Source organism: Xanthomonas sp. NCPPB 2250, assembly GCF_056725265.1.
Window position 1 is genome coordinate 5,079,452 of sequence record NZ_CM161520.1, and the last position, 115,343, is coordinate 5,194,794.

Below are 115,343 nucleotides of genomic sequence, written 5' to 3' on the forward strand. Positions count from 1 at the left end.
GGTAGCCGACATACGTGGCGCCCGACTTGATCGCGTTGGTCTGCGACAGGCCTGTGCCGCTAAAGCCGGCCGGCACGCCTGCGCATGCGTTGGCATGGCCACTGCCGCTATAGCCGACGCACGGGTCGATGAAGTTCGGCGCGTCGGCGGTCGGGCCCTGATAGATGTCGGTGATGGTCGGCGCACGGAACACCTGCGCCGCCGTGCCGCGCACCATCAAGTCGTGAATCGGCCGCCACTCAACCTGGAACGAAGCGCTGTTGTTGCCCGAACGCACACTGCTGTAGTCGGAGTAGCGGTCGCTCAGGGTCAGGTTGAGCGCGCCGATCGGCGAGGACTGCTCCAGCACCGGCATGAACAGCTGCGCGTAGGCCTCCTTGACGTTGAAGCTGCCGCTCAGCGGCGAGGAACAGGCTTCGGAAGAGACCGCGCAGGTGTTGTCGCTATTGATCAGCGCATTCGCCGACACCGTGGAGTTCAGGCTCTCCTTGCGGTACAGCGCGCCCACCGCCAGCTGCGCGGCACCGGCCGGCATCTCCCACAGGCTGCCGTTGGCGCTGGCTTCCCACTGCCGCATGATAGTGGTGGTCTCCAGGCGCGGGATCGATTCGTTGGTCTGCAACCATGCGACCGTGGCCGGGCTGCCCTGGTCCAGGATGTTGACCTGCCCACTGTTGATCGCGTTCTGCAGCGCGGCATAATCGACGTAACCGTGGCTCCAATTGCGCTGACGGTAGTGGCCATAGTTGAAGTTGGCATCCCACACCCAGCTGCTGTCGCCGATGCCGCCCTTCAGGCCGATCACGTCCTGATCGGTGGCCGTGTCGTAGAAGCCTTCGCGCTGGCCGAGCGAGGTGAAGCGCGTCTGATACTCGTAACCGTTGGGGCCGAACTCCACGCCGAACGGGTTGTACGGATTGTTGGCGGCGACGGTGATGCCGTCGTTCTGCGCGTCGAGCGGCAGCGGCGCGATCGCGAAGTTCGACATGGTGTGGTTGTGGTAGGCGTTGACGTACGCCTGCATCGAGTCGGTGATGTTGAAGCTGCCGAGCACGAAGCCACCGACACGCTGTTGCGGCGTCAGCAGCAGGTTCTGCGCCTCGTAGTTGTACGAATCGGCCGAGGAGCTGTAGCACTTGTAGCCGCCGTTGCCGTTGCCGGTCAGCGCGCCGTCGGGCTTGCAGCCGTTGGCCGCCAGGGTCGCCGCCGGCAGCTTGTAGTAACCGGTCGGGGTCCGTGCGGAACCGCCCTTGTAGACGCTGCCGCTGGACAGGTACATCGCGTACTTGGAGAACGCGCGGTTGGCGGTGGAGACGTCCTTCTGCTTGTTGTAGTCCAGGCCGACCACGACGTTGCCGCGGTCCCAGGTCTTGCCGAAGGTGAAGCTGCCGCCCTGGCGCGCGCCGTCGCCGCGGCTGGTCTGGCCGTAGTTGGCGGAGACTTCGCCGCCTTCGAAGTTCTTGCGCAGGATGAAGTTGACCACGCCGCCGATCGCGTCGGAGCCGTACATCGCCGAGGCGCCGACCTTCAGCACTTCGACGTGGTCGATCATGTTGGCCGGGATCGAGTTGACGTCGTTGTTCTGGATGCGGTGGCCGTCGATCAGGATCAGCGTGCGCTCGTCGCCGAGGCCGCGCAGCGAGATGGTCGAGGCGCCGTCGCCGCCGCCGTTGTTGACCTGCGGGTTGGTCGCGGCGCCGGCGATGCCGGGCAGCGCCTGCAGCAGGTCACCCAGGGTCTGCTTGCCGCTCTGCTGGATCTGCTGGCGATCGACCACGGCGACCGGGCTGGCGGTCTCCACATCCACGCGGCGCACCAGCGAACCGGTGACGGTGAGCTTGTCCAGGGTCACCGGCGCGTCGCCGGACGCGGACGCCGCCGGCGTGGCGCTCTGCGCATAGAGCGTGGCGGGAAGCGTCGCCATGGCCAGGCAAACGGCGTGAGCGAGTCTGTTCTTTGCTACGGACATCGGGAAGACCTCATGTGATGTGCGACAAGCGCCGGCTGCACGCAGGCGCGAACCGTCCCGGGCGCGGAAACGCGCGGCGGGTGAAATGGATGCCTCGGGCCAGCGGTCCATTACAGGACCGTCAGGCACTTGTTAGTTTTTTATAAGAAGGGTGTTGTTTCGGTGTGCCAACGTGCGCCAGCCCCTGACAAAAACACCGCTTCAAGCGCGGTACAGCGCACGCTGCGTTTTTGCCGTTCAACCAGCAGACGGGAACGGTTCAGACAACACGCAACACTCAGTCGACGCGGTAGTCCCAGCGTCGCAGGAACGGCTGCAGCAGCGGCAGCACCGGCGCGAAGGCGTCGCGGTAGGCGTGCCAGCGGTCCAGGGCATTGCGGTTGATGCCCTCCACCACCTGCGCGTAGCTGGGCGTGCTGATGAAGCCCTTGGCCCGTGCGTGGCGCTGGAAGTCCAGCAGCCGTTCCGGCTGCTCCAGCTGCAGGAACTGACCCAGGCGCGCCACCTGCACCTGCGGATCGGCCACCAGGTCCTCGTAGCGCAACTCCAGCGCGCGCGGCTGCAGCAAGGCGGCGTGGTAGAGCCAGAACTCCATCGCGTCGGCATAGCCGCGCGCCAGCCGCGGCAGGCTGGCACACAGCAGGGCGAAGGCCGGCGAGCGGAATGCCTGCATGTAGCAGCTCAGCAGTACGTCGCAGGGGTGGCGCAGCGCCAGGATCACCGGCGCCTCCGGGAACAGGCGCCGGATCAGCGGCAGGCGCAGCAGGTTCAGCGGGTTCTTGTCTACCAGGCGCTGGCCCGGCTGCAGCTGCACCACCCCGCGCACCGCCTGCCAGTACTCGGCGCGCAGCGCGTCACAGGCGGCATCGTCGAGCTCGCCCAGCCCATCCGGCCAGGCCACGCCGCGCGCGTCCAGGCGATCGGCCAGCCCCTGCAGGAACGGCCGCTCGTCCATCGCCACCAACTGCGGGTGGGCGTCGAGCATCTGTTCCAGCAAGGTGGTGCCCGAGCGCGGGAAACCGACCACGAAGATCGGCGAGTCGGCCATGGCCGGCGCCGTCACGGGCCGTGCCGCGGCATGGCGTGCCGGATCCCAGCGGGATTGCGCGACCGGCAATGGCGGTGCGTCCGCCGTTGCCAGCTCCGGCACCAGCGCGGCCAGGCCCTCGACCTGGCCGGCATGGCCCTGCGCGCAGGCCTGCAGCGCTTCGTCGTGAAGGCCGAGGCGGTCGCAGACGCGTGCCAGGGCGAAGAACAGGTTGCTCTGCTTGCGCCGGTCGACCGCACTGCCGTCGGCCAGCAGCCCGCGCAGCAGCACATGCGCCTGCTGCCAGTGGCCCTCGCGCATGGCCAGCACCGCCAGCGCATTGCTGGCGTCCTGGCGCACGTCCGGGTCGTCGATGCGTTCCGGCGGCGGCAGCTGCGCGGCAGCCTCGCGCGCCTGCGGCAGGCGGTTGGCGCGCTCGAGCACCAGCACCAGCCGCGACCAGGCACGCGCCGGTTGCGCCATCGGCCCCTCGGCGCAGGCGCGCAGCAGGTCGCAGGCGGTGTCGGTCTCGCCGCCCTGCGACAGCAGCCAGGCCAGTTCCACGGTGGTGTCCGGATCCAGCGGCGGCCACTGCCGCCAGTCGGCGATCAGCGCCTGCACGCGTTGGAAATCGCCGCATTCGTGGCAGGCCATCGCCGCGTGCACGCACAGCGGCGGCGCCTGCGGCGCCAGCGCGTGGGCATCGAGCAGGTGTTCGCGGGCCGCGGCGTAGTCGCCGACGTCCATCGCCAGCAGGCCCAGGTTGTGGTGCGGCAGCGGATCGTCCGGTGCCAGCGCGCGGGCGCGCAGATAGGCCTCGGCGGCCGGGCCGGGTTCGCCGGCTTCGCGCAGCGCGGTGCCCAGGTTGTTCCAGTGCGCCACCTCGTGCGGCTCGCGTTCGGCCAGCCTGCGGTACACCGCGGCGGCCGGCGCCGGCTGGCCCTGCATCTGCAGGCTCATCGCCAGCAGGCTGCTGGCCAGGACATCGTCGGGATGCTGCCGCAGGTAGGCGCGGGCGCCGCGTTCGAGGATCTGCGCCTGGCCGGCCTCCAGCGCCGCCAGCAGCTCCGGGAGCGGGGGGATCGCGGTGTCGTCCAGGGAGGTCATGCGCAGGCGGGTCGTGGGCGGTCCTCCACCTTAGCCGCCCGCCCGCGCCGTGCGCCACGCCGGCCGCGCCGACGGCTGCCACATACCCCATACATTGCCGTTACGAAGACGCGCGACCGCTCCTAGATCGGATCGTGGTAAGCGGTGAGGAAGGCGCGCAGCGAGGCCGGCTTGACCGGCTTGGTCAGCAGCCGGTAGCCGCGCTCGCGGGCCTGCAGCTTCAGTTCGTCGCGGCCGTCGGCGGTGAGCAGCGCGCCGGCCACCGGTCCGGGCATCGCCGCGCGCAGCGCATCCAGGGTCTCCAGGCCGTCGAGCCGGTCGTGCAGGTGGTAATCGACCAGCATCACGTGCGGCGCGCACGCGGCCTGCGCCAGCGCCTCGTCGACGGTGCTGGCGCAGATCACCTCCACCTGCCAGCGGCCGAGCAGCGCGCGCATGCCGTCGAGGATTTCCTGGTCGTTGTCCACGCACAGTACGCGCAGCCCGGCCAGCGAGTCGGCCGCGGCCGCTGCGCGTGGCGCGCGTTGCAGCGCCTGCGGCGGTGGCGCCGCCCGCGGCACGGTGATGGAGAACATGCTGCCGTGGCCGACGCGGCTGCGCGCATCCAGGTCGTGGCCGAGCAGGCGCGAGATGCGCTGGCAGATCGACAGGCCCAGGCCCAGCCCCTGCTCGCCCCAATCGAACGGCTGCTGGTAGCGCTGGAACTCGTCGAAGATCTGCTGCATGTGGTGCGGCGGGATGCCGGGGCCGGTGTCCCAGACCTGCAGTTCCAGCGCCGCGCCGCGGCGGCGCATGCCCAGCACGATGCGGCCCTGGCGGGTGTAGCGCAGCGCGTTGGCGAGGAAGTTCTGCAGCACCCGGCGCAGTAGCCGGCGATCGCTGCGCACCCACAGCGGCCGCGCGTATGCGTGCAGGCGCAGGCCGCGGCCGGCGGCGATCGGGCTGTACTGCGCGGCCAGTTCGCGCAGCAGCAGGCCGGCATCGACGTCCTCGATGGTCGGACGCAGCCCGCCGGCATCCAGCCGCGACACGTCGAGCAGGCCGTCGAGCAGTTCCTCGGCCGCGCGCAACGAGGCGTCCACGCGTTCGGCCAGATGCCGCTGCTCCTCGTTCTGGTGCGCATCGCGCAGGGCCGAGGCGAACAGGCGTGCGGCGTTGAGCGGCTGCAGCACGTCGTGGCTGATCGCGGCCAGGAAGCGGGTCTTGGATTGCTGCGCCAGTTCGGCCTCGCGCGAGCGGTCGGCCACGCGCTGCTCCAGTGTCTCGTTGGCCTCGAGCAGCGCCTGCTCGGCGCGCTTGTAGTCGGTGATGTCGTTGTAGCTGGTGACGTAGCCGCCGCCGGGCAGCGGCTGGCCGCGCATCTCGATCACCTTGCCGTCGCTGCGGGTGCGTTCAAACACGTGCGGGGTGCCGGCGCGCATGTGCGCGATGCGGCGGGCGATCTGGTCTTCCACCTGGCCGCCGCCGAGTTCGCCGCGCTCGGCGTTGTAGCGGATCAGGTCGGCGACCGGCCGGCCGACGTAGAGCATGCCGTCGGGATAGCCGAACATCTGCTGGTAGCGGCGGTTCCACGCGGTCAGGCGCATCGCCGGATCGACCACGCTGACCCCGGCGCTGATGTTCTCCAATGTGGTGGACAGGATCTCGCGGTTGAAGCGCAGTTCCTGCCCGGCCTCGTCGAGCACCGCCACCACCTCGCCCAGATCCATGCCCGAGCCGCGCAGCAGGCTGGTCAGCACCAGACGCGCGGAGGCCGCGCCGATCGAGGCGGCGAGCAGGCGTTCGGTGAACTGCACCCAGACGCGGTCGGCCACCGCCGTGGGCTGCGGCTCGCGGCCGAGCAGTTGCGCCTGTTCGGCGAAGGCGCGGCGGGCATGGCGCTCCCCGACCATGCGCTCGGCCAGCGCCTGCAGGTCGACCACGCGCACCTGCCCGAGCCAGTCGCCGGCCACCGCCGGGCGCTGCGAGTACGGCTCCAGGAACGGCGCCGCGCGCAGGCGCTCGTCCAGGCCCGGGCGCCAGCGTGCCGACACCAGCATCATCGTGCCGACGTTGACCAGCAGCGACCAGAACGTGCCGTGCGCCAGCGGATCCCAGCCGCTCATGCCGAACAGCTGCTGCGGGCGCAGCCAGGAAATGCCGAACGGCCCGTCCAGCAGCCACGCCGGCGCCAGCCAGCCGGCCTGGGTCAGCGCCGGCAGCAGCAGCGTGTAGATCCAGGTGGCGAAGCCCAGCACCATGCCGGTTTCCACGCCCTTGCGGCTGGCGCCGCGCCAGTACAGCCCGCCGATCACGCCCGGCGCGAACTGCGCCACCGCGGCGAAGGCCATCAGGCCGTAGGACGCCAGCGTCGTGTCGTTGCTGCTGCTGCGGTAGTAGCCGTAGGCGATCAGCGCCAGCAGTAGGATCGCCAGGCGGCGGATCCACAGCACCTTCGAGGCCACGTCGGCGCCGGCCGCCTGGTGCCCGCGGCGGCGCAGCAGCACCGGCATCACCAGGTCGTTGCTGATCATCGTCGCCAGCGCGATGCTGGAGACGATGACCATACCGGTGGCGGCGGAGAACCCACCCACGTAGGCGACCAGCGCCAGCGCGGTGCGGCTTTCGGCCAGCGGCAGCGCCAGCACGATGCTGTCGTCGGCCACGTCGCCGCCGCCGAACAGCGCGATGCCGGCGGCGGCGATCGGCACCACCATCGCCGAGATCAGCACCAGGTACAGACCGAACAGCCAGCGCGCCTTGCGGATGTCGCCGACGTCGCTGCACTCCACCACCGCCACGTGGAACTGCCGTGGCAGGCACACCAGCGCCAGGAAGCTGAGCAGGGTCTGCGAGATGAAGCCCACCGGCGGGGTGTTCTGGAACAGCGTGCGCGCCGACGCCATCACCTGGCCACCGTCGCGCACGGACAGCCACACGTAGGCGAACACGCCCACCGCCACCATCGCCAGCAGCTTCACCACCGACTCCAGCGCGATCGCCAGCATCATGCCGTGGTGGTGCTCGGTGGCATCGACCTGGCGGGTGCCGAACAGCGTGGCGAACAGCGCCATCCCCAAGGCCACGTACAACGCCGGATCGGCGTAGAACGGCGCACCGGCGCTGGACTGGCCGCTGAGCACCTGCAGGCTCATCGCCACCGCCTTGTACTGCAGCGCCAGGTACGGCACCACGCCGACCAGGGCGATCACCGCCACCAGCGCGGCCAGGCGCCGCGAGCGGCCGTAGCGCGAGGAGATGAAGTCGGCGATGGACACCGTGTTCTCGCTGCGCGCGATCAGCGCCAGGCGCTCGACGATGCGCCAGCCGAACAACAGCATCAGCAGCGGGCCCAGGTAGATCGGCAGGTAGCCGGCGCCGTTGCGCACCGCGCTGCCCACTGCGCCGTAAAACGTCCACGACGAGCAGTACACGGCCAGCGCCAGGCTGTAGACCGCTGGCCGCAGCCATGGCCGCTCCGGGTACAGCGGACGGCGATCGCCCCACCACGCCACCGCGAACAGCAGCGCCGCATAGCCGACCGACACCAGCAGCAGGATCCAACTGGAAACCAAAGGCGAGCCCCCACGACGATGCGTGCAGTCTAGAGGGTGCGATGCGTTTCGGCGTAGTCGGGAGTTCGGCTCGCTGCGTCTGGCCTGCGTTGCGCGTGCACCATGCCTGTTGCTCCGAGGCAGGTGCGGCGGCGGCTCCCATACACGTAACCGCGCTCACCTCGGCAGGCATGCCGCAGGCTTTGCTTCTGCTTCTGCTTCTGCTTCTGCTTCTGATTCTGCTTCTGCAGTGCTGTTGCTGTTGCTTTATCGGGCCCTCTCGGCGCGGGGGCCACGGCGGGGTGTGGGTAACCAGCCTTCGGCTGTGGTAAAGCGCTTCTTCTGGTTACTTTTCTTTGGCAGCAGCAAAAGCTTTCGCCTTGCGGCGAGTTACTTTTCTTTGCTCGCGCAAAGAAAAGTAACCAAAAGAAAGCGCGCCCTGCCTCGCGCCCTCCGCGCTGCGCGCTCCGGGTCCGCGTCCACCCCGGGGATCCGCGGAAGGGGCATCCTGCCCCTGCCGCGGACGGCGTACATCCATGTACGCCGCCCTTCGGGTGTTTCCCCGCGCTGGCCGCCGCTTCGGAAGGGAACCCGGTGAGGCAAAGGCAACAACCAAGGCAACGGCAACGGCAACGGCAACGGCAACGGCAGTAGCCATTATGGAGCTGCAAGCCCCGCGTAGGAGCGGCTTCAGCCGCGACGAACGAAGCCGCGGACGAACGAAGCCGCGATGGGCTCAAGACCCACAAGCGCTTCACGCCCTATCCTTCTCCAAGATGCCCTCCTCCCATGGCAACAACCGTCTCGCGCGCCAGCCTGCCGTGTCCAGCACGGGCAATATCCAACCTGCAGCCAACCACCGCAGCCCCACCGGCGCTCGGGCTAAGATGCGCGCGGTGACCACCTGCGCCTGCCCCCGCTGATGTCCGGCATCCCGGCCGCCGTGCCGACGCCCCCGCCGTCGCTGCAACAGCAGACGCAGCGCCTGCACGCGCAGATGCAACAGGCGCAGGCGCGGCAGGCACACGCCGAGGCGGAGGTGGAGCGGCATCTGCCGGCGGTGGAGCAGGCGGTGGCCGCGATCCGGCGCCGCTTCATCACGCACGCCCGCACCGCAGCGCGGGCCGCGGTGCGGCGCGAACGCCGCCGCGCCTGGGGGCCGGCGCTGCTGCTGCGGCCGCTGCTGCCGGACTGGCGCTGGCGCGCGGCATTGATCGGCATGCTGGTGCTGGTCCTGCCGTGGACCAGTGCGCACTGGCTGGGCGAGACGCGTGGCTTCCTGGACTGGTGGCGCCAGGTCGGCCTGCACGGCGATGGCGGTCTGCTGCTGCAAAGCCTGCTGCCCTCGCTGCTGGCGTACGGTCTGCTGGTCGTCGCCGGCGCACAGTTGCTGGCCTGGCACCACAGTCATGCCGAGCGGCGCGCGCTGCAGGCGTTCGCACGCATGCCGCTGGCGCTGGCGCAGGTGGCCGATGCTGGGTCGCGCGATGCGGGGACGACGTATCCGGTCACCCGCGCGCCATGGCCGCAGCGCGCCCTGCACGGCCGCTGGTCGATTCCCGCCACGCAGGGCGATCTGTCCGGTGCGCGGCTGCTGGCCTTGCACGACGGCAGCGAGGACCCGCGCCTGCAGGCGCTGATCGTGCTGCCCGATGCCAGCCATGCAGCGGCCCTGATCCTCCTCGACGCCGACCTGGCCACCAACGCTCCGCCGTCGCTGCAATCACTGGCGCTGGCACTGGCCGAAGACGCCGCCGTCGATGTCGCGCCGATCGCCGCGCTGCACGATCACGTGCAGGCTTGGGAAGCCGCGCGCGGCCAGCAACGCGCGCTGCAGCAGCGGCTGCAGAGCCTGGATGCGGTGCAGCGGCACTGGGCCGACATCGCCCTGCCCGACACCACGCTCGATCAGATCCTGAAACTGGTGGACCTGTTCGTGTCCGGGCGCCAGCCGGCGCCGAAAGGCATGCTCCTGCACGGGCCGCCGGGCACCGGCAAGACCCTGATCGCGCGCAAGCTGGCGCGCCACGCCGGCTGCCATTTCGAGGCGCTGGGCGTGGCCGACCTCAAGGCCGCGCACGTCGGCCATACCGGCCCGAAGGTGCAGGCGATCTGGCAGCGCTGCCGCGAGCACGCACCGGCGATCCTGTTCATCGACGAATGCGAAAGCGTGTTCGCGCGCCGCGGCGGCGCCGACAGCGACAGCTTCGGTGCGGAACTGGTGCAGACCTTTCTCGCCGAATGGGACGGCTTCCATGCCGCGCACGGCCAGGTACTGGTGATCGGCGCGACCAACCGCCCGGCGCTGCTGGACGACGCGATCCTGTCGCGCTTCACCGCCAGCATCGCCATCGGCCTGCCCGACGCCGCGGCGCGCGCCCGCATCCTCGGCGCCGAGCTGCGGCGTGCCGGTTTCGCCCTGGAGCCGGACACGCAGGTGATCGCCGACAGCAGCGGCCTCTCTGGCCGCGACCTGCACACGCTGGTTGCACGGGTCGCCGCCGAGTGCGTCGATGGCGCATTGGACAACGCCACTCTGCTGACGCAGCTGCGCGCGCTGCGCGGCAAAGGTTCCACCGCCGTCGCCACGCTCGGATGGGACGACATCGTGCTGCCGGCCGCCACGGTCGAGGAGTTCGTCGGCCTGGGCAAGGAACTGCGCAATGCCGAGACCCTGGCCACGCTCGGCGTGCCGGTGCCGCGCGGCATCCTGATGGTCGGCCCGCCGGGCACCGGCAAGACCCAGGTCGCGCGGATCCTTGCCAGTCAGTCCGGGCTGGCCTTCATCGCTCTGAGCAGCGCCGACCTCAAGGCCGGCTACCTCGGCCAGTCCGGCCAGCGCGTGCAGGCGGCGTTCGAGCGCGCGCGGGCGCAGGCGCCGTGCATCGTGTTCGTCGACGAACTGGACATCGTCGCGCCGGCGCGCGGCGCCGACGGCGACGACGCCTTCACCCGCGAGATCGTCGGCCAGTTGCTGCAGGAACTCGATGGCGTCGCCAGCCACGCCGGGCAGGTGTTCCTGCTGGCCGCCAGCAACCATGCCGCCGCGATCGACCCGGCGCTGCTGTCGCGGCTGGACCGGCAGATCGTCATCGCCCTGCCAGACCACGCGGCACGTATCGCCATCGTCGCCCGTCTGCTGCGCGGCAAGCCCCTGGATCTAGACGCAGACGCAGCGGCGGCCTGGATCGCCGATCGCAGCGAAGGCCACTCCGGTCGCGACCTGCAGAACTGGATCAGCCGCGCCATGCGCCGTGCCGTCCGCCGCGCCCTGCAGAACAGCGACGACGCCTCCGGCACGCGGCTGCAGTGGGACGACCTGGTAGAGACGGCAACCGCGACGATGTAAACACCTCGCGGGAAGATGCAAGCTCGGGGTGCGGAACCAGGAGTGCCGGCTGGCGTCCCTGTGGGAGGGGCTTCAGCCCCGACGCCAGGATCCACACAGAACCCCGTTGCCACGGCGAACATCTCAACAACCGCGCAAGACCCAGTACAGAAGCGCTGACGTCCACACAACGCCCACGCTGGCATCATGTGGGCAACCCCACGGGACCGCAGCACGTGACCCACGCCTCCTCATCCCCGCCGCCACCCACCGAAGCCATCGTCGTGATGGGCGTGTCCGGCAGCGGCAAGACCAGTGTCGCCCAGGCGCTGGCCGCGCATTACCGGTTGACCTTCCTGGACGCGGACGATTTCCACAGCGCCGCCGCCAGGGCGCAGATGGCGAACGGCATCCCGCTCAGCGACGCGCAGCGCGCGCCATGGGTCGCGGCCCTGGCGCAACGCCTGCGCGCGTCGGTCGATGCCGGGCAGAGCGTCGTGCTGGCCTTCTCCGGCCTGCGCAGGGCGCATCGGCAACAACTGCGCGAGACAGGCGTGCCGATGCGTTTCGTGTTCCTGCACGCGGCCGCGCATGTCATCGCCGAACGCCTGGCCGCGCGGCATGGTCACTTCATGCCACCGACGCTGCTGCAGAGCCAGCTCGACACGCTGGAACTGCCGCTGGACGAGGCAGACGTGATCTCGGTGGATGTGGACGCAGCGTTCGACCAGGTCGTGGCCGATGCCATCGCGCAGTTGGATGCCACCGTTACGATCGCCTAGGCTGCGTGCCGGTACCGTCTCAGCAGGATAGGCGGTGCCTGTCGCGGTGGTGCCGCAGCATCGGACGTACCAGACAACGCCACCACGCCATCAGGCGCCTCCACGACGATCCCGACACCGCAGCATCGGAACCGCGTGCACCGACCGCTTGCTGTTCAGCGATGCGGCGCATGCTCGGCATGCCGCACCGGCTCATGGCGATTGGTGAACAACGGCACCAGTTGCCACAGGGCAGAGAGACCGACCAGCGCATAGACCACACGCGACAGCGGTGCGTCCTGGCCGCCGAACAGCGCCGCGACCAGATCGAACTGGAACAGGCCGACCAACCCCCAGTTGAGTCCACCGACAATCAACAGGACCAGGCTGACGATGTTGAGCACTTTCATGGCGGCATCTCGACGTTGGGGAAGGTGCAGCCTGCGCTGCGCGGCATTCCCTTGATGCGAGTGCGATGTATGTGAGGCATGAACGCTGGCAATGCGTAGATCACGCTGTTGTCGCGCGGTCCGCTGCGCCATCGGCCACGTCTCTTCTTGGCTGACAAAGCGGCGGGTTCACGCATCTAGGTAGTGCTCTTGTTCTCCGCGGGAAAAGTCATGACCAAGGCGCAATCGCCTCCTCCTGACGAGACCTCGCGTCGGGACTGAAGTCCTCCCACACTGATCATGCTTGCTGCGCTCCGGAAGCCAAGCAGCGTGGCTGTGCGCCGTCGCTGCTGACGGGACCGGGTCGCCCAACAGCTGCCGCGTATTGAGGCAGTACAGAGGCGGATTTTTCTGTTCTCGTGAGCGTTGCCCTTAGCATCCTACGAACGCCAACGGATCCTACGTAGAAGCGGCTTCAGCCGCGACAAACGAAGAGGAGGTGCCTCAGAAACGCTCACATGTCCGAGCCGAAATCCCTGCTGGCACCGCTTCGCAATGCTTCTGGTTATGACGGCGGCAACGTACTGTTCTTCTTGCAGCACGTGAAGCGACGACGCGTACAAAGCACGCGCCTACCCGCGCCGCCTCACCCGCCCCTCCACGAAGCGCGACACGTTCGGCTCGTCGGGCACATGCCAACGCCATGGCGCGTCCATCGCCTTGCTGATGCCGATCCGCTTGGTGACGACCGGTGTGGTCGGCGGCGGCGTCCCGTCCTGGCCCAGCCACAGGCGCGACTGCCGTGAGGTCAGATCCAGCCCGTTGTCCGCGCCCGACACGCCCAGCGCCTTGGCCAGGCGACCCGGACCACGGGTGAGATCGCCTGCGCGCACCGTACCGCGTGCCAACTGCATCGCCTCGATCCCCGCCACCGGCGCCAAGGCGCGGATCAGCACGGCATGCCCGGGTGCACCACCACAGACCGCATTGAGCGCCCAATGCATGCCGTAGATGAAGTACACATACAAATGCCCGGGCGGACCGAACATCACCCGCGTACGCGGCGTCATGCCGCGGAACGAATGCGCCGCCGGATCCTCCGCGCCGCAGTAGGCCTCTACCTCGACGATGCGACCGCAACGACCATCGGCAGCGATAAGCAGCTTGTTCAACAGCTCCGGCGCCACCATGCGGGCATCGCGCGCGTAGAACGCACGCGGCAAGGGCTTGGCGGCAAGCAGATCCATCCGATCAGTCTAAGCCCTGCAGCGAGTTCGGATCGTGAGCCACCATAGGTGCATCCCCATCTCCACGGTCTCAATCGAATACGTCATCTCGCCAACCGCACCGCATGCTGCTCCTATTGGGAGGGACTTCAGTCCCGACACATGGCGTCTCCAGGACCAGGATCATTGTCCTGGCCCCCCCGATCGCGGCAGCGCATCGCGGTGAGCGGTGGTGGTCCTGTATCGAGGCATCAGCGCGGGTACAAAGCATATTCGTCGCTGTGACGGCGACCAGACCATGCCGCATCCGCATCCGCATCCGCATCCGCATCCGCATCAGGGTACAGGGCACATCACATGCCCTGCCCAGTTCTGCTCGAAGCAACGCCAAACGACGCCCGCCTCCCCAACCTGCCCACTCACTCCTGCGGAACGTTCAACTCCTTCAGCAGTTGCGGCGCCGGATACACCTTGGCCATCAACCAGCGCAGATAGCGCATGTCCACATGGATCGCACGCTTGTAGCGCGGGTCGTACCACCAGCTGGCGCTGACCGCCTCCCAGTTGCTGTCGAAGTTCAGCCCGATCAACTCGCCGCGTGCATTGAGCACCGGCGAGCCGGAGTTGCCGCCGGTGGTGTCCAGGTTGGTCAGGAAGTTCACCGGCTGCGTCTTCGACTGTGGATCGGTCGTGCTGCCGAAGTCGCCCTTGGCGATCGCCGCCAGCAGCGGCTTGGGCGCATCGAACGGCTCCTTGCCGGTGTTCTTCTCGACGATGCCGGCCACCGTGGTCAGCGGCGCGAAGCTGACCGCATCGCGCGGCGCCAGCGGCTCGACGCGGCCATAGCTGATCCGCAGCGTGCTGTTGGCGTCCGGATATACCGCACGACCCTGCTGCTTGCGCCAGGCGAACAGCGCACGCATGTAAGCCGGGCGCAGCCGCAACTGCTCGCCCTCGCGTGCCTTGCGTTCGTCGTCCAGCCGCAGCTGCGCCGGCACCAGCGTGGCGGCCAGCGTCAGCAACGGATCGGCCGCAGGCGCCTTGCCCTCGCGCGCGGCAGCGAAGCGCGACAGGCGCTCGGCCTCGATGCCCAGCGCGGTGCCGGCATACGCCTTGTCCAGCGCCGCTTGCAGTTGCGCCGGGGTCCGCCCGAACGCCGCATCGAACTCCGGCACCCGCTGCGCCTCCGGCAGTTGCTGGTAGCGGGTCAGCAGCGTCGTCAGCAGCGCCTTCTCCACGGCCGGCGAATAGCGACGCTGCACCTGCTTGAGCATGCCCTCGATCAGCGCCAGATCGCGCTGTTGATAGCCACTCTCGCGCCGATCGTCGGGCTTGCCCGCCTCCAGCCGCAGCCGCTCCAGGGTCAATGCCGAGCGCAGCGCCTGGGTCTGCGTGGCGATCAACCCCAGCAGCAGATCGCGCTCGCGCAGCGCCGACGCCTGGCCGAGCACCTTCTGCAGCGCGGCGATGTCGCGCGCGTCGCTGCCATGCGTAGCCGCGAGCATGCCGCGCTCGTCCTCCGCGCGGAGCCGTACCGCATCGCTGCGCTGCAGCCCTTCCAGTTCGCCAGCGGCGCGCTTGCGGTTGTTCTTCAGCGACTGCAATTGCGAGGCGTAGCGCGTGCGCGCCTCCGCGTCGGTCTTGCCTGCCGCCTCGATCACCCCAATCAACTGGTCCAGCACCGCCACCCGCTGCGGCAACGTCGCCTCAACCTGCTCGGCGAACTCAGCCGCCGTGCGATGCCGGTAGGTGATGCCCGGGTAGCCGGCCAGCATGGCGAAATCTCCGGCCTTCGGCCCATCGGTAGCGATCTGCAGATGCGCCGGCGGCTGGTAGGGCACATTGTCGGCGCTGTAGTCGGCGGGCTTGCCGTCCTTGCCCACGTAGGCACGCAACAAGGTGAAATCACCGCTGTGGCGCGGCCACATGAAGTTGTCGATCTCGTCGCCGTAGTTGCCGATCGCCCGCGGCGGCGCATACACCAGGCGCACGTCGCGCAGCTCCAGCTGGCGAATCCGGTAGAAATCGGTGCCGTAATACATGTTGGCGACACTGCAACGCACCCCAGCCTCGCGCTCGCAATCGGCGACGATGCGCTTGCTCGCCGCATCCACCGCATCGTAGTAGGCGCGCCCGGTCTTGCCCTTGGCCGACCCCAGCACCTGATCGGTGATCTTGTCGAAGCCCACCGTCACCAGCACCCGAAAATCCGGATTGGCCGCGCGCTCGTCGGCGCGATCCCGCGCAATGAACCCGTTCTCGATTAGGTTCTCCTTCGCCGAGGTGTTGTACTGGATCACGCCGTAGGCGACATGATGATTGGTCAACAACAACCCATCCCCGGACACGAACGCCCCGGTCCCGCCGCCGACCTTGACCACCGCGCTCAACGGCGGCTGCGTCACCTCGGCCAAGTTCTGCGGGTCGCCCTGGAATCCCGCATCGTGCAGCGGCTTGGCCAGCTCCGGCATCTGCGACGGCATCCACATGCCTTCGTCGGCATGGGCGGTTGCGGTAAGGGCGAGACTTAGTGTGAGCGATGCGGCGATGGAGTTGGGCAAGGGCATGCGGAGATCGAGTCGAAGAACGTAACCGCGACCTTAGCCGGCCCATGCGATCGCAGCAACCAAGACGCCGATCCACTCATCGATGGATGTAGTCTTGCTAACAAAAAAAAGTGAACCCAGAGTCAGATCACTTCGTACGGCCCAATGCACAGATGCCTATAACCGCCTGAAATCGATGTATTTATTGAATATTTTCAGCAAGTCCACGATGACGCCATGGCGCCAAAAAGCGACAAGGCCCGCATCGCGGCCGGCCTTGCGCGTTATGGCGCGGATTAATTTCCGCCCCTTGCTTCCATGCTCGCGATTAAGAGCCATCACTCGCTATGGCTTTCTCGACTGCTTCTCTCCAATCGGCCACTATTGCCTGGTCAGCCGGCATGCCATCTTGCAAGATCCTCATTTCTCCCAATAGCACGCCCAGTTCGGCTGGCTGACCAGTCCTTTCCCAATAAGCCTCAAGAAAGTTGAACATTGCTGCATACGCTTTCTTCTCGAACATGGGCACATCTCTGGCTTCTTCGGCGGCTGTGGACGCGGTTCTGGTCGAGACAGGCCTGTTTGCGAATTATGGGTTCCAGGTGTCTGGCTCACGCCTTAGTTGATGATCTCCCATTTCTCGCTGCAGCTAAACTTGCCACCCCAACGGGTTCAAACGACCACGGCGTTTCAAAGTCAGCCCCTACTTCTCCTTCCGCCAATTCACCGACCCACGGTTCTCCACCGTGCTCGATTCCACTTCGGCATCGAAGCCGCGGCCCAGCAGATATTTCAGCGTCAACACCGAACCACTGCCGATCAATGACACGCCGTAGCTAACGTAGAGTTTCGGCGAGAGGTATTTGCCGAAACCCACCACCGAGCCGCCGAGGGTGCGTGACTGGCTGACGCCGGCGTCGTCGAAGCCGAGCCTGGCGCCGAGTTGCGAGGCGAGCAGGCCGCTGCCGGCCGACAGGGCGCTGGCCGCGGCGGTGACCTGGTCGGCTTCGGCGCTGCTGGTGTTGCTGAGGCTGCGGCCCAGCACCAGGTAGGACATCGCCTCGGATTGCGACATCGACGGGTCGGACCACACGTCCGCATGCGGGGCGGTGGCGCGGCCGGTGACGTCGATGCCGGCGGTGACGTCGCCGACCTGGCGCTGCGCGCGGATGTTGATGCGCGGGTCGGAGACGATGTTGTTGCTCCAGGTGAGCTGGCCGCGGGTGATGGTCAGGTCCTGGCCGTACGCCTTGTACTTGCCGCTGACGTCCAGCCCGCCGGTGGCGGTGGTTTCGCGGCCCGGCCGCGAGCGCACCTGCATGGCGCCGGTCAGTGCGCCCTTGAGGCCGAAACCGGCCATCTTGACCTGGTCGCCCAGGGTCACGCGCAGGTCCATCTCCAGCGGCGAGGTCGGCGTGGCCTCGGGGTCGGCTGGGTCCAGCACCACCACGTCCTCGGACAGCGAGGTGCCGCGGTCCAGCCGCTCCAGGTCGATGTCGGCCGAGGGCACGGTGACCTGGCCGCTCAACATCATGGTCTTGTTGGCGATACCGAACTGCAGGTCGGGATTGGCCACCGCGCGCAGTTCGGCGGTGTTGGACACCAGCACGTTGGTGCCGCGGATGTTCAACTGCAGCGGCGTGCGGTCGCCGTACCAGGACAGGCCACCGTCGACGTTGAGCGTGCCTTCGCCGGACTTGACCGAGGCGACGATGCGCGCCGAGCCGTCCGGCTGCGCGTCGAAGCGGCCCTTGCCTTCGCTCAGGGTCAGGCCCAGCGCCGGCAGTTCGCCGGTGAAGTTGCTGAGCGTGGCGTCGCCGCCCATCGCCGGCTGCGAGCGGGTGCCGCGCAGGCTGACGTGCCCTTCGACCAGACCCTTGGGCCGGACCAGATCGGGCGAGAACAGCTCCAGCCAGTACAGCCGCGCCATGTTCATGTAGATCTCACCGGTCAGCGGCGCGTACGCGTCCCAACCGGTGTCGACGGTGGCGTCGACGAAGCCGTCGCCCTGGAAGCCGATGCCGAGCTTGGAATGGATGTGCTGGGCGCTGAAATCGGTGACGAAACTGAACTGGTCGTAGCGCAGCAGTTCGCCGCGCGCGTTGTCGCCCAGGCGCAGGCCGCCTTCGCGCGAGGCCAGGCGCAGCGAACCCTGCCAGGCGTTGCCGGCCGGCTTGAAGCTGCCGTCGATGGACAGGTCGCCGCGCAGGTACATCTTGCGGCCGTTGCTGGGCGGCAGCCACGGCTGCACCAGGGCCAGCGGCAGCGCATCGCCGCGCAGGGTCAAGCCCTGCTTCGGCCAATCGGCGGACACGCACAACGCACCGCCGCTGCCCGGGGCCAGGCAGCTCTCGGAGAGGCTGAAGGCGCTGCCGGCCACGCTGAAGTTGGCCGCCTGCCGCAGCTGCCACGGTTCGCCCTTGGCCGGGGCGATACGCAGCGTGTTCAAGGCGCCCTGCCAACGCGCGCCGTCGCGGCGCACCTGCCCGGCCAGGGCCAGCGCGCCCATGTCGTTCTCGGTCTTGGCGTCGAGTTGCAGGTTCTCGACCGCGCCGCGCGCATCCACGCTCAGCGTCTGCAGCAGCACGCCGGCATTGATCGCGCTGCCGCGCAGGGCGAGTTCGCCGCCGTTGCCGCGCCAGGGCAGGCGCCCGCGCAGGCTGAGGCTGTCGGCACTGTAGCTGTCCCACTTCAGGCCGCTGCCGGTGAGGTCGGCGGTGAGGTCGGGGGCGTCGCGGCGGCCCTTGACCTGCACGTTTCCGCGCAGGCTGCCGGCGCCGCCGGGCAGCAGGTCGGCCAGTTGCAGCGGCTGCAGTTGCGCGTCCACGTCGAGCTGGTCGCCGACCTTGCCCTGCGCCTGCAGGCGGCTGTCGCCCAGGCTCAGTTGCAGCTTGCCCTCGCCCTGGCTGCCCTGCAGGGCGAGCTTGGCGTTGGCGTCGAGCGGACGGCTGCGCAGGCGTCCGTTCAAGCGCGGGATGTCGAGCGTGGCCTGGTAGCCGGCGGCACTGCCGTCCGGCCGCGCCGGCAACTGCTTGCCCTGCGAGGCGAAGGTGCCGGACAGCTTGCCGTCCCAGCCTGGTGCGAAGTAGCCGGGGTCGAACCCGGCCAGCGTGCCTTGCACGTCCCAGTTCACCTCCGGCACCCAGGCCACGTTGCCGCCCAGGTCGAGCGTGCCGCTGGGCATGGTCGCGCGCACCTGCTTCAGCTGTGCCTGACGATCGTCGCCGCGCACGTCCAACTGCAACTTGGCGCTGTCCTTGCCGCGGGCGACGGTGGCTTCGCCGTAGGTGGCCCACTGTTTCATCGTGCCGGCCACGCCCAGGTTGGCCTCGACCAACTTGATCGGCACCGCCGGTGCGTCCGGTGTGGCCGGATCCGGCGCGCTGGCGAAGCTCATGCCGCTGGCGTTGACCGCAAAACGCAGCTGCGCGTTGTCCGGGTCGCGCAGATCGGCGGTGCCGCGCAGGCGCAGTTGCCCGTCGAACGCGCGCAGCTGCAGCGGCGCGACGGTGAGCACCTGGTTGTCCAGGCTCAGGTGCGAGGGATCGAGCACGAGCTTTTGCCCGTCGCGCGACAGCTCGCCCTGCAGATCGGCATTGCCGCCCTTGCCGTTCGCACGCAGATCGAAGGCCAGCGGCACGGATGCCGGCGCATCGTCGGCCGGCGGCACCAGCAGCGACGGATCCAGTGCCTTGCTGCTGGCGGCGAACTCCCACACCGGATCGGTGCGGCCGGTGAACACCAGGGTGGCGCGCAGCGGCGCCGGTGCGTTGCCGGCGATAGCCACTTCCATCTTGTCCAGATCGCCGCGCGCGACCAGGCCCAGGCGCGCCGGGGTGCGGCCGCGCGCGGCCGGCAGCACCGCGCTGGCGGTGAGGTCGGCCTTGTAGTCCTGGCCCGGCAGGTAATCGCCATTGACGCGGAAATCGCCGCGGTCGCTGGTCACCACCACCTGGGTGGCGTGGAACTCGCCGCTGGCCACTTCCACGCCGCCGCGCAGCGTGCGGATGTCGATCATCGGCTGCTGCGCCTGGGTGATGCGCAGGCCGTCGATGGCGATGCGGTCGGCCTGCAGCGCCAGCGGCACTTCGATCTGCGGCAGCGACTGCGGCCAGCGCGGCAGTTCGAACGGTTCGTCGCTCTTGGCCAGGTTGAGCGTGGCGTTGGTCAGTTCCAGCGCATCCAGTTGCAGCTTGCGCCCGAGCAGCGGGCGGATGTCCGGCTCCAGATAGGCGCGCTCGGCGGTGAAGTGGATCTCGTTGTAGCGGAAGTCCAGGTTGTGCAGGGTCAGCGGACCGGCCAGCGGCCCTTCGGCGCGTTCCCAGGTCAGGGTCGAACCGGCCGGCAACCGCGCCACCACCTGCGCCAGCAATACGTCGCGCCCGGCCACGGTCTGCAGCAGCCAGTACAGCGCGATCACCGCCAGCAGCACCAGGCCGGCCACGGTCAGCGCCGAGCCCCACCAGAAGCGCTTGCGCCGGTAGAAACGCGGTCGGCGCGGCGGCGGTGCGGCGGGCGACGTCGGCTCCAGCGGCGCGCTCACAGATTGGCTCCGATGTTGAGATAGAGCTGGAACTGCGAGTCGGGATCATTGAGGCCATGCGCAATGTCCACCCGCACCGGGCCGACCGGCGAACGCCAGCGCAGGCCGAAGCCGACGCCGGTGTGCCAATCCGGAGTGTCGTCGAAGGCGCTGCCGCTATCGACGAACACCGCGCCGCCCCATGGCCCGCCCTTGAAGTAGTGCTCGTATTCGGCGCTGCCGGTGAGGATGTGCTTGGCGCCGAGCGCGAAACGGTCCGGCCGCGGCGTGCGCGGGCCGACTTCGCGGAACGCATAGCCGCGGATGCTGTTGTCGCCGCCGGCGAAGAACCGCAGGCTCGGCGGCATCGCCACCAGCGCGTCGGTCCAGGTACTGCCGGCTTCGCCGCGCAGGATCAAGCGGTCGTTGTCGCCGATGCCGTGGAACCAGTTCACCCGCATGTGCGCCTGCACGAAGCTGGCGTCGGACCCCACACCCTCGGCGCCACCGCGCAGGCTGATGTTGCCGCTGAAGCCCTTGCGCGGGAACACCTTGTCGTCGACGCCGACGTAGTCGGCCTCGATCTGCGGATAGAACAGTGTCGAGGTCTGGTACAGCGCGCCGTCGAAGACCTCGTCGGTGGCGTAGCGCCACCGCTCGCGCAGCGCGTTGATCGAGGCGATGGCGGTCCAGTGCTCGTTGATCTGGCCGCTGCGGCTGCCGGTGAGCTTGACGTTGCGCAGGTCGATATAGTCGGTCTGCTCGTCGTAGACGCGCAGCGAGGTGGTGTACCAGCCGTCGAGCCAGCGGAACGCCGGGATCCGGTAGCTGGTGATGAAGCTCTTGCGCTTCTGCGCGTAGTCCAGCTGGGTGCTGAGCTTGTGCCCGCGCGCGTTGACGTAGCGGCGGTCCACGCCCAGGCGCACGCCGGCGCCGCTCTCGCTGCCGTAGCTGAGGCCGGCGGTGTAAATGCTGCGCTTGGCGCGGGTGAGGTTGACGTCCACCGGCACGTCGCCGTTGGCGTCGGCCTCTTCCGGCTTGGGCTGGATGTCGATCACGCTGAAGTAGTCGAGCTTGACCAGCGACTCGCGCAGGCGGTCGAGCTTGCCCTCGTGGTAGTAGCTGCCCTCCTTCCAGTACACCAGCGGATCGAACAGTTTCTGGTTGAAGTAGTCCTGGTGGAAGCGGATCGGGCCCATGTTGTAGCGACGGCCGCTGTCCCAGCTCAGGTCGATGTCGGCGGCGTGGTCGGCGCGGGTCACCTCGACCTTGCGCTGGGTGAAGTCGGCATCGAAGTAGCCGCGCTCGGCCAGCCGCCGGGTGATGGTGACCTTGCTGGTTTCGTAGACGCTGCTGACGAAGATGTCGCCCTTGCGCGGGCGGAAGTTCTTCAGGTCGTCGCCCAGGTAGCGGTCGTCCTCGGCCGGGCCGGTGATACCCACATGGAAATTGCGTACCCGGATCGGCTCGCCCTTGTCCACGTGCACCACCACGGTCAGCTTGTCGTCCTGGCGCGGCGCCTCGACGGTGATGGTGGGGGTGAAGTAGCCGAACGGCTCCAGCGCCTGCCGGGTCTGCCGTTCGGCCTGGCTCAGCAGGTACTCCAGGCGCGACTCGCCCTGGTCCTTGCCGATGGCGTCGTACAGCGACAGCGAGACCTGGATGTTCTCGATCATCGCCGCGTCGTCGTCCTTGTTCAGGCCCTGGATCTGCACCTTTTCGATGACGCCGCGGGCCTCGGCAAGGCCGGCCAGGGAGAGCAGGGACAGGAAGGTGGCGAGACGGGGGATGGGTCGCATGGGCGTCAGAATACCGGCACCCCATGTGAAGCTGTTAACTAGACGTTTGTTATGCGTGACCGGGATGTCGGGTGCGCGGCATTGTGGAGGGGCATTTCGTGCCTCCCGGGCTCACAGCATCGGAGCGTCTACGCCAGGAACCGCGCTGCGCCTGCGCCCTTGCCAAGCCGTGGCGACGGCGCCACGCTGGCGCCCCGACCCGCAGGAGCGCCGCATGTCCACCGTGATCGAGACCGCGCGCCTCGTACTGCGCCGACTGGAGCCCGCGCGCGACGCCGCGCCGATGCTGGCCCTGCTCAACGACCCCGGCTTCCTGGCGCACATCGGCGACCGCGGCGTGCGCGACGAAGCCCAGGCCAGCCGCTATCTCGCCGACGGCTCGGTGCGCAGCTACGCCGAGCACGGCTTCGGCCTGTATGCGGTGGAGCGCCGCGACGACGGCGCCTGGCTCGGCGTGGCGGGGCTGGTGCTGCGGCCGACCCTGCCCGCGCCCGATCTGGGCTATGCCCTGCTGCAACCTTATGCAGGCCAGGGCTACGCCAGCGAGGCGGCGCGCGCGGTGTTGGACTACGCGCGCAGCGTGCTGGCGCTGCCACGGGTCTACGCCATCGTGGCCCCGGGCAATGCACGCTCGCTGCGGCTGCTCGCCACACTGGGCTTTATCGCCCAGGGACGGGTACGCCTGAGTCCGGAGGCCGCCGAGGTCGAACTGTATCGTTGCGAGTTGGATGCGCCCGAGGAGCACGCCTGAGCATGGACACCCTGCACACACTGCGGCTGTTCTCCAACTACAGCCACTGGATGAACCAGCGGCTCTACGCCGCGGCTGCGACCCTGCCGGACGCCGCGATCACCGAGCCGCGTGGTGCCTTCTTCGGGTCGCTGCTGGGCACGCTCAACCATCTGGTGGTGGCCGACACGATCTGGCTGCAGCGCTTCGCCCAGCATCCGGCACGGCACCCGGCGCTGCAGGCCATCGCCGCCACGCCGGTCCCTACCGCCCTGGATACGCCGCAGGCCGACTGCCTGGCAGACCTGCGGACGCAACGCGAGGCCCTGGATGCGACGATCGCCGAGTGGATATCGCAGCTGCATGCCGACGACCTGGACGTGGCGCTGCGCTATCGCAACACCCGTGGCGAATCGCACGGCCGGCGCTTCGGCGACCTGCTGCTGCACTTCTTCAACCACCAGACCCACCATCGCGGCCAGGCCACCACCCTGCTCAGCCAGGCGGGTGCCGATGTCGGCGTGACTGACATGCTGGCGGTGATTCCGCAGGTGGAGGTGGGGTGATCTTGCGATCGCGGGGCGCTGCGCTTGGTGCGTGCCTTTGGGCGTTTAGGGCATCTCTGGTAACGCGCCTTTGCATCGGCCGCCTTTGCCGCGGCTTTTGTGGGTTCTGTCGTCGCGCTTGTAGGAGCGGCTTCAGCCGCGACAGACGAGCCAGGAAATGCGCGTCGCGGCTGAAGCCGCTCCTACAAGTGAGCGCTCTTTGGTTAACTAGAGGCTTCGTTTAGAAGCCCGTCCACGCAGCGTCACTCGTGCGCGAGCTGCGCCTGCAACTGCGCCACGATCTCGCGCAACTCCGCCACCTCGGCCTCCAGCGCCTGCACCCGGCCTTCCAACTCGTCTTGGCCCGAAGCAGTCGGCCGCGCCTTGAACGTAGCCGCCAGCGCCTCCGCATCCACCGGACCCGCGAGCAAGTGCATGTAACGATCCTCGCGCTGCCCGCTGGCGCGCGGTAACTGCACCGCCAACTGGCGCTGTGCCAGCCGTTCCAACTGATGACGGACGTCGTCCGCATCGGCAAAGCGCGCCATGCGCTCGGCGCGTGTCAGCAACTCATTGACCGTCTGCGGGCCACGCAACAGCAGCAGGCCGAGCAAGGCCACCTGTTGCTGGGTCAGATCCAACGCCGCGGCCAACCGATGCTCGTAGCGCTCGGCGCGCGAAGAGAACTGCTGCCGCACCAGGCCGCGCCCCTCCAGTTGCCGCAGCGCATGCTGCACATCCCCCGGACTCAGGGTCATCACCGGCTCGCGGGACGTCTTCTGATTGGCCGCCACCACCGTCGCATTGACCGTGAGCGGATACGCATCCGGCGTGGTCGCCTCCTTCTCGATCAGGCAGCCGAGTGCGCGGGCTTCGATGGTGGAGAGAATGGGAATGGTGGGGGTGTCGGTCATCGTGTGGGCTACCTGCTGGTCAGGGGCGAAGCATACTGCTTGAGAGTTTCGGCTCTGCCGGCTGCTGCCGTACCGCTCGCCGTGCCTTCCTTGACAGGTTCTTGCCGACGGTCAGGCTGGTGGCATCGCCACCGCGCGTCAATCCGGACTCATCGCGTAACGCGGTCGGCTGCAGTGTGAGGTTGTTACCCGCCACTGTTGCCGGCCTGCACGGTGGTGCCGTTGAGGCTGAGGTCGCGACTGGCATTGAGCAGCACGTCGCGGCCGGCGATCTGGCCGCCGAGGTTGAGCAGGTCCTGCTTGGCCTGTAACGCCACGGTACCGCCGGACACCATGCGGCCCTGGTTGAGCAGGTTGTCGGCGGTGGCGCTGACGTTGGCGCCGCTGATGGTGCCGGTGTTGCTCAGGCCGGCCGTGGCGTTCAGTCGCATATCGCCCGCGCGCAGACAACTCTACTATTACTGTGCGATTGCCATCATTCACGATATCTAGAAATTTTTGTATTCCCCTAAGTGCCTCTTGTTTCAAGCCCTCGATCAGGTCCTGATAGTGCAACCAATATGGGGCGCCTGCTCAAAAATTACTTGGGGTTTAAATAATTTAATGAAGCCATATTCACAGAGCCTTAGTTTGAAGTCAAATTATCAGGCCAAACTTTCTTACAAATTTAATGATCTTATAAATAGCGCGTCTTCCAGTAATCTCGTGAATTTTTTACCCAATACCTTTGGGAGTCAGGTATTAAATATAAAAAATCCCCATTTTTTGCGGACCAGTCATCATAAGCCAAATCTTCATGCATTCTCGCCCCGTCTAAATGCATAAAAATTTTTCTATCGAAATTAATGTAAAAAGTAGGAAGCTTGGATGAGATCAAATTTGCCTCTCTTGAAATTTTTTGAGAGATTTCACACCCCGAGGCGTAATGAAATTCAATTTCATCGAGCAGTGCATATTTAGAATCAATTGAATCAAAAAAGAATGACTCAAGCTCTTCTTTAGAAGTAACCTTGGCGCAACAAGTCTCTATATATTGATCAAAATTATTTTGAGTCAGCCTTAAGAGACCACCTCTAAATTCTTTGCACGCTTCCAGATATTGAATTTCGCTTATGTGACCCTTCTCCAGATATGCCCTGTAATCTTTTTCTGCGTCAAGTGAAAAATTGAATTTCTCATCTACTACCCATATGGTCTTGCCCTTTGAAATGAAGAAGCAGATATTTAAATTGCCATCGAATAGTGCGTTGGCTACTTCATTATTTAAAGCCATCTCCAAATTCCTTTAAGAACTCATCATGAGAATAAATCCTAGCATTACCGCTATGCTTTTCAAGCAAAGACTCCCATACCTTCGGAAGCTCTAACGCTGTACCTGGCTGATTAGGATCCACAATTTTGGGTGCAGTTGGATCTCTAGCTATCCCTGGAATTGGCCGTTGCGGTATCGCCTTGCTCATAATTTCACTACTAAGAGCAGCATCGACTTCAAAAACCACAACCGAACCATCTGGACGTTTATTTGTCAAATAATACAAGGCATGATCAGCATTTCCCACACTCACACAAAGTTGACCAGAACAACCAGGATTAATATTGATCGTTCTATCGGGGTTTACACTTATGCGATATTGACTTGTTGCAGCACCTGAACCACCACCTTCTACTCTAAAATATGTTACAGGGTTAGATCCTGCCACCTCCCCAACTGGCTTTAAAGCGTTTACCGGCTCAAGGGTTGTGACAGGCAACGTCGTGGCTGACCGACAGGTCGTGCCCGGCTTGCAGGGCGGCGTCACCCCCGGCGGCGATCTCCACTCCGTGCAGTTGCAGGTCGTTGCCGGCCTGCAGGGACAGGTTGTTGCCGACGGTCAGGCCGGACTCATCGCGCAGCGCGGTCGGCTGTAGCGTGAGGTTGTTGCCCGCCAGCAGCGCAGCGCTGTTGCCGGCCTGCACGGTGGTGCCGGTGAGGCTGAGATCGCGGCCGGCCTGTAGCAGCCGGTTGTTGCCGGCAGTGATGCCCGAACGCAGGTCACCGCCGGCGAGGGCGTCGCGGGTTGTGCTGGTCAGGTCGCGGCCGGCACTGAGCAGCACGTCGCGGCCGGCGACCTGGCCGCCGAGGTTGAGCAGATCCTGCTTGGCCTGCAGCGCCACGGTGCCGCTGGACACGATGCGGCCCTGGTTGAGCAGGTTGCCGATGTTGGCGCTGACATTGGCGCCGCTGATGGTGCCGATGTTGCTCAGGCCTGCCGTGGCATTGAGTACGGCGCCGCCCTACAGCAGGACACACCATTACCGCGTTGCAATTATTATTGCCTGCTGTATTTAAAATTTGTTTTTACTTGTTCACCAATTCTGTAAGAAATAACAAAAGAAGCCCAACATTCCCCACGTTGCGCAGCGCTTTCTCTAAGACGCTTTACTAGTGCATATAGAACTGCATCATTGATATCTGTCTTGACATCAGTTGTCGCAATTCCGTTTCTTTCAATTGTCAACTGGGTTTCGATGTAACCAACTTCAACTTTAACCTCAAAAGTGAAATAATCATAACCATTAACAATACCATCATCTATGATTGAAAAAATATCTTTGATTATATTAAAGTCTTCAGTGATCATTTCTCATCCCACCCGGTCCAAGCGGAGGACCAAATCCATCTGTTAAGGCTTTTCTAAATTTTAAATTTATTGACCTAATCGATAATAGGCCCAATCAATTATCAAATCATGATTCCTAATGGCCAATATTAAAAATCTATATATACCGAAAGAATCTTTGCCAACTCATCTTCTGGCATGTCTGGCACATAAAAACTTGCGCTGATTTTTTCTACATTAAAACCAGAATCAATTGGCTCAACTTTTAATTGGTTCGCATTGAAATATGCAATGGCGTCGCTAGCTTTCATGCGCAATATGTCGCTCCCAAAAACGAAAAAAGAAGCAGCGCTAAAAATTTCGACGCCCTTTATTATATCCCTCAAGTCATAAAAGACATGGGCCGATGATGAAGGGAAATTATCCGTTGTATTTTCTGAAAATACTGTTTTCCGAAACTCGCTATGCGTGCCGAGTGCCGCTCTTACCTCGTCCCTAGTCATACCTGACTTTAGTGGACCTACAGCTCCATTTATGTATTCGAAATTTTTCAATGCTATCTCCCTATAAAGTCATTCGGATCTAAAGTTTTTGAATAATCCAACATTTGCTTAATATTTTCATCGTATTTATTGCCGAATTTTGACTTCACATCGTCGACATCCATTTGGATAGCTTCCTGCAATTTCCCTTGGCGCAATAGTTCCTTTTGCTTATTTCGGTAAGCGATTGCCTCTTTACTGTTGCCATAGCTAGCTGTCTGCTGATGATCTCCTGGCTCCATTTTCATCGCCGGGCCTTTGTCGCTACTCATTGGCGCAGACGCATAGCAGTTTTTGGCAGGACAGTGATGAGAGTCCATTCCGTCATTAGTAGGCTTACTAGTCTGAGAATGTGCGCCACCTAAAACTTCACTCTCGCTTGACTGAAGAGCGTTATTTTCCGCACGTTCTATATTTTTTGCAAATCCATCACTACTTTTGATAATGCCGACCGCACCAGCTTTAATACCCAACGCACCAATCGACGAAAGCAGCGTATCTACAAGCATCGAGCTAGTCGCATGGCTCGCAGGCTGCACCGCTTGCTGATCGCTATCGGTCTCAGCACCAAATGCGTTGGCGCCAATCACCGGCGTTAGCGGGTTGACCAAATACTGCTCTTTCTTTTCCTGCAGATATCCCGCCATCGGCGTTGCCGCCCACAGCGTACTGCCCAAGGTCTTCACCGGGCCACCTGCCGCTGCCATCAAGATAAGCGCGGCGGTCTCCGCATTGTCTTCGCCCAGCCAATTTTTAAACTGCTCTACCTTCTTCCCACCTGCGATGGCGAGGTTGGAGACAACCGTTGCTCCCTTCAGTCTGAAATTTTCATCCTGAGATTGCGGCGAGCCCACTGTTCCCTGTGAACTTTCAGATACCTCACTGTTTGAAGAAGCTGCGCCATCTGCATGAGTACTTCCCACTGCCCCAACGGTGACGGTGCCAATTGGAGTTGTTTCAATAGGACCAACGTCAACCTCACCTGTCGGAATGTGGTTAATAACATCTTTGCGCTGCTGTTCGTCCAGCGCATTGAAACCCTTGCCATAGCGCTCGAAGGCAACACTTTCAGGTTGCGCGAGCTCTCGCAGCGTTGACGCTGCATCCGGCGATTTGAGCAACAGCACAAGCTTGTCCGGATCGCAGCCGAGCTTCACGCAGTTGTCGAGAAGTGCATTGACACCGGCGACTTCATTGGGATCGGTGATCCCGACATTCTTCAGCGCCTCGGCGGCCATCGCCTGTCGCTGCGAACGCCCTTCGCGGTAGTCGTAATAGCCATAGGTCTGAACGGCATTGCCCGACGCTGCGCCTGCCTGCGCATCGCCACCCAGGAGACCGCCTGCAGCGCCGAGCAGGGCTCCGAGGCCACTCATCAATGTGGCTTCGGCACCACTTCCCGGCTGTATCCCGCCCTTCTGCAGTGCGTCAGCGAACTTCGGCAACAACGTCTCGTTCATCAACACGCCACCGGCCGCGCTCAGGACGTTGCCGCCCGAGACTGCAGCCGCCAATGCGCCCGCCGTCACTTGCGTGATCTGCTTTGCCGCTCCCGCGTCGTTCCACTTCGCAAGCTGGTCGTTGGCTGCATTCAGCCTTGCCTTCGCGGCTGCCGTCGCATCCGGATCGCCCTTGGCCGCTTCCAGATCGGCCATCGCTTGTTCTGCATCTGCAGCCGCTTGCTCCCTCTTGTAGGAAATGAGCTCCTTAGCCGACCTAAACGCCACCTCACCGGCAACTTGGGCCAGTTCCTGCTGTTCCGCAACCTTCTTCTCGTCGAATATCTGCTTCAGCCCGCTCTGCTGCAGTTCCGTAGCGCTTCGATCCAAGCCGGCCAGAGCGGCCGAGTCGCCATTGCGCACCTCGACACTGCCCGCGGCAATGTCGCTCTTGGTCGTACTGCCGCTGCTACCATTCTGATTGCCAGCCAGGCTCAAGGCCGCACCGGCCGCCACGGATTTCCAGTCGCCCGTGCCAACACCAAATCCACCAGCCTTGTATTCGGCCTTGTTTTGCAAGTCCTCGACCGTCAGGCTATTGGTAGACAGACGGTTCAATGCTGCATCGGCCGTGCTGGCGATGGCGCCGCCAATCAGGTGCGTATTGCCGCCAACGGTGACGTCGAACCCACCGTTGCCGGCCTGGATGCCGCTCTGCTCCTTCACGCTTGTATAGCTGCTGTCGGTCTTCTGCTGGCTGTAGCTGGCGCTGCTACCGCTGAAGCCGTAGACCAGGGTGACACCGGCCTGCTGTTGTTTGCTCTTGTAGTCGTCGGTGTCCTGCTCGCTCTGGATCAGCAGGTCGCCCCCAACCTTGGCCAGCACGGTGTCGCCGATCGCCTGCGCGCCCTTGATCGTAGTGTCGTTGCCGCTGGCCAGGGTCAGCGTGTCCTTGGCCGTGACCACACTTTCGGTGTGCAGTTCGCTGTTGCCCTTGGCGCTGCCCTTGCCGGCATAGGCGCTGACGTAGAAACCGGTCGTGGTGCCGACGCTCACGCCGATCTCGCCGCCGCCGTTCTTGTTCTCCGACTTGCTGGTATTGGTTTCCTGATTGCTCAGCAGGTTGAGGTTGTTGGCCGCGGCCAGCGCAACGTTCTCGCCGCTGATCTTGCTGCCGATCACGTTGAGGTCGCCGCTGGTGGCCGCGATGGTCACATTGCCATCGCTGAGGATGCGGCTACCGCCGGTGGTTTCCTCGTGCGTGGTCGTCTTGCTCGACGCACTGCTGGCACCCAGGGCGATCTTCAAGCTGATACCAGAGTCACCCGAAGCGCTTTTCAAGCCCTCTCCATTGGCCAGCGCATTCGCGCCTGCCTGGGCACCGGCGATGGCGCCCATGCTGTCCTTGATCGCATAGCCTGTCTTGGCCGCATACAGCGCCTTCAGGCGGTCGTCTTCGACCTCCGTGCCGCGCTTGGCGGTGCCGTATACCGCCAGCGCCGCATCAACAATGCCTCCCGTCAAACCTAGCGTGAGACCGGCACTCTGCTGCTTGGACGTCTGCACCGTGTCCACGCGGTTCTCGACCGCGGCGATGGTCACGTCCTTGCCGACGATGGCCGTGCCCGTCTTGCTCAGCACGTCGCTGCCGGTGATCGCCACGGCATTGCCGGCGGTGAGGGTGACGGAGCCATCGGTGCTGCCCACCAGGCTGCCGCTCTGGCTCACCTCGGTGGTGTCGAGCGTGTTGGTCTGCTTGCTCGCACCCAGGGTGACGCTGAAGCCGCCGCCGCTGTACAGACCGGTCTTCTTGACCTTCTTGTCGTGCTCTTCGCTATGCGTGTTCTGCGCCGTCTCCAGCGTCAGGTCGTTGCCCGCCGCCACCACCACATTGCCGGTGCCGGCGACCTGCGCGCCTTGCGAGAGCAGGTCGTGACCGGCGGCGATCTGTACGGTGTCGCCGCTGAGCGTGGTCGCCACGGCGGTGCTGTCATGCCACTCGTCGTGCGTGGTCGTGGTCTTGCTGGACAGGAAGCCCTTTTTCTTCTTCTGCATGTCCTGCACGGCGTCGTGCTGCTCCTGCTCGGCGAGCAGGTTGACGTCGTTGCCGGCGGACACGGCCAGCGCGCCCTTGTCGGTGAACAGGTTGGCCGCGGTCAGGTTCACGTCGTGGCCGGACTGCAGGGCGATGTCGCCGCCGGCGGTGAACTCGCTGCCGTGGACGGTCTCGTCGCGGGTGCTGGTGGTCTGCTTGAAGCGCTTGCGCGTCTCCAGGGTGTCGCTGCTGTCGACCGTGGTCAGCGTGGTGCTGTTGAGGTCGTTGCCGGCGACCACGGCCAGGCCATTGCCGGCGTCGAGCTTGGCGGCGGTCAGGTTGACGTCGTGGCCGGCGCTGAGCACCAGGTTGCCGCCGGCGGTGAGCGCCTGCTGGTCGAGGTCCTGGGTGGTCGTGGTGGTGACGACCTTGGTCTTGCCCTGGCGGGTCTGGTCGGTGACGGTGCGGCTGTCGCCCAGCACAGACGTGACATTGAGGTCGTGCCCGGCCGCGGCGATCAGGTTGCCATCGGCCTTCACTTGGGCCTGGCGGATGGTGAGGTCGTTGCCGGCGGCCAATTGCAGGCTGCCGCCGGTGGCGATGCTGGTGCGCACCGTGGCCTTGCCGTTGGCGTCGGTGACCGGGGTCAGCGACAGGTCGTGCCCGGCCTGCAAGGCGGCGTCGCCACCGGCGGCGATCGCCACGCCGTGCAGTTGCAGGTCGTTGCCGGCCTGCAGGGACAGGTTGTTGCCGACGGTCAGGCTGGTGCCATCGCCGCCGCGCATCAGCCCGCCCTCGTTGCGCAGGGCGGTCGGCTGCAGGGTCAGGTTGTTGCCCGCCAGCAGCGCGGCGCTGTTGCCGGCCTGCACGGTGGTGCCGGTGAGGCTGAGGTCGCGGCCGGCCTGCAGCAACAGGTTGTTGCCGGCGGTGATGCCCGACCGCAGGTCGCCGCCGGCGAGGGCATCTCGAGTGGTGCTGGTCAGGTCGCGACCGGCACTGAGCAGCACGTCGCGGCCGGCGATCTGGCCGCCGAGGTTGAGCAGGTCCTGATTGGCCTGCAACTGCACGGTGCCGCTGGACACGATGCGGCCCTGGTTGAGCAGGTTGCCGACGTTGGCGCTGACATTGGCGCCGCTGATGGTGCCGGTGTTGCTCAGGCCGGCCGTAGCGTTGAGCGAGACGTCGCCGTTGTCGCTGGCCAGCAGCGCGCCGTCGCTGCGCAGGGTCAGCGCGGTCTTCGACGACAGGTACACCACCGGCACCAGCACCTTCTGGCCCTGGACCTCCTGTTCGACCATCCACACGATGTCGTGGGTCAGCGCGGCGACCTGGTCGGCGGTCAGCGCCACGCCCACGCTCAGGTGCAGTGTGTCGGCCTCAGCCACGCCGCCGTCGAGCAGCGCGCGGTACTGGGCCACGCCGTCGGCGTAGTTGCCCAGGTAGCGGCGGCCGGTGAGCTGGGTGATCTGGTCCAGCACCAGCCGCTGTTCGTAGAAACCATCGCCCAGGCGGGTCTGGGTCCACTGCGGATCCACGCCGAGCTTGTCCAGCAGGTAATCGCTGCTGATGAAGTTGTTGTAGTCGACGAAACGCGGATCGGTCTCGATCAGGTAGCGGCGGCCGGGCGCGCTATTGTTGGCCTTGACCCCGCCGAGGCCGTTGGTGGCGCGGCCCAAGGTGTTGACGCTGGCGCCATTGCTGCCGACCAGGCGGTACAGCCCGCCCATCGGCAACACGATGTTGCCCAGCGGCGCGCCGACCCCGCCGACCACCTGCGGCACCTGGCCGGTACCGGGGTCGATCTGCTGGTACTGGCCGGGCACGCTGCCGGCAGTGAGTACCGCCTGCGCGGTGCCGGCCTGGACCTGGCTGCGGCCGCCGCTGCCGGCGCCGCCGAGCTGGGCCTGCACGCTGCTGGCCTGGATCTGGGACGCATTGGTGTTGCTGCCGCCGACCAGCGTGGCCTGGCCGTCGTCGATGCGGATGGCACCCAGGCTGGCGGTGGCGATGCGGTTGCCGACGTTGGCCTTAGTCGGCGTCGCAGCGGTCTGCGCCTGCACGGCGATACCGCCGGCACCGTCGGCGCTCATCGTGCCGTACCGGTTCAGGGCCCCGCCCTGGGTGGCGTTGAAGGACGCGCCGCCGATGCTGCGGCCGTCGCTGCCGACCGCGCCGTTGCTGATGGTGGCGCCGCTGATGGACACACCCTGCCCGCCGGTCATGTTGGCGGCGAGGGCGATGTAGCTGGAGTCGACCGTTGTGGTCGACAGCACGTTGTTTTCGCGGTTGTAGCCGCAGATCGGGCTCTTGCGCGCATTGGGTCCGGAGACTTGCGTCATCGCACAGTCGTCGATGTACGCGATGACCTTGTGCTCGACATCGCGCTGTACCACTTGTTGCTTCAACGCCAGCGCTTGGTTCGCCACGGACTCACCGCCAGTGACCATGCCGTCGTACAGGCCAGCGACACCGCGCTGATTGACCAGCAGCGCGCCAGCGGCAGCAATCGTCGAGGCGTTGTTGGTCACGCTGCCGGAAAGAGCGATGTTGCCGCCCGCCGCGATGCGCCCTTCGGCGCTGGCCGCGATCAACCGCTCGCGCTGTTCGACCGAATACTCTCGGTAGACGCCGGGGCTTGGCCCTTGATAAGGGACGCGGATGTAGTAGGGCTGGTTGGGATACGTGATCCCTCTGCCTTCGATCAGTTCGCTCGGCATCGCCGCATTGGCCGCCGCCTTGTCCGCATCCGACAATGGACCAGTCTGCGTGTTCAGCACCCGCCGCCGGTTATTGATCTGATTCGCCGCGATCAGGATGCTGCCATCGGCCTCGATGCTGCCGGAGACGTTGTCCAGCGTGCCGGTACGCGCGGTGAGGGTGCCGTTGCCGTCGCGGGCGGCGCCGATGGCGATGTTGCCGAGGCTGAAGATCTTGGCATCGCGGTTGACCAACTGGTCGCGCACCAGCAGGGTCATGCCGCTGGTGGCGCCGATCAGCGCGCTGCCGTAGGCGGCGTTGTCGGTGGCGCCGCCCAGGTCGGCACCGTTGACCAGGGTGGCGGTGTCCAACAGCACGTTGCCGCCGACCAGGCTGCCGGTGTTGGACACCAAGCCGGCGGTGATCTGCAGGTTGCCGCTGGCGGAGAGGTCGCCGGCGTTGTTGACGCTGCCGCCGGTGTTCAACTGCACGTTGCCCGAGCGCATGCTGGCGCCGGCCACATTGCTGATGCTGCTGGCGTTGATGCCGAGACTGCGTCCGGCCTGCAGCGCCGAGGCATTGATGAAGTTGCCGCCCACCGCCAGGCGGAAGTCGCCGTTGCTGCTGATGTCGGCACCGGCGCGGTGGGTGTAGTCGCTGCGGATGGTCAGGTCGAGCAGGTTCTGGCCGAGGATGCCGCCGCCGCCGTCGAAACCGACGGTGTCGATGACCACATCGCCCGCGCCGCCGGCGCTGCTGCCGGCGCCGATCTGCCCGCCGCTGTTGCTCAGGTTCTGCAGGGTCAGGCGCACCGCCTGCTCGGCCTTGATCCGGCCGTTGCGGTTGTCGAGGCTGGCACCGCCCCGCTGCAACAGCATGCTGCCACCGGCGTAGACGCTGCCGCCCTGGTTGTCGAGCGTGTTGGTGTTGGCGACCAGGTCGCCGCCGGCCACCAGTTGCCCGCTGCCGTTGGCGATGCTGGCGGCGTCGAGCACCACGCTGCCGCGCCCGCCCAGGCTGCCGCCGACGTTGCGCAGGTCGCCACCGGTGGTGAGCCGGGTCAGGCCGCCGCCGTTGTTGACGATACTGCCCTGGCTGTTGTCGATGCGGCCGCCGGACAGGGTCATGGCATTGCCGCTGTCGAGCTGGCCGCCGCCGTTGAGCAGCGCGCCGCTGACGGCGACGCTGAGATCGCGGGCGGCACCGATGCGGCCGCTCTGGTGGTTGTCGAGCTGGCCGCGTGCGGTCAGCGCGAGGTCGCGCCCGGCCTGCATGGTGCCGGCGGCGTTGCTGACGTTCTCCGCGCCGAGCGTCAGATCGGTGCTGGCGCCGAGCAGACCGCCATCGTTGGTCAGCGCATGCGCCAGATCGGCGCGCAGGTCGCCACCGGCACCGTTGACGCTCACCGCCTGCAGCGTGCCGCCGCGGTTGTCGAGGCTGTCGGCGCGCAGCACGAGGCTGCCACCGGCGGCCTGCAGCACGCCGCTGCGATTGTCGAGCGCGCCGCTGCCCAGCTGCAGGTTCAGCCCACGCGCGGACACGTTGCCGCCGACGTTGCCCAAGCCGGCCGCGGTGACGCTTGCATCGCCGGCCGCCGCGATGGCGCCGCCCTGGTTGTCGAGCGTGCTGCCGGTGCTGAGCTGCAGCTGGCCCTGGGTGAGGATGCGACCGCCGGCATTGCCGAGGGCGCCGCTGCTGCCGACCGTGAGGGTGCCGCTACCGGCGTGTTCGATGCGTCCTTGCGCGTTGTTGATCGACGCGGCACCGAGTTGCAGGTCGCCGCCGTTGCTGACCAGGCGGCCGCTGGTGTTGTCGAACGCGCCGGTGACGGCGATGCGAGTGATACCGCTGCCGCTCTGCACCAGGCTGCCGCTGCCGTTGCGCAGCGCGGCCGCGCCCAGGTCCAGGCCCGCCGCCTGCAGCGTGCCGCCGACGCCTTTGAGCGCGCTGTTGTCCAGCGCGCCACCGGCGCGCACGGTGAGCAGGCCGCCGGCGAGCAGGTCGGCGCCGCGGTGATCCACGTCGCCGCTCGCGGTCAGCGCGACATCGCCGCCGACGCGGGCGGTGCTGCCGGCCAGCGCGAGTTGCGTGGCATCGGCGGCGAGGTTGCCGGCGGCGATCAGACGGCCGCTGGCGCTGAGCGTGCCATCGGCATGCAGGGTCAGCGCGCCACTGTTGCCGAGGCTGCCATCGGCGCTCACGCCGGCCGCGGCCACGCCGCCGATGGCGACAGTGCCGCCGCTCAGGCGCAAGTTGCCGCTGGACAGGGTCTGCCCGGCGTTGTCGATGCGCTGGCCCTGCAGCGCGATGTCCGCACCGCTGACGGTGCCGTGCTGGAGCACGCCGGCGTCGCTGCCGAGCACGACCTGGTTGGCGTTGAGCGTGCCGGCCACGGTCAGGTCGCCGTGCGATTGCAGTTGCAGCGTGGTCGCGGCGCTCAAGGCGCCGCTCTGGTTGAGCGCGCCGCCGGCCTGTGCGCTGAACGCGCCGGCCGAGGCCAGGGTGCCGCCGAGATTCAGATCGCCCTGGCTGACCAGGGCCACGTCGCCGGTTTCGCTGCCGAGCTGGCCGCTGCTGGCGACGCTGGCCGCCTGCACACGCAGGGCGCTGCCGGCGATCAGGTCGCCGCGGTTGTCGACGGCGCCATTGGCGGTCAGCGCCAGGCGCTGCACGCCGTAGCTGCGCCCGGTCTGCTGCAGCGAACCGACATCCAACTGCAGGCGCTGGCGCGCACGCAGCGCACCGGCGTTGCTGAGCAGGCCGCTCACGGTGAAGCTGGCGTTGCCCAGGGCGGCGAGCGTGCCGCTGCCGCTGTTGGTGGCACTGGCGGCGGTGAGGCTCAGGTCGCTGCCCGCGACCACCTGAGCAGCGTTGGTGAGTGCGCCGGTGGCACGCAGGTCAAGCGTCGAAGCGGCCTGCACCAGGCCGCCAAGGGCGAGATCGCCGGTGCTGGTCATCGCCAGCGTGGTGCCGGCGTCGACGGTGCCCTGGCTGTCGATGGCCGCGCCGTTCAACTGCAGCGCGCCGGCGCTGTGCAGCACGCTCTGGCTGCCGCCGCGCAGGGTGCGGCCGGCCTGCAGGGTGGCGTCTTGACCAGCGCTGACGCTGCCATCCAGTTGCAGGTCGCGCTGCGCCTGTGCCTGCAGCCCCTGCGTCGTGGCGAGCTGACCACCAAGGGTCAGGTCGCGCCCCGCACGCAGGTCCAGCGCCTGTGCGCTGAGCGTGCCGGTCTGCAGCAGATCGCCCTGCGCCTGCGCGCTGAGCTTGGTGCCTGCGGCGATGGTGCCGCCCAGTTGCAGATCACCCTGGCTGGTCAGCGCGACCTGGCCGCTCTGGCTGCCGAGCTGGCCGGTGCTGGCGATGCGCGCGGCATCGAGTTGCAGGTCGCGCTTGGCGATCAGTTCGCCCTGGCTGTCGATGGCGCCGCTAACGCGCAGGCTCAGCGTGTCGCCAGCGTAGGCCTGGCCGCTGTGCTGCAGATCGCCGACCTGCAGGGTCATGGCCTGGCCGGACTGCAGGGTGCCGGCGTTGGCGAGGGTGCCGGCGGTGGTCAGGGCCAGTGCGCCCTTCGCGGCGAGGCTGCCGCCCTGTGCATTGCCGATGCCGGCGGCCGTTACGGTGAGATCGCGGCCGGCCAGCACCTGCGCGGCATTGGTCAGTTGGGTGCCAGCGGCGAGCGCGACGTCGCGCCCGGCCTGGGCGACGCCGGCCACGGCCAGGGCGCCATCGCTGCGCAGCGCCAGATCGGTGGCCGCGTCGAGCGTGCCGCGGCTGTCGAGGCTGCCGCCTTGCAGGGTGATGGCGCTGGCCGCGCTCTGCAGCACCGCCGCGTTGCCGGTGGCGACGCTGGCGCCCTGCAACTGCAGATCGCCGGTGCTCAGGGCCTGGCCATCGATGCGCAGCGCGCGCTGCGCCTGCAGCGTGGCGTTGGTCGCGCTCTGCAGCGCACCGGCAACGCCGACATCGCGACCGATCAATGCGATGGAACGCGCCTTGGCCACGCCATCCAGGCGCAGGTCGCCCAGCGCGGTGGCGTTCAGTGCCTGCGCGGCGATCACGCTGCCGCCCAGTTGCAGGTCGCCCTGGCTGGTGAGCGTGACCTGTCCGTTCTGGCTGCCGAGCTGGCCGCTGTTGCTGAGGCTGCCCACGTCCACCAGCAGGTCGCCGCCGGCGATCACGTTGCCGCGGTTGTCCATCGCGCCGCTGCTGCGCAGCGTCAGCGCCTGGCCGGTGGACAGCGTGCCGCTGTGCTGCAGGCTGCCGGCCTGCAACGTCAGCGCTTGCTCGCCGCGCAGCAGGCCGGCGTTGTCGAGGAAGCCATCGACGTGCAGATCCAGCCCGCGGCCGGCGGCGAGCGTGCCGGCGGCGCGGTTGACCGCGCTGCCCGCCTGCACCTGCAGATCGCGCCCGGCCACCACGCGGGCGCTGTTGTCGAACGCACCCGCGGCGGTCAGCCGCACATCGTTGCCGCCCTGGGCGATGCCGGCCAGGCGCAGCGCGTCCTGGCTATGCAGGGTCAGGTCGGTGCCGGCGTCGAGCGCACCCTGGCTGTCGATGCTGCCGCCGTCCACGGCAATGTCCGCGGTGCTCTGCAGCACCGCGGTGCTGCCGGTGCCGACGCTGGCGCCGCGCAACTGCACGCTGCCGCCGGCCAGCGCCTGACCATCCAGCTGCAGCGCGCGCTGTGCCTGCGCCTGCAGGGTCGACGCACTTTGCGCCGTGCCGGCCATGCTCAGGTCGCGCCCCGCCTCCAACTGCAAGGACTGCGCCTTGCTGGTGCCGCCGTGCAGCAGATCGCCCGCCGCCTGCAGATGCAGCGCGGTGCCGGCGACCTGGGTACCGGTGAGTTGCAGATCGCCGGCGCTGACGACGCCGAGCTGTCCGTCCTGGCTGCCGAGCTGGCCGCTGCTGGCCACGCTGCCGGCGCTGATCACCACATCGCGCTTGCCGATCAAGTCACCGCTGTTGGTCAGTGCGGTGGCCGCCTGCACGGTCAACGCGTCGCCGGCATAGGTGCGGCCACTCTGTTGCAGGCTGCCGACGCGCAAGCTCGCGGCCTGGCCGGCCTGCACCAGGCCGGCGTTGTCGAAGTTGCCCTGCACGTTGGCGTCGAGCGTCGTCTGCGCGAGCCACTGGCCTTGCGCCTGGTTGCTGGCGCTGGCGGCGGTGAGCTGCAGCGCGCGGCCGGCGAACACCTTGGCCTGGTTGTCGAGGGTGCTATCGGCAAGCACCGCGACATCGCGCCCGGCCTGGGCGATGCCGGCCAACTGCATGTCGCCCGTGCTGTGCAGGCGTAGATCGGTACCCGCGTCCAGCGTGCCCTGGCTGTCCAGCGCGGCGGTGTCCACCTGCAGGGCGGTCGCGCTCTGCAGGATGGCGCCGTTCCCCAACGCGACGCTGGCGGCGCTGACGCCAACCGCACCAGCCGCGCTGGCCTGCCCATCCACGCGCAGCGCACGTTGCGCGTGCAGTTGCAGGATGTCGGTGCTCTGCACGGTGCCGGCCACGCCCAGACTGCCCGCGGCAGCGAGCTGCACGCCGGCCGCACGCAGGCTGCCTCGCTGCTGCAGATCGCCCAGCGCCTGCGCGTTCAAGGCGCCGGCGGCCACGACCACGCCGTCGAGTTGCACGTCGCCGCGGCTGTTCAGCACGACCTGGCCGCGCTGGCTGCCGAGCTGGCCGCTGCTGGCGAGAGTGCCGGCATCGAGCCGCACATCGTCACCGCCGACCAGGTCGCCCTGGTTGGCGACGGCGCCATCGACGGTCAATGTCAGCGTCGTGCCGGCATTGGCCGACCCGGTTTGCGCGAGGCTGCCGGCACGCAGGCCGAGCGCGCCACCGGCGTACAGGTGGCCATCGTTGGACAGCACGGTCGCGCTGCTCAAGCTGGCGTCGCCCAGGGCCGACAGGCTGGCGCCGGCGGCGCTGCTGAGGCTGCTGGCGTCGGCGCTGAGCGCGCCGCCGGCCACGACCAGGGCCTGGTTCTGCAGCGCCCCGGCGCTGCTCAGCGCGAGGTCGCCACGCGACTGCACGGTGCCAGCCAGCGACAGGTCGCCGGCGCTGCGCAGCGCCAGGGTCGTGCCGGCATCCAGCACGCCGGCCTGGGCGATGCTGGCGCCGTCCAGCGCCAGTGCGCCGCCGGTCTGCACCTGCCCGCTCTGCAGCAACGCGCCCTGCGCGTGCAGCGTGGCGTTGCCGCCGGCCGCCAGGGTGGCGCTGCTACGCAGCTGGCCATCGGCGCTCAACTGCAGATCGCCATCGGTGCGGACCACGCCGTCCAGCGTGGCGTCGCCGACCGCCTGCAGTTGCGCGGTGCCTGCGCCCAGGGTGCCCGATTGCAGCAGCGCGCCGCCGGCCTGCGCGGTCAGCGCGCCCTTCGCCGCGACCTGCCCGGCCAGGGCCAGGTCGCCGCGGCTGCGCAGCGCGACGTCGCCGCCCTGGCTGCCGAGTTCGCCGCTGCTGCGCAGTTGCGCCGCGTCCACGCTCAGCGTCGCGCCGGCCACCAGGCTGCCGCTGTTGTTCAGCGCCGCAGTGGTGGCGAGCGTGGCGTTGCGCCCGGCGTAGCTGCCGCCGGTATTGCGGACGCTGGCCGCGTCGATGCGCAGGTCGCGGCCGGCGTACAGGGTGCCGGCGTTGTCGAGTGCGCCCGGCGTCGCCAGCGCGATGTCGCCACCGGCCGAGACCACCGTACCGGCCGCATTGCCGATCGCCGCCGCGCCCAAGTCCAGGCGCCCGCCGGCGCTGAGCTGGCCGAGCGTGTCCAGGCGCCCGCCGGCCTGCACACTCGCGTCCTGCCAGGATTGGGCCAGGCCGGACAGGCGCATGTCGGTATCGCTGCGCAGGGTGAGACCGGTACCGGCGTCGAGCACGCCGGCGGCGTCGATCCGCGCCGCCTGCACCGCCAGGCTGCCGGCGCTCTGCACGGTGCCGCCGCGCTGCAGCCAGGCCGCGCCGGCCTGCAGCTGCGCCGCGCCACCGGCGTAGGCGTTGCCGCTGCTGCGCAGTTCGCCGCTGGCGCTCAACGCCAGCGTGCCGCCGCTGTAGAGGCTGCCGCCGACGTCCAGTTCCGAACCGAACAACGTGATCGCCCCGGCGCTGCTGCGCCCGCTGTGCGCCAGCGCGCCGCTGGCGGCGGCATCGAGCAGGCCATGGGCAATGGTGTCGCCGCTCATCGTCAGTTGCGCGGCGCGCAGGCGCACGCCGGCCTGCTGGGAGCCGAGCACGCCCTGCTGGCTCAGCGCGCCGGCCGCGTGCAGGTCGACATCGTCGCGGGCCACCGCCGTGCCGGCGAGGCTGAGCTGGCCGGCGCTGTCGATCTGCAGGCTGCCGCTCTGCGCGGACAGGGTGCCGCGGCTGACCACGCCGACACCGGCCTCGGTGGCGATCAGGCGGATGCGGTCGGCGTACATGCCGCCCAGGTACGCCACGTCGATGCCGATCGCCGGCGGTGCGCCGTCGCTGCCCGGCAATACCTCCAGCAGCATGCCGTCGTAGCCGATGCGCTGCGCACCGGCGCTGGCCAGCAAATCCTTGGCCCACACCGAACCGCCCACGCTCAACTGCCGCGACAACAGGTCCAGGCGGTCCACGTTGTAGGCGTCCAGGCCGTTGCTGCCGACGCTCAGCGCGCCGCCGGTGATGGAGAAACCGTTCAAGGCGCCATCGGCGCCGAGCAGCGGTGTGCCGGTGGCCAGGGTGACGCGCGAGGTGTTGAGGAAGCCGCAGCCGTCGCAGACGATGCCGTTGGGATTGGCGATCACCAGTTGCGCCTTGGCCCCGGCGATTTCGGTATAGCCCTGCAGGCGGCTGGTGGTGGAGGTGACCTCGTTGAGGATCAGCGTGGCCGCGCCGCTGTTCTTCAGGTTGTCGTTGCCGGCGATGTAGCCGCCGAGTTCGGTCTTGGAGATCTGCGCGCTGTTGTTGAGGATCAGGCCGTTGCTGCCGACGTCGAAGCGCGAGTAGCGGTTGTGCGAGACGCCGCGCGCGTTGGGGGCGACGATGTCCACCACCGGTACGCCGTTGGCCGCGGCCTGCTGGCCGGGCTGGCGTCCGTCCGGATTGGCGACCGGTGCGACCTGCGCGTACAGCGGCAGCGAGGTCCAGGTGACGGTGCAGCACAACAGCGCGGCGAGGCCGCGCTTGAGCGGCTCGAGCAGGCGGTGGCGGCGGTCGTCGGTACGGTCCATGTGCATCGTCGTGTCTCTCGTGCCGCGCACCGCGGCAAAACCCATCGCGTTGCCTGCCGCCGGCCGGCGGCAGGACGTGTCAGAACTGGTAGATCAGGCGCACGCCGTAGGCCGGCTGCGCGCTGTGGAAGTCGCGCGGCGCGTGCAGGTCCCAGCCGGCGAAGCCATCCCAACTGAGCCCGCCGTGCGCGCCGCGCACGCCGACGAAGCCGCCGACCAGGCTGCGCCCGGCCTGTGCGGCGGCGCTCGGTCCGGCGATGCGGCCGGCATCCACGCCCAGGTACGGGGTGATGCCCAGGCGCTGCAGCGGCAGGTTGAGGGTGTTGCGCCAGTACGCGCCGCGTTCGGCGCCGAGGGTGCGTTCGCCATCGAAGCCGCGCACGCTGTAGCGCCCGCCCAGGGTGATGAATTCCGAACCCAGCAGCAGTTGCGGCGAGGTCTGCGCATGCAGGCTGCTGTCCCAGCTCATCGCCACCGGGCCCAGCGCGAACGGCAGGCCGGCGCTCACATCGAGGGTGGTGACGCCGTAGCGGTAGCCGGGGAAGCCCACCGCCGGGTCGTAGCCGGTCCATTGCCCGTCGAACCAGGGCGTGCCGCGGCGGTGACCCAGCCGCGTGTCCAGCTGCAGCTTGCCCAGGTAATGGCGATGACTGAGGTAGAGCTCGGCGCTGGTGGTGTGGCGGCGCTGGATGCCGATCTCCACGCCGTCCAGGTAGCTGCGCGCCGCGCGCTTGGCCACGACCATGCCCAGCGTGGTCTTGCTGGTGCCGGTGCGATGGATCACCCGCTGCAGATCCAGTTGCGCGCTGTTCGAGCTGCCGCTGGACTGGAAGCTTTGGCGGAACCCGTCCACCTGCTGGTGGTAACGGTAGGACGACAGCGACACGGACGCCGTCCACCAGCCCCATGGCACGCTGTAGGACAGGCTGTTGCCGCGCGTGCCGCGGGCGGCGCCGTCGTCGACCAGGTCGTGGTTGTAGCCGATCGACAGCAGGTCGTTGATGCCCAGCGGCGCATCCAGGGCGAAGTCGACGCCGCCCTGGTAGCGGCCGGTCGCCTGCACGCCCGAATCGTCGGCATTGAGTACCGCGCGCCAGCGCCGACTGCGCTGCACGGTGATCAGCAGGTCCGACTCGCCGGGCTGCTCGCCCGGGGCGATGTCGATCTTGGCGTCCTGCGACGGCACCCGCTTGAACTGCTCCACGCCCTGCTCGATCGCGCGCAGGTCGAGCACGTCGCCCGGCCGCAACGGCAGCGCGCCGCGCCAGAACACGCGGCCATCGGCCGACTGCACGCGCACCTGGCGCAGGCGCCCGGGCAGCAGCTCGAAGCGCAACTCACCGCGGGACAGGTCCTGCGCGGGCACGCCGAGGCGGGTGGTGACGAAACCGCGCGCGACCAGTTGGTCGAGCGCGCGGCGGCGGATCAGGTCGATGCCGGCCGTGCCGATGCAGCGGCCTTCGTAGCGACGCAGCGACTGCCACAGCCAGGAAAAGCGGGCTGCGTCGGGACCGCCGCCGCTGAGGCGGACGCGCTGGATCGGGAAGCACAGCGCTTCGGTCGGCAAGGCGGTGCTGCGCATGTCCGCTGGCGCTTCGGTCTCGCGCGGACCCACGAACGGCGCCTGCCGGTCCTGCTCCTGCTGGCGCTGGACCTGCTCGGCCTGGCGCAACTGTTCCTGGCGGTCGAGCGTGCTCGGCGGGTCCTGTGCCTGCGCCTGCGCCATGGGCACACTGGCGAACAGGCACGCAGTCAGCACAATGCGAGAAGCTCCTTTTCTCCGGCGATCCACTGCAACGTCCCCTGTGACGCTTCCCGCGTTTGCCTGCAATGCAGGCGCGATCGCGCCGCAGCGCGCCAGGCGCCGCGTCGCGCGGTTTTCCATACTTGGAAGTGTGGTGGAAACCACAGCGCGACGGCATCGGGAGGCTCCCGACACGCCGTCGGGAAATTCCCTGCAAAACAGCCACTTGCGAGAATTTCGTCACCTTCTCAAAGGACGTAGGTCACACTGGCGCGCGATCCACGGCGGCTGCCACACTCTTGGCTCACACCTCGAAGGCCTCGCATGCTGCCGCTCCTCCTCCTGCTGGCCTTGGCCGCGCCCGCTGCGCCCGCCGCCGTGCCCGCCCACAGCGCCGCAGCGCCGACGCCGACGCCGACGCCAACGGACTGCCGCGCGGCATCAGCCGCGCCGTCCGATACCGACGTCTGCGATCCACGCCGCGGCCTGCTGCATCTGGCCTATCGCGCGGGCCGCGTGGTGCTCCAACTGCCCGGACGCACACCCGCCGTGCTGGAGACCATTCCGCACGCCTACGCACCGGAGCGGATCGGCGCCGACCGCGCCATCCGCCTGTTGCCGACCCGGTTGCAGCCGTATCTGGGAAGCGACCGCCTGCTGTACCTGTCCGTGCGCCGGTCCTCGCCCGGGGATGGACACGGCTACTGCGGCGCCGGTGCGGAGATGGCGCTGACCGTGGTCGACCTGCACGGCACGCCGTCGATCCTGGCGCGGGTGCCGGTGTCCAGCTGCCTGGACAACATCGATCTGGACGCGCCCGACCTCGACGACCTGACGCCCTACACGGTGCGCGACGGCCGCCTGCGCATCCGCTTCAGCGCCTATGCCGGCCACGACGATGCCGACCCCGTCGAGGCAGTGCTCGCCCCGGACCTGCACGGACTGACGTTCGCGCCCTGAGCGCGGCAGCCCCGCTTGCGCCACCGCGCGTTGCGCGGCGCCTGTCATCGCAACCGGCTAAAATCCGCGGTTCATTTGCCCAGGTTCCCACGCCCGATGACGCCGATCGCCCGCACCGCACTGGCCTGCGCCGTGCTCGCCCTGTCCGCCTGCAAGCCGCAGACGCAGGTCGCCGACCCCGCCGCCAAGCCGGCCGCCCCTGCCGCTGCCGCCACGCCCGCAGCCGCCACGCCGGGTACGGCCGACGACAATCTCAACGCGGTGCTGTGGATGCAGCGCTCGGCCGAGTACCAGGCCCTGGCCGAGCAGACCTATCGCGCCGCCGCCGATCGCCTGGATGCGGCGCTGAAGGAACCGAACTGGGACGCGCTGGTACCGGAGGAGCGCGGCAACGCCGCCACCGGGTTGAAGCCCGCGGTGGTGATGGACGTGGACGAAACCGTGCTGGACAACTCGCCGTACCAGGCGCGGCTGATCCGCAACGGCAAGGAATACGACGAGGTCACCTGGGACCAGTGGGTCGCCGAGAAGAAGGCCAAGCCGGTTCCCGGCGTGGTCGATTTCGCCAAGGCCGCCACCGCCAAGGGCGTCACCGTGCTGTACGTGACCAACCGCGCCGTGCACCTGACCGACGCGACCCTGGCCAACCTGCGCAGCGCCGGCCTGCCGGTGGCCGACAACAGCGTGCTGCTGGGCCTGGGCACGGTGGTCAAGGACTGCGAGCAGAACGGTTCGGAGAAGAACTGCCGGCGCAAGCTGGTCGGCCAGCAGTACCGCGTGCTGATGCAGTTCGGCGACCAGCTCGGCGACTTCGCGCAGGTGGTGGCCAACACCCCGGAAGGCCGCGCGCAGTTGCTGCAGCAGTACCACGACTGGTTCGGCGAGCGCTGGTGGATGCTGCCCAACCCCAGCTACGGCTCCTGGGAGCCGGCGCTGTTCAACAACGACTTCACCCAGTCGCGCGCCGCACGCCACCAGGCCAAGGTGCAGGCGCTGGAGCTGGCGCAGTGAGTCGCGCGCCGCTGGCGCTGGCGCCGCACGAGCGCCTGATCTTCGCCCTCGACGTGCCCGGGCGCAGCGAGGCGCTGGAGTGGATCGAGCGGCTCGGCGATGCGGTGGCGTTCTACAAGATCGGCATGGAACTGCTGGCCTCGGGCGAATATTTCGACGTGCTGGACACGCTGGCCGGGCGCGGCAAGCGGGTGTTCGTGGACCTGAAGTTCTTCGACATCCCGGCCACGGTGGGCGGGGTGATCCGGCGGCTGTCGCAGTGGCCGGTGGACTACTGCACCATCCACGGCTGGCACCCGCCGATGATGCAGGCCGCGGCCGAGGCCAACGGCAGCGACATGCGCCTGCTGGCGGTGACCGTGCTGACCTCGATGGGCCGCGTCGACCTGGCATCGATGGGTATCGATCGCGCGCCTGAGGACGTGGTGGTGGAGCGCGCGCTGGCCGCGCAGGCGGCCGGCATCGACGGCGTGATCGCCTCCGGCCAGGAAGCGGCACCGATCCGCCGCGCCACCGGCGCCGGCTTTTCCATCGTCTGCCCCGGCATCCGCCCGGGCGGTCCGGTCGGCGACGACCAGCAGCGTACGGTGGGCGTGGCCCAGGCCTTCGCCGACGGCGCCGATGCGATCGTGGTCGGCCGGCCGATCCGCCAGGCGGCCGATCCGCGTGCAGCGGCCGAGGCGATCCAGCGGGAAATCGCGCTGACGTTGGCCGGCGGCGCTGCCCGCTTATTTTGAATCAATGACTTAGCGGGCAATTCCTAAAGCATTGCTTTAGCTTCGGCATGCCGGTAGCATGCCCAGCGTCCGGCTCTGCCGGAGATGTGCCATACCGTTCTCCGGCTTCGGTCGGATTTGAAGAGGCCCGCGCCTGGTGCGCGTGGCCTCTTTTTTTGTGCCCGCGCGGCGCGGGCGGTGCTTACACAGGCCTGGCCGCGCAATAGCGGTCGATGAAGGCCTGGTGCGGCGGCATCGCGTCGGCGCAATGGCCGATGGTCTGCTCGACGCTGGCCATGAAGCGCTCCAGGTCGGCCTGCGGCACCTGGTCCACCAGCGGATGGTAGGCGCGCGGCAGGATGCCCTGCCCCACCATCACCTGCACCCAGCTGATCTCGGCGAACATCTCGTCGCCGTTGCGGTAGAAGCGGCCGCTGTCGCGGAACAGCGCCAGCGTCTCCTGCAGTTCCGGGGTGATCGGCATGCTGCGGCAGTGCCGCCAGAACGCGCTGTCGTCGCGCTCGGTGGCGTGGTAGTGCAGCAGCAGGAAGTCGCGGATACGGTCGAACTCGAAGGCGATGCGCTCGTTGTAGCGCCGCACCAGCACCGGGCTGATGCCCTCGCGCGGGAACAGCTCCAGCAGCTTGGAGATGCCGGACTGGACCAGGTGGATGCTGGTCGATTCCAGCGGTTCCATGAAGCCGCTGGCCAGGCCCAGCGCGATCACGTTGCGGTTCCACACCTGCTTGCGGCGCCCGGTGACGAAGCGCAGCGGCCGCGGATCGGCCAAGGCCGGGCCGTCGAGGTTGGCCAGCAGCGTGGCCGCGGCCTCGTCGTCGCTGATGTGCGCACTGCAGTACACGTAGCCGTTGCCGGTGCGGTGCTGCAGCGGAATGCGCCACTGCCAGCCGGCCGCACGTGCGGTGGCGCGGGTGTACGGCGTGGGCGGGCCGACCTTGGCGCAGGGCACCGCCAGCGCGCGATCGCACGGCAGCCAGTGGCTGAAATCGTGGTAGCCGGTGTGCAGCGCCTGCTCGATCAGCAGGCCGCGGAAGCCGGAGCAATCGATGAACAGGTCGCCGGCGATCGCCTCGCCCGACGCCAGGCGCACTGCGCGCACGTCGCCCGATTCCGGGTGCAACTGCACCTCCTCGACCATGCCTTCGCGCCGGGTCACCCCGCGCTGCTCGGCGTAGCGGCGCAGGAAGCCCGCGTACAGTGCCGCATCGAAATGGTAGGCGTAGGCGATGTTGGCCAGCGGCGAATTCGGCGGCACGTCGGTGGCCGAAGTCATGAAGCGGTCGCGCTTGGCGGCGACGGTGTTGAGCGTGTAGGCGCCCAGCGGCCTGGCCTTGCCGGCCAGCGCCTGCTTGAACCAGTACTGCTGGAACGGCAGCAACCCGAGCGGATGCCCGATCTCGGTGCCGAAGCCATGCACGTAGGACGTGCCCGGGCGCTGCCAGTCGGCAAATTCGATGCCGAGCTTGAAGCTGCCCTGGGTGTGGCGCACGAACTCGGCCTCGTTGATGCCGAGCAAATTGTTGAAGGCCTTGATGTGCGGCACGGTGGCCTCGCCGACGCCGACGATGCCGATCTGCTCGGACTCGATCAAGGTGATGCGGTAGTCGGGGCCCAGCACACGCGCCAGCGCGGCAGCGGCCATCCAGCCGGCAGTGCCGCCGCCGACGATGACCAGGTTGCGAAGAGGGGCGGCGATCATGCGTGCAGGGTCCTGTACCGGAAAAAGGGGCGACCGCAAACGCGGACGGGGCCACGCGGCCCCGTCCGTTGAAACCCCACGCGCGCCGGTCGGGCACGCGCGTGGGTCATGCGGTGGATCAGAACTTGGCGCCGATCTCGAAGGTCACGGTGCGCGGCACGTACATGATGTCGCCGGTCTTGTTGATGGTGATGTTCGGATCGAAACGGCCATCGGAGCCGAAATCGTTGTACGAGTACGACGAGTAGTTCTTGAAGTTGAAGGCGTTGAGCAGGTTCACGCGCGCGGTCAACTTGAAGTCGTTGTACACGGTGAAGTCCTTGGTCGCCTGGAAGTCGACCGTGCGGTAGCCCCAGATCTTGCCGCCGACCAGGAACTTGCCGCTGCCCGGCGGCACCGCCGCCACCTGCTGGCAGGTCGCGCCGTCCGCATCGGTGTGGCCGTAGCAGGCGATGGTGTTGATCGGCTCCGGCGTCGCCAGCACCACCTTCGCGCCGAAGGTCAGGCCCCACGGACCGTCGATCGAGCCGGAGGCGACGAAGCGGTGCGCCGACACGGCATCGGACTTCACGAACGGATAGTCGTGGATGGTCGCCTTGTCGAACGCGTACGGCTCGTCGATGTTGCGGTTCTGACGTGCGCTGGTGTGGGTGTACGACAGGGTCAGACCCCAGCCCGATTCCTTGGTGTACGGCTTGTCGGCCGACAGCAGCACCTGGCTGCTGCGCTGCTCCAGGCCATTCATGCCGATGATCGTGTTCTGGTAGCCCGGCACCGGCTGGCCCCACGGGGCGCTGCCGTTCTGGAAGTAGGAACCATCCGGGTAGCGGTTGATCAGCGACATCGCGAAGCCGTCGTAGCTGAGCACGCGCTGGAAGGTCACGTCGGTCTGCCAGTCGCCGACCTGGTTGGTGATGCCGATGCTGTACTGGTCGCTGTACGGCGTCTTCAGGTGGTTGTTGAACATGAACAGTTCGGCGCTGCCGCTGACGCCGGGGATGGTGTTCAACTGGTCCACGCCATTGAGGTAGCGCGGATCCCACGCGGTGCAGACGCGGTCGCCACGGTAGCACTGGCCGGTGGCCGGGTTCTGGAAGTACACCGCGACCGGCGACAGCGCGGCCTTGCTGGTTTCCAGCGCCAGCTGTTCGAACAGGTTGCGATCGTAGGAGCGGCCGGCGCCACCGTGCAGCACCGAGCTCTCGTCGCCGAAGAAGTCGTAGGAGAAGCCCAGGCGCGGCGCCCAGCCATCCTTGAAGTTCTTGCGGTTGCGACCGGTGCTGATGTAGTCGGCGGCGTTGATGCCGCTGGGCAGCAGGCGGTTGGCCCAGGGCTGGCCCGGGTTGGCCGGATCATTGGAGTACAGCGCGTTGACGAAGGCCTGCGAGGTGACGAAGTCGGTGTAGGCCGGGCTGTCCTCGTAGTCCCAACGCACGCCGACGTTGATCATCAGCTTGTCGGTCGCCGCCCAGTCGTCCTGGATGTAGATGCCGTACTGCTTGGACGGCGACTCCACCGTGGCCTTCTGGCCGGGGGTGTTGTACGGCGCGACGTAGTCCACGCGATACGGCGTGGCGGCGACGCCGTTGTTGTTGACCGCATAGCTGAACTGCGGGTTGAGCGCAGCGGCATCCTGCGAGGTCAGCTTGATGTCCTTGTAGCTGACGCCCATCTTGATGGTGTGCTCGCCATGCCACTGGAAGCTGGTGAAGGTCAGGTCGTTCTGCAGGAACCAGCCCTTCTGGCTCTTGCGCTGCACGTTCAGACCGCCGGCGGAGCCGGTTTCCAGGAAGGTGTATTCGTCCACATCGGTGGAGCCGGCGCGGGGCGCCAGATACTTGTAGACGATGCCGTTGCCGATGCTCTTCGGATTCGGGTTGTTCTCCGAGTCCTCGGTACCGACGATCAACTCGTTGAACCAGTTGTCGGCGCTGTGCTGCCAACGGATGTTGGCGCGCTTGTCCTTGTTGATCTTGTTGGTGCCGTGTTCCGGCGTGCTGGTGCCGCCGACGTTGCCGGTCTGGGTCTCGTCGCGGTACTGGCCGCTCAGCTCGATGCGATCGCGATCGGTCGGTTCGAAATCGATCTTGCCGAAGTACAGGTCTTCGGTGAACGGCATGTTGGCCGCACCGAACTGGCTCGACAGGTTGGACGGCAGCAGGCCGACGTACGGCTGCGCGGTGTTGTCCGCCTGCACGCTCTTCGGCACCACGTTTTCCTTGCCTTCGTAAGCGACGAAGAAGTGCATGCGGTCCTGGATGATCGGGCCGCCCAGGGCGAAGCCGTATTCCTTGGTCTGCGAATCGATCTTGCCGTTCGCTTCGTCGGGACGCTTGTCGCGCAGATCCTGGTCGGTGTAACGGTAGAAGGCTTCGCCGTGGAACTCGTTGGTGCCGGACTTGGTGGCCGCAGTGATCGCCGCGCCGCTGATCTGGCCGTACTCCGCCTTGTAGTTGGAGGTGATGACCTTGTACTCGCCGATCGCCAGCTGCGGGAACGGGTTGCCCTGGGTGTCGCTCTGGCCGGCGATGCCGCCGCCCTTGACGTAGCTCTTCTGGCCGACGCCGTCGATGTACAGGTTGCCGGCGCTGGCATTGGACGCACCGCCGCGCAGCTTGGTATTTCCGTTGCCGTCGATCTGGAACACCATGCCCGGCACGGTGTCGGCGAACTCCAGGAAGTTACGGGTGGCCTGCGGCAGCTGCTGGATCTGGTGCAGCGACACCACGTTGCCCACTTCCGAGGTCTTGACGTCCTTCAGCAGCGGCGCGCTGACGGTGACGGTGTCCAGGGTGGTCGCATTGCCGCCGGCGGCAGTGGTGCCGGCGTCGAGATCGACGGTGGACGAGGACGCGACCTGCAGGGTCACGGTCTTGGTGACGCCGTTGGCCTCGACCTTGTAGGTGCCCGGCGGCAGGCCGACCACGGTGTAGTTGCCGTTGGCGGCGATGGGCGCGCGACGCACCGAGCCGGTGGCGACGTTGGTGACGGTGACTTCGGTGCCGGCCTGGGCGGCGGCGACCTGGCCGCGCAGGGTCGCGCTGCTGGACTGGGCCATCGCCGGCATCGTGGCGAACAGGCAGGTGGCCAGCGCGCAGCACAGCAGGCTGCGTGCGGGCAGGTTGGAGGCGGAACGCGATTTCTTCATGACGAAAGCCCTCCCAGGGCGGTCAACGGGATCATTGTTGTGTTCTTTTAGGTGGTGCAAAAAACGACATCGGTGCTGCATGCGTCGGTGTCAGTCCATGGCGGTCCCTCGCTGGGCACTGGAAGCACGAACGATGAGTTGCGGAGCGATCGCATTGGCCGCTGCCGCCGACGCCGCCGGAGCGGCATGCGGCTCCAGCGCACCGAGCAGCAGTTGCATGGCGCGGGCGCCGAAGCCGGCGATGTCCACGCGCATGGTCGTCAGAGCCGGATGCACGTAGCGTGCCATCGGCACGTCGTCGAAGCCGGCCAGGGCGATGTCCTCGGGCACGCGCAGCCCCGCATGGGTGAAGGCGAACAGGCAGCCCAGGGCCATCATGTCGTTGGCGGCGAACACCACGTCCGGCCGCTGGCCCTGCAGCATGGCTTCGCCGGCGCGGTAGCCGGAGGCCTCGTCGAAGGCGCCGGGCAGCACCAGCGGTGCCACCTGCGGGCAGCGCTCGCGCAGTTCGTCGCGGTAGCCGCGCAGGCGTTCGCGCGCATCGAAGTTGTCGTCCGGCCCGGCGATGAAGGCGATGCGGCGGTGGCCCACGTCCAGCAGGTGACGCGTCATCGCACGCGCGCCGCCGTAGTTGTCGACGTTGAGCACCTGCGCCTCGCCGATGCGCTCGGCGCAGTTCATCAGCACCGCCGGCAGCGTGCCGGGCAGCATGTCGGCCGGGTCCTCGGCATCGCTGGCCAGGGACGGCGACATGATCAGCAGTCCGTCGACGCGCCCGGGCATGCGCCGCACCGCCAGCCGCTGCTGTTCCGGCTCGCCGTGGTAGCTGGACACCAGCAGGTGCAGGCCGCGCTCGCGCGCCACCGTATCGATGCCGCGGATCAGTTCGGAGAAGAACTCGCCGTGCAGGTCCGGCAGCACCACGCCGATGGTGTGGGTGCGGCGGCTGCTCAGGCTGCGCGCGGCGTGGTGCGGCACGTAGTGCAGGGTGCGCGCGGCTTCCAGCACGCGTGCACGCACCGTTTCGGCCACGTGCTGATGGCCGTTCATGGTGCGCGACACGGTGGCCACCGAGACGTTGGCCAGGCGCGCCACGTCCTTGATGGTGATGTTGGCGCGCGCATCCGGCGCCGGGACGGGGGGCGGGCTCACCAGCGTGCCTCCAGGGTCCGGAACGGTTTGGACAGGGTCACGCCGCCGGCGTCGTAGTGGTCGATCCGGCGGCCGTCCACGCGCACCTGGGTCGGCCGGGTGCGCGTCGGCCAGACCACGCGCACGGCGGTGCCGGCGCGCAGGCCGCTGTCGAGTTCGATCCGCAGCCGCCCGTCGCGCTGGCGCGCGCGCAGGCCGAGCGTGCCGTAGGCGGTGGGCAGGCGCTGCACGGCCAGGCCATCGTCGGCGAGCCAGGCTGGCGGCACGCCGGGCAGCAGCACCAGCGCGTCGTCGCCCTCGTGCATGAGCATGCCGAACAGCGTGCGCGCGTACTCGGCGCCGATCCAGGTATGCGGCATGTCGCCCAGGTAGCGCGGGAAGCGCAGCCGCGACTGCACCACCTCGGCCAGCACCTGCCATTCGAACGGGCGGCGGTCGCGCAGCAGGTCCTGCAGCAGTTCGTCGGCCACCTGCGGCTGGTCCAGATGCACGTAGGTCAGCACGTTGCGCATCTCGTACGGGGTGTAGGCCCACAGCGCATTGGGTTGCTTGCGCTGGCGCACGTCTTCCAGATAGCGCGCGAAGGTGGTGCGCAGCGCCGCCTCCGGCAGCAGGTCCTGCTGGCCGGTGGGATCCAGCGCGATCGAGACGCTGGTCGGATCGCCGTCGCCCAGGTCGGCCGCGGCGGGAATGTAGTCCGCGCCCTTCCACGCCATGGTGGCGCGGATGGACGCGGCCAGCGAGGTGCGGAGGGCCGCGTACTGTTCGCGCGCCCAGGCGGCGGTGGCGGCATCGCCCAGCGATTCGGCCAGCCAGGCGCCGTCGTGCCAGCCCTTCAGCGCCCAGTAATCGTCCCAATAGCTGTGGGTGGGGCTGGAATAGCCTTCGTGGCTGATCGACGGGGCGAGGATGCCGCGGAAGCGTTCCGGCGCCGGCTGCTCGGCCATGTAGCCGGGCACCAGGGTGCGCTCGCGCAGTTCCTGCAGGAACTGCATCGCCAGCTTCACCTTCGGCAGGTAGGCGCGCACGCTCTCCGGGCCGCCGTCCAGCCGCGCGACGTCGGCGACCAGGGCGATGTACTCGCCCTGGCTGTCGTACTCCAGGTCCGAGCCGAAGCCGTCGTTGACGCTGCCGTCGTCGTTGAGGATCGGCGAGACCAGCCCGTTCGGGTGCACCGCGTGGTCGCTGTACCACTGCAGGTAGTCGCGCGCGACCTGCGCCTGGCCCATCCGCAGCAGGATCGCCGAGGTGGCCATGCCGTCGCGGATGAAGGAGCGGTTGTAGTTGCGCGGCCCCGGCTGCATCGCCGGGCCGGTCTGGTTGATCAGCATGTACGCGGCCTGCGCGCGCAGCATGTCCACCAGGCTGGCGTCGGGCAGGCGCAGGCCGACGTTGCCCAGGCGCTGCTGCCAGTCCGCGGACACCTGCTCGGCCAGCGCGTCGAAGCTGCGGCCCGCGTCGCCGCGCCCGGCGGCGAGCAGCGCGTCGCGATCCAGCGGCGGCGCCGGCGGCAGGCGGCCCTGGGCATCGGCGCTGGCGGTGCCCAGCGGGAACGCCAGCACCACGTCCTGTTGCGCACCCGGCGCCAGGCGCACCGTGTAGTTCAGCATCGCCGCGGCCAGGCCGTCGGCATCGCGGGCCTGGCGCTGCGCCGGCAGCGTGCCGGCGGCGACGTGGCGGGTGATCTCGGTGGCGCCGTTCGCGCCGAACGCTTCGGCGCCGCCGCCGCTGGGCGCGCTCAGCGAGGTCAGCAGCGCACGGCCGTTGACCTGTACGACGTTGCCATCGACGGCGACGTCGTGGATCGGCGACAGGCCGCCGTTCTGCCACGGCGGATTCATCTGCATCGGCCGCACCAGCAGCGACAGGGTGCCGCTGACCGCCGTGGTGCCGGTGTTGCGCAGGCGATGGCGCAGCAGCGTCACCGGCTGGCCGTCGCGTTCGATCGCGAAGGTCTCGCTGCGCAGTTCCAGCCCCGGCTGCGGCGACCAGCGCACCGACGGCATCGGCTTCCAGCCGTCGCGCAACGCGTGGGTCAGCGCATGGCCGTCGGCGCCGGCGGCGGTGCCGGAGGCGTCGCGCCACAGCGGCTGCACCAGCGGCGCGCCATTCCACGCCTCCAGGTTGCCGTACTCGTCGAAGATCGATTTCTGCCGGCCGGCGTGGATGCCGACCGCGGTCCAATAGGTCTGCTGCATGTGCAGCGAGGCCGGGAACAACGCGCGGGTGGTGCCGCGCTGCGCGGCGACCTGGTAGCGCTTCATCGGCGTCATCACCGCCTTCGGCCCCAGCAGGCGCAGGCGCGCCAGGGTCGGCGCGACGCCACCGGGCGCGGCGTCGACGCGCAGGCGCAGCGCGCGCACCGGCAGCGGCGCGGTGCCGGCCAGGTAGGCGCTGTCGCTGTCGCCGGCCTGCGGGTCGTCGGCCAGCGTGCGCCAGCGGCCCGCGGCGTCCTGCGCCTGCAGCTGCGCCGCGCCCTGCGCACCGGCGAACTCGACGATCAGGCCGGCGCTGTCGAACGCGCGCGGGAAGGCGATCTCCAGTTGTCGCGCCTGCGCGCCGCTGCCCGGCATCGCCACCGCGGCACCGCCCTGCCACAGCGCCGCGGCGTCGGCCGCGGACACGCCACGCAGCTGCGCGGCGCCGGCACCCAGCGGCTCCATCTCGTAGATCGACACGCCCCAGTCGGCGCTGCGCGCGGGCGCGGCCAGGCGCAGGTAGCGGGCCAGGTGCGGCGCGAAGAACACGGTCTCGGTGCCGCCCAGCGAGTCGGCCATCGTGTAGACCGTGTCCCAGCGCTGACCATCGCGCGAGGTCTGCAGCAGGAAGCCTTCCGGATTGGAGGTGTCCCACTGCAGGCGCACGCCGCCGACCTGCGCGGCGCGGCCCAGGTCGACCTGGAACCAGTGGCCGGGACTGAAGGCGCCGGCGGTGCGGGTGCTGGCGTCGCCGTCGATCAGATAGCCGATCGCCTGCGCCTTGACCTGCTTGGAGGAACTGGACGCCTGCCATTGCGCACGCGGCGGCAGGCGGCCGTCCTGCGCCTGCACCGGGGCCGTCATCGCAAGTCCATACAGGACTGCGGACAACACCCAGGCGCAGCGGCGCGCGCCACCGTGACCGAGCACTCGGATGATCTCTGACGAATATCGCACTGGGTCCCCCGGCCAGCACCGCCTCAATCGAGGTGGGCGGACGTTAGCAGCAACTGCAAGCGGTTACATGATGCGTTGCAACATCCGCAATCCACTGGCACATCTGGCCATCCGCCGACACGCCTGTCCCGACGGCCCCACGCCGGGTCATGAAATGTCCTGCCGCGACAGTCCCACCCCCTGGAAGCCTGCCGGGTCGCCCCCGCACTGTCGTGCCGCCCGGCTTGCCGGAATCGCCCGCGCCCAGCAAGATGCGGGACGTTTTGGGGAACGAGCCCGCATCGTATGCCGTCCTGCCCGACCCGGGTCATCTCCTCGCGCGCGCTGTGCATCCTGCTGTTGGCGATGCTCGCCCTGGCCGTGGGCGGATGCAAGCGCACGCCCGCCGAACTGCCCGGCGCCAGCGCCGAACCGGCCGCCGCGGTGCGCACGCTGGCGCACGCGCTGCAGCGCAACGACCTGCTCGGTTACGCCCGTGCCGCGGTGCCGCCGGCCCAATACCAGCGCCTGCAACAGGCCTGGAGCGAGGACCGCAGCCGCTGGCCGCTGACCGAACTGCCGCTGGCCGAACGCCTGCCCGAGGTACTCGATACCCTCGCCGCGCCGGACGCCGAGCGCCAGCTGCAACGCGCCTTCGACGCGCAGTTCGGCGGCCAGGCGGCGAGCCTGAAGCAGGCCGCGCACTCGCTGGGTCTGTTCGGCGTGCAGTTCCTGCGCAACCAGGGCCACTACACGCCCGAACAGCGCGGCCACTACGTGCAACTGGTGCAGGCGCTGAGCGGCTGGGCCGCACGCGCGCCGTTGTCCGAGCGCAAGCGTGCCCAGTCGGCGATCGCGCGGCTGTGCGCGGGCGCGCGCCGCACCGGCGTGCGCAACGATGCCGACCTGCGCAGCCTGGGCATGGACGAGAGTTTGCGCCGGCTGGGCCCGTTCGTGGCCGACCTCAAGGCGGTGCTGGCCGACTACGGGCTGGACCTGGACGCCAGCGCCGGCGCACTGCGCACCGGCCTGGTCAACCAGCAGGGCGACCAGGCGGTGGTGCGTATCCAGTACCCGCTGGACGGCGAACAGATCGACACCACCGCGGTGCTGGTGCGCCGCGACGGGCACTGGTACCTGCGCGACACCCTCAGCGAGGTGGATGCGCTGCTGGCGGCCAGCACCGCCGCCGCCGCGGCCGCGGCACCCGCCGCCGACCCCGTCCCGCCGGCTAAGCGATAATGGCCCCGATGCCAGAACAGAATCCCCTCCCGTTCCCCGACGACGCCGCGGCCGCACGCGCGGCCGACGCGGCCCGTACGCCCGCCGACGCCTCCCCGGCCGACCCCGGCGCGCCCCCCTCCTCGACCGCCGCCCCCTCCACCCTGCCGGTGGCCGCGACCGCCCCGCGCCAGGCCAAGGGGCCGCTGTGGGCGCGCCTGCTCGGCCGCCTGGCCGATCCCTGGCTGGGCCTGAAGATCGAACCGGCCGAGCCGGGCCAGTACAACGACGGCCGTCCGGTGGTGTACGTGCTGGAGGACTACGGCCTGTCCAACGCGCTGATCCTGGACAAGGCCTGCCGCGAATCCGGCTTGCCGTCGCCGCTGGTGCCGCTGCCCGGCGACCCGCTGGGCCGCAAGCGCGCCTACCTGGCGCTGTCCCGGCGCAGCAGCAACCATGCGCTGCTGCCGGAACAGCGCGGCGCCAAGACCCACTCCGATTCGCTGGCCAAGCTGCTGCAGGCGCACCGCGAGCGCCCGGACCTGGACATCCACCTGGTGCCGGTGTCGATCTTCGTCGGCCGCGCCCCGGACAAGCAGAGCGGCTGGTTCGCCGTGCTGTTCTCGGAAAACTGGGCGCTGGTGGGCAGCTTCCGGCGCCTGCTCGGCGTGCTGCTCAACGGCCGCAGCACCATCGTGCGCTTCGCCCCGCCGGTGTCGATGCGGCAGACGGTGGAGGAAGGGCTGCCGCCCGAACGCACCGTGCGCAAGCTGCAGCGCGTGCTGCGCACGCACTTCCGGCGCATCCGCGAGGCGGTGATCGGCCCCGACCTGTCGACCCGGCGCCTGCTGGTGGACCAGGTGCTGGCCGCCGAGCCGGTGCGCGAGGCGATCGCCGCGCAGGCCAAGCGCGACAACAGCAAGCCGGTGGACGCCTGGCGCAAGGCGCACGCCTATGCCTGGGAAATCGCCGCCGACTATTCCAGCCCGGTGGTGCGTTCGGCCAGCTTCCTGCTGACCCACGTCTGGAACCGCATCTACGCCGGCGTGCTGGTCCACCACCTGGACAAGCTCAAGGACGCCGCACCCGGGCACGAAGTGATCTACGTGCCCAGCCACCGCAGCCACATGGACTACCTGCTGCTGTCCTATCTGCTGTACGAGCGCGGCATCGTGCCGCCGCACATCGTGGCCGGCATCAACCTCAACCTGCCGGTGGTCGGCACCCTGCTGCGCAAGGGCGGTGCGTTCTTCATCCGCCGCTCGATCAAGGGAAACGCGCTGTACTCGGCGGTGCTCAGCGAGTACGTGGCGCAACTGGTCGCCGGCGGCTATTCGATCGAATACTTCGTCGAAGGCGGACGCTCGCGCACCGGCCGGCTGCTGCAGCCCAAGGGCGGCATGATCGCGATGACCCTGCGCGCGTTCCTGCGCCAGCCGCGCAAGCCGGTGCTGTTCCAGCCGATCTACGTCGGCTACGAGAAGCTGATGGAGGGCAACAGCTACCTCGACGAACTCAGCGGCCGGCCCAAGGAGAAGGAATCGATCTGGGCGCTGCTGTGGGGCATCCCCAAGGTGCTCAAGCAGAACTACGGGCAGGTGGTGGTGAACTTCGGCGAGCCGATTCCGCTGAGCCAGGTGCTGGCGCAGCGCGCGCCGGAATGGGACGGCCAGCCGCTGGGCGAGGACGAGAAGCCGGCCTGGTTGAACGGCACCGTCGATGCGCTGGCGCAGCAGATCCAGGTGCACATCAACGCCGCCGCCGACGTCAATCCGGTCAACCTGCTGGCGCTGGCGCTGCTGTCCACGCCCAAGCACGCCATGGGCGAGGCCGACCTGATCGCGCAGATCGAACTGTGCAAGAAGCTGCTGGCGGAACTGCCGTACTCGGACCGGGTCACGGTGACCCCGCATTCGCCCGAGCGCATCATCGCCCACGCCGAAGAGATCAACGTGCTCACCCGCACGCCGCATCCGCTCGGCGACGTGCTCAGCGTCAACGGCGACAACGCGGTGCTGCTGAGCTACTTCCGCAACAACGTGCTGCACCTGTTCACCGCCTCCTCGTGGGTGGCGTGCTGTTTCCAGAACAACCGCCGCATGAGCCGCGCCGGCCTGCTGCGGCTGGGCCGCACCGTGTACCCGTTCCTGCAGGCGGAACTGTTCCTGCCGTGGAGCGAGGACCAGTTCGCCGAGCGCATCGAACGCACCATCGAGGTGTTCGTGCGCGAAGGCCTGCTGCTGCAGCTCGCCGAGGACGACGGCAGCGTGCTGGCGCGCAACACCGGCCAGACCGACGAGGTGTTCCGCCTGCGCGCCATCGGCCACTCGCTGCAACAGGCCTTCGAGCGCTATTACATCGCCATCTCGGTCCTGGTGAAGAACGGCCCGGGCAAGCTCGGCGCCGGCGAACTGGAGAGCCTGTGCCAACAGGCCGCGCAACGCCTGAGCCTGCTGTACGCACCGGCGGCGCCGGAGTTCTTCGACAAGACCCTGTTCCGCGGCTTCATCCAGAAACTGCGCGAACTGAAGCTGGTGTGGCCGGACGAGAACAGCAAGCTGGTGTTCGACGAGCGGCTGGATGCGTGGGCGAAGGATGCGAAGTTCATTCTGGGCCGCGAACTGCGCCACACCATCGAGCGGGTCAGCCCGGAAGCGGCCAAGGTGGAGGAGCCGCCGGTTCCGCAGGACTGAGGCGGCAGTTGCCGCACCTCCAGTCGTGACGCGGTGGGAACCTGCCGCGTGGCGACACGCCATATACGAGGTCGCCCGCGATCACTGCTGCGCGGCACAGTGACTTTCGACACGCGACCGCGGGCCGGTGTCGCCGCAAGCATGCTCCAGACTCCCTGCTGCGGGTTCCGGCGATGCGCACAGCTCCTCTCTTCGTCCTGTTGCTGCTCGCCGCCGCCAGCGGATCCGCGTCGGCCGACCAGGGCGACGACAGCGACGGCGGCAAGCACGACCACCGGCCACAGGTGTCCTCGCGCCAATGCGGCCTGAGCACGCCGTTCAATGTGCTCGCCGACACTGGCGGCATCTGGCTCACCCGCAGCGATGGCGAGGGACCGCGCGAGATCTTCTTCCATGCCGGCGAGTTGAGCGTGGATCGCCATGTACAGCAGATCGGCGATGCCGATGCGCAACGGCTCCTGGAAATGGAGCGCGAAACCCGCGCGCTGATGCCGCAGGTGGCCGACCTTTCGCACGAGGTGGTCGATCTCAGCTACGACGTACTCGGCTCGGTCGTGGAGATGCTGACCGGCAGTGCCGGCAACGCGCGCAAGATCGAACGGCTGCGCACGCACGCCAACGCCTATGTCGACGGCACGCTGGGCAAGGGACGCTGGGACCAGGAGGCGTTCGACGACCGGTTCGAGGACTATGTCGAGACGCAGGCCGAAAGCTTCGTGGGCAGCATCACCCGTCACGTGCTCTGGCAGGTCGTGACGGGCCGCGCGGAGGCCATCGGCGAACGCGCCGACCGCATGGACGCCGCCCTCGAGGCGCGGCTGGATGCGCGCAGCAAGGGCATCGAGCGCAAGGCCGAGGCGCTGTGCACACGGGTGGCGCGGCTGGACCAGCTGCAGCAGGCGCTGGAGTACCGCTATCGCGGCCAGCCTCTGCGCCTGCTCGCCGCCAACCAGGACGGAGCGAGCGGGCAGAGCACCACCACGCTCGTCAGCACCGACGATACGCCGCGCAGCAGCGCGATCGCGGTGCCGTCGGTTCCGCAGGACTGAGTCTGACGCCGCAGCGCGTGGCGCGACCCGCAGTGGACTCCCGGCGCGTGGCAGCGTGGCGCCGCACCGGACACCTTGACGCGGCGACCAAGGCGGCGCGGCTCAGGCGTCGAACAGATCTCCGGTGCGCGGCCCCGCAGCCGCCGCATCGGGTGGATAGACCAACTGCCCGTGCGCGTCGCTGCGCGCAGCCGGGTTCAGCGTGGCCGGCTCCTGGCGGCCGACATCGATCAGGTGCACCACCGGATGGCCATGGTGCAGCAGATGATCGCAGACGATCTGGCGGTGGCACTGCCGCCAGTAGGCCTCGGCGCACATGACCGCGCACGCGCCGTCCTCGCCGAAGGCCTGCAACTCGGTCAGCGCCTCGGCGAATTCGCTGCCCAACGCATAGTCGGCGTAGTTGTGGAAGCTGACGCTGCGCCAGTGGCCGTTGCGCTGCGGATCGACGCCCGGCTGCTTGCCGCGACGTCCGCCCAGGGCGCGAAAGTGCCGGTAGGCGATCCCCGCGGCAGCCAGCGCCGGTGCCAGCGCGCTGCCGTCGAACTGCGGGAACCGCCGCGAATACGGAAAGGCGCGCACGTCGGCGAGCCGGGTGACGCCGGCGCCCTGCAGGATCTGCAGGAAGGTCTCCAGGCTGCGCGTGGAATGGCCGACGCTGAAGAAGGTCGCAGCGCTCACGCCGGTTCGTCGGGGATCAGCAGATGCTCCAGGCGCAGGATGCAGTCCTTCAGTTGCAGCTTGCGCTTCTTCAGCCGCTTGGCTTCCAGCTCGTCGTCCAGATTGGCCGGGATGCGCTGCAGCTGTTCGTCGAGCGCGCGGTGCTCGCGACGCAGGGCGTCGATGCGCAGGGAGATCTCGGCGGGCGTCAGGGTGTCCACGAGGTTCGAGCATACACAGGCCACCGGTCCGCCGTCACCGTGCAACGCGCCGCTATCCCAGGTGCAGGCCAGCCGGCACAATGCGCGCGGGCGCCGCGGCGGAGGCGGCGCCTTCCCACCCTCGTGCCACCCGCGGCAGGATCGCCGCGCCGAAAGGAGTCAGCCATGCGTTCGTTCCGTTCCCCGTTCGTTCTCGCCCTCGCCCTGGCGGCGGCCCTGCCGCACCTGGCCGCGGCGGCCGATCCCAAGTTCTCCGGCTTCCTGTGCTGCAACATGCGCAGCGACGGCAGTTGGATCAGCGACAGCAACTACGCCGAAGACGGCAAGCGGGTGATCCCGGCCGGCACGCCGGTGCAGGTGACCGGCTACGGCCGCTACCGGGTCAATGTGCTGATCGACGGCAAGAAGCAGTCGATCGGCAACGACTACAGCCGCGACCTGGGCAACGACGCCTTCGCCCAACGCTACGTGGTTGCGCAGGATCCCACGCCGACGCTGGCGGCCTACCCGCCGAAGATCCGCGAGGCGATCGCCGCCAACCGCGTGACCAAGGGCATGACCCGCGAGCAGGTGCTGATGGCGCTGGGCTATCCGATCACCAGCGAGAACCCGAGCCTGGACGCGCCGCTGTGGCGCTACTGGCTCGACAGCTTCAACGAGTTCCAGGTGTCCTTCGACGGCGCCGGCAAGGTCGACAAGGTCACCGCCGATCCGAAGACCCAGAACCTGGTCTGGCAGCCGTAATCCCGGCGCGACTCCACGCGCCGTAGCGCCGCGCTTGCGCCTCGGCGGAGGTGGCGCGAAGCGCATGCCATGGCCGCGGCCTGCCGCGGCCATGGCGCAACGCAACGGCAGCGGGCGCTGGGCGCGTCCCGCCGGCCACTGCGCTCAGCGGCTCAGCACCTGCGGCGGATCGGTCCGCGTCGGGCCCTGTTGCGAGGCCTGCAGCGCCTGTTCCTGCTCCTGCGCCTGGCGCTGCGCCTGGCCCTGCTGCGCGCCCAGTTGCTGCAGCTGCTGGTAGGTCTCCTGCGCCGGCCGCGCGATCGCCTCGCTGGTCGGCATGTGCGCGCGGTTGGCGTAGGGATCGGGCGAAACGTCGCCGCCGTTGCGGTACACGAACGCCAGTTCGCCGCCCTGGTGCGCGGCGGTGGGCCGGTTGAAGCCCACTGCCAGCTGATCGCGCTCGCTGAAGCCGTTCTGCCTGGCCAGCAAGGTCAGGCTGGCGGTCATGCGCTCGCTGTTGTCGTCCCAGCCCTTGCCGATCGCCTGTTCGGCCTGGGCCACGCCGCTGCGGACCCGCTCGTGCAGGGCGCGGTCGGCGGCACCCGGCGCGGCTGTCGGCTCGCCGGCACGCGGCGCGGGTGGCTGCGCCTGCGGCTCGTGCTGCTGTGCCGGTGCGGGCCCGTCGCGAAATCCTGCCGGCAGCAGGTCGCGCGGCACCTGCGCGGCATCGATGCCGACTGCCTTCAGGTCGGCATGCACCGCCGGCGGCGTGCGCTCGGGGTGCTGCGCCTGCGCCCGGTCCTCGGCATTGGCGATCTGCGCCAGCGCGCGCTCGCCATAGTTCTGCGGATAGCCGCGCGCGTCGTAGAACAGCTTGCCCATCGCCTCGACGTTGCGCGGATTGTCGGCGTCGATCTTCAGGTCCTTGCCGAAGCTCAGCCCCTCCTTGGCGGTGTAGGTGGCCTTGCTGCCCACGCCCTGCTTGTCGATGTAGCTCGCCATCTCGCTGCTGGCGTTGTACAGGTCCTTGAGCGTGGCCTTGGGATTGGTGCGGGTGACGTAGTCGGCCAGCGTGTTGACCCCGGCGATCTCGTCCTTGGCCTCGCGGGTGCGTTGTTCCTGCCCATAGGCCTGGAGCGTGGCGGTGTAGTCGTGCGGCGAGGGCGAAGCGGCGATGCCGTCGACCTTGGCCGCGAACGCGGCATCGCTGCGGTCGATGGCGGCCTTGTTGATCGCATGGCCGATCTCGTGGCCCAGCACGATGCGGGCGGTGTTGGCCGAATCGTCGCGCGGTGCGTTCATCTTCGCCGTGGCCAGCACGTCCATCGGCAACTCGATCTGGCCCGTGCGCGGGCTGTACGAGCCGGTACCCGCCTCGGGACTGGGCGCGAAGCCGGACAGCTGCTGTTGCCCGATCGCCTGCTCCACTCGCGCGCGCAGCTCCGGCGTGTTGTCCAGCATCTGCCGCAGCGCCTGGCCTTCCTTCGGATGCGCCTGCGCGAAGGTGTCGACCATGCCCTTCAGGCGTTCGTCGTCGTGTGCCATCTCCGCTCTCCTCAGGCGTCGACCAGGATCTGCAGCATCTCCACGCACGCCTGCGCGTCGTGTTCGCCAGCGTCCTTGCCGAGGAAGGCGTACACGGCGACCGCGCCGCGTTCGAAATGCCAGCGGCCGGCGCTGCCCTGACGCGGCGGCGCGATCCAGCGCGGCACGAAGCCGGCCGCGACCAGCGCCTGGCGATACCCGGCCAGCGATTGCGTGCACTGCGACGGCGCCGCGCCCGGCGCGGGGGTGAAGCGCAGGTCCAGCCGCGACGGCGGCGCAGCGTCGGCATCGGCGACCGATTCCAGCGTGTAGCCGCCACCGCCGGCGAGCGTGCCGGACGCGCTGAACGCATGCCCGCCCTCGTCCTCGACCTGCAGACCGGTCTGCGCCGCCACCTGCGCGGCGACCAGGTCCTGCCTGCCGCCGATCGCCAGGATCAACCGTACTACGCCTTGTGCCAGGTGCTCTGGCGTCATCTCCGACATGGTCCGCTCCGTGTGTGCAGGGGTGATCGAGGGGGAAGAAGACTGCGCACCGGCACAGGCGGCCAGCAGCGCGGTGGCCAGCAGCAGGGCCGCGCGCGGCGCATGGCGCCTGCCGGCTACGTGCCGCGACCCGCGGCGATTGCGATACAGCATCCGCTCCATGAAACGCCTCTCCGTCAAACGCCTTCCGCGCGCGCAGCGGGGCGCGGTCAGGCATGAGCATGCGATTGTAGCCAGCGCGTCGGCGTCCCGCAGCCTTCCGCTGCCCACGCCGCGCTGGAACGTCACTCCCAGTCGGCGCGACGCTGCCAGACGAAGCCGGGCAGATCGATGCGCTTGCGCGGCGTGCCGTCCCAGTCCACGGTGAAGCCGGCCGCACGCAACGCCGCGGCGACCTGCTGGCCGACCGCCAGGTCTGCGTCCTCGCGTCCTTCGAGATCGCCGAAGGCGAGCATCAGCCCAGCGCCGTCGATGGCGCGCTCCATGTCCTGGCCGTGATAGAAGCAGTACCCGTGATAGCGCCTGTCCGGCGTGTCGGCCACCGCCTGGTTCACTTCGACGTGGCCATCGGACATCGTGTAGCCGGCATTGGCCAGCGCGCAGATGCCTGACGCGTGCAGTTGCTCGAACAGCGCATCCAGCCGGTCGCAATCGGTCTGCGCCGGCCAGGTCTGTTCTGCCTGCTGCTTGGCCTGCCACTGGCTGGCGACCGAGGCGCGCAGCATGGCCTCGTCGCAGTCGTCTTCGAGGATGTCCTCGATCATCTCCTGGATCTCGCCCTGGGAGTAGAACCCGGACCAGATCCATTTGCGGATCTCGTCGTACACGTAGGCGTCGGATTCGTTCATGGCAGCATCTGCGCGCTTTCGGGGAACCTCCATGATTCCACACGTCAGCAGTCGCTGCAGCGCCTCGGGAGGGGTCACAGGAGGTTCCTGCCTCGTGGTGCATCCGCGCATTGCCCGCGTGCTTTGCAGGCGTCGGCAGGCGCCGGCGCCGACGCACTGGCTGACCGCTGCCGCAGGCGCGTCCCGGCTGCCAGAGGCCTGCCTGGCCTCGTCTTGCACTCGCGCTGGCGTACCAGCGACGCTGCACACGACGGAACAGCAGGCGATAGAGGCCCGACGGGCACCGGGGTTTCCATGAAACAGCATCCGCGACCATGGGCCGCGCTCCTGCGAACGTACGCCGTGCACGCTTCTCCCCGGGGAACGCGGGGAGAGGCGTGGCGAGCGCGCTGCGGTCAGCAGCGCGCGCCGTCTCGACGTCCTTAGCAGGCGTGTTCGACCAGCAACGGTGCCACCTGCCGCGAACCACGCCGGGAGGTCGAGGGACCGGCCGTACCCAAGGGCTTGGCCTGGCTCCGCGCCGGCATGTCGCCGTTGCTGCCCGCCACGCGGAACAGCGTCACCGCCTCGCTGAGCTGGATCGCCTGCTCCTCCATCGCCTGGGCCGCCGCCGAGGCTTCTTCGACCAGGGCGGCGTTCTGCTGGGTGGCCTGGTCCATGTGGGTGATGGTCTGGGTGACCTGTTCGATGCCGCTCGACTGCTCCTGCGAGGCGGCCGAGATCTCGGTCATGAAGTCGGTCACGCGCTGCACGCTGACGACGATCTCGTGCATGGTGCTGCCGGCGCTATTGACCAAGACCGAGCCTGCGTCCACCTTGCTCACCGAGTCGTCGATCAGCTGCTTGATCTCCTTGGCGGCCTCGGCCGAACGCTGCGCCAGCACCCGCACTTCGCTGGCGACCACGGCAAAACCGCGGCCCTGCTCACCGGCGCGCGCCGCCTCCACCGCGGCGTTGAGCGCGAGGATGTTGGTCTGGAAGGCGATGCCGTCGATCACGCCGATGATGTCGGCGATCCGCCTGGACGAGGTCTGGATGCCGTTCATCGTGTCGATGACCTGCGCCACCACCGCGCCGCCTTGCGACGCCACCGCGGTCGCGCCGATGGCCAATTGGTTGGCCTGGCTGGCGCGTTCGGCATTCTGGCGCACGGTGGAGGTCAGTTCCTCCATCGAGGCGGCGGTTTCCTCCAGGCTGGCGGCCTGCTGCTCGGTGCGACGCGACAGATCGGTGTTGCCGGCGGCGATCTCGCCGGCGGCGCCGGTGATCTGCCCGGACGCATGCTGGATGCGGCCGACGATCCCGGCCAGCTGGGCCACGGTGGCATCGGCATCCTCGCGCATCTGCGCGAACACGCCCTGGAACTGCCCCTCCATGCGCGTGGTCAGGTCGCCGCTGGCGATGTCCTGCAGCAGTTTGGACAGCGCCTGCAGATTGCCGTCGGTGGTCGCCATCAACTGGTTCAACCCCTCGACCATGCTGCGGAAGTCGTACTGGAAGCGCGCGGTGTCGCCGCGCACGGCGAAATCGCCGGCGGCCGCGGCGTCGACCAGTTGCCCGATCTCGGCATTCATCGCCGACAGATTGCGCTTGACCTGATCCATGGTCTCGGTGAGCGCGGCCTGCTCGCCGGGCAGGCGATCCATGTCCTGCGACAGATCGCCGATCGCATAGCGTCCCATGATCTCGAGCAGGCGCTGCTGGAGGCTCACATGCATGTCGAGCAACGCATTGCTCTCCCGCACCATGCGTGCGTATTCGCCGGGAAACGCCTGCTCGTCCATGCGCTGGCTGACGTCGCCGCGCTCGTGGTGCCTGGCCACCTGCGACTGCGCCGCCATCACCGCCTGCAGCTGCGCCTGCATGCGGTCCATGCTGGTCAGCAGGCGGCCAGTCTCGTCCTTGGGCTGCGGCGGGATCTGATGGTCCAGCCGGCCCTGGGCGATGGATTCGGCGATTTCGGTTGCGCGCCCGAGCGGTCCGGCCAGGCTGCGGGTGATCAGCACGCTCAAGGTCGCGCCGAGCACCGCCGCCAGCAGGCCGAACCCGATCAGGGCACGATTGCTGAAGACCAGGGCCGCCTGGATCTGCTCGGAGCTGAGCGCGTTCTGCCGGATCTGCAGATCGACCGCGTTCTGGATCACCTCCACGCGCCGCGCCAGCAACGGCGCGGCATCGCCGTACAGCAGTTGCTTGGCCGCCTCGATCTCGCCGGAACTGGCCAGCGCCAGCACCCGGCTGTTGACCGACCGCGCAGCCGCCTGCGCGTCATGGATCTGCTTGCGCATGGCCAGGCCTTCGGCGGTGCCCGGCAGGGCGTCCAGGGCCTTGCGACGGCGATCGTTGTCGACGCGGATCTCCTGGATCCTGGCGGCGAGCGCCGGGCGCTTGTCGGCCGGCGACAGCATCATGTCGCGCAGGTAGCGCTCCGCGCTCATGTTGTTGCGCAGCATGGTGTACAGCAGTTCGGTCTTCAGGTTGTTCTCGTGGACGATCTTGTCGACCGCCTGGCGCACGTTGTGGAACTGGTAGAGCGCCAAGGTAGAGGAAGCGCCAAGCAGTACGATCAGCAGGCCGAACGACAGCGCAAGGCGCTGACTCACCTTGAAGGAATGAAAGAAGTGCATCGTGGGGGGACTCGCGAGGGGGGGTACCTCTATCGGTATCGGCCCCGCGAACTTGACCCCAAGCGAGCGACCCAGGTCCCAAATCCGGAAAGTCGCAGGTGCAGACGTCGGTGGCGTCGCATCACCGTGCGGCACCGCCGATGCCCAGGAAAGCAGATACGCCACCGTATCGTCCGCAGCGCGCGCGGCGGGCGTGAATGGCGTTGTTGGCGCGCACTACGACGAGGGCAATGCCTGCAACGATGAGGTCTGCGCGGCGTCGGCCGCCGCCTGGCGCACATCGTCAGGCGCACCGGACGAGCGGCGGCGCATGTAGAACGCACAGTCGCGGCGTGATCGCTCGACGTGGCGGCCGCATGCCGCGAGGACTGGTCTGCAGCGCGTGGTGCGGCATGACGGCACAGTCGCGCCGCCTGGTGCCGTATTGCCGGATCGCCGCATCGGCGCGGGAAGCGACGTTGCCGCACGCTCTCCTCATCCCGGCGACGGACGCGCGGCCGCACCGGCCAAGCCGGCGCGACCGCGCGGCGCCATGCACGCGATGACGGTGAATCTGCTACCTGACCTCCACCGCGCCGAGATCGCACACGGCGGTATTGCGGGGATTGCCGCGCTGGTCGATGGCGGCGCAGTTGCTGCCGGCATTCAGCGCCGGGCTGTTGGCCGCAGGCAGCTGGGTAAGGGTCGGCCCGCCGTTGCTGGCCGGGGCCGACAGCAGCGGATCGGCCGCTTTCACGTTGCCCGCGGCCAGGCAGGCGTTCGGCCAGACTGCACCCTTGGCCGAGTACTCGATGAGGTTGTTGCCGGTGTTGCTCTGGTTGTTGCAGAACACGCGCTCGGTCTTGGAGTACAGGATGCTGTTGCGGAGGTCGAACTTGTCGCCGAACAGCGTCACCCACGGCGTGTTCTCGGCGAAGGTGACGTTGTTGAAGCGCACGCTACGGCTGCCCTGGTCGCCGTTCGCCGGCTGCCAGCCGACATGCTGGATGGCCGCGCCCACGCCTTTCGCATAGTTGCCGTAGAAGGTGCTGTTGCTGACGTCGCAGGCACCGTAGCAATCCAGGTACAGCGCGCCGGCGTTGCCCTGTTGGGCCTTGTTGGACAGGAAGCTGGTCTCGGCGACGTTGATGGTGCCCGGCGTGGTGATGGCGGTGCCGGCATGCGAGGTGTCGGTGAAGCCCATGCTGATGCGCGCGCCGCCGCCGGGGCCACCGGTGGCGACGTTGTTGGCGAAGGTGGAGTACTTCACGTCGATGGTGTCCGGCGCGTACGCCCACAACGTGGCGCCGCCGGAGCCGTTGGCGGCGACGTTGTTGCGGACCACGGTGCCGCACACCGCCAGCGTGCCGCCACTGCCGACGCCACCCTTGAGATAGCCGGCCAGCGATGCGCCGTCGGTGTCGATCGCCCCGCCGCCGCCGAAGTTGCCGGCATCGGGGAAGCCCTGCGGCGCATTGATCGCCTGGTTGTTGGCGAATTCCGAGCCGACGATGGTGAGCCGGCTGAGTTGGGTGTACAGCGCGCCGCCGAGCCAGGAGCTGTTCTTGTAGAAGCCGCTGCGGACGATGGTCACCTCGGCATCGCTGCCGGCGAAGATGGCGCCGCCACCGATGCTGCTGCGGTTGGCCAGGAACTGGCTGTTGATGACTTCCAGCTTGCCGCGGTAACCGACCTTGATCGCGCCGCCACCCCAGGTGCCCGGGTCGTAGGCCTGGTTCGATGCCGGCTGCACGGAGCTGCCGTTCTGCAGTTTCAGGTTGCGCACCGACAGCGCGCTGCCGGCGTTGACCAGCAGGATGCGGGCGGACTGGCGGCCGTCCAGGGTGATCTTGCCCTGGCCGTCGATCACCGTAGGCGTCGTCGCCGCGATGGTGATCGAACGCGCGACGGCGATGCTGGTCGGCTTGGTGCCGCAGTTGAAGGTGATGTAGCCGCCCTGCGCCACGGCGGAGGCCAGCGCGCTGGCGGTGCAACTGGCCTGCGTGCCGGTGCCGACCACGGTGGTCGCGGTCGGCAGCGCCCAGGCCTGCGGCACGCTGCATTGCGGCGCCGCGGGGACGGCGGCGATCGCCGTGGCGGCGGTCATGAGAGCGAGGACACCCAGCGCGCGTGCGCTGGTGGTGAGGGAGAACGTCGTGGTCATGATCATGCTCGATAGGGTTGCGGGGGAACAACACGACGCGCGACAGTCATCCGACTGTCATCCACGTCGCTGACACCTCGAGTGCAACCGGCGGCCTGCGCCGACCGGCGGCATAGGGTGCTTGAGCGCGTGTCGATCGGCCAGAACGCAGGTAGCAGATCGCGCGATTGCGTGCGCCGCGCATGCGACAGCGTGTCGATGCGCGGCGCGCGGCACGCTTTGGGTGCGTCGCAGGGCACGTTCCCGCAGCGCATCCGGCCGCTGCGGATGCGTGCGAGGCGCCTGGCCCGCGCTACAGCGTGTCCAGACCTTCGCGCAACTGCTGCGCCTGCGCGCGCAGGGCCTGCAGTTGCGTAGCCGGCAGCTTGCCGAGCTGGCGGTAGACCATGTCTAGGCGGCGATTGCGCCCCAGCGTGTCCTGGTGCCGGGCGAAGAAGTCCCAGTACAGCGCGTTGTAGGGACAGGCACACGCGCCGGTCTTCTGCTTGCGGTCGTAGCGGCAGCCCTGGCAGTAATCGCTCATGCGGTCGATGTAGGCCGCGCTGCTGACGTAGGGCTTGGTCGCGAGCAGGCCGCCGTCGGCGAACTGGCTCATGCCCACGGTGTTGGGCAGTTCGACCCACTCGAACGCATCGACGTAGACGCCCAGGTACCAGCGATGCACCGCCGCCGGGTCCAGGCCGGCGAGCAGGGCGAAGTTGCCGATCACCATGAGCCGCTGGATATGGTGCGCGTACGCGTCCTGCAGCGATTGGCCGATAGCGTGCTGCAGGCAGCGCATGTGCGTGTCGCCGGTCCAGAACCAGGCCGGCAGCGGTGTGTCGTGGCCGAGCGCATTGCGCGCTTCATAGCCCGGCATGTGCGCCCAGTAGATGCCGCGCACGTACTCGCGCCAGCCCAGGATCTGCCGCACGAAGCCCTCCACCGCCGGCAGTGGCGCGGTGCCGGCGCCATAGGCCGCCAGCGCGCGCTGCACCACGTCCTGCGGCCGCAGCATCTTGGTGTTGAGGGCGAAGGAAAGCTGAGAATGGAACAGGCACGGACTGCGCGTGCTCATCGCATCCTCGTAGCGGCCGAAATGCGGCAGGGCATCGGCGATGAACCGATCGAGGCAGGCCAGCGCCTCGGCCCGGTTCAATGGCCAGCGCAACGCCGCTGCCTGCGGTTGGCCGAAGCTGGCGACGCCGGCGGCCTGGATGCTGGCCCACAGCGCGCGGTGATCGTGGGTCGGGCGCGTATCCGGCGGCGGCGGTGGATCGCCGGGCCAGGGCTGGCGATTGGCGTGGTCGTAGTTCCACTGCCCACCCTCAGGCGTACCGTCATCCGCCAGCAGGATGCGGTGGCGCTTGCGCATGTGCCGGTAGAAATGCTCCATCAGCCACTGCCCACGCCCTCGGAAAAAATCCGCCACTTCGTTGCGACGCGTGTAGAAGTGCGCGCTGTCCATCGCCTCGGTGGCGAAGGCCTGCGTCGCCCCCCACTGCCGCAGCTGCTGGTCCAGGCGCCATTCGTCAGGTTCCTGATACTGCAGGCGCTGCGCACCGTAGTGCGCCATCAGCGCCTCGAGATTGGCGGGGATGGACTGGCGGTTGCTGGCGTCATCGATCGCCACGTAGCGCACGCGATGGCCCGTCGCCCGCAGCTGGCGGGCGAAATCGCGCATCGCGGCGAACACCGCCAGGATCTTCTGCGCATGGTGCAGGACGTAGTCGGTCTCCTGCCGCACTTCCATCAGCACATACACCACGCCGGGATCGCGCACGTCGAACCAGGCGTGTTCGGGATCGAGCTGGTCGCCCAGCACCAGGCGCAGGGTGTGGGCAGTGGACGAGGCAGGACTCATGCAGCGTGGCACGCCCGCGGGCATGCCGCGCGCCAGCGCGCGACCCGGCTCATGGCGCCTCCGGCGCGCGCACGCGTTTGCGTTCGCCGCGACAACGGTCGGAACAATATTTCACCTCGTCCCAGACCTTCTCCCACTTCTTGCGCCAGCGGAACGGCCGGCCGCAGTGCAGGCAGGGCTTCTCCGGCAGATCGTGTTTCTTGCGCATGCGCGATTCCGCGGGATGTGGGAGGGACCGGCGTGGCCGGGGTAGGCAACCGGTGTGTGCATAGTGTGACCCGCCAGGTCCCCAACGGGACACTCCCGCCGCGGCCCGGGCGCAGTCGCAACCGCGTGCTGCCAGTGAGACCGGACTGCGCTACTGTCCGCCCAGGCTGCGCGCGGCGCGGCCACGCCAGAGTGAATCGGATATGCCCCAGGGATACGCGCTGTTTGTCGCATTGCTGGCCGCGATGGCGGCGCCGGTCTCCGCTGCGGAGCCTGCACGGTTAGATGATGCGCTTACGGCATACGATGCGAAGAACTACGGCACCTGCGCCGATACCTTGGCGCGCATCGACGCAGCGCCGGCCGGCCTGCCGAGCGGCGGGGATCTGTTCTACGTCGAATGCCTGGCCGCTGCCGGGCGAACGGAGGCGGCCGTGGCAGTACTAGACGCGCGACTTGCACAAGGCCGCATCGATGTACAGGAACTCATGCACAAGGATCGACCCGGCCTGAACCGGCTGCGCACCTTACCGACGTGGCCATCGCTGCTCGCCCGTGCCGAGACGCTCGATGCCGCACGCCAGGCACGCATCGACCAGCCGCTGCGGCAGGCACTACTGACGCGTGTGGACAAGGATCAGGCTGTGCGACAAAAGGCCATCGACGAGGGAAACACCCCCGCATCATGGCATCAGACGGTGGCGGTGGATCAGGACAACACCGCCTGGCTGAAGACGATGGTGGCGAAGAAGGGATGGCCGACGCGCTCATCGGTGGGCGAAGACGGGGCCAAGGCCGCGTTCCTGATCGCCCAGCACGCCACCCTGGACCCCGCCTTCCAGGAGCAGATCCTCGCGTTGATGCAGTCCGCCCTGGCTCAGAAAGAGGCGGATCCTTCCGATGTGGCGATGCTGCAGGATCGCGTGCTGCTGCACCAAGGCAAGCCGCAGCTTTACGGTACGCAGTTCAAAACCGAGCCGGACGGCACGATGGTCCTGGACAGGACCCAGGACATCGACGGCCTGGATGCGCGCCGCGCGACGATGGGCCTGCCGCCGATCGCCGAGTACAAGGCCTCCCTGTCTGAGGTCTACCACGCGCCGGTACGATGAACGGACCTGAAGCACATGGCATCCACCCGCGCGCCCTCACTCCTGCGCCGGCCACTCGCGGAACACCACGCACACCGTGGTGGGGTCCAGCATCGCGAACTCGCGTGCGCCCCAGGGCTTGAGCGCGACGGTACGGCAATTCGGATGCAGCCACTGCGGCGCGCGTGCGGACAACTCCGCATAGATCGTGTCGATGCTGTCGGTCTCGATGCCCAGTTCCGGCCGGTCCTTCGCCGCCCACTCGGCGTTTTCCACCAGATAGGCCTTGGCGCCGTCGCGTGCGATCACCGCCATCGTGGCGTCCTGGTACAGCACCTGGAATCCCAGGCCATCGACGAAGAACGCCAACCCGTCCTGCATGCGCTCGTAGAAGATCTTGGGAATGAGGTTCTTGAACATGGGGCAACCCTGCGTCCGTGACCAGCGGCGAGTGTACGGCCTTGGTCTCCTTGCGGCATGGCCGGGGAGGATCGGTATGCGCGGCGCGATGCTTGTCCCGATCCTCGCAGGCAACAGGATCGATAGACCTTGGCGTCAACGTCAGTTTCACAATCACGGCGGTCCGAGCCGCCGACTACACTACCGCCGATGACCTCGTCCCTGCCCCTGCCGCCGCTGCACCCGCTCGCCGATCCCGCACCGCCCAGCGCCCGCACAGCCTCAGCGCTGGGCAAGCGCCTGTGCCGCCAGGTCGGCCAGGCGATCGCCGATTTCGGCATGATCGGCGCCGGCGACAAGGTCATGGTGTGCCTGTCCGGCGGCAAGGACAGCTACACCCTGCTGGACATCCTGCTGCAGTTGCAGCGCAAGGCGCCGGTACCGTTCGAGCTGGTGGCGGTGAACCTGGACCAGAAGCAGCCGGGCTTTCCCGCCGACGTGCTGCCGACCTACCTGCGCCAGCGTGGCGTGCCCTGGCATGTGATCGAGCAGGACACCTATTCGGTGGTCACCCGCGTGGTGCCCGAGGGCAAGACCCTGTGTTCGCTGTGCTCGCGGCTGCGCCGCGGCGCGCTGTACCGCTACGCGGCGGAGCACGGCATCACCAAGATCGCGCTGGGCCACCACCGCGACGACATCGTCGCCACCTTCTTCATGAACCTGTTCTTCCACGCCAAGCTCGCGGCGATGGCGCCGGTGCTGCGCAGCGACGATGGCCGGCACGTGGTGATCCGGCCGCTGGCCTACGTGCGCGAGGACGACATCGCCGCCTACGCGCAGGCGCAGGCCTTCCCGCTGATCCCGTGCACGCTGTGCGGCAGCCAGGAAACCCTGCAGCGCCGCCAGGTCGGCCAACTGCTTCGGCAGTGGGACCGGGAGCATCCGGGGCGGGTGGAGCAGATCGCCCGCGCGCTGGGCAACGTGCATCCGGCGCAGCTGGCCGACCGCGCGCTGTTCGACTTCGCCGCGCTGGGCGGCGCGGCCACGGCCACGGCCACGGCCGGCGCCTGGGCGGACGACCCGCCGGGCTGATCCATCTCGCTGAACCGCCCGATGCGGTACCGGGGCGGGCGCGATGCGACAATGGCCGCCGCTCCCCGGCGCATGCCGCCGGACCGTTCCGTTTCCTTCCGCTGGATGCTCGATGTTCTTTCGCAATCTGACCCTGTTCCGCTTCCCCACCACGCTCGATTTTTCCGAGGTCGAAACGCTCCTGCCGGAGGCCCAGCTCAAGTCGGTCGGCCCGCTGGAAATGAGTTCGCGCGGCTTCATCTCCCCGTTCGGCCGCGACGAGCAGGAAGCGCTGTCGCACCGCATCGCCGACTTCCTGTGGCTGACCGTCGGCGGCGAGGACAAGATCCTGCCCGGCTCGGTGGTCAACGACCTGCTCGCGCGCAAGGTCGCCGAGATCGAGGAGAAGGAAGGCCGGCGCCCCGGCGGCCGCGCGCGCAAGCGGCTCAAGGACGACCTGATCCACGAGCTGCTGCCGCGCGCCTTCGTCAAGTCCTCGCGCACCGACGCCATGCTCGACCTGCAGCACGGCTACGTCGCCGTGGACACGTCCAGCCGCAAGACCGGCGAGAACGTGATGTCGGAGATCCGCGGCCTGCTCGGCAGCTTCCCGGCGCTGCCGCTCAACGCCGAAGTGGCGCCGCGCTCGATCCTGACCGGCTGGATCGCCGGCGAGCCGCTGCCCGAAGGCCTGAGCCTGGGCGAAGAATGCGAGATGAAGGATCCGATCGAAGGCGGCGCGGTGGTCAAGTGCCAGCACCAGGAGCTGCGCTGCGACGAGATCGACAAGCACCTGGAAGCCGGCAAGCAGGTCACCAAGCTGGCGCTGGTGCTCGACGACCACGTGTCCTTCGTGCTCGGCGACGACCTGGTGATCCGCAAGCTGAAGTTCCTCGACGGCGCGCTGGACCAGCTCGAGCACGCCGACCAGGACGGCGTGCGCGCCGAACTGGACGCGCGCTTCGCGCTGATGAGCGCCGAAGTGCGGCGCCTGTTCCTGTTGCTGGAAGAGGCGCTGAAGCTGAGCAAGGCCGACTGATGCCGCGGCGCAGGCGGCCGCACGCGGCTGTCACCGTGCGCACCCGCGCCGGCGGTATGCTGTGGCCATGCCCGATCTGCTCCGTCGCCTGATCGCGCCGCCCCCGGCGGCCGTCGAACGCGACCTCGTCCGCTTCCGCCTGGACGAGCGCGAGGTCGAGGTGCTGCGCGTGCGCGACCCGCGCGCGCGGCGCATCAAGCTCAGCGTGGACGAACGCGGCGCACGCCTGACCCTGCCGCTGCGCGCCAGCCTGATCGCCGGCGAGCGCTTCCTGCTGGAGAACCGGCAGTGGCTGGCGCAGCAGCTGTCGCGCTATGTCGCCGCCGAGACGCTGACGCCGCTGCGCCCGGGCGAGGCCGGCGAACTGCCGCTGCGTGGGCAGTCGCTGCCGGTGACCTGGCACGACGCCCGCTACGCGCGCATCGAGGTCGCCGACGGCGTGGCCCACCTGCACCTGCCGCCACGCGGCGGCGATGCGGCGCTGCGCCGCGCGCTGCGCGATTTCTACGAAGCCCAGGCCCGCGCCGACGTCGGCCGCTGGCTGCCGCAGTACCTGCCGTCGCTGCCGCGCGCCCCGCGTGCGGTGCGCTACAAGGTCATGTCCTCGCAGTGGGGCTCGCTGGCGCCCGACGGCAGCATGGCGCTGGATCTGGCGCTGGTGCTGGGACGCTCCTCCGCGTTCGAGTACGTGCTGGTGCACGAACTCTGCCACCTGATCCAGGCCAACCACTCGCCGGCGTTCTGGCACGAAGTGGAAGCGCGCTTCCCCGACTGGCGCGCCGAGCGCACCTGGTTCCACCAGCATGGCCGCCAGCTCAAGGCGCATCTGCGCTGGCTGCTGCGGCCCGATCGCGACTGAAGAGGTCCATCCACGCGCGGTGGGAAACACTCCGTAGGAGCGGCTTCAGCCGCGACCGGCGTTCTCGGTAACGCGCATCGCGGCTGAAGCCGCTCCTACAGGACAAGCTGCACCCGACAGATCGGCTTGGGCGAGAACACGTTCTTCGAAGAGCTCGAAGACGCTGCGGCGGGTGCGCCCGGCCCGCGACTGAACACCGCACATCGCGGCGCGATCGACGACAGCGGCGAGGCTGCGCTCAGGCAGCGAATCGGGCACGCATGCTGCGCTGCGGCACGACATGGCGCAAACGGGGATGCGAACAAGGGAGAACGAGCAGGCAGGTGGGCGCGCCGATGCGGTCGCATCGCGGTGTGTTGGCCCAGCGCTGCGGAAGCAGAACTCCATGCAGCGCCCGGCAGGCCCCCTCTCCTCCCCCGCCTACCGCGAATCAGGCGCGACCTCCGGCGCCAGCGAGGCGGTACGGTCCGTGCGGCACTACGCCGGCATGTCAGGACGCCGGGATCGAGCCGCGTACACAGGACGTATCGCGTCTACGCCTGTTGACGGCAGGCGTGGGCGCAACTTAAGCGAAAATTTTTCTACACACAAGCTTCACGATGGGTGTGTAGGGAACACACCTACAGGCCTGTCCGCATGCCCCTGACGTGCGTGCGTTCGGCCTGGCGATGCACCCCGTATCGGTCGTCAACCGCACTGCCCGCGGCACGCCGCTCCTGGGAACGCTTCCGCATCAGGCGCTGCGCGCATAGTCGAAGCCGGCTGGCGCAGGCTGGATCGCCAGCACCGGCAACGCCTGCTCCGGCAGCGGGACCGACGGTGCCGCGTCGGCCAGCCGGAACACCGCCACCGCCTCGCTCAGACTGCCGGCCTGCTGCTCCAAGGCGCGCGACGCGGCCGTGGCCTGCTCCACCAACGCCAGGTTCTGCTGGGTGCTGCGGTCCATCTGCGCCATCGCCTGTCCGACTTCGTCGATGCCGGCGGCCTGCTCCTGCGAGGCCGCCGCAATGCCCGCCATGAGTGCATTGACCTCGTCCACCGAGGCCAGCACGCGCCCCATGGTGCGGCCGGCGTCGTGCACCTGCGCCGAGGCCACCGCGACCTGGTCCACCGAGGCCTCGATCAGGCGCTTGATCTCCTTGGCCGCATCGGCCGAGCGCTGCGCCAGCGCGCGCACCTCGCTGGCGACCACCGCGAAGCCGCGGCCCTGCTCGCCGGCACGCGCGGCCTCCACGGCGGCATTGAGGGCCAGGATATTGGTCTGGAAAGCGATGCCGTCGATCACCGCGATGATCTCGCCGATCTTGCGCGAGGCCGCTTCCACGCCCTGCATCGCACCGACCGCCGCGTCGATCGAAGCACCGCCCTGGCCGGCCACGGTCGCCGCGGCATCGGCCAGCTGGTTGGCATGGTGCGCATGGGTGGCGTTCTGGCGCACGGTGTCGGTGAGGCGCGCCGCCGCACGGGCGGTACGCTCCAGCGTGCCGGCCTGTTCGGCGCTGCGCTGCGACAGGTCCTGGTGGCCGCCGGCGATGGCGCCGGCCTCGGCATCGATCGCCGCGGCCGCGTGCTGGATGCCGGCTACGATCGCCGCGAGCTGGTCGGCGCTGGCGTTGGCATCGTCGCGCATGTCGGCGAACACGCCATGGAAGTCGCCGTGCATGCGCACGCCGAGGTCGCCGCTGGCGATGGCGCGCAACAACCCGGACAATTCGCCCAGGTTGCCGTCCACCGTCGCCATCAGCTGGTTGAGGCTCTCGAGCATGATGCGGAAATCGTGCTGGTGCGCGCCGAGATCGGCACGCGCGCTGAAGTCGCCGGCCGCGGCGGCCTCGGCCAGATGCCAGATGTCGCGGCTGAGCGTGCCGAGGTTGGCCTTGATCGCGTCCATCGCCTCGGAGATCGCGGCCTGCTCGCCGGGCAGGCGCGGCATGTCCTCGCTGAGATCGCCGATGGCGTAGCGCCGCATCAGCGCCACCATCGACTGCGCGGTGCCCACGTGCAGGTCGACCAGTGCATTGGCATCGCGCAGCAACTGGCCGTAGTCGCCCGGGAACGCGGCCGCATCGCTGCGGCAGGCGATGGCGCCGTCGGCATGCCGTTGCGCCATCCGCCGCTGCTCGGCCAGCACCGCGCGTAGCTGCGTTTGCATGGTCTGCATGCTGCGCAGCAGGTCGGCGGCCTCGTCGTTGCCCTGTGCCGGCACCACCGCGTCGAGCTGGCCGGCGGCGATCGCCGCGGCGACGCGGGTGCCTTCGCGCAACGGCCGCACCAAGCTCTGGGTGATGCACCAGCCCAGCCACGCACTGACCGCCAGCAGCAAACCGCCGCCGAGCAGCAGCAACCAGCGCGCGCGGGCCATGGTGGTCACCGCCTGCGCATAGGAGCCGTCGCTGAGCGTGCGCAGGTGCGCGGCGTTGCGCTGGATGGCCTGCTGCCACTGCGCCAGCAGCGGCTGCAAGGTGTACAGGTGCAGGGTCTGCGCATCCAGGTTCTGGTTGTCGGCGGCCATCGCCAGCACCTGCGACTGGAACGGCTGCACCTGCACATAGGCCTTGTCGATCGCCGCGCGCAGCTGCGCGCCGGTACGGTCGGCCGGGTCCAGGCGCAGCGCGAACAGCTTGCGCCGCGCCTGCGCGTAGTCCTGCTGGGCTGCGCCGATGGCGCGCACCACCGCCTGCTTCTCGTCGGGGTTGGTGAGGATGACGTCGTTGAGCAGGCCGATTTCCAGCCGCGCCTGCGCCGCGACCATGGCGTTGGACAGGCGGATCTTCTCCATCTTGTCCAGGGCGATGTCGTCGAGCTGCTGCCGCGCCAGCGCCATCGACGCGAGGCTGGCCACGATCAGGGCGCCGCAGATCAACAGCAGGGCAGCGAAGGCGAAGGTCAGGCGTGGGCCGACCCGGTAGCGGCGAAGGAGGCGGATCATGGAAGCGCGGCGTCAGGGCGAAAGGTGCGCGCTACGCTGTGCGTCGAAGTTTTCCGAACCGCGACGGCATGGCGACAACATGGCGAACTGTGACGCCGCGAAAGGAACGACTGAGGCGGCCTGCGCAGCGCCGGCGCTCACTGCGTCGCAGTGTGCGTGCGCGAGGCCCGGATGCGATGGTCACGACGGCGCGGTCAGCGCCGCGTCTGCCTCAGAGGAAGCCGTGCAGCAACGCGGCCACCGCCGCCGGCTGTTCCATGTGCAGATGGTGGGTGCCGGGCAGCGTGTGCACCCGGCCGTCGCGCAGGCACGCCGCGCGCGTCAGGCGCAGCGACTCGGGCAGGATGTCCTGCGCCGGATCGGCGAACACCACCGCGGTCGGGCACTCGATGCCGGCCAGCAGCGCCTGCATCTGCGGCTCGGTCGGGCGGATCGCGGTGGGCAGGGTCAGCCGGCGGTCGCTGCGCCACACGTAGCCGCCGTCCACTGCGCGCACGCCGCGTTCCACCAGCAGCCGCGCCGCCGGCTCGCTGAGCTGGTTGGCCAGCATCCGCGCCCGCACCGGGGCGGCCAGATCGGGGAACACGCGCAATGGCGTGGCATTGGCGCGGCGCGTGCTGGCGACGCTGTTGCGCAACCGTTCCACCGCGCCCGCCTCGCTCTCGGCCAGGCCGCCCAGCATCTCGATCGCCACGAACTTCTCGATACGCTGCGGCGCCGCGGCGGCCAACAGGCTGGCGATGGCCGCGCCCATCGAATGGCCGATCAGCACGAAGCGCTCCCAGCCCAGCGCATCGGCCGCGTCCAGCACCGGGTGCAGGGCGCTGGCCAGCAGGTATTCGGCGCCATCGGGCAGGTCGCTGCTGTGGCCATGGCCGGGCAGGTCCAGCATCACCAGGTCCAGCTGCGGCAGGTGCCGGCTCAGCGGCACGAAGCTGGCGGCGTTGTCGAGCCAGCCGTGCAAGGCCAGCGCCTTGGGCCCCTCCGGGTCGCCGCTGCGCAGTCCGGCCAGCGCGCCCACCCGCGACGGGCAGGCAAAAGCACGCAAACTCATGCCGCGCGGGCCGCCAGCTGCGCCAGGGCACGCGCGTGCGCCGTGGCGTCGTTGAGGCAGGGGATGTAGCGCACCTGCATGCCGCGTTCGGCGCAGGTCTCGACGAAGCCCATCGCCACTTCTTCCAGGGTTTCCAGGCAGTCGGTGGCGAAGCCGGGACAGATCACGTCCACCTGCTTGACCCCCTGCCCGGCAAGCTCCCACAGCCGCGGCTCGGCATACGGGCGCAGCCAGCGCTCGGCACCGAAGCGCGACTGGTAGCCGAGCTCCCACTGGCCCGCCTCCAGGCCCAGTGCGGCGGCGATCGCCTGGGCACTGGCTTCGCAGCGCTGCGGGTAGGGATCGCCGTTGTTGGCCACGCGCTGCGGCAGGCCGTGGAAGGAGAAGAACAGGCGCTCGCCGCGGCCATGCTGCGCCCAGTGCGCACGCACGCTGTCGGCCACCGCCGCGACCCAGGCCGGATCGGTCGGGTAGTCCTCGATCAGGTGTACCGGCAACTGCGGATGGCGCGCCTGCCAGGCCTGCACCACGTCCTCGATCGAGGCGGTGGTGGTGGTCGAATACTGCGGGTACAGCGGCAGCACCACGATCCGGCGCACGCCCGCCTCGCGCAGCGCGTCCAGGGCCGGCGCCAGCGCCGGCGCGCCGTAGCGCATCGCCCAGGCCACGCTGTGCCCGGGCAGCTCGCGCTGCATGCCCTCGGCCAGGCGGCGGGTGTACACCGCCAGCGGCGAGCCGTCCGCCAGCCACACCTGGGCGTACTTCTCCGCCGATTTCGGCGAGCGCCGCGGCAGGATCACCCAGTGCAGCAGCGGCCACCAGAACAGGCGCGGGATCGCGACCACGCGCTTGTCGCCAAGGAACTCGGCCAGGTAACGGGCGACCGCAGGCGCGGTCGGCGCCTCGGGCGTGCCTAGATTCACCACCAGGATGGCGGTCTCGGGTGCGTCGGACATGCGCGCATTGTGGCAGAGCGCGCGCGCCGCGGCGTGTCGATACGCTCGATCGCGGCGATCGACGGCGCCTGCATGCGGTGCCGGCACCACTCATTGCCGATTCATTGCCCTGTGACTAAGTTCAAGGACTTGCAGTATCTTGCTGCGGACCTATTTCGGAGCCCGCCATGCCCCTCCTGCCGCGCCTCGCCCTGTTGTTGAGCACCCTGTTGTTCGTCGGCCACGCCGTGGCCGGACCCGAAGAGGACGAGCGCGCCCGCAACGCGCTGCGCGTGCTGACCGACATCCAGAAGATTCCCGAGCAGGCCATCCCCGACAAGCTGCTCGACGAGGGCCGCGCCATCGTGGTGATCCCGGACACCCTCAAGGCCGGCCTGGTGATCGGCGGGCGTCGCGGCCACGGCCTGATGTCGGTCAAGCGCCCGGACGGAACCTGGTCGAACCCGGTGTTCGTCAAGCTCACCGGCGGCAGCATCGGCTTCCAGGTCGGCGTGCAGTCCTCCGACGTGGTGCTGGTGTTCCGCAACGACCGCAGCCTGGACAACATCGTCAACGGCAAGTTCACCCTCGGCGCCGATGCCGGCGTCGCCGCCGGCCCGGTCGGGCGCAACGCCGCCGCCGCCACCGACGGCCAGCTCAAGGCCGAGATCTGGTCGTGGTCGCGCGCGCGCGGCCTGTTCGCCGGCGTCGCCCTGGATGGCGCCGCGCTGCAGATCGACGATGCCGCCGACCTCAACGCCTACGGCAGCAACACCACTCCGCGGATGATCTTCGAGGGCCGCACCACCAACCGGCCGTCCAACGACATCGTCGCCTTCCGCGACAAGCTCGAGGAAGCCACCTATGCCGCGCGGCAGAGCCGCGGCACCGACAGCAGCGGCAATCCGACCGCCGCCCCGGCACCGGCCATGCCGGCGCCGCAGCCCACGCCGGAACCGACCGCCGCGCCCGACGCGGCTGCCAGCACCGTGCCCCTGCAGGGCCAGGCGCAACCGGCGCAGCAGGGCTTCCAGCCGGTGTCCGACGGCGAGATCCGCACCGAGAAGCTCGACGGCGATCGCTGAGCGCGGTTCCCAACGCCACCTGTCCATCGCGCCGTGCAGGCCTGCCTGCGCGGCCGGGAGAGGTAACGCGGCGCGGCGCGGTGCGTTATCCTGCGGGTTCCTTACGACTTTTCTGCGAGCGGATCATGGGCAGTCTTAGCATCTGGCACTGGCTGGTGGTGCTGGTGATCGTGCTGCTGGTGTTCGGCACCAAGCGGCTGACGAGCGGCGCCAAGGATCTAGGCAACGCGGTCAAGGAATTCAAGAAAGGCATGCGCGACGAGGACAAGCCCGCCGGCCAGCTCGGCGACGAGACGCGCAGCAGCAGCGAGCCGTCCCGCCAGACCCAGGCCGAGCGCGACCGCGACGCGCACTGACGGGACCCCGCCGGCGTGTTCGATATCGGATTCAGCGAACTGCTGGTGATCGCGGTGGTGGCCCTGGTGGTGCTCGGTCCCGAGCGCCTGCCCAAGGCGGCACGCTTCGCCGGGTTGTGGGTGCGCCGCGCCCGCGCGCAATGGGACTCGGTGAAGCAGGAACTGGAACGCGAACTGGAAGCCGAGGAACTCAAGCGCAGCCTGCACGACGTGCAGAGCTCGCTGCGCCAGGCCGAGACCCAGTTTCGCGATGGCAGCGAGGAACTGCAGCGGCAGACCGAGGCGCTGCGCCGCGAGATCGATCCGAACCCGCCGGTGCCGCCTGCCGACAGCGCGCCGTCGACCGTGCCGCCAGCGACAGCCGCCGCAATCGACGCCCCGACTCCGCACGCTCCCGAAACGGCCACGGCCCTGCCCACGCACTCTGCCGCGACGGTGCCGGCCGCCGCGCGCGGTGCCGCCGCACCGCATCCGGCGTCCACCGCCACGGCGCACACCGGCCAGCCGCCCTCCACTGATCCGGAGGCGCCGCGATGAACGTGGAAGCCGAGAGCAGCCTGATCGAACACCTGATCGAACTGCGCGCGCGGCTGATGCGCGCGCTGATCGGCCTGGGCGTGGTGGTGGTGGCGCTGCTGCCCTTCTCCAAGCGCCTGTACTCCTGGCTGGCCGAGCCGATGCTGGCGCAGTTGCCGGTGGGCCAGAGCGTGATCGCCACGCACCCGGCCGGCGCGGTCATTGCGCCGCTGAAGCTGGCGTTCTTCCTGGCCCTGTTCGTGTCCGCCCCCTGGCTGCTGTACCAGGCCTGGGCCTTCGTCGCCCCCGGCCTGTACCAGCGCGAGAAGCGCCTGGCGCTGCCGCTGCTGGCCTCGGCAGTGCTGCTGTTCTACCTCGGCTGCGGCTTCGCCTACTTCCTGGTGCTGCCGGCGGTGTTCCACTTCCTGACCACGTTCAAGCCGGACGTGATCCAGCTCACCCCCGATGCCGGCGCCTACCTGGACTTCGTGCTGGCGATCTTCTTCGCCTTCGGCGCCAGCTTCGAACTGCCGGTGGCGCTGGTGATCCTGGCCCTGCTCGGTTGGGTGACCCCGCAGCAGCTGCGCGAGGGCCGCGGCTACGCGGTGGTCGGCATCTTCGTGCTGGCCGCGGTGCTGACCCCGCCGGACGTGGTCTCGCAACTGATGCTGGCGATCCCGATGTGCCTGCTGTACGAGCTGGGCATCATCGCCGCGGCCGCGGTGACGAAGAAGCCGGGAGTGGAGATTCGGGAGTAGGGATTGGTAAGAGCGGTTCGCTGCGCCTGACGCATCCTCGGGCTCCGGCCAGATAGGCGCCGTCGCACTTGCGCACCTGTACAAAGCAAAACGGCCCCGAGGGGCCGTTTTGCTGTTGCTGTTGCTCTTACGAATCCCCAATCCCGATTCCCCAATCCCGGCTCTACGCCACAAAGACGTTGGAGGGCGGCGGCGGCACCGCCGGCGCGGCATCGCCGGCGTGCACGAACATCTGCTTCCAGGCCGCGTACACGATGCCGGCCAGGACCGGCATCAGCAGCGCCATCAGCAGCAACTGCGCGACCAGCGCGGCCACGGCGGTGCCGACGAGGAGCTGCAGCACCAGCATCACCACGGTCAGCGCGAAATAGAACGCGAACATGGCCAGGAAGGCGAGGACGAAGAACACCAGCATCGCCGGCAGGTTGTGCAGGCAGGCGCGCAGGCCGTGGCCGATGGCGGCGATGCCGTTGCGGCCGTCGAACATCACCTGCGGCGCGAACAGGAACAGGGTCAGCGCCACCGCCACGAACCCGACCGCCACCAGCATCAGCCACAGCAGGATGCGCAGCGCCGGCAGGGTCGCGACCAGTTGCTCCACCTGCAACGGATCGGGCTGCGCGCCGGACTGGCCCAGCTCGTTGAGCTTGTTCATCACCGTGGTCAGCTGCATCCACCCGTCCGGGCCGATCACCACCACCGCCAGCAGGGCCAGCGCCAGCCCGACCACCACCTGCGGCAGCAACGCCACCAGCAGGTTCGGCGTGCGACCGCCGTGCAGGCCCTGCAGCAGGTGCGCCGGCTCGGCGCTGCGGCCCTGGTCGACCTCGCGCACGGCCCACACCAGCCCGCCGAACAGCAATGGCCCGGCCAGCCCCATCAGCAGTTGCGCCAGCATGCCCAGGGTCGGGTTGAGCACGCCCAGGAACAGGGCGATCAGCGCCGCCAGGCCCCAGATCAGTCCGAGCCGGCCCAACGCCCACGGCGCCCGCCGCAGCAGGGACATGCCGGCCAACAGCCATTCCGCGCCGGCCGAGGCCGGCAGCTTGCGAATCTCGATCATTGCCAATCCGAAGTGGGGGACGCCGTACAGCGGCGGCGACTGCACAGATTATCGCGGTTTTGCCTGGCCGCTGCTGTGCTGCCCGCGTGCGTGCTGAACGAAGCGCCGCAACAGTTTGCGTGCCAGCGGTGCGGCGCTGACCTCGCGGGCGATGGTACGGGCGCAGCGTCCGGCGCTGCGTAGACAGTCGGCACGCGCCTGCACGTAGCCGCGCATGTGGTGGGTGGCGAACTCCGGATGGAACTGCAGGCCCCAGGTCGCCTCGCCCCAGCGGAACGCGTGGCACTGGTCCTGCGCCGAGCGCGCCAGCACCGTGGCGCCGGACGGCGCGCGCAGCACCGTCTGCAGATGCGTGGCATGCGCGGGGAAGCGAGGGGGCAGGCCGGCGAACAGCGGATCCTCGGCGGCAGGCGGATGCAGTTCGATATGCACCGTGCCCGATTCGCGCCCGGCCGGGTTGTAGGCGACCTCCCCACCCAGCGCGTGCGCCAGCAACTGGTGGCCATAGCAGATGCCCAGCAGCGGCGTGCCGTCCTCGGCGGCCTCGCGCAGCCAGGCCGCCGAGCGCTCGCTCCAGTCGGCCCGGTCGGTGACGAACGCCGCCGAGCCGGTGACGATCACTCCGGCGAAGTCGCCCCACGCCGGCAAGGCCTCGCCGGCGGCGACATTGGCCACCACCGTCTCGCGCTCGGCCAGGCCGGCGGCGACGCGGATCCAGTGCGGGAAGCGTCCGTAGCGCCGCATCGTCGCCACCGGTTCACCGGTTTCGAGGATCAGGAAGGGCGCAGCACGGCGACGGACGGGAGAAGCGAACGGCATGGTGGGATTCTAGACGCCGTCGCCGTGGATTGTTCAAGGCCGCGCGGCGGTGGCGGCATAGCCATATAACTGGCGATCATGAGCCGATGTGGGCCTGTCCGAAGACGAGACGCAATGCCGCCGGTTTAGTGCAGCGACAGCGCATGCGCCAGCGACAGCGACAGGTCGATATCCAGCAGGCGGCCGTCCTCCGCGAACAGCAACAGGTGCCCCGGCTGCTCGCGCGCTTGCAGGGACAACCCGCTCGGTAGCGCCAGATCGGCAATGCGATCGCCGTCGGAGAAGCGAACGATGAAGTAACGGCTGGCCTGATCCAGACGCACACCAGCCAGCATCCCGTGTTCGAGCGCGACGAAGCGCGCATCGACCTTCTCCGATGGCATCGGCGGCAGCACGCACACGCCCCGGGCGTTGCCATTGCGGAATACGAAGGCATTGGCCCCGTCCTCGTTCACCTCCAGACGTGGTTGCTGCATCCCGCCCAGGCGGTGTGGCATGACCGGCACATCAGGTTGCAGGACGATGTCATCGCGCCCGCGCAGGCGCCTGTGCGGCAGCATGTACGTCCACTCCTGCAAGGTCTCGGCGGTACGCACCAGGAACACCTCGCAGTCCTCGAAAAAGGCGGCGGCGACGATCGGACCTGGCAGGTCGCCGACGTGCCACAGTACCTCCACCAGCCCCTTGCCGATGTCGATGACCAGAATGCGGCCGTCCACCACCACGGTCCAGCCAGTCCCGATGAGGGTAGGCGCGGCGAACTGCAGGGCCAGTGCGCCGAGTTCGATGCTGCTGCGGGTGGTCAGGTCGAGCCGCGCGATCCGCGAGACGCGCTCGCGCGGCGCCAGCGCCAGCGCGACCTGCCCGCTGGCCGCGAGCACCAACCGATACGCCGGCACCGCATAGTGCTGAACCACCCGCCCATGGGCATCAAGGACTGCCGCGCCGGCCTCGCCCAGGGCGACCAGATACTGCCGGTCGGGCAGGACTGCGGCGTCGTGGATCCGCTGCACGCCGGCGGCAGGCAGCGCCAGCGCCAGGGGGCTGCGCAGGCGCCAGAAGGGCGTCGGCTGGCCCGCCTGCGCGACGCGCCACGGTGGCATGTCGCTCTTCAGGCAAGGATCGGCCGCCAGTTTCAGCAGGCGCTCCAGATCGCTGCGCCCCAAACCGTTGCGGCCGGCGCTGCAATCGGCGGCGACGGCGGGGAGGACGCAGGCGGCCAGACGCCGCAATGCGGCGCTGTTGCCGCCGATCGCCAGCAAGGCATTCGCCAGCGCCGCGCGCGGCTGCGGGTCGGCCGCCGGATCGGCCAACGCCTCGATCCTGTCGGCGTACTGCTGCAGCGTGTCCGGCAACAGGCTGGCGCGCTGCACCAGGGCGCGGGCCGACAAGGTAGCGCCGGCCTGTTCTGCGGCCAGCAACCATTGCAACGCGAGATCGCGTGCCTCGTGCAGCGGCCAGACCACCTCGACCGCTTCCAGCCAGTCGCCGCTCTCGACCAGGGCGTGGCCCCATTCCAGCCGCAACTGCGCCGCCAGCGCCGGATGGGTGCCCTGCAACTGGCTGACTGCGTCGGCGAAGGCGCGGTCGCGCCGGGCAACCTGGGTCGCACGGCGGACATCGCCGCCGAGCATCAGCAGCCGGATGATCAGGGCCGGCGGCATCTCCCAAACCATGGCCAACTCGGCCGCCTGCGCGTGGCGCCCATGCTCGACCAGGTAATCCAACGCCTCCTGGCGCGCATTGAGCAGTTCGGCCAGGACGAACACCGCTTCGTCGATCCGGCCCTTGCGGTTCAGCGCGGCAAACGCCTCCCGGTACATGCGCCGCAGGTGCGCGGTCAGATCTTCGCCCAGGTCCAGGCTGGCGCCCTGCCCGATCCGTCCCGAGAGTTGCAGGCTCTCGCGCCGCCCAGGCGTACCGAACGCCTGCCCCAGCGACTGCCCGGTCGCATCTACGGGCAGGGCATTGCGCAAGGCTTCGTCCAGGTCGCCGCGGTCGAACATCGCCATCATCCGGCGCAGGTAGGCACCATGCCGATACCCGATCAGCTTGCCTACTCGGCTGATTGTGGCCAGCCGTGCGAGGGTGTCGCGCCAGGCACTGGGCCGCCGCTGGGCGCGCTGGCGTGCGGGAATACCGCCGCTGGCCGCCGCGGGCACCCTGATCCCCGACCCCAGCAGCCAGCGTGCCAACAAGGCGGCGACGGCGCCGAGCATGCCTTCGCGCACCGCAGCGATGCCGTCGCGCAGCGCATCTGCCGTCCGCGCACCGGCCATCGCCCGCAGGAACGCCTCGCTTTCCGCGCTGCGCGGCGGGATGGCCCGACCCAATACACTGCGCACGTCCTTTCCCTGCAACTGCGCCACGTCCAGCACCGGCGACGCGACGTGGCAATTGTAGGGCTCAAGTACCCGGTAGGCGTCCAACGCGATCGCCTCGGACAGGTCCAGCACCTCGCCCTGGGCGAAGCGCAGCCCCACCACGGCGGCGCCGGCGACCAGGCCGATTTCCATGGCCGGCAACGCGGCCCGTTCCTCGTCCGTCAACGGTGCCGAGTACAACGCTCCCTGCAGGCGGCGCAAGGGTACCTCGCCCATCGTTTCGCACTGCATCGGCTGCGCGCGGGCGAAGCACAGCATGTCGCCGGCCGCGAACCGATAGGCCCGGCAACCAGGGTGCCAGGCGGCCAGCATACGCGCCGTCCGCACCGGCGCCGGCAGCACGTCGGCGGGCCACCACAGCGCGTCCAGCGCCTGCCATCCGCGCCACATAGGGTCGCGTACGGCGGCGGCGGACGCGGCCTGCTTCGCCTCAGTCATCTCGGTCGTCCCCGCGCGGTCCCTGCGCCTGCAGCAGTACGTTGCCTCCGCCCTCGCCCAAAACACGCAGTTGCCCAGCCAGATCGACCAGAGCGACCCCGCTACCGTCCGGCGCCACCGAGGCGGCGCTGATGTCGTTCGATGCCTGGTACACGATCTCCTGGCCCTGTTCGCCGATCGCGATCACGGTGCGTCGGTCGGGACGCAGCAGCAACAGCCGGCTGCGCTCTGGACGCTGCGGATCCTGTACCGGACCCAGCAGCTTCGCGCCTGCCGGCAGGCGCAGTTCCAACTCGGAAAAGCCGTCCTGAGGTCCGCCTTGGTACAGGCGGCAGATACCGCCATCGTCGTGCTGACCGAGGTACTCCAGGCACAACGCACCGCGCCAATGGCCTTCCCGCACCTGTCCGCGGACCAGCAACTGGACCGGACGCGCCGGCACCGCCAACTGGGTCAGCAGTTCGATATTGCCTTCGCGGTGCAGGTAGTTGACACGTAGGCGGTCGTCTTCGCAGCGGGCATACAACAGACGCTGCCCGTCGATCTGCTGCATCGCCAGTACTCGATCGTCCACCTGGACATGCGCGGGCATGTCGCGTCCGGGGCGCGTGCTGGCGTTGGTCCAGGACAGCAGTCGCCCAGCGGCGTCCAGGATCACCACCCGCTGCGTCTGCGATTTGCTTGCTCGCAGCCAGGCGCAGTGCAGCCAGACCGCGGCGCTGGGCACAGCGGCGAACGCATCGGCCGGCGGCCGCGCGACGGGCTGGAACCACGGCATCTTCCAGAAGTACAGCCCGTCGTGCACGGCGGCCACGCCAGCCAGTTCCTTGTTGGCGATCACGCCGCACAGCAACTCGCCGCTGGCCGGCCAGGCGCTGTAGCGCGGCTTCGCCTTCTTGCGCCTGCTCTCCTCGCGGAGCGTCAGCAGCACCACCTGATGGATCCCGGCCAGCGGCAGCGCCAGATGCCGGCCATCCATACTGAACAACGGCGGTTGCCGCAATGACAAGCGGCCGTTCAGGGATTCGGTCGCGACCACGGCCCCGGGCAGGGCCAGCGGAGCCGGCGCCAGCAAGAACTCGCCGCGCAGCAGCCGCGAGGCTCGGCCTGCGTCGGGCAGGCTGAGTGTCAGTTGGCGATGCGCCCGTGGCGTCCTGACCGACACCGACAGCCGATCGTCGAAGCCGTGCCGGACCCCGACCTGATGGTCGCCGCGGCCGGTCGCGACGTCACCGGCGGTCATCCACCAGCACTCGCTGGCCGCTTGGCCGCGGCCGGCGAGATGGCGCTGCCAGGCGGTGTGCTCGGTCTGCTTCGCCAGCGCGTGAGTACGCGCCTGCAGCAGCGCGCGCAAGGCCTCCGCGGTCGCCGCCTCATGCACCTCGCCCGGCCGCTGCAGCACGCCCCAGGCGAAGCGCGCGCCGGCCGCTTGCGCGCGCCGCGCCAACAGGATCCACATCGCCACATGCAGCAGGCGCGGCGCGCCGCATTGCGCCGGGCCAGCGTCGAACAGCGCCAGGACCAGCGCGTCGCTGCGTGGGCGGGCGAGCTTGGGCGCCAGGAACAGGTGTTCGTGGTGCGCGGCGCGGCGCAGGAATTCGTCGGGCAGCAGGTCGGCCACTGCCCATTCGCTCAGGACCAGGCGTTCGTAGGGACCGCGGCGGCGCAGATCGTCGATCCCGTCCGGATCGGCGACACCGCGCTGCATGCGCGCCGTGCCGCGACCGAGCAGCGGATCCAGCCGTAGCAGCCAGTCGCCGACCATCGCCGCGATGTCCGCATCGAACCACGCCAGCCACGCATGCCATGGCTGCAGCGCCGGCGGCAGCGGGAATGCCGCATTCATACGGCCCAGCGCCCGCGGATCTGCTCCAGCACCGCCGCACCGGCCGGCAGCAGCCGCTGCAGCGGCACCAGCACCGACGGCGTGCGCAGCAGCAGCCAGGGCGCCCCCGGATGACGCCGCGCCACGGCCTGGGCTAGCAGATCCAGCGGAATGTCCGGGCACTGCGTCGTCGGCAGCCACAGCGCCGGCGCGGCCGGACGCGGCGCGATGTACTGCCCCTCGTCGATCCACGGCAGCGCAGCCTCCGGACCGGTCACCACCACCAGGTCGGCGGTCGCCGTCACCATCAGCACGTCGGGCTGCGCGCTGCGCGCGACACACGCCAGCAGGCGCTGCGCGCGCTGCCTGCCCACGCCGACCACGCCCTGCGGCGGCGGCGGTGCAGGATCGTCCTGCCACCCCCAGGTCATGCGCTGGCGCCGATCCGCTCGATCAGGCGCGCGCGCTCGACGGCCAGCAGCTCCGGCAAGGAGGCAGCGGTGAAGTTGGCATCGATCTCGCGCAACACTGCTTCGGCGCCGCGCGTCTCGACCGCACCGGCATCGGCCAGGCAACGCTGGGCGGCTTCCAGCAGCCGCGCTACCCGGGACAGCGGCTGCAGTGCCGCCTGTTCCGAGGCGGCACGCAGGGTCGGATTGGCGGCCAGCGCAAGGGTCTCGCGCAGCGCGTCCTGCGCGGCGGCCTGCGATTCCCGCGTCGGCATCACATAGAACAACGGCCACAGGTCCGCTTCGGTCGCGACGCTGCGGCCGGCCAGCACCGCCGCGGCCGCCACCAGGCGCTGGGTCTTGACGATGCGGCGGTCGGACAGCGCCAGGCCGGCCGCACGCAGGGTCCGAATCGCCTGCGCCATCAGGCGGCGTGCGTCGTCCATCCGCACCTGCCGGACCTGACCGGCAAGAATGTCCAAGTCGGCCAGATCGGCCGCCGGCACTACCGCACTACGCTCGACCTGCCAACCGCCGGCCAGCAGCGCTTCCAGTTGGTGGTCCCGCACCGCGTCGACGAACACATGCAGCAGGAAGCGATCGGCGAACGCCGCCAGCGACTCGTCATCCGGCAGCGCATTGGCAGCGCCCACGCAGATGCGCAGCGGGCAGGCCAGATCGGTGTGGCCGCGGCGGAAGCGGCGTTCGTTCAGCACCCCCAACAAGGTATTGAGGATGGCCGTGGAGCCCAGAAATACCTCGTCGAGAAACGCGACGTCCGCCTCCGGCAGCATCCCGGCGACGTCGGTTTCGACCACGCCCTCGCGCAACTTGCGAAGATCGACCGGGCCGAACAGTTCCGACGGCTCGGTGAAGCGGCCCAGCAGATACTCGAAGTAGCGACCGCCGAGCGCGGTGGCGACGCGCCGGACCACCGCGCTCTTGGCGGTGCCGGGCGGACCGACGATCAGCAGATGCTCCTCGGCGATCGCCGCCAGCACCATCAGTTCGGCGAGTTGATCGCGCTCGATCAGACCGGTGGTGGCGGAACGGACGGCCTCGCGGACGCGGGCGGCGGCAGATGCGGTAGTGGTGGACATGCAGGCAATCGGCAGGGTGCGCCATGCGTGGCGGTACACGCCACGGCACACAGGACGGAGGGTTCGAATGCACTCTAGAACAATCCGATGACGGCGAACACCGCGACCCCCGCACTGCGTGCGATGGCGGCGCGCGTTCCTGTTCCTGGTCCGACGACGACGGGCGGCAATGGCGCGACCGAGGCGGTGCCGCGCATTGCCGTGCGTGGATCGCTCTGACGATCTGGCACGGCATGCGGCCAAGTTTCGATGCACCAGCAGCGGCTTCCCATCCGCTTCAGCGCGGATCGCGCAGGCTGTCGCTCTTTCCCCTGGCAGGTTCGCGATGCGCAGTTCCCTGATTCCATTGACCCTGGCCGCGCTGCTGCTCGCGTCCGCCTCGACGGCAGCGGCGCCGGAAGCCGGCCGTCCCGCCCAGCCCACGACGCTGACGGTGCTCAGTTCCGGCGGCATCATGGGCGCGATTCGCGCCGTCGCGCCCGACTACGAACGGGCCACAGGCGTGAAGCTGCACATCGAGGCGGCGCCGTCGATGGGCGACACGCCGCAGGCGATCCCCAACCGCCTCGCCCGTCACGAGCCGGCGGACGTGCTGCTGATGGTCGGTGCGGCGCTGGATAAGCTGGTCGCCAACGGCCAGGCGCGCGCCGCCAGCCGCGTGGACCTGGGTGAGTCCTACATCGCCATGGCGGTCAAACAGGGCGCGCCCAAGCCGGACATCTCCACGATGGAGGCCTTCCGCAAGACCTTGCTCGACAGCCAGTCGGTGGCCTACTCCGACAGCGCCAGCGGCGTCTATCTGTCGCGCACGCTGTTCCCGCGGATGCGGCTCGGCAACGGTTTCGCCGCCAAGGCGCGGATGATTCCCGCCGAGCCGGTCGGCGCGGTGGTCGCGCGCGGCAAGGCGCAACTCGGCTTCCAGCAACTGAGCGAACTCAAGCCGGTCCCGGGCATCGCCATCGTCGGCCTGATCCCCGGGCAAGCGCAGCAGATGACGCTGTACTCCGGCGCCGTCGCCACCGCCAGTGCGCAACCGCAGGCGGCGCAGGCGCTGCTGGCGTATCTGGCGTCTCCGGCCGCGGCCAAGGCCATTGCGGACAGCGGGCTCACGCCGCTTGCCGGGAAGAAGGAATAGTCGCGGCACGGAAGCTGCGTCCGGCATCCTCGTCCGACACGTGGGCGGCGCGCATCATTCCCTGTAGCGCCGCGGGGCCAGGCACGCCCTTGCCCTGTAGGAGTCAACTGTCAAGCAGCCGCGATGACAGGAGGAGCGTATTGGGCCTGATCGCGCGCGATGGCATTGAGCCAGCGCAGGAACTTGTGCATGCAGGCGACGATGGCGACCTTGGCCGGCTTGCCCGCTGCGCGCAGGCGCGCGTAGGTGTTGGCCAAGGGGGATTTGGCGCGGATGCTGGCCCAGGTGGCCATGTACAGCACGCCTCGCACGTCGGCACGTCCGCCTTTGATGCGGCGCTGGCCTTTCCAGCAACCACTGTCGTGATTGAACGGGGCCAGTCCGACCAAGGCGGCGATCTTGCGCGGCGGCAGCGTGCCCAGTTCCGGCAGCCGCGCGGCCAGGACCGCGCGCAGGATCGTGCCGAGCCCTGGCACCTTGGGGAGGCTCGAGCAGGTCCTGCCCTGCTGCTCGATCTCCTGCGTCAACGTCTGGATCTGCTGGTTCAGCAGAGCGATTACCTCTCGGCAGTGGCGTTGCACCTTGGCGCTGGTGATGTGCTCCAGGCGCCGCCGATGGGCATCGCGCTGACCGACCACGGTGGCGCGCAGGTCCAGCAGTTCGCGAAGAGACTGCTGGTGCTCGGGCACCACGGGCGTGGGCGTGGTCGGGATGCGCTGGGCAGCCATGGCCAGCAGGCGCGCGTCCAGGGCATCGGTCTTGGCATGCAGGCTCAAGGCCTGGGCTAGCTTGCGCGGACGATCGGCGGCCATCCGCACCGCCGGCAGGCCTGCCTTTCGGAGCACCTGCAGCACGGCACGTTCGTAGCCACCGCTGGCTTCCAGCACGATCCGCTCGCAGCCCAGCCCAGCCAGACGTTGGGCCAGCGCACACTGCCCCTGTGGCGTATTGGGCTGGGTCCAGGCCTGCTCGTCCGGCAGGACATGAATGACCAGTTCGGCCTTGGATACATCGATCCCGACATAGCGCCGCATAGACGTTCTCCACAGTAGACTCAGGGACGAGAGCGCTCCTGCCGATGCCCATGCTTGTGGAGTTCGAGCTCGTCACTCGGGCAACTGTTCGGGCTTGTCAGGCAGGAGAACCGGAGTGCGGCGGCGCTGACTCCTACTCGTGCTCGCTTGGCACTGCGGCTAAACGGCCTGCCGCACTCCGCTCTCACCTGCAACGATAGACTCTCATTTGACACAAGCGGCTTCAGCCGCGACGAGGCGTTACCGGGAACGCCCAGTCGCGGCTGAAGCCGCTCCTACGACGGTGCGATCTCTCCGGATGGGACGTTCCGGCGGGTGCATCGGGCGCGGCTGGCCACCGGATCAGAAGTCCCATGCCGACCACGCCCTCCCGCCCACTCACTCCCGCGGCGGCAGCACCGACAGCACTTCTTCGATCGTGGTCAGCCCGGCGGCCACCTTTTCCAGGCCGGCGCGGCGCAGCGTGCGCACGCCCTCGTCCTGGGCGGCGCGGCTGAAGCCGGCCAGGTCCATGTCGGCGCGGATCAGGGTGCGCAGGCGTGGCGTCACCGGCAGCAGTTCGTACAGGCCCACGCGGCCCAGGTAGCCGGTGCGGCGGCATTCCAGGCAGCCGACCGGGGCGTAGGGCTGCAGTGTGTCGGGCAAGGCCTCGCCCGGTTCGCGCAGCGCGTCCCACTCGTGCGGCTCCAGCGTGTGCGGGCGCTTGCAGTGGCTGCACAGGGTACGCACCAGGCGCTGCGCCAGCACGCCGTTGAGGGTGGAGGCGACCAGGTAATGCGGCACGCCCAGGTCGAGCAGGCGGGTGATCGCCGAGGGCGCATCGTTGGTGTGCAGGGTCGACAGCACCAGGTGCCCGGTCAGCGAGGCCTGCACCGCCATCTGTGCGGTTTCCAGGTCGCGGATCTCGCCGATCATGATGATGTCCGGGTCCTGCCGCAGCAGGGTGCGCACGCCGCTGGCGAAGTCCAGGTCGATGTTGGTCTGCACCTGCATCTGGTTGAATTCGGTGGCGATCATCTCGATCGGGTCCTCCACGCTGCACACGTTCACATCCGGCGTGGCCAGGCGCTTGAGCGTGGAGTACAACGTGGTGGTCTTGCCCGAGCCGGTGGGGCCGGTGACCAGCACGATGCCGTGCGGGCGTTCCACCAGCGCGTTCCAGCCGGCCGCTTCCTGCGCGCTGAAGCCGAGCTGGTCCACGCTCTTGAACGCCGCATCCGGGTCGAAAATGCGCATCACGCACTTCTCGCCGAACGCGGTAGGCATGGTCGACAGGCGCATCTCGGTCTCGCGCCCGCCCGGCGAGCGGGTCTTGATGCGCCCGTCCTGCGGGCGCCGCCGCTCGGCCAGGTCCATGCGCCCGAGCACCTTGATGCGGCTGACGATGGCGGTCATCACCGCCGGCGGCACTTCCAGCACCTTGTGCAGCACGCCGTCGATGCGGAAGCGCATGCGCCCGGCCTCGCGCCGCGGCTCCAGGTGGATGTCGCTGGCGCGCTGTTCGTAGGCGTACTGCAGCAGCCAGTCGACGATGTGCACGATGTGGTGGTCGTCGGCGTTGACGTCGCCGCCGCGGCCCAGTTCCACCAGCTGCTCGAAACTGGGCAGGCCGCTGCTCTGTTCGGTGCGCCCGTCCTTGGCGCCGCGCACCGAGCGGGTCACGCCGAAGAACTCCATCGTGTAGCGATGCAGGTCCAGCGGGTTGACCACCACCACGTCGATGCGGCGCCGCGCCAGGTGCTGCACGTCGCCGAGCCAGTCCAGCGCCAACGGCTCGCTGGTCGCCACCAGCAGTCGCTCGGGCTGCAGGGCCAGCGGCAGGATGCGGTGGCGGCGCGCATAGGCATGCGAGACCACGCCGGTGACCGCGGCCACGTCGACCCGGGTCGGGTCGATGCGCAGGTAGGGCAGGCCGCAGCGCTGCGCCAGCCATTCGGTCAGCCGCTCCAGGCTCAGCTCGCTGCCCGGCGGACGGGTCGCGGCGAGTTTCAGGTTGGACAACAGCACCAGCGGATGCACGTCGCTGACGGTGCGTGCGGTCTGCGCCGAGAACTGCACGCGGCCGCGTTCGGCCGGCGCGACCAGGCCATCGGCGAGCAGCGCGGCGGCCACACGTTCGAAGCTCAGCCGGCCCGGCGGCAACGCCACGGCGGGCTCGGCGGGCAACGACGCGGGCGGCGCGGCAGGGCGCGAATCCATGGTCCAGGTCCGGTGCGCGGAAGTCCCCGCGAGTCGGTCGCTATACTAGCGCACCCCTCAACCGGCCCCTGCTAGATGTCCGTCACCCGGTCCGTACCGATCACGTTCCAGGGTCTGATCCAGACCCTCAACCAGTTCTGGGCGCAGCACGGCTGCGTGCTGATCCAATCGCTGGACCTGGAAGTGGGTGCCGGCACCTTCCACCCGTCCACGTTCCTGCGTGCGCTCGGACCGGAGCCGTGGAATGCGGCCTACGTGCAGCCGAGCCGCCGCCCGACCGACGGCCGCTACGGCGAAAATCCGAATCGCCTGCAGCGCTACTACCAGTACCAGGTGGCGATGAAGCCGAACCCGGACAACATCCAGCAGTTGTACCTGGACTCGCTCAAGGCGCTGGGCATCGATCCGCTGGTGCACGACCTGCGCTTCGTCGAGGACAACTGGGAATCGCCCACGCTCGGCGCCTGGGGCCTGGGCTGGGAGGTGTGGCTCAACGGCATGGAAGTCACCCAGTTCACCTACTTCCAGCAGGCCGGCGGCCTGGAGTGCAAGCCGGTGCTGGGCGAGATCACCTACGGTCTCGAGCGCCTGTGCATGTACCTGCAGAACTGCGACAACGTCTACGACCTGGTATGGACCTACGGCCCCGACGGCACCCCGGTCACCTACGGCGACGTCTACCACCAGAACGAGGTGGAGCAGAGCGCGTACAACTTCGAACACGCCAACGTGGCCGAGCTGTTCCACCGCTTCGACGCGTGCGAGCAGGAAGCGCAGGCGCTGGTCGAGGTTGGGCTGCCGCTGCCGGCGTACGAGCAGGTGACCAAGGCCAGCCACGCCTTCAACCTGCTCGACGCACGCCGCGCGATCTCGGTGACCGAACGCCAGCGCTACATCCTGCGCGTACGCGCGCTGGCGCAGGCGGTGGCCAAGGCCTACTACGCGCAGCGCGAGAAGCTCGGCTTCCCCGGCGTGAAGCGCTGAGGCGCGGCCGATGCGGTCTGATCGGGAGCTGTTCGTGATGCTCGGCCTGCTGTGGTCGGCGCCGTTGGCGTTCGGCTACTTCTGCGCCTGGTGGGCGCAGCAGCGCGGGCGCAGCGCCTTTGGCTGGTTCCTGTTCGGCTGCTTCCTGCTGCCGGTGGCCGGCTTGTGGCTGCTGGCGATCAACGGCGACGACCGCGATGGTCGTGGCAAGCCTAAAGACAAATCGATTGGGCGCAGCGACCTGCTGGCGACCCGGAAGGACGTGATATGAGCATGCATCCCCTGCTGATCGAACTGGGCACCGAGGAACTGCCGGTCAAGGCATTGCCGGGCCTGGCCCAGGCGCTGTTCGACGGCGTGATCGCCGGGCTGGAGAAGCGCGGCATCGCGGTCGAGCGTGGCGACGCCAAGCCGCTGTCCACGCCGCGCCGGCTGGCAGTGCTGCTGCCGGGCGTGGCCGTCGAGCAACCGGAGCAGCGCGCGGAAGTGCTCGGCCCCTACCTCAACATCGCGCTGGACGCGGATGGCCAGCCGACCAAGGCGCTGCAGGGTTTCGCCGCCAAGGCCGGGATCGACTGGACCGCGCTGGAACGCACCAGCGACGCCAAGGGCGAGCGCTTCGTGCACCGTGCGGTGAATCCGGGCGCGCGCACCGCGACGCTGCTGCCGGAGATCCTGCGCGAGGCGATCGCGGCGATGCCGATCCCCAAGCCGATGCGCTGGGGCGATCACGACTATGGCTTCGCGCGGCCGGTGCAGTGGCTGGTGCTGCTGTTCGGCAACGAGGTGGTGCCGATGCCGCTGTTCGGCGTGGAGGCCGGCCGCGACAGCCGCGGCCACCGCTTCCTGCACGACGCGCCGGTGCCGCTGGCGCAGCCGGGCGACTACGTGGCCGCGCTGCAGGCCGCGCAGGTGCTGGTGGACCCGGACGTGCGCCGCGCGCGCATCGTCGCCGAGGTCGAACAGGCCGCGCGCGAGGCCGGCGGCAGCGCGCGCATCGCCGAAGACAACCTGGAGCAGGTGGTGAACCTGGTCGAATGGCCGTCGGCAGTGCTGTGCAAGTTCGAGCCGGCGTTCCTGGCGGTGCCGCAGGAAGCGCTGATCGAGACCATGGAGAGCAACCAGAAGTTCTTCCCGGTACTGGACGACGGCGGCAAGCTCACCGAGCATTTCATCGGCATCGCCAACATCGTTTCGCGCGACGTCGCCGAAGTGGCCAAGGGCTACGAGCGGGTGATCCGCCCGCGTTTCGCCGACGCCAAGTTCTTCTTCGACGAAGACCTCAAGCAGGGCCTGGAGGCGATGGGCGCCGGCCTGGCCAGCGTCACCTACCAGGCCAAGCTTGGCAGCATCGCCGACAAGGTGCAGCGCGTTGCCGCGCTGGCCGAGGCGATCGCCGCGCAGATCGGCGTGGATCCGGCGCAGGCGCGCCGCGCCGCCGAACTGAGCAAGAACGACCTGCAGTCGCGCATGGTCAACGAGTTCCCGGAACTGCAAGGCATTGCCGGCCGCCATTACGCCGTCGCCGCGGGCGAACCCAGCGAGATCGCCCTGGCGATCGACGAGGCCTACCAGCCGCGCTTCGCCGGCGACGACATCGCGCTGTCGCCGCTGGGCAAGGTGCTCGCGATTGCCGAACGTTTGGACACGCTGGCCGGTGGGTTTGCCGCAGGGTTGAAGCCGACCGGCAACAAGGATCCGTTCGCGCTGCGGCGCAATGCGCTGGGGTTGGCGCGGACGGTGATTGAGAGTGGGTTTGATGTGGATCTGGAAGAAATGCTCGGCTCTGCCCTAATCCAGGTTCAACACGCACTTGCTGACGTTAGCGCTCGCGAGAAGATTCAAGCGCTTATTGCCGCAAAGAAAGCAGGGATCAAGACGTCGTCGGGCGTGACTGTATCTGCGTCGCTGAAGGGTTCTCTTGCAGAAGAAATTTACGACTTCATCCTTGACCGTCTGCGTGGCTACTACGCCGACAAGGGCGTGCCGACGACGCAGTTCAACGCGGTGGCGGAACTGAAGCCAGCTTCGCTGTACGACTTCGACCGCCGCATCGACGCGATCGGCACCTTCGCCGCATTGCCGGAGGCCGAGGCGCTGGCCGCGGCCAACAAGCGCATCCGCAACATCCTGCGCAAGGCCGAGGGCGAGATTCCGGCGCAGATCGATGTGGGCCTGCTGCGCGAGCCGGCCGAGCGCGCGCTGGCCGAGGCAGTGGAAGCGGCGATCGCCGAGACCGACGGCGCGCTGCGCCAGCACGACTACGTCACCGTGCTGAACTTCCTGGCGCGGCTGCGCCCGCAGGTGGACGCGTTCTTCGACGGCGTGATGGTCAACGCCGACGACCCGGCGCTGCGCCGCAACCGCCTGGCCCTGCTCAAGCGCCTGGGCGACCGCCTCGGCAGCGTCGCGGCGATCGAGCACCTGTCGGCGTAAGCGCCAGTGGCGTTGAACGAGAGACGGGCCGCCTAGCGCGGCCCGTTCTCATTTTGTAGAGATGGCTGCTGCCGCGATGCGCGGCGCGACTGGCTTCGGCACACCGCAATGCGTCGGGACTGAAGTCCCTCCCACAGTGCATTGGCCGTGTGCTCCGCAAGCCTCGGCAGGAGCCGCGCGTGTTTCTGCCGCGGCGAAAGAAACCAGCAATCACACCGCAGAGAACGCGCCTGGCCGGAGTCCTCCAACCCTGCACACAACGAACAGTATGTGAGCGCCCGCAATCAAGCCCCTCTCCCCCCGGGAGAGGGGTTGGGGTGAGGATACGGCGCGAAGCGACTCGCAGCGTTTGGGCACACGAGGCTGCGCCCATACCCTCATCCGCCCCTGCGGGGCACCTTCTCCCGAGGGGAGAAGGAACAGCCGACTAGCCCCTCTCCCACCGGGAAAGAGGTTGGGGTGAGGGTACGGCGCGAAGCGACCCGCGGAGTGTGGGCACACAAGGCTTCGCCCGTACCCTCATCCGCCCCTTCGGGGCACCTTCTCCCGAGGGGAGAAGGAACAGCCGACTAGCCCCTCTCCCACCGGGAGAGGGGTTGGGGTGAGGGTGCGGCGCGAAGCGACTCGCAGCGTTTGGGTATACGAGGCTTCGCCCGTACCCTCATCCGCCCCTGCGGGGCACCTTCTCCCGAGGGGAGAAGGAACAGCGAGCGCGACGCACCCCGCCGTTACGAATCCCCAATCCCAACTCCCCAATCCCCGCCTCTAATCAAACAACGCCTGGATCGCCGCCAACCCCGCATTCGCGCGCTCCTTCTTGCGCGCGGCGTCGGCTACCGGATCGGCGCCGTCGCGCTGCATTTCCTCGGCCGGGATCTCGTCGAAGAAGCGGCTGGGCTTGAGCCGGATATGCTCGCCGAACTTGCGGGTGAGCTTGCTGTAGCTCATCCACAGCTGCTCCTTGGCGCGGGTGATGCCCACGTACAACAGACGCCGCTCTTCCTGCAGGTTGCCTTCTTCCAGGCTGACCTCGTGCGGCAGCACGCCGTCCTCGCAGCCGACGATGAACACGTAGCGGAACTCCAGGCCCTTGGAGGCGTGCATGGTCATCATCCGCACCTGGTTGCCGCCGTCGTCCTTGTCGTTGCGCGACAGCAGCGCCAGCTGCGCGGCCAGGTCGCCGACGGTGGCGCCGCGCGGGCCGCCCTCGAACCACTTGGCCAGTTCCTCCAGGTTGCCGCGGCGGCGCTGGAACGTCGCTTCGTCCTTGCATTGGCTGCGCAGTTCGCGGATCAGCCCCGACTGCTCGGCGAGCTGGCGCACCACGTCGGCCGAGGACAGCGTGGCCGAGGCCGTGCGGAGTTCGTGCAGGATGTCGACGAAGTCGCTCAGGCCGTTGGCCGCGCGCGGCGGCAACTGCTGCAGCGCGCCCACCGACTCGGCCGCGCGCGACATCGGCAGGTGCTTGGCCGAGGCCAGTTCGGCCAGCTTGGCCAGCGAGGTCGCGCCGACCTCGCGCTTGGGCGCCTGCACCGCGCGCAGGAACGCCGCGTCGTCGTCGGGATTGACCAGCAGGCGCAGCCAGGACAGCACGTCCTTGACCTCCTGCCGCTCCAGGAACGCGGTGCCGCCGGTGATGTGGTACGGCACGCTGGCCATCTGCAGCGCCTTTTCCAGCGGCCGCGACTGGAAGTTGCCGCGGAACAGGATGCAGAAGTCGCTCCACGGCACCTGCTTGGCGGTGCCCAGGTAGGCGATCTCAGCAGCCACCTTCTCCGCCTCGTGCTCGCTGTCGCGGCACTCCCACACGCGGATGCGCTCGCCGTCGGCCTGGTCGCTCCACAGCGTCTTCAGATGCTCGTGCGGGTTGTGCGCGATCAAGGCGTTGGCCGCGCGCAGCACGCGGTTGGAGCAGCGGTAGTTCTGTTCCAGCTTGATGATCTGCAGGGCCGGATAGTCGCGGCCCATCTGCATCAGGTTCTCCGGGTTGGCGCCGCGCCAGGCGTAGATGCTCTGGTCGTCGTCGCCCACGCAGGTGAAGTTGCCGCGTGGGCCGGCCAGCATCTTCAGCAGCCGGTACTGCGCATCGTTGGTGTCCTGGCTTTCGTCCACCAGCAGATAGCCGATGCGTTCGCGCCAGGCCATCACGATGTCCTCGTTCTCCTCCAGCACCTGCACCGGCAGGCGGATCAGGTCGTCGAAGTCCACCGCGTTGAAGGTGCTCAGCCGTGCCTGGTAGCGCTCGTACAGGCTGGCCGCTTCCTGCTCGCGGTTGCTGCGCGCCGCCGCCATCGCCTGTTCCGGCGACAACCCAGCGTTCTTGGCGCGCGAGATCAGGTTCTTGGCGTCCTCGATCGCATCGGGCTTGGCCCCGGGCATCAGGTCCTTGATCTGCGCGGCGGCATCGTCGGCGTCGAAGATCGAGAAACCGCGCTTCAGGCCCACCGCGGCATGTTCGATCTGCAGGAACTTCAGGCCCAGGGCGTGGAAGGTGCAGATGGTCAGGCCGTCGGCGGCCTCGCTGCGGATGCGCTTGGCCACGCGCTCGCGCATTTCCTTGGCCGACTTGTTGGTGAAGGTGATCGCGGCGATGCGCTTGGCCGGGTAGCGGCCGCTGGCGATCAGGTGCGCGATCTTTTCCACGATCACGCGGGTCTTGCCGCTGCCGGCGCCGGCCAGCACCAGCAACGGACCCTCGCAATGCAGGACCGCGGCGCGTTGGGGAGGATTGAGACCGTGCATGAAGACTTCCCTTGGCCGCGCATTGTAACGGGCACCGGCCGGCGCCGACGCCCCACCGCCGCGCCGGCGCTGAACCGGTTCGCGAACCGCCCGGCGGCCGGGGCGCGCGGCCGCCGCGCTAGAATCGGCGGCATGGCGAAACTGTATTTCTACTATTCGGCGATGAACGCCGGCAAGACCACCACGCTGCTGCAGTCGGCGCACAACTACCGCGAGCGCGGCATGCGCACGGCGATCCTGACGCCGCGGCTGGACCATCGCGCCGGCAGCGGCGTGGTCGCCTCGCGCATCGGCCTGCGCGCCGACGGCATGGGCTTCGGCGCCGACACCGATCTGCTGGCCACCATCGAGGCCGACATCGTCAGCCACGGACCCCTGCATTGCGTGCTGGTGGACGAAGCGCAGTTCCTCAGCCGCGCGCAGGTCTGGCAGCTCAGCGAAGTGGTCGACCGGCTGCGCATCCCGGTGCTGTGCTACGGCCTGCGCACCGATTTCCGCGGCGAGCTGTTCGAAGGCAGCCAGTACCTGCTGGCCTGGGCCGACGAGCTGCAGGAGATCAAGACCATCTGCCACACCGGCAGCAAGGCGACGATGACCGTGCGCGTGGACGAGAACGGCCATGCGGTGCAGGACGGCCCGCAGGTGGAGATCGGCGGCAACGAACGCTACGTGTCGGTCAGCCGCCCCGAGTTCAAGAAGATCATGCGCGGCGAAGGGCGCATCGATCCGCTGCAGATCGCGCTGCCGCTGTAACCCGGATGCAACGCGCGACGCACCGCACTGGTGCGTCGGATCGGACCGCGATGAACCGCCGCTGACGATTGCCGCGCAGGCGCCCGTGCCTATGCCATCAGTCTATGGAGCGCGCCCAAGCGGCATGCCTAGAATCGCGCCGATCGCACTCATGGGATGAGGAACATGGTTTCGTTGAAAGGATTTTTCGCAGGTAGCGGCACCGCGTTGGCCTGTGCCCTGCTGCTCGCCCTGCCCGGCCGCGCCGCTGCGGCCCCGGGCGACCACACCTTCCAGGACATCCCGGCGCAGGTACTCACCGACGGGTTCCTCGACGCGCACCTGGACCTGTTCTATCGCCGTGCCGGCATCCGCGCCGACAAGAAGGGCGAGTACGCCGAGGCCAGGAAGCAGTACCAGCTGGCCGCACGCTATGCCGACAAGCCGTCGCAGGCGCGGTTGGGCGAGATGTACTGGGAAGGCCAGGGCGGCGCCGCCGACCATACGATGGGCTTCCTGTGGATGGCGCTGGCCGCCGAGCGCGGCTACGACCAGTTCGGCGCGCGCAAGATGGAGTACTGGAACCAGCTGACCCCGGACGAGCGCAAGCGCGCGGCCAAGCTCGACAAGTCGATGCTCGCCGAGTACGGCGACCAGGTCGCCAAGCCGCGCCAGGAAGCGGTCCTGCGGCGCGAAGCGATGCGCAGCACCGGCGGCCTGCTCGGCCACTCCGCCGCGGCCGGCCCGCTGTCGATCAACGGCCCGCGCGGCGGAAGCATCGATCCGGAAGTGTTCTACGCCAAGCAGTTCTGGGAACCGAGCGCGTACTGGAAACTGCAGGACCAGGTGTGGGACGGCCGCACCCCGGGCCGGGTCGACATCGGCGATGTCGAGGACATCAGCACGGAAGGTACGCCGCCCCCGCCGCCGCAGGAGCCGGCCAAGCATTGAGTGCAGGTCTGTCTTCGCGTCGCGTCTGTGGCGCAGCGCGAAGCGCGTCGGGACTGAAGTCCTCTCACAAGGAACGTCCGGTGTCGCCCCGGGTTCCCGCGCGGCAACGCCTGTCTGTATGCCGGATCGGGGCTGGGGTCCGCCTTCTCGGTTAGGAGCGGTCGCGGCTGAAGCCGCTCCTACGGTTGGAGACGGGCGCCATGCAGGCAGCGCAGGCGTGCGCTTCTTGGAGGCGTGGCAACGCAGTTGCGCAAGCGCCGCCCCCGTTGCACCCGTTGTAGGAGCGGCTTCAGCCGCGACGAAGCAACCCGTCGGCTACGCGCCACCGCAACCCTGAGGCATCAGGACGCAACCAGGACATCCCAACCCGCGCGCGCACCCGCGAAAGGTGTGGCCATCTGCACTTCGAAGATGCGACGGGCACGCACTTCGGTACTGCATGCCCACCCCGCTCAATACAGCTTGCGCTCGGCCGCCGGCGGCGGCGTCCACTGGTACAGCCAGGTCTCGGTGAGCGGGCGCTCGCCGCTGCGCAGGTACAGGCGGATGTCGATCTGCTCGGTGCCTTCGTCCGGCGGCACCACGTCGAACATCGCGCGGTAGCCGGAAATCTCGTGCAGCGGCCGCGCCGAGACGATCTCGGTGCGGCCGCGGTTGAGCTGCAGCACCGCCTCGACCTTGGCGTCCTTCTCCTTGCCCAGCTTGGCCAGTTCGCCACCGACGAAATCCACCGCGAAGCGCCACGAGAAGTAATGCCGCTTCTGCCCGACCACGCCGCCCAGGCCGGTACGCGTGGCCACGCAGTGCGCCAGCGGCGAGGACGCCGGCGCCTGTGCGCCCCAGTACAGGCGGTAGCCGAACAGCAGCTCCTGGCCGGGCTGCGGCTTGTCCTGCGGATTCCAGAACGCGACGATGTTGTCGAAGGTCTCGTCGACGGTGGGGATTTCCACCAGTTGCACCGAGCCCTTGCCCCAGCCCTGCTTCGGCTCCACCCACAGGCACGGGCGCTTCTCGTAGAACACACCGTCGTCCTGGTAATGATCGAAGTTGCGGTCGCGCTGCAGCAGGCCGAAACCGCGCGGGTTCTCGTCGACGAACATGTTGAAGCGCAGGTGCGGCGGATTGCACAGCGGCCGCCAGATCCATTCGCCGCCGCCGGTCCACATCGCCAAGCCGTCGGTGTCGTGGATTTCTGGGCGCCAGTCCCAATCCATGCGGCGGTCGTTCTCGCCCACCTGGTACATGCTGGTGCACGGCCCCAGGCCCAGGCGCTCGATGGTCTTGCGCGGATACAGCGCACTGTCGATGTCCATCAGCAGCACGTCGCCGTTGGTGATCGCGAAGCGGTAGGCGCCGGCCACGCTGGGCGAATCCAGCAGTGCGTACACCACCACCGTGTCCGAGCCGGCCTTGGGCTGCTCCAGCCAATAGGCGATGAAGTCCGGGAATTCCTCCGGCCCGCCGGTGCCGGTATCGATCGCCAAGCCGCGCGCTGACTGGCCGTACTGGCCCTCCTTGCCCACCGCACGGAAGTAGCTGGCGCCGAGGAACGCGGCGAAGTCGCGCTCGGTGTCCTGCTTGGTGTTGAGGCGGAAGCCGGCGAAGCCCAGTTCCTTCGGCAGCGGCTTGCCCTTCAGCCCGCTGCTGCCGTAATCGAACGCCGCGCTGTCGTAGGCCAGTTCCTGCGCCTGCCCGTCGACCAGGTCGAACATGTGCACCGGGGTCTTGAAGTACAGGCCCAGGTGGAAGAACTTGGCCTGGAACTTCGGGCCCTGCTCGGCCGCCCACAACGCATGGTCCTGGCGGTAGCGGATCGACTGGTACTGGTCCCAGGTCAGGCCCTCCACCGGCGCCGGCAGCACCCGCTTGTGGCTCTGGTACGGCGCATCGGCCATGGCCCGCGCGTGGCCCTTGAGCCAGGCGTAGTCGAACGGCTGCGGCTTGCCCAGGCGGCGCAGGCCCACCGCAGGGGCCGCCTGGCCGAGCATCGGCATCGCCGGCAAGCCCATGGCGGCGAAGGCGGCGGCGGCGTTCTTGAGGAAATCGCGTCGTTGCATGGCCGGGATCGAAACGGAAAAGGACGCCCATCATAGACAAGCGGCGCCGAAGGTGGCGGTGATGGTGTCCGTGGGAGTGCGTCCCGGGCGTAGACGTGCGGGAGGGGAGCCGGCGGGCCCGGGCGACACGGTTTGCCGAGCCGACCACATCGGCGTCGCTATGCCCGAGTGGGCGAGGTGTTTTCGGGAGCCGCTAACGACGCGACAAGGCCCGTTGAAAAGCCCACTGACATGTGCGCTTGAGCCGACGCGTTACCGGCAAGGCCGGGCGCGGCTGAATCGCGCTCGCGGTCGCGACGGCCCATCGTGCCGAGACGCTGCAAGAAGCGCGGTGCTGGCGGTGTCCCTGCAGACGCCGCACCGCCTTGGTCGGTGCGTGCAGCGCGATGGCGTTCGTTCGTTGCTCAGCGCTGGCAGTGGCCACACCAGACGCTGGCGCGCTGGCCGATGCTGGCGTGGCGCAGCGTGCGCCCGCAGCGCTTGCAGGCCTCGCCCTCGCGGCCGTAGACCGACAGTTCCTGCTCAAAGTAGCCCGGCGCCCCATCCGGGCTGATGAAATCGCGCAAGGTCGTGCCGCCGCGCTGGATCGCATAGCCCAGGATCGCCTTGGCCGCGTCGGCCAGGCGCGCATAGCGGACGCGCGAGACCTCGCCCGCCTCGCGCAGCGGACTGATGCCCGCCTGGAACAGACTCTCGGCCGCGTAGATGTTGCCCACCCCGACCACGATGCGCTGATCCATCAGGAAGGTCTTGACCGGCGCAGTGCGGCCGCGGCTGAGCCGGAACAGATGATCGCCGTCGAACGCATCCGACAGCGGCTCCGGCCCCAGCTCGGCGAGCAGCGGATGGGTCTCGCCCGGCGTCTGCCACAGCAGGCAACCGAACCGGCGCGGGTCGTTGAAGCGGAGCACCCGGCCGTCTTCCAGGCTGATGTCGACGTGGTCGTGCGCCCGCGGCGGCGTATCGCCGGGCAGCACGCGCAAGCTGCCGGACATGCCCAGATGCAGCAGCGCACTGCCGACCGCGGTATCCAGCAACAAGTACTTCGCGCGCCGGCGAATGCCCTCGATGCGCTGCCCCGGCAACTGCTCGGCCACTTCCGGTGGAATCGGCCAGCGCAGATCCGGCCGACGCAGGATCACCCCATGGATGCGCCGCCCCGACAGATGCGGCTCCAGGCCGCGCCGGGTGGTTTCGACTTCGGGGAGTTCGGGCATGATGGTACGGTCGCGGCGAGTCGATAACAGGATTTGGAAACTGTAACACCAGCGTGATGTCGCGCTTGTCTGTAACCAGGTACACACCGATCCTAGTGCAGTAGCCGGCAGCTCCATCGGACGTGACCCGCGCGCCCGTCAAGGAAACACAATTTTTCAAGGAGATGAATCCAATGCCCCAGATGACGTATCGCCTGTTGTCGGCGCTGCTTTTTTTCGCTGCAGCGACGATTTCTGCGCTCGCCTGTGCTGAAGAGATGGAAGAACGCACCGCAATTTTCGAAGGTGCAAAATCCGCCATGAAGAGTGGCGACATCGCGGCGCTCGAACGGCAAGCGGCGGTCTATCGAACGAAGCAGTCCAGGACCTCCAGTGGCGTCTGGAAATTGAGCGTGCTGCATAGCGGCGTCGGTCGCTATTTCCGCACTGGGTCATACAGCGAGGCGACGTGGGCAGAAAAAGAGAGCGTCGCCAAGCGTTGGATCGCGGCATATCCGAAGTCTCCCAGCGCACGAATCGCCTATGCAACATGGCTCTCCAGTCGGGCCTGGAGCCATCGCGGCAATGGCTATGCCAATACGGTCCGTCCGCAGGACTGGGCGCCGTTCAAAGCCGGCATCGAAGCGACCCGGCAGTATCTTGAAGACAACAAGCAGATCGCGTCGTTGGATCCTGAGTGGTACATCAAAATGGAAGGCGTTGCCAAGGCGCAGCAGTGGGACGATGACAGGTTCCAGGCGCTGATCGACGAGGCGATGGCGCGGTACCCTGCGTACTACGAGATCTACTTCCAGGCGATCGAGTTCTATTCGCCCAAATGGGGAGGCAACGCCGCCGACATCGAACGCTTCGCCACGATGGCGATGGAACGAACGCGGGCACGTGAGGGAAAGGGACTGTACGCACGCATCTATTGGTACGCCTCGCAATCGATCTTCGACGAACGCTTGTTCACCGAATCGCTGGCGCGCTGGTCGACCATGCGTGCTGGCATCGACGACGTGCTCAAGGTCTATGCGGACGAATGGAACTTGCAGAATTTTGCCCGCTTCGCCTGCCTGGCACGCGATCGGGAGAAAGCCTTGGAACTGCTCGGACGCGTGCGTGGCCCCACCTATACCGAGGTTTGGAAAGGGGAAGAGAATTTCCAACGCTGCAAGGCCTGGGTCTTGGAAGGCGTCACCTGATGCGCGAATGGGTTTGGATCCTGGATAGCGAGGCGGCGTCGCGCTGATGCGGATAAAAGCCGCCACCATACTGCCGTCCATGCACCACAAGCTTGCGGCAATGCATTACTTGCTCGCCTGGGTGATGGTCTGCCTTCAGACGCAAGCGACCGCCATTGCCTTTCTTTCGGTCGCGCTGCTGCACCTGGTTTGTACACGCAGACCCGCCTCGGCGCTGGACACCGCAGCGCCCGCCCCGGAACCGGAGAGCACAACGCCCTCCGGATCGGCGTTCCCTACTGCGGCGGCGCCGCCAGCTCCCGGGCGCTAAGGTAGCCGTCGCCGTTGGTGTCCTGCTTGCGGAAGCGGGCGGTCAGGGTGGCGAGGTGCTGTGCGCGGGTGATCGGGGGGCCGCGGCCGCCGGGCAGTTCGGCGGGGCTGAGCACGCCGTCATGATCGAGGTCGCGCGCGTCGAAGGCGTAGCTCATCCAGGCCAGGTATTCGTCCAGGCTGACGCGGCCGTCGCCGTCGCGGTCCATGCGCTGCAGGTAGCTGGTGGTGCTGTCGATCGCCTGCGCATGGGCGCTGACGATGCCTCCGGCGAACAGGGCGCAGGCGATGCGCAGTGTCAGTCCGGCCATCAACGACGAACGCCGCGCGAGGCGGCGTTCGTGCGATTGGTTGCACAGTCCGCCCCGGCTCATGCCAGGGCGTAGCCCTTCAGTCGTGCGGCGTAGGCCTGCAGCGCGGCGATGCCGCTGGCTTCGGCATCGTGACACCAGGCCTGCAGGTGCTTGAGGCGTTCGCTCGCGTCATGGGTGCGCGCTTCGAGCAGGGCCGCCAGGCGGGCGCGGTGCTCGACCAGCGTGCGCATGCGTGGGCGCTGCGCCACCCAGTGCTGCAGCTGTTCGCGCGCGTCGGGCTTGAGCCAGCGGCCATCGTCGACCAGGCCCTTGCGCAGGCGCCGCGGCAGCAGTTTGCGCAGCTTGGCGCCGGCCTGAGCGGCTTCTTCCTTCAGCGCGGGCTTGAACACGTTGCGCTGGTAATCGGTCATCGCCTGGAAGCGATGCGACAGCAGCGCGCGCAGGGTGTCGGCGTCGGGCACGGCGATGTTCGGGCGCACGTCCAGGGTCGGCGCCACGCGCAGGATCTTGGCCAGGCGCAGCGCGGCCAGCGCGCGGATCGCGATCCAGCCGATGTCCAGTTCCCAACGGCGCATCGAGAAGCGCGCCGAGCTCGGGAAGGCATGGTGGTTGTTGTGCAGCTCTTCGCCACCGATCCACAGCGCCCACGGGGTCAGATTGGTCGAGGTGTCGGCGGACTCGAAGTTGCGGTAGCCCCACCAGTGGCCCAGGCCGTTGATCACGCCGGCGGCCCAGAACGGGATCCACGCCATCTGCAGCGCCCACAGCGCGATGCCGGGCAGGCCGAACAGCGCGAAGTTGACCGCGAACAGCGCCACCGGCCCCAGGTTCGCGTACGGGGTGTACAGATGCCGCTCGATCCAGTCGTCCGGCGCGCCCTTGCCGTACTGCTCGATGTCGCCGCGCTGGGTGCGCGCTTCGCGGTACAGCTCCACGCCGCGCCAGAACACGCGGGCGATGCCCTTGGTCTGCGGGCTGTGCGGGTCTTCCTCGGTCTCCACCTTGGCGTGGTGCTTGCGATGGATCGCCACCCACTCCTTGGTGATCATCGAGGTGGTGAACCAGGTCCAGAAGCGGAAGAAGTGCGACAGCAGCGGATGGAAGTCCACTCCGCGGTGCGCCTGGCTGCGGTGCAGGTACAGCGTCACCGCGAAGATGGTGAGCTGGGTGAACAGCAGCAGCACGGCCAGCATGCCCCACCAGCCGACGCCGAGCAGGCCATTGCCGAGGAAGTCGAGGATCGCGTCGAACATTGCCAGAAGCTCCAGAGCGTAGGACGGCGTGAGGGGATGACGACATGATGGGGGTTGCGGGAGCAAACTTCACCCGGCGCTCGCGTATGGTATTCAGCCGCCAAGCGCTTCCGATCACAGAACGGTTTCGGTTCCATGTCAGCCGCCTCTTCCCAAGCAACCCCCGTGCCAGCGGCCGCGCCGTTGATCGAACTCGACCGTGCCAGCGTCGTCCGTGGTCAGGTCCGCGTGCTGCATGCGCTGAGCCTGCGCATCGCGCTCGGCCAGCACACTGCCATCCTCGGCCCGAACGGCTGCGGCAAATCCTCGTTCATCAAGCTCATCACCCGCGAGCTGTATCCGCTGGCGCGCGCCGGCGAGGAACCGGCGGTGCGGGTGCTCGGCCAGAGCCGCTGGCAGGTGGACCGGCTGCGCAGTCAGTTGGGCATCGTCACCGGCGACCTCAGCGTCAATCTCGCCGACATGCCTGGGCTGGACGTGGAGAGCGCGGTGCTGTCGGGATTCTTCGCCAGCTATGTGGTGCCGCCGCACCGCGAGGTGACCGATGCGATGCGCGACCGCGCGCGCGAGGCGCTGCAGGCGGCGCACGCGTTGCCGCTGTTGCGGCGTCCCTATGCCGAACTGTCGGCCGGCGAGACCCGGCGCGTGCTGATCGCGCGCGCCCTGGTCAACCGGCCGCAGGCGCTGCTGCTGGACGAACCCAGCACCGGCCTGGACCTGGTCGCGCGCGAGCACCTGCTGGCGACGATGCGCGACCTCGCCCGCCAGGGCATCACCCTGGTGCTGGTCACCCACCACATCGAGGAGATCGTGCCGGAAATCGCACGGGTGATCCTGCTGCGCGAGGGCCAGGTGTACGCCGACGGCACGCGCGAGGAGTTGTTGGCCGATGCACCGTTGTCTGCGGTGTTCGGCGGACCGGTGCGGGTGCAGCGCGACGGCGACAGCTACTGCGCGCGGGTGGTTACGGGGAACTGATCGGCGGTTGCCGAGTTCGGACGTTCGTGGCCTTGGGGGTTTCAGGGCGGGAGATATCGCGAGTGATGCGGGTGATGCCGAAATGTCCGTAGGAGCGGCTTCAGCCGCGACGCGGCGTTCTCCGTAAAGCCCGGCGCGGCTGAAGCCGCTCGTACGGGACGCGTCAACCGTACGCGGCACCCGCCGCCCGCGCCGGTGCATCGGCCTCGAACGCAGCACGTGCGCTGCGGATCTGCGCGTGATGGTCGGCCGCCCAGCGCACCAGCGGTGCCAGCACCACGCTCAGCGACTGCCCCAGCGGGGTGAGTCGGTACTCCACCCCAGGCGGCACGGTCGGCAGCACCTCGCGGGCGACCAGCCCTTCGCGCTGCAGGTCGCGCAGGGTCTGGGTCAGCATGCGCTGGGAGATGTCGGGCACCGCGCGGCGCAGTTCGCCGAAGCGGTGCGGGCGTTCGGCCAGCAGCATCACGAACAGGGTGCTCCACTTGTCGCCGATCTGCGCCAGCACGTCGCGCACCGGGCACTGGTCGATGGCCATGCCGGCACGCTGGTAGTCCTGCAACTGCTGGCTCAACAGCGGGTCGCAGGCAGCGACAGGCGGTACGACGGTGTCCATGGTGGTTACCTCGGGGTAATCAGGGGCGGAAAAAGTGCCGTCTTTACAGGTCGGCCAAGGTCTCTAGGATAGACCAGGTTCCTTTTCCAGACCATGGCGTCCTGCGACGCCGCCCTTCCTCAGGAGACCTGTCATGTCCGCATCTTCCGATTCCCTGCTCGTCACCGGCGCTGGCGGCCAGTTCGGCCAGCGCGTGCTCGCGCACCTGCTCGACACCCTCAAGGTGGCGCCAGCGCGCGTGGTGGCGATGACCCGCCAGCCCGAGCGCCTGGCCGCTTGGGCCGCACGCGGCGTGGACGTGCGCCACGGCGATTTCGACGACGCCACGTCGCTCGACACCGCGTTCCGTGGTGCCGGCCGCGTGCTGCTGATCAGCACCGACGCGCTGGACCGCCCCGGCCACCGCCTGCAGCAGCATCAGGCCGCGATCGCCGCCGCCGAACGCGCCGGCGTCGGCCACCTGGTCTACACCTCCTGCCCGGAACCGCACGACTCGCCGCTGCTGCTGGCCACGGATCACGCCGGCACCGAGGACAGCCTGGCCGCCAGCGCCCTGCCCGCCTGGACCGTGCTGCGCAACCACTGGTACTTCGAAAACCTGTTCATGAGCCTGCCGTCGGTGCTGGCCTCGGGCCACTGGTACAGCGCGGCCGGCGATGGCGGCATCGCCCATATCGCGCGCGACGACCTGGCCCGCGCCGCCGCGGTCGCTCTGGTCGGCGGCGACGGCAAGCGCACGCTCACCCTCAGCGGCGCGCGCGCCTACACCACCGCCGAGATCGCCGCGCTGGTCGCGCAGGTGCTGGACGTGCAGATCCAGGTGGTGCCGGTACCGGTCGAAGGCCTGGTGCAGGGTATGGTCGGCGCCGGCCTGCCGGAGCCGGTCGCGCGCATCTATGCGTCGTTCGACACCAACACCGCCGCCGGCCGCGTCGCCACGGTCACTGGCGACTACCAGGCGCTGACCGGGCAGGCGCCGCTGCCGTTCGAACAGTGGCTGCAGGAGCAGCGCGCGCAGCTGGCGGCGTTGAAGCCGTAAGCGAACTCGGCGGCGCGCGGGTGCGCGCTACTTGCCGATGCAGAAACTGGAGAAGATCCGCCCGAGCAGGTCGTCGGCGCTGAGCGTGCCGACGATCTCGCCGAGCGCGGCATGGGCCAACCGCAGTTCCTCGGCGGCCAGTTCCAGGCGTTCGTGCTGCAGTTCGGCGGCGGCCGCGGCGGCGTGGACCACGCCGCGCTGCAGTGCATCGACGTGGCGGGCGCACGGAGAATTCACCTTCGCTACCCTCGCCTGCCAACATTGGCAGGCAGGTACGCCAAGCCCATGCGCGCATACCGGTGGCTCGCTGGAAGCTACGCACCGACCAGCGCTTCCAGCGCCTCGCCAGCGAAGTAGAGCGCTGCATCCAATATGAATGTACAGAAATGTGCAGATAGATCAGTTGTTCCGCCAATTCGCCGACACAACACGAGTGCAGATCGTCCAGCGAGCCTAGCTCAGGTCGCGATCATGTAGGCGATCACCTCGGCCCGTGCCATGTCCAAACAACGGCAGATTTGCTGAACTCGCCTGTCGAGCACATGGTGCTCAAGCGGATAAGACGGCTGTACGCAGCACTAGAGGTGCTTTGTATCCTCAGTTCGACGACGCCCTCACTAAAACTCGGCGGGCGCCGGAGGTCACAGATGTCGTCTCTGATTACTCACTGGCCCTATCAGCCGGAAAACGCGCAGCTTATCCACAGAGATCCCAGCTTTGCCCCTACATAGCTTAACAATCAGCGTGGTGACCTAGGCAGGCGCAAGGCACCCACCTCGGCCAAAACTACAGTATTGGCGCGAAAATAATTATCCTCAAATCTGTTTTCGAGCTTTCATTAAGCTTCCATACAAAGGTGGCAGCAGACTTAAAACCAACTTGGATTCAATTCAACAGCAACGCTGGGTGACAAACGACTTTTTAAATGTTTGGATATTTTCCCCTTGAGCTGCGGGAGCGTTTCTACACTTATTCCTACCTTGTTGAACCAGTCAAGTAAAACCAGCAGATTTTGCTCGTGTAGATTTGGGCGCTTAGCCATGTACTCAAAGAGGTTCAACATCATTGACTTTGTGCGTTCATTATAGAAGCTTCCGCAGATATTGATAAGACTTTCCGTCGCGTTAGGGTTAAGCGCATCGCTATAATGAATGCCGCGAATTCTCAGTATACCTTGAGTGTCCTCTTCAAACTCATATTGCTTTCTCATCGGATCACGCATATCTCGGCACGCGAGATTAAGTGATACAGAGATATCCTCTGGCGGATGCTGCCGATGGATAGTGACATTCTTTTCCATGAAGATGGCAGCACCGGGGCTTAGTTGCAGATCCACTGGTTCGTCCACTGGCACTCGCTCATCAAGGTTGCCAATGATGGCATCGCCTGCATAGTTGTAAACTGTCGTTCTGTATCCAGAGCCCAATAGCCCAACAGTGAGCAAATCAAACGTATGATCGTGCAGAAATTCTTCTGCATACAGGCTTTTAGGGACTTCACGCCTCAACGGGTCATCGCTTGGCATCCAGACATTAGCCCGAATGAAATAGTTTCCTTTCTTTGAAACTAAAATCAAAAATGTGTTTGAGGTGTACTCATTCCTCACCGCTCTGTCCCTAAGCAAGTCTTGCTCGATTTCCTTATTCAGGTATTCTATAAACCAAGTCGGATCCGAAGCAACGGCTTGAATCTGACCTTTCGCTTCTGCAATTGAAGCGGGATCTTCGAAATCAATTTCTCTTTCAACATAGTCAATGAACTGATCAAGATTTATTGAGTTCGAGATTTGTGCTGGCGCAAAAAATTTTGTCATGCAATTTCTCCTTCATCCATGGCTTGGAGAATCGAGTTACACTTTTCGCTGATTTCAGTATTCTTATCCTGCTGCCCTACCAGGAGATAATTCCTAGCATTTGTTCGGTCAAGATTTACCAATGCCCTAAGGGCGTACCAACGAACCATATGATGTGGGCTCGAATGCAACTTTCCCAATGAAGAAAGCGAAGATTGATTTCCATATTTTTCTATTAGCTTAATAGCTTTTAGCTTTCTACTTTCTCGGGTCTCAAAATCGGTTACTGAGACAAGATGACCCTGCACGCCGTCAAACTGGTATTGAAATCGAGACTCGAATCTTTGATTGACGAGCGTTAGAATTATCGCTTTTGAATTTTCTTTGTCAAAATTTATTAGATTAGCCTTAAAGCTCCGCTTAATGACGGAGCCTTCTAACGCCTCTATTCTT

At 68.2% G+C, this 115,343-nt stretch carries 79 protein-coding genes and 1 pseudogene (2 of these 80 running past the window's edge); 28 read left to right on the top strand and 52 right to left on the bottom strand.

The genetic code is table 11. The features are described 5' to 3' along the window. The 3 genes from AC1PMG_RS20895 to AC1PMG_RS20905 form a co-directional block, all read right to left on the bottom strand. On the bottom strand, positions 1-1,924 hold the 5' portion of the coding sequence (locus AC1PMG_RS20895) for a TonB-dependent receptor (RefSeq protein WP_481110123.1). 788 nt of this gene lie to the left of the window's left edge; only the first 1,924 of its 2,712 coding nucleotides appear in the window; the start codon lies at positions 1,922-1,924; its stop codon lies off the left edge, out of view. Positions 1,925-2,246: 322 nt separating this feature from the next. Continuing rightward, on the bottom strand, positions 2,247-4,103 hold the full coding sequence (locus AC1PMG_RS20900) for a sulfotransferase family protein (protein WP_481110124.1): 1,857 nt from the start codon (positions 4,101-4,103) through the stop codon (positions 2,247-2,249). A 122-nt stretch (positions 4,104-4,225) separates the two neighbouring features. Then, positions 4,226-7,657, bottom strand: coding sequence for a hybrid sensor histidine kinase/response regulator (locus AC1PMG_RS20905; protein WP_481110125.1), 3,432 nt, complete (start codon positions 7,655-7,657; stop codon positions 4,226-4,228). A gap of 901 nt (positions 7,658-8,558) precedes the next feature. On the opposite strand from AC1PMG_RS20905, the gene AC1PMG_RS20910 reads away from it, so the two are divergent. Together AC1PMG_RS20910 and AC1PMG_RS20915 are read left to right on the top strand one after the other, a co-directional pair. Beyond that, positions 8,559-10,985: an AAA family ATPase gene (locus AC1PMG_RS20910; RefSeq protein ID WP_481110126.1), complete on the top strand. Its 2,427-nt coding sequence runs from the start codon at positions 8,559-8,561 to the stop codon at positions 10,983-10,985. Positions 10,986-11,251: 266 nt separating this feature from the next. After that, on the top strand, positions 11,252-11,746 hold the full coding sequence (locus AC1PMG_RS20915) for a gluconokinase (RefSeq protein WP_481111730.1): 495 nt from the start codon (positions 11,252-11,254) through the stop codon (positions 11,744-11,746). Positions 11,747-11,901: 155 nt separating this feature from the next. Here AC1PMG_RS20915 and AC1PMG_RS20920 read toward each other — a convergent pair whose 3' ends face one another. The 6 genes from AC1PMG_RS20920 to AC1PMG_RS20945 all read right to left on the bottom strand — a co-directional run bounded on the left by AC1PMG_RS20920 (position 11,902) and on the right by AC1PMG_RS20945 (position 22,207). Beyond that, positions 11,902-12,135, bottom strand: a complete 234-nt coding sequence (locus AC1PMG_RS20920) for a DUF378 domain-containing protein (protein ID WP_481110127.1) — start codon at positions 12,133-12,135, stop codon at positions 11,902-11,904. A gap of 611 nt (positions 12,136-12,746) precedes the next feature. Beyond that, a complete protein-coding gene (locus AC1PMG_RS20925) occupies positions 12,747-13,361 on the bottom strand; it encodes a DNA-3-methyladenine glycosylase (protein ID WP_481110128.1) in 615 nt (204 codons plus the stop codon). A gap of 398 nt (positions 13,362-13,759) precedes the next feature. Continuing rightward, on the bottom strand, positions 13,760-15,907 hold the full coding sequence (locus AC1PMG_RS20930; protein WP_481110129.1) for a S46 family peptidase: 2,148 nt from the start codon (positions 15,905-15,907) through the stop codon (positions 13,760-13,762). Between the two features lie 307 nt (positions 15,908-16,214). Further along, positions 16,215-16,409, bottom strand: a complete 195-nt coding sequence (locus AC1PMG_RS20935) for a hypothetical protein (protein WP_481110130.1) — start codon at positions 16,407-16,409, stop codon at positions 16,215-16,217. A gap of 180 nt (positions 16,410-16,589) precedes the next feature. Then, entirely contained in the window at positions 16,590-20,429 is a 3,840-nt protein-coding gene (locus tag AC1PMG_RS20940; RefSeq protein ID WP_481110131.1) for a translocation/assembly module TamB domain-containing protein, read from the bottom strand. Further along, positions 20,426-22,207: an autotransporter assembly complex protein TamA gene (locus AC1PMG_RS20945; protein WP_481110132.1), complete on the bottom strand. Its 1,782-nt coding sequence runs from the start codon at positions 22,205-22,207 to the stop codon at positions 20,426-20,428. Before AC1PMG_RS20945 ends, AC1PMG_RS20940 begins: the two co-directional genes overlap by 4 nt. A 214-nt stretch (positions 22,208-22,421) precedes the next feature. Here AC1PMG_RS20945 and AC1PMG_RS20950 point away from each other — a divergent pair, with 214 nt between their 5' ends. Next, positions 22,422-22,958 (top strand): GNAT family N-acetyltransferase, encoded by a 537-nt coding sequence (locus AC1PMG_RS20950; RefSeq protein WP_481110133.1) that lies wholly within the window; start codon positions 22,422-22,424, stop codon positions 22,956-22,958. A 2-nt stretch (positions 22,959-22,960) separates the two neighbouring features. Continuing rightward, the gene (locus AC1PMG_RS20955) at positions 22,961-23,503 is read left to right on the top strand and encodes a DinB family protein (protein ID WP_481110134.1); all 543 of its coding nucleotides are present in this window, start codon (positions 22,961-22,963) and stop codon (positions 23,501-23,503) included. Between the two features lie 242 nt (positions 23,504-23,745). On the opposite strand, the gene AC1PMG_RS20960 is transcribed toward AC1PMG_RS20955, so the two are convergent. The 9 genes from AC1PMG_RS20960 to AC1PMG_RS21000 form a co-directional block, all read right to left on the bottom strand. After that, positions 23,746-24,396 carry a YceH family protein gene (locus tag AC1PMG_RS20960; protein WP_481110135.1) on the bottom strand — a complete coding sequence of 217 codons (651 nt, stop codon included), beginning with the start codon at positions 24,394-24,396 and terminating at the stop codon, positions 23,746-23,748. Between the two features lie 185 nt (positions 24,397-24,581). After that, positions 24,582-24,827: a hypothetical protein gene (locus AC1PMG_RS20965; RefSeq protein ID WP_481110136.1), complete on the bottom strand. Its 246-nt coding sequence runs from the start codon at positions 24,825-24,827 to the stop codon at positions 24,582-24,584. 245 nt (positions 24,828-25,072) lie between these two features. Next, on the bottom strand, positions 25,073-25,669 hold the full coding sequence (locus AC1PMG_RS20970; protein WP_481110137.1) for a hypothetical protein: 597 nt from the start codon (positions 25,667-25,669) through the stop codon (positions 25,073-25,075). Next, a complete protein-coding gene (locus AC1PMG_RS20975) occupies positions 25,656-26,147 on the bottom strand; it encodes a hypothetical protein (RefSeq protein ID WP_481110138.1) in 492 nt (163 codons plus the stop codon). Before AC1PMG_RS20975 ends, AC1PMG_RS20970 begins: the two co-directional genes overlap by 14 nt. Then, on the bottom strand, positions 26,128-26,565 hold the full coding sequence (locus AC1PMG_RS20980; RefSeq protein WP_481110139.1) for a hemagglutinin repeat-containing protein: 438 nt from the start codon (positions 26,563-26,565) through the stop codon (positions 26,128-26,130). Before AC1PMG_RS20980 ends, AC1PMG_RS20975 begins: the two co-directional genes overlap by 20 nt. A gap of 140 nt (positions 26,566-26,705) precedes the next feature. Continuing rightward, positions 26,706-27,017, bottom strand: a complete 312-nt coding sequence (locus AC1PMG_RS20985; protein WP_481110140.1) for a hypothetical protein — start codon at positions 27,015-27,017, stop codon at positions 26,706-26,708. 128 nt (positions 27,018-27,145) lie between these two features. Continuing rightward, positions 27,146-27,550, bottom strand: a complete 405-nt coding sequence (locus AC1PMG_RS20990) for a hypothetical protein (protein WP_481110141.1) — start codon at positions 27,548-27,550, stop codon at positions 27,146-27,148. A gap of 2 nt (positions 27,551-27,552) precedes the next feature. Beyond that, positions 27,553-41,895 carry a hemagglutinin repeat-containing protein gene (locus AC1PMG_RS20995; protein WP_481110142.1) on the bottom strand — a complete coding sequence of 4,781 codons (14,343 nt, stop codon included), beginning with the start codon at positions 41,893-41,895 and terminating at the stop codon, positions 27,553-27,555. Between the two features lie 79 nt (positions 41,896-41,974). Then, positions 41,975-43,621: a ShlB/FhaC/HecB family hemolysin secretion/activation protein gene (locus AC1PMG_RS21000; RefSeq protein WP_481111731.1), complete on the bottom strand. Its 1,647-nt coding sequence runs from the start codon at positions 43,619-43,621 to the stop codon at positions 41,975-41,977. A 342-nt stretch (positions 43,622-43,963) separates the two neighbouring features. Here AC1PMG_RS21000 and AC1PMG_RS21005 point away from each other — a divergent pair, with 342 nt between their 5' ends. The 3 genes from AC1PMG_RS21005 (at position 43,964) to pyrF (ending at position 46,347) form a co-directional block, all read left to right on the top strand. After that, positions 43,964-44,599, top strand: coding sequence for a hypothetical protein (locus tag AC1PMG_RS21005; RefSeq protein WP_481110143.1), 636 nt, complete (start codon positions 43,964-43,966; stop codon positions 44,597-44,599). A 96-nt stretch (positions 44,600-44,695) separates the two neighbouring features. Further along, positions 44,696-45,610, top strand: a complete 915-nt coding sequence (locus AC1PMG_RS21010) for a 5'-nucleotidase, lipoprotein e(P4) family (protein WP_481110144.1) — start codon at positions 44,696-44,698, stop codon at positions 45,608-45,610. Next, on the top strand, positions 45,607-46,347 hold the full coding sequence (gene pyrF, locus AC1PMG_RS21015; protein ID WP_481110145.1) for an orotidine-5'-phosphate decarboxylase: 741 nt from the start codon (positions 45,607-45,609) through the stop codon (positions 46,345-46,347). Before AC1PMG_RS21010 ends, pyrF begins: the two co-directional genes overlap by 4 nt. A gap of 181 nt (positions 46,348-46,528) precedes the next feature. Here pyrF and AC1PMG_RS21020 read toward each other — a convergent pair whose 3' ends face one another. From AC1PMG_RS21020 to AC1PMG_RS21035, 4 genes are all read right to left on the bottom strand, one after another. After that, positions 46,529-48,046 (bottom strand): tryptophan halogenase family protein, encoded by a 1,518-nt coding sequence (locus tag AC1PMG_RS21020; protein WP_481110146.1) that lies wholly within the window; start codon positions 48,044-48,046, stop codon positions 46,529-46,531. Positions 48,047-48,164: 118 nt separating this feature from the next. Then, positions 48,165-51,194: a TonB-dependent receptor domain-containing protein gene (locus AC1PMG_RS21025; RefSeq protein WP_342073610.1), complete on the bottom strand. Its 3,030-nt coding sequence runs from the start codon at positions 51,192-51,194 to the stop codon at positions 48,165-48,167. A 90-nt stretch (positions 51,195-51,284) separates the two neighbouring features. Then, complete coding sequence (locus tag AC1PMG_RS21030; protein ID WP_481110147.1) at positions 51,285-52,346, bottom strand: LacI family DNA-binding transcriptional regulator; 1,062 nt, start codon at positions 52,344-52,346, stop codon at positions 51,285-51,287. Continuing rightward, positions 52,343-55,408 carry a galactose-binding domain-containing protein gene (locus tag AC1PMG_RS21035; protein WP_481110148.1) on the bottom strand — a complete coding sequence of 1,022 codons (3,066 nt, stop codon included), beginning with the start codon at positions 55,406-55,408 and terminating at the stop codon, positions 52,343-52,345. Before AC1PMG_RS21035 ends, AC1PMG_RS21030 begins: the two co-directional genes overlap by 4 nt. A 378-nt stretch (positions 55,409-55,786) precedes the next feature. On the opposite strand from AC1PMG_RS21035, the gene AC1PMG_RS21040 reads away from it, so the two are divergent. From AC1PMG_RS21040 to AC1PMG_RS21050, 3 genes are all read left to right on the top strand, one after another. After that, positions 55,787-56,722 (top strand): hypothetical protein, encoded by a 936-nt coding sequence (locus AC1PMG_RS21040; RefSeq protein ID WP_481110149.1) that lies wholly within the window; start codon positions 55,787-55,789, stop codon positions 56,720-56,722. Then, complete coding sequence (plsB, locus tag AC1PMG_RS21045; RefSeq protein ID WP_481110150.1) at positions 56,722-59,394, top strand: glycerol-3-phosphate 1-O-acyltransferase PlsB; 2,673 nt, start codon at positions 56,722-56,724, stop codon at positions 59,392-59,394. Before AC1PMG_RS21040 ends, plsB begins: the two co-directional genes overlap by 1 nt. Before the next feature lie 200 nt (positions 59,395-59,594). After that, positions 59,595-60,443: a DUF2884 family protein gene (locus tag AC1PMG_RS21050; protein ID WP_481111732.1), complete on the top strand. Its 849-nt coding sequence runs from the start codon at positions 59,595-59,597 to the stop codon at positions 60,441-60,443. A gap of 102 nt (positions 60,444-60,545) precedes the next feature. On the opposite strand, the gene AC1PMG_RS21055 is transcribed toward AC1PMG_RS21050, so the two are convergent. Beyond that, entirely contained in the window at positions 60,546-61,124 is a 579-nt protein-coding gene (locus tag AC1PMG_RS21055) for a DUF488 domain-containing protein (protein WP_481110151.1), read from the bottom strand. Beyond that, complete coding sequence (locus tag AC1PMG_RS21060) at positions 61,121-61,324, bottom strand: YdcH family protein (RefSeq protein ID WP_017908896.1); 204 nt, start codon at positions 61,322-61,324, stop codon at positions 61,121-61,123. The genes AC1PMG_RS21055 and AC1PMG_RS21060 overlap by 4 nt, the downstream gene beginning before the upstream one ends. Positions 61,325-61,489: 165 nt before the next feature. On the opposite strand from AC1PMG_RS21060, the gene bamE reads away from it, so the two are divergent. Continuing rightward, positions 61,490-62,068 carry an outer membrane protein assembly factor BamE domain-containing protein gene (bamE, locus tag AC1PMG_RS21065; protein ID WP_342073606.1) on the top strand — a complete coding sequence of 193 codons (579 nt, stop codon included), beginning with the start codon at positions 61,490-61,492 and terminating at the stop codon, positions 62,066-62,068. Positions 62,069-62,212: 144 nt separating this feature from the next. Here bamE and AC1PMG_RS21070 read toward each other — a convergent pair whose 3' ends face one another. The 7 genes from AC1PMG_RS21070 to AC1PMG_RS21100 all read right to left on the bottom strand — a co-directional run bounded on the left by AC1PMG_RS21070 (position 62,213) and on the right by AC1PMG_RS21100 (position 71,746). Next, complete coding sequence (locus AC1PMG_RS21070) at positions 62,213-63,592, bottom strand: XVIPCD domain-containing protein (RefSeq protein WP_481110152.1); 1,380 nt, start codon at positions 63,590-63,592, stop codon at positions 62,213-62,215. 11 nt (positions 63,593-63,603) lie between these two features. Beyond that, on the bottom strand, positions 63,604-64,077 hold the full coding sequence (locus tag AC1PMG_RS21075; RefSeq protein ID WP_481110153.1) for a hypothetical protein: 474 nt from the start codon (positions 64,075-64,077) through the stop codon (positions 63,604-63,606). A gap of 284 nt (positions 64,078-64,361) precedes the next feature. Then, positions 64,362-64,925 (bottom strand): DUF6891 domain-containing protein, encoded by a 564-nt coding sequence (locus AC1PMG_RS21080; protein ID WP_481110154.1) that lies wholly within the window; start codon positions 64,923-64,925, stop codon positions 64,362-64,364. 422 nt (positions 64,926-65,347) lie between these two features. Further along, the gene (locus AC1PMG_RS21085; RefSeq protein WP_481110155.1) at positions 65,348-67,552 is read right to left on the bottom strand and encodes a methyl-accepting chemotaxis protein; all 2,205 of its coding nucleotides are present in this window, start codon (positions 67,550-67,552) and stop codon (positions 65,348-65,350) included. Positions 67,553-68,108: 556 nt separating this feature from the next. Next, a complete protein-coding gene (locus AC1PMG_RS21090) occupies positions 68,109-69,701 on the bottom strand; it encodes a choice-of-anchor Q domain-containing protein (RefSeq protein ID WP_481110156.1) in 1,593 nt (530 codons plus the stop codon). Positions 69,702-69,987: 286 nt separating this feature from the next. Next, complete coding sequence (locus tag AC1PMG_RS21095) at positions 69,988-71,538, bottom strand: cryptochrome/photolyase family protein (RefSeq protein ID WP_481110157.1); 1,551 nt, start codon at positions 71,536-71,538, stop codon at positions 69,988-69,990. Between the two features lie 49 nt (positions 71,539-71,587). Further along, positions 71,588-71,746: a DUF2256 domain-containing protein gene (locus AC1PMG_RS21100; RefSeq protein WP_017907947.1), complete on the bottom strand. Its 159-nt coding sequence runs from the start codon at positions 71,744-71,746 to the stop codon at positions 71,588-71,590. A gap of 202 nt (positions 71,747-71,948) precedes the next feature. Between AC1PMG_RS21100 and AC1PMG_RS21105 the strand changes: the two genes are divergently transcribed. Beyond that, positions 71,949-72,857 carry a DUF6624 domain-containing protein gene (locus AC1PMG_RS21105; RefSeq protein WP_481110158.1) on the top strand — a complete coding sequence of 303 codons (909 nt, stop codon included), beginning with the start codon at positions 71,949-71,951 and terminating at the stop codon, positions 72,855-72,857. Positions 72,858-72,893: 36 nt separating this feature from the next. On the opposite strand, the gene AC1PMG_RS21110 is transcribed toward AC1PMG_RS21105, so the two are convergent. Then, entirely contained in the window at positions 72,894-73,256 is a 363-nt protein-coding gene (locus AC1PMG_RS21110; protein WP_295919021.1) for a VOC family protein, read from the bottom strand. Between the two features lie 189 nt (positions 73,257-73,445). Between AC1PMG_RS21110 and ttcA the strand changes: the two genes are divergently transcribed. From ttcA to AC1PMG_RS21125, 3 genes are all read left to right on the top strand, one after another. After that, positions 73,446-74,327 (top strand): tRNA 2-thiocytidine(32) synthetase TtcA, encoded by an 882-nt coding sequence (gene ttcA, locus AC1PMG_RS21115; protein WP_481110159.1) that lies wholly within the window; start codon positions 73,446-73,448, stop codon positions 74,325-74,327. 112 nt (positions 74,328-74,439) lie between these two features. Beyond that, the gene (locus tag AC1PMG_RS21120) at positions 74,440-75,345 is read left to right on the top strand and encodes a recombination-associated protein RdgC (protein ID WP_017916664.1); all 906 of its coding nucleotides are present in this window, start codon (positions 74,440-74,442) and stop codon (positions 75,343-75,345) included. Between the two features lie 67 nt (positions 75,346-75,412). Continuing rightward, complete coding sequence (locus AC1PMG_RS21125) at positions 75,413-76,204, top strand: M48 family metallopeptidase (RefSeq protein ID WP_481110160.1); 792 nt, start codon at positions 75,413-75,415, stop codon at positions 76,202-76,204. A 733-nt stretch (positions 76,205-76,937) separates the two neighbouring features. Here AC1PMG_RS21125 and AC1PMG_RS21130 read toward each other — a convergent pair. The 3 genes from AC1PMG_RS21130 to hemH all read right to left on the bottom strand — a co-directional run bounded on the left by AC1PMG_RS21130 (position 76,938) and on the right by hemH (position 81,143). Further along, positions 76,938-79,133, bottom strand: coding sequence for a methyl-accepting chemotaxis protein (locus AC1PMG_RS21130; RefSeq protein ID WP_481110161.1), 2,196 nt, complete (start codon positions 79,131-79,133; stop codon positions 76,938-76,940). Positions 79,134-79,344: 211 nt separating this feature from the next. Beyond that, complete coding sequence (locus AC1PMG_RS21135) at positions 79,345-80,187, bottom strand: alpha/beta fold hydrolase (RefSeq protein WP_481110162.1); 843 nt, start codon at positions 80,185-80,187, stop codon at positions 79,345-79,347. Then, entirely contained in the window at positions 80,184-81,143 is a 960-nt protein-coding gene (hemH, locus tag AC1PMG_RS21140; protein ID WP_481110163.1) for a ferrochelatase, read from the bottom strand. The genes AC1PMG_RS21135 and hemH overlap by 4 nt, the downstream gene beginning before the upstream one ends. A 167-nt stretch (positions 81,144-81,310) precedes the next feature. Here hemH and AC1PMG_RS21145 point away from each other — a divergent pair, with 167 nt between their 5' ends. From AC1PMG_RS21145 to tatC, 4 genes are all read left to right on the top strand, one after another. Then, positions 81,311-82,207 (top strand): lipid-binding SYLF domain-containing protein, encoded by an 897-nt coding sequence (locus AC1PMG_RS21145; protein WP_481110164.1) that lies wholly within the window; start codon positions 81,311-81,313, stop codon positions 82,205-82,207. A 125-nt stretch (positions 82,208-82,332) separates the two neighbouring features. Next, positions 82,333-82,563, top strand: coding sequence for a Sec-independent protein translocase subunit TatA (tatA, locus tag AC1PMG_RS21150; RefSeq protein ID WP_019798768.1), 231 nt, complete (start codon positions 82,333-82,335; stop codon positions 82,561-82,563). A 15-nt stretch (positions 82,564-82,578) separates the two neighbouring features. Continuing rightward, positions 82,579-83,100 carry a Sec-independent protein translocase protein TatB gene (tatB, locus tag AC1PMG_RS21155; protein ID WP_481110165.1) on the top strand — a complete coding sequence of 174 codons (522 nt, stop codon included), beginning with the start codon at positions 82,579-82,581 and terminating at the stop codon, positions 83,098-83,100. Continuing rightward, complete coding sequence (tatC, locus tag AC1PMG_RS21160) at positions 83,097-83,837, top strand: twin-arginine translocase subunit TatC (RefSeq protein ID WP_184646866.1); 741 nt, start codon at positions 83,097-83,099, stop codon at positions 83,835-83,837. Before tatB ends, tatC begins: the two co-directional genes overlap by 4 nt. Positions 83,838-84,000: 163 nt before the next feature. On the opposite strand, the gene AC1PMG_RS21165 is transcribed toward tatC, so the two are convergent. The 6 genes from AC1PMG_RS21165 to AC1PMG_RS21190 form a co-directional block, all read right to left on the bottom strand. After that, on the bottom strand, positions 84,001-84,900 hold the full coding sequence (locus AC1PMG_RS21165; RefSeq protein WP_017907962.1) for a BPSS1780 family membrane protein: 900 nt from the start codon (positions 84,898-84,900) through the stop codon (positions 84,001-84,003). 48 nt (positions 84,901-84,948) lie between these two features. Beyond that, entirely contained in the window at positions 84,949-85,719 is a 771-nt protein-coding gene (locus AC1PMG_RS21170) for a glutamine amidotransferase (RefSeq protein ID WP_481110166.1), read from the bottom strand. Positions 85,720-85,844: 125 nt separating this feature from the next. After that, positions 85,845-88,541, bottom strand: coding sequence for a bpX6 domain-containing protein (locus tag AC1PMG_RS21175; protein WP_481110167.1), 2,697 nt, complete (start codon positions 88,539-88,541; stop codon positions 85,845-85,847). Further along, positions 88,534-90,387 (bottom strand): hypothetical protein, encoded by a 1,854-nt coding sequence (locus tag AC1PMG_RS21180; protein WP_481110168.1) that lies wholly within the window; start codon positions 90,385-90,387, stop codon positions 88,534-88,536. Before AC1PMG_RS21180 ends, AC1PMG_RS21175 begins: the two co-directional genes overlap by 8 nt. Next, a complete protein-coding gene (locus tag AC1PMG_RS21185; protein ID WP_481110169.1) occupies positions 90,384-90,797 on the bottom strand; it encodes a bpX5 domain-containing protein in 414 nt (137 codons plus the stop codon). The genes AC1PMG_RS21180 and AC1PMG_RS21185 overlap by 4 nt, the downstream gene beginning before the upstream one ends. Then, a complete protein-coding gene (locus tag AC1PMG_RS21190) occupies positions 90,794-91,915 on the bottom strand; it encodes an AAA family ATPase (RefSeq protein WP_481110170.1) in 1,122 nt (373 codons plus the stop codon). The genes AC1PMG_RS21185 and AC1PMG_RS21190 overlap by 4 nt, the downstream gene beginning before the upstream one ends. A gap of 325 nt (positions 91,916-92,240) precedes the next feature. Between AC1PMG_RS21190 and AC1PMG_RS21195 the strand changes: the two genes are divergently transcribed. Next, a complete protein-coding gene (locus tag AC1PMG_RS21195; protein ID WP_481110171.1) occupies positions 92,241-93,050 on the top strand; it encodes a substrate-binding domain-containing protein in 810 nt (269 codons plus the stop codon). 110 nt (positions 93,051-93,160) lie between these two features. On the opposite strand, the gene AC1PMG_RS21200 is transcribed toward AC1PMG_RS21195, so the two are convergent. Beyond that, a complete protein-coding gene (locus tag AC1PMG_RS21200; RefSeq protein WP_481110172.1) occupies positions 93,161-94,084 on the bottom strand; it encodes an IS110 family transposase in 924 nt (307 codons plus the stop codon). A 378-nt stretch (positions 94,085-94,462) separates the two neighbouring features. Beyond that, positions 94,463-96,283, bottom strand: a complete 1,821-nt coding sequence (locus AC1PMG_RS21205) for a GspE/PulE family protein (RefSeq protein WP_481110173.1) — start codon at positions 96,281-96,283, stop codon at positions 94,463-94,465. 75 nt (positions 96,284-96,358) lie between these two features. Here AC1PMG_RS21205 and glyQ point away from each other — a divergent pair, with 75 nt between their 5' ends. The 3 genes from glyQ to glyS are packed head-to-tail and all read left to right on the top strand — an operon-like array spanning position 96,359 to position 99,703. Beyond that, entirely contained in the window at positions 96,359-97,267 is a 909-nt protein-coding gene (gene glyQ, locus AC1PMG_RS21210) for a glycine--tRNA ligase subunit alpha (protein WP_342074394.1), read from the top strand. Positions 97,268-97,277: 10 nt separating this feature from the next. Continuing rightward, a complete protein-coding gene (locus AC1PMG_RS21215) occupies positions 97,278-97,538 on the top strand; it encodes a hypothetical protein (protein WP_481110174.1) in 261 nt (86 codons plus the stop codon). Positions 97,539-97,540: 2 nt separating this feature from the next. Continuing rightward, a complete protein-coding gene (gene glyS / locus AC1PMG_RS21220; protein WP_481111733.1) occupies positions 97,541-99,703 on the top strand; it encodes a glycine--tRNA ligase subunit beta in 2,163 nt (720 codons plus the stop codon). 765 nt (positions 99,704-100,468) lie between these two features. Here glyS and rep read toward each other — a convergent pair. Next, positions 100,469-102,445 carry a DNA helicase Rep gene (rep, locus tag AC1PMG_RS21225; protein ID WP_481110175.1) on the bottom strand — a complete coding sequence of 659 codons (1,977 nt, stop codon included), beginning with the start codon at positions 102,443-102,445 and terminating at the stop codon, positions 100,469-100,471. A gap of 132 nt (positions 102,446-102,577) precedes the next feature. Here rep and AC1PMG_RS21230 point away from each other — a divergent pair, with 132 nt between their 5' ends. Next, a complete protein-coding gene (locus AC1PMG_RS21230) occupies positions 102,578-103,198 on the top strand; it encodes a thymidine kinase (protein ID WP_481110176.1) in 621 nt (206 codons plus the stop codon). Positions 103,199-103,363: 165 nt separating this feature from the next. Continuing rightward, positions 103,364-104,128 carry an SEL1-like repeat protein gene (locus AC1PMG_RS21235; RefSeq protein ID WP_481110177.1) on the top strand — a complete coding sequence of 255 codons (765 nt, stop codon included), beginning with the start codon at positions 103,364-103,366 and terminating at the stop codon, positions 104,126-104,128. 452 nt (positions 104,129-104,580) lie between these two features. On the opposite strand, the gene AC1PMG_RS21240 is transcribed toward AC1PMG_RS21235, so the two are convergent. Beyond that, a complete protein-coding gene (locus tag AC1PMG_RS21240) occupies positions 104,581-106,185 on the bottom strand; it encodes an OpgD/OpgG family glucan biosynthesis protein (protein ID WP_481110178.1) in 1,605 nt (534 codons plus the stop codon). 404 nt (positions 106,186-106,589) lie between these two features. Further along, entirely contained in the window at positions 106,590-107,402 is an 813-nt protein-coding gene (gene mutM, locus AC1PMG_RS21245; RefSeq protein ID WP_481110179.1) for a bifunctional DNA-formamidopyrimidine glycosylase/DNA-(apurinic or apyrimidinic site) lyase, read from the bottom strand. 122 nt (positions 107,403-107,524) lie between these two features. Here mutM and AC1PMG_RS21250 point away from each other — a divergent pair, with 122 nt between their 5' ends. Next, complete coding sequence (locus AC1PMG_RS21250) at positions 107,525-108,589, top strand: DUF4034 domain-containing protein (RefSeq protein WP_481110180.1); 1,065 nt, start codon at positions 107,525-107,527, stop codon at positions 108,587-108,589. Between the two features lie 275 nt (positions 108,590-108,864). Here AC1PMG_RS21250 and AC1PMG_RS21255 read toward each other — a convergent pair whose 3' ends face one another. Both AC1PMG_RS21255 and AC1PMG_RS21260 read right to left on the bottom strand, forming a co-directional pair. Further along, complete coding sequence (locus AC1PMG_RS21255) at positions 108,865-109,209, bottom strand: EF-hand domain-containing protein (RefSeq protein WP_481110181.1); 345 nt, start codon at positions 109,207-109,209, stop codon at positions 108,865-108,867. A gap of 59 nt (positions 109,210-109,268) precedes the next feature. Then, on the bottom strand, positions 109,269-110,465 hold the full coding sequence (locus AC1PMG_RS21260) for a DesA family fatty acid desaturase (protein ID WP_017907974.1): 1,197 nt from the start codon (positions 110,463-110,465) through the stop codon (positions 109,269-109,271). A 135-nt stretch (positions 110,466-110,600) separates the two neighbouring features. Between AC1PMG_RS21260 and AC1PMG_RS21265 the strand changes: the two genes are divergently transcribed. Continuing rightward, on the top strand, positions 110,601-111,443 hold the full coding sequence (locus AC1PMG_RS21265; RefSeq protein WP_481110182.1) for an ABC transporter ATP-binding protein: 843 nt from the start codon (positions 110,601-110,603) through the stop codon (positions 111,441-111,443). A gap of 163 nt (positions 111,444-111,606) precedes the next feature. Here AC1PMG_RS21265 and AC1PMG_RS21270 read toward each other — a convergent pair whose 3' ends face one another. Then, positions 111,607-112,059 (bottom strand): winged helix-turn-helix transcriptional regulator, encoded by a 453-nt coding sequence (locus tag AC1PMG_RS21270; RefSeq protein WP_267102767.1) that lies wholly within the window; start codon positions 112,057-112,059, stop codon positions 111,607-111,609. Between the two features lie 133 nt (positions 112,060-112,192). On the opposite strand from AC1PMG_RS21270, the gene AC1PMG_RS21275 reads away from it, so the two are divergent. After that, complete coding sequence (locus tag AC1PMG_RS21275) at positions 112,193-113,098, top strand: NmrA family NAD(P)-binding protein (RefSeq protein ID WP_481110183.1); 906 nt, start codon at positions 112,193-112,195, stop codon at positions 113,096-113,098. Between the two features lie 27 nt (positions 113,099-113,125). On the opposite strand, the pseudogene AC1PMG_RS21280 reads toward AC1PMG_RS21275, so the two are convergent. From AC1PMG_RS21280 to AC1PMG_RS21290, 3 genes and pseudogenes are all read right to left on the bottom strand, one after another. Further along, positions 113,126-113,339 (bottom strand): annotated as a pseudogene (locus AC1PMG_RS21280) (tRNA uridine-5-carboxymethylaminomethyl(34) synthesis GTPase MnmE); the annotation flags it as partial. 627 nt (positions 113,340-113,966) lie between these two features. Then, positions 113,967-114,911 carry a hypothetical protein gene (locus AC1PMG_RS21285; protein ID WP_481110184.1) on the bottom strand — a complete coding sequence of 315 codons (945 nt, stop codon included), beginning with the start codon at positions 114,909-114,911 and terminating at the stop codon, positions 113,967-113,969. Beyond that, positions 114,908-115,343, bottom strand: the 3' end of a protein-coding gene (locus AC1PMG_RS21290; protein WP_481110185.1) for a hypothetical protein. Its footprint extends 461 nt past the window's final position; only the last 436 of its 897 coding nucleotides appear in the window; its start codon lies off the right edge, out of view — the gene reads right to left on this strand; its stop codon occupies positions 114,908-114,910. Before AC1PMG_RS21290 ends, AC1PMG_RS21285 begins: the two co-directional genes overlap by 4 nt.

Excerpts from the sequence above, each read along its gene's own strand:
- AC1PMG_RS21175 (WP_481110167.1), bottom strand. The coding sequence starts at position 88,541 with ATGACTGAGGCGAAGCAGGCCGCGTCCGCCGCCGCCGTACGCGACCCT.
- AC1PMG_RS21080 (WP_481110154.1), bottom strand. The coding sequence starts at position 64,925 with ATGAACGAATCCGACGCCTACGTGTACGACGAGATCCGCAAATGGATC.
- AC1PMG_RS21020 (WP_481110146.1), bottom strand. The coding sequence starts at position 48,046 with ATGATCGCCGCCCCTCTTCGCAACCTGGTCATCGTCGGCGGCGGCACT.
- AC1PMG_RS21240 (WP_481110178.1), bottom strand. The coding sequence starts at position 106,185 with ATGCAACGACGCGATTTCCTCAAGAACGCCGCCGCCGCCTTCGCCGCC.
- AC1PMG_RS20985 (WP_481110140.1), bottom strand. The coding sequence starts at position 27,017 with ATGATCACTGAAGACTTTAATATAATCAAAGATATTTTTTCAATCATA.
- glyQ (WP_342074394.1), top strand. The coding sequence starts at position 96,359 with ATGTCCGTCACCCGGTCCGTACCGATCACGTTCCAGGGTCTGATCCAG.
- AC1PMG_RS21110 (WP_295919021.1), bottom strand. The coding sequence starts at position 73,256 with ATGTTCAAGAACCTCATTCCCAAGATCTTCTACGAGCGCATGCAGGAC.
- AC1PMG_RS21010 (WP_481110144.1), top strand. The coding sequence starts at position 44,696 with ATGACGCCGATCGCCCGCACCGCACTGGCCTGCGCCGTGCTCGCCCTG.
- bamE (WP_342073606.1), top strand. The coding sequence starts at position 61,490 with ATGCGTTCGTTCCGTTCCCCGTTCGTTCTCGCCCTCGCCCTGGCGGCG.
- AC1PMG_RS21005 (WP_481110143.1), top strand. The coding sequence starts at position 43,964 with ATGCTGCCGCTCCTCCTCCTGCTGGCCTTGGCCGCGCCCGCTGCGCCC.
- AC1PMG_RS20915 (WP_481111730.1), top strand. The coding sequence starts at position 11,252 with ATGGGCGTGTCCGGCAGCGGCAAGACCAGTGTCGCCCAGGCGCTGGCC.
- AC1PMG_RS21035 (WP_481110148.1), bottom strand. The coding sequence starts at position 55,408 with ATGACGGCCCCGGTGCAGGCGCAGGACGGCCGCCTGCCGCCGCGTGCG.
- AC1PMG_RS21145 (WP_481110164.1), top strand. The coding sequence starts at position 81,311 with ATGCCCCTCCTGCCGCGCCTCGCCCTGTTGTTGAGCACCCTGTTGTTC.
- AC1PMG_RS21130 (WP_481110161.1), bottom strand. The coding sequence starts at position 79,133 with ATGATCCGCCTCCTTCGCCGCTACCGGGTCGGCCCACGCCTGACCTTC.
- AC1PMG_RS21170 (WP_481110166.1), bottom strand. The coding sequence starts at position 85,719 with ATGCCGTTCGCTTCTCCCGTCCGTCGCCGTGCTGCGCCCTTCCTGATC.
- AC1PMG_RS21270 (WP_267102767.1), bottom strand. The coding sequence starts at position 112,059 with ATGGACACCGTCGTACCGCCTGTCGCTGCCTGCGACCCGCTGTTGAGC.
- AC1PMG_RS21180 (WP_481110168.1), bottom strand. The coding sequence starts at position 90,387 with ATGAATGCGGCATTCCCGCTGCCGCCGGCGCTGCAGCCATGGCATGCG.
- AC1PMG_RS21120 (WP_017916664.1), top strand. The coding sequence starts at position 74,440 with ATGTTCTTTCGCAATCTGACCCTGTTCCGCTTCCCCACCACGCTCGAT.
- AC1PMG_RS21275 (WP_481110183.1), top strand. The coding sequence starts at position 112,193 with ATGTCCGCATCTTCCGATTCCCTGCTCGTCACCGGCGCTGGCGGCCAG.
- AC1PMG_RS21285 (WP_481110184.1), bottom strand. The coding sequence starts at position 114,911 with ATGACAAAATTTTTTGCGCCAGCACAAATCTCGAACTCAATAAATCTT.
- AC1PMG_RS21255 (WP_481110181.1), bottom strand. The coding sequence starts at position 109,209 with ATGGCCGGACTGACACTGCGCATCGCCTGCGCCCTGTTCGCCGGAGGC.
- AC1PMG_RS21190 (WP_481110170.1), bottom strand. The coding sequence starts at position 91,915 with ATGTCCACCACTACCGCATCTGCCGCCGCCCGCGTCCGCGAGGCCGTC.
- AC1PMG_RS21260 (WP_017907974.1), bottom strand. The coding sequence starts at position 110,465 with ATGTTCGACGCGATCCTCGACTTCCTCGGCAATGGCCTGCTCGGCGTC.
- AC1PMG_RS20945 (WP_481110132.1), bottom strand. The coding sequence starts at position 22,207 with ATGCGACCCATCCCCCGTCTCGCCACCTTCCTGTCCCTGCTCTCCCTG.
- AC1PMG_RS20920 (WP_481110127.1), bottom strand. The coding sequence starts at position 12,135 with ATGAAAGTGCTCAACATCGTCAGCCTGGTCCTGTTGATTGTCGGTGGA.
- AC1PMG_RS20930 (WP_481110129.1), bottom strand. The coding sequence starts at position 15,907 with ATGCCCTTGCCCAACTCCATCGCCGCATCGCTCACACTAAGTCTCGCC.
- AC1PMG_RS20960 (WP_481110135.1), bottom strand. The coding sequence starts at position 24,396 with ATGACCGACACCCCCACCATTCCCATTCTCTCCACCATCGAAGCCCGC.
- AC1PMG_RS21025 (WP_342073610.1), bottom strand. The coding sequence starts at position 51,194 with ATGAAGAAATCGCGTTCCGCCTCCAACCTGCCCGCACGCAGCCTGCTG.
- AC1PMG_RS21070 (WP_481110152.1), bottom strand. The coding sequence starts at position 63,592 with ATGGCACACGACGACGAACGCCTGAAGGGCATGGTCGACACCTTCGCG.
- AC1PMG_RS20965 (WP_481110136.1), bottom strand. The coding sequence starts at position 24,827 with ATGCGACTGAACGCCACGGCCGGCCTGAGCAACACCGGCACCATCAGC.
- AC1PMG_RS21095 (WP_481110157.1), bottom strand. The coding sequence starts at position 71,538 with ATGAGTCCTGCCTCGTCCACTGCCCACACCCTGCGCCTGGTGCTGGGC.
- AC1PMG_RS20950 (WP_481110133.1), top strand. The coding sequence starts at position 22,422 with ATGTCCACCGTGATCGAGACCGCGCGCCTCGTACTGCGCCGACTGGAG.
- AC1PMG_RS20925 (WP_481110128.1), bottom strand. The coding sequence starts at position 13,361 with ATGGATCTGCTTGCCGCCAAGCCCTTGCCGCGTGCGTTCTACGCGCGC.
- tatC (WP_184646866.1), top strand. The coding sequence starts at position 83,097 with ATGAACGTGGAAGCCGAGAGCAGCCTGATCGAACACCTGATCGAACTG.
- AC1PMG_RS20970 (WP_481110137.1), bottom strand. The coding sequence starts at position 25,669 with ATGGCTTTAAATAATGAAGTAGCCAACGCACTATTCGATGGCAATTTA.
- AC1PMG_RS21235 (WP_481110177.1), top strand. The coding sequence starts at position 103,364 with ATGGTTTCGTTGAAAGGATTTTTCGCAGGTAGCGGCACCGCGTTGGCC.
- AC1PMG_RS21135 (WP_481110162.1), bottom strand. The coding sequence starts at position 80,187 with ATGAGTTTGCGTGCTTTTGCCTGCCCGTCGCGGGTGGGCGCGCTGGCC.
- AC1PMG_RS21040 (WP_481110149.1), top strand. The coding sequence starts at position 55,787 with ATGCCGTCCTGCCCGACCCGGGTCATCTCCTCGCGCGCGCTGTGCATC.
- AC1PMG_RS21105 (WP_481110158.1), top strand. The coding sequence starts at position 71,949 with ATGCCCCAGGGATACGCGCTGTTTGTCGCATTGCTGGCCGCGATGGCG.
- AC1PMG_RS21165 (WP_017907962.1), bottom strand. The coding sequence starts at position 84,900 with ATGATCGAGATTCGCAAGCTGCCGGCCTCGGCCGGCGCGGAATGGCTG.
- hemH (WP_481110163.1), bottom strand. The coding sequence starts at position 81,143 with ATGTCCGACGCACCCGAGACCGCCATCCTGGTGGTGAATCTAGGCACG.
- AC1PMG_RS21075 (WP_481110153.1), bottom strand. The coding sequence starts at position 64,077 with ATGTCGGAGATGACGCCAGAGCACCTGGCACAAGGCGTAGTACGGTTG.
- AC1PMG_RS21205 (WP_481110173.1), bottom strand. The coding sequence starts at position 96,283 with ATGGATTCGCGCCCTGCCGCGCCGCCCGCGTCGTTGCCCGCCGAGCCC.
- AC1PMG_RS21230 (WP_481110176.1), top strand. The coding sequence starts at position 102,578 with ATGGCGAAACTGTATTTCTACTATTCGGCGATGAACGCCGGCAAGACC.
- AC1PMG_RS20995 (WP_481110142.1), bottom strand. The coding sequence starts at position 41,895 with ATGGACCGTACCGACGACCGCCGCCACCGCCTGCTCGAGCCGCTCAAG.
- AC1PMG_RS21215 (WP_481110174.1), top strand. The coding sequence starts at position 97,278 with ATGCGGTCTGATCGGGAGCTGTTCGTGATGCTCGGCCTGCTGTGGTCG.
- AC1PMG_RS20910 (WP_481110126.1), top strand. The coding sequence starts at position 8,559 with ATGTCCGGCATCCCGGCCGCCGTGCCGACGCCCCCGCCGTCGCTGCAA.
- rep (WP_481110175.1), bottom strand. The coding sequence starts at position 102,445 with ATGCACGGTCTCAATCCTCCCCAACGCGCCGCGGTCCTGCATTGCGAG.
- mutM (WP_481110179.1), bottom strand. The coding sequence starts at position 107,402 with ATGCCCGAACTCCCCGAAGTCGAAACCACCCGGCGCGGCCTGGAGCCG.
- AC1PMG_RS20900 (WP_481110124.1), bottom strand. The coding sequence starts at position 4,103 with ATGACCTCCCTGGACGACACCGCGATCCCCCCGCTCCCGGAGCTGCTG.
- AC1PMG_RS21185 (WP_481110169.1), bottom strand. The coding sequence starts at position 90,797 with ATGACCTGGGGGTGGCAGGACGATCCTGCACCGCCGCCGCCGCAGGGC.
- AC1PMG_RS21125 (WP_481110160.1), top strand. The coding sequence starts at position 75,413 with ATGCCCGATCTGCTCCGTCGCCTGATCGCGCCGCCCCCGGCGGCCGTC.
- ttcA (WP_481110159.1), top strand. The coding sequence starts at position 73,446 with ATGACCTCGTCCCTGCCCCTGCCGCCGCTGCACCCGCTCGCCGATCCC.
- AC1PMG_RS21200 (WP_481110172.1), bottom strand. The coding sequence starts at position 94,084 with ATGCGGCGCTATGTCGGGATCGATGTATCCAAGGCCGAACTGGTCATT.
- AC1PMG_RS21085 (WP_481110155.1), bottom strand. The coding sequence starts at position 67,552 with ATGCACTTCTTTCATTCCTTCAAGGTGAGTCAGCGCCTTGCGCTGTCG.
- AC1PMG_RS20935 (WP_481110130.1), bottom strand. The coding sequence starts at position 16,409 with ATGTTCGAGAAGAAAGCGTATGCAGCAATGTTCAACTTTCTTGAGGCT.
- AC1PMG_RS21195 (WP_481110171.1), top strand. The coding sequence starts at position 92,241 with ATGCGCAGTTCCCTGATTCCATTGACCCTGGCCGCGCTGCTGCTCGCG.
- AC1PMG_RS21000 (WP_481111731.1), bottom strand. The coding sequence starts at position 43,621 with ATGGCGCAGGCGCAGGCACAGGACCCGCCGAGCACGCTCGACCGCCAG.
- AC1PMG_RS21090 (WP_481110156.1), bottom strand. The coding sequence starts at position 69,701 with ATGATCATGACCACGACGTTCTCCCTCACCACCAGCGCACGCGCGCTG.
- tatA (WP_019798768.1), top strand. The coding sequence starts at position 82,333 with ATGGGCAGTCTTAGCATCTGGCACTGGCTGGTGGTGCTGGTGATCGTG.
- AC1PMG_RS21265 (WP_481110182.1), top strand. The coding sequence starts at position 110,601 with ATGTCAGCCGCCTCTTCCCAAGCAACCCCCGTGCCAGCGGCCGCGCCG.
- glyS (WP_481111733.1), top strand. The coding sequence starts at position 97,541 with ATGCATCCCCTGCTGATCGAACTGGGCACCGAGGAACTGCCGGTCAAG.
- AC1PMG_RS20955 (WP_481110134.1), top strand. The coding sequence starts at position 22,961 with ATGGACACCCTGCACACACTGCGGCTGTTCTCCAACTACAGCCACTGG.
- plsB (WP_481110150.1), top strand. The coding sequence starts at position 56,722 with ATGGCCCCGATGCCAGAACAGAATCCCCTCCCGTTCCCCGACGACGCC.
- AC1PMG_RS21100 (WP_017907947.1), bottom strand. The coding sequence starts at position 71,746 with ATGCGCAAGAAACACGATCTGCCGGAGAAGCCCTGCCTGCACTGCGGC.